Source organism: Campylobacter sp. (assembly GCF_019423325.1).
Lineage (GTDB): Bacteria > Campylobacterota > Campylobacteria > Campylobacterales > Campylobacteraceae > Campylobacter_B.
The window spans coordinates 56,423-171,765 of sequence record NZ_JAHZBQ010000001.1 but is presented as its reverse complement, the minus strand read 5'-3'; the positions used below and the strand labels follow the sequence as shown (position 1 = coordinate 171,765).

Annotated in this window: 103 protein-coding genes and 4 pseudogenes (2 of these 107 running past the window's edge); 49 read left to right on the top strand and 58 right to left on the bottom strand. The window is 47.0% G+C overall.

Annotated features, from left to right (window positions below):
• From QZ367_RS00830 to yajC, 19 genes are all read right to left on the bottom strand, one after another.
• Positions 1 to 50, bottom strand: the start of a protein-coding gene (locus tag QZ367_RS00830) for a bi-domain-containing oxidoreductase (RefSeq protein WP_291936026.1). It extends 2,077 nt beyond the left edge of the window; the window shows 50 of its 2,127 coding nt (coding positions 1-50); its start codon is at positions 48 to 50; its stop codon lies off the left edge, out of view.
• Positions 47 to 1,144 carry an acyltransferase gene (locus QZ367_RS00825; RefSeq protein WP_291936023.1) on the bottom strand — a complete coding sequence of 366 codons (1,098 nt, stop codon included), beginning with the start codon at positions 1,142 to 1,144 and terminating at the stop codon, positions 47 to 49. The genes QZ367_RS00830 and QZ367_RS00825 overlap by 4 nt, the downstream gene beginning before the upstream one ends.
• Complete coding sequence (gene wecC / locus QZ367_RS00820) at positions 1,141 to 2,334, bottom strand: UDP-N-acetyl-D-mannosamine dehydrogenase (protein ID WP_291938108.1); 1,194 nt, start codon at positions 2,332 to 2,334, stop codon at positions 1,141 to 1,143. Before wecC ends, QZ367_RS00825 begins: the two co-directional genes overlap by 4 nt.
• Complete coding sequence (gene wecB / locus QZ367_RS00815) at positions 2,328 to 3,464, bottom strand: non-hydrolyzing UDP-N-acetylglucosamine 2-epimerase (RefSeq protein ID WP_291936020.1); 1,137 nt, start codon at positions 3,462 to 3,464, stop codon at positions 2,328 to 2,330. The genes wecC and wecB overlap by 7 nt, the downstream gene beginning before the upstream one ends.
• 52 nt (positions 3,465 to 3,516) lie before the next feature.
• On the bottom strand, positions 3,517 to 5,493 hold the full coding sequence (locus tag QZ367_RS00810) for a hypothetical protein (protein WP_291936017.1): 1,977 nt from the start codon (positions 5,491 to 5,493) through the stop codon (positions 3,517 to 3,519).
• 240 nt (positions 5,494 to 5,733) lie between these two features.
• Positions 5,734 to 7,767 carry a glycosyltransferase family 39 protein gene (locus QZ367_RS00805; protein WP_291936014.1) on the bottom strand — a complete coding sequence of 678 codons (2,034 nt, stop codon included), beginning with the start codon at positions 7,765 to 7,767 and terminating at the stop codon, positions 5,734 to 5,736.
• 2 nt (positions 7,768 to 7,769) lie between these two features.
• A complete protein-coding gene (locus tag QZ367_RS00800; protein WP_291936011.1) occupies positions 7,770 to 9,827 on the bottom strand; it encodes a glycosyltransferase family 39 protein in 2,058 nt (685 codons plus the stop codon).
• 2 nt (positions 9,828 to 9,829) lie between these two features.
• A complete protein-coding gene (locus QZ367_RS00795; RefSeq protein ID WP_291936008.1) occupies positions 9,830 to 10,528 on the bottom strand; it encodes a 3-methyladenine DNA glycosylase in 699 nt (232 codons plus the stop codon).
• Entirely contained in the window at positions 10,525 to 10,650 is a 126-nt protein-coding gene (locus QZ367_RS00790) for a hypothetical protein (protein ID WP_291936005.1), read from the bottom strand. The genes QZ367_RS00795 and QZ367_RS00790 overlap by 4 nt, the downstream gene beginning before the upstream one ends.
• The gene (locus tag QZ367_RS00785) at positions 10,647 to 11,627 is read right to left on the bottom strand and encodes an ATP-binding protein (RefSeq protein ID WP_291935993.1); all 981 of its coding nucleotides are present in this window, start codon (positions 11,625 to 11,627) and stop codon (positions 10,647 to 10,649) included. Before QZ367_RS00785 ends, QZ367_RS00790 begins: the two co-directional genes overlap by 4 nt.
• On the bottom strand, positions 11,611 to 14,571 hold the full coding sequence (locus QZ367_RS00780; protein ID WP_291935991.1) for a DEAD/DEAH box helicase: 2,961 nt from the start codon (positions 14,569 to 14,571) through the stop codon (positions 11,611 to 11,613). The genes QZ367_RS00785 and QZ367_RS00780 overlap by 17 nt, the downstream gene beginning before the upstream one ends.
• Complete coding sequence (locus QZ367_RS00775; protein ID WP_291935989.1) at positions 14,571 to 15,464, bottom strand: M23 family metallopeptidase; 894 nt, start codon at positions 15,462 to 15,464, stop codon at positions 14,571 to 14,573. Before QZ367_RS00775 ends, QZ367_RS00780 begins: the two co-directional genes overlap by 1 nt.
• On the bottom strand, positions 15,457 to 17,058 hold the full coding sequence (locus QZ367_RS00770) for a bifunctional folylpolyglutamate synthase/dihydrofolate synthase (protein WP_291935983.1): 1,602 nt from the start codon (positions 17,056 to 17,058) through the stop codon (positions 15,457 to 15,459). Before QZ367_RS00770 ends, QZ367_RS00775 begins: the two co-directional genes overlap by 8 nt.
• On the bottom strand, positions 17,039 to 17,578 hold the full coding sequence (gene lptE, locus QZ367_RS00765; RefSeq protein WP_291935980.1) for an LPS assembly lipoprotein LptE: 540 nt from the start codon (positions 17,576 to 17,578) through the stop codon (positions 17,039 to 17,041). Before lptE ends, QZ367_RS00770 begins: the two co-directional genes overlap by 20 nt.
• Before the next feature lie 6 nt (positions 17,579 to 17,584).
• Positions 17,585 to 20,032 (bottom strand): leucine--tRNA ligase, encoded by a 2,448-nt coding sequence (leuS, locus tag QZ367_RS00760; protein ID WP_291935977.1) that lies wholly within the window; start codon positions 20,030 to 20,032, stop codon positions 17,585 to 17,587.
• A 9-nt stretch (positions 20,033 to 20,041) separates the two neighbouring features.
• Positions 20,042 to 20,383: a DUF6394 family protein gene (locus QZ367_RS00755; protein ID WP_005872279.1), complete on the bottom strand. Its 342-nt coding sequence runs from the start codon at positions 20,381 to 20,383 to the stop codon at positions 20,042 to 20,044.
• Positions 20,384 to 20,392: 9 nt separating this feature from the next.
• Positions 20,393 to 21,361, bottom strand: a complete 969-nt coding sequence (gene secF / locus QZ367_RS00750) for a protein translocase subunit SecF (protein WP_291935970.1) — start codon at positions 21,359 to 21,361, stop codon at positions 20,393 to 20,395.
• Positions 21,345 to 22,949 (bottom strand): protein translocase subunit SecD, encoded by a 1,605-nt coding sequence (gene secD / locus QZ367_RS00745; protein ID WP_291935968.1) that lies wholly within the window; start codon positions 22,947 to 22,949, stop codon positions 21,345 to 21,347. The genes secF and secD overlap by 17 nt, the downstream gene beginning before the upstream one ends.
• Entirely contained in the window at positions 22,939 to 23,211 is a 273-nt protein-coding gene (gene yajC / locus QZ367_RS00740; protein ID WP_005872282.1) for a preprotein translocase subunit YajC, read from the bottom strand. Before yajC ends, secD begins: the two co-directional genes overlap by 11 nt.
• On the opposite strand from yajC, the gene QZ367_RS00735 reads away from it, so the two are divergent.
• The 10 genes from QZ367_RS00735 (at position 23,187) to QZ367_RS00690 (ending at position 33,531) form a co-directional block, all read left to right on the top strand.
• On the top strand, positions 23,187 to 24,530 hold the full coding sequence (locus tag QZ367_RS00735) for an apolipoprotein N-acyltransferase (RefSeq protein WP_291935963.1): 1,344 nt from the start codon (positions 23,187 to 23,189) through the stop codon (positions 24,528 to 24,530). The two genes, yajC and QZ367_RS00735, sit on opposite strands and share 25 nt — an antisense overlap.
• A 64-nt stretch (positions 24,531 to 24,594) precedes the next feature.
• Complete coding sequence (pyrH, locus tag QZ367_RS00730) at positions 24,595 to 25,314, top strand: UMP kinase (protein ID WP_005872284.1); 720 nt, start codon at positions 24,595 to 24,597, stop codon at positions 25,312 to 25,314.
• A 23-nt stretch (positions 25,315 to 25,337) separates the two neighbouring features.
• Positions 25,338 to 25,556 (top strand): DNA-directed RNA polymerase subunit omega, encoded by a 219-nt coding sequence (locus QZ367_RS00725; RefSeq protein ID WP_291935955.1) that lies wholly within the window; start codon positions 25,338 to 25,340, stop codon positions 25,554 to 25,556.
• On the top strand, positions 25,534 to 27,726 hold the full coding sequence (locus QZ367_RS00720; protein ID WP_291935952.1) for a RelA/SpoT family protein: 2,193 nt from the start codon (positions 25,534 to 25,536) through the stop codon (positions 27,724 to 27,726). Before QZ367_RS00725 ends, QZ367_RS00720 begins: the two co-directional genes overlap by 23 nt.
• Positions 27,727 to 27,740: 14 nt before the next feature.
• Positions 27,741 to 28,946 carry a tyrosine--tRNA ligase gene (gene tyrS, locus QZ367_RS00715; protein ID WP_177389336.1) on the top strand — a complete coding sequence of 402 codons (1,206 nt, stop codon included), beginning with the start codon at positions 27,741 to 27,743 and terminating at the stop codon, positions 28,944 to 28,946.
• A complete protein-coding gene (locus tag QZ367_RS00710; protein ID WP_291935944.1) occupies positions 28,946 to 30,034 on the top strand; it encodes a nitronate monooxygenase in 1,089 nt (362 codons plus the stop codon). Before tyrS ends, QZ367_RS00710 begins: the two co-directional genes overlap by 1 nt.
• Positions 30,018 to 31,817 (top strand): N-acetylmuramoyl-L-alanine amidase, encoded by a 1,800-nt coding sequence (locus QZ367_RS00705; RefSeq protein ID WP_291935941.1) that lies wholly within the window; start codon positions 30,018 to 30,020, stop codon positions 31,815 to 31,817. Before QZ367_RS00710 ends, QZ367_RS00705 begins: the two co-directional genes overlap by 17 nt.
• 9 nt (positions 31,818 to 31,826) lie before the next feature.
• Entirely contained in the window at positions 31,827 to 32,081 is a 255-nt protein-coding gene (locus QZ367_RS00700) for a hypothetical protein (protein WP_291935938.1), read from the top strand.
• A 407-nt stretch (positions 32,082 to 32,488) separates the two neighbouring features.
• Positions 32,489 to 33,208: a hypothetical protein gene (locus tag QZ367_RS00695; protein ID WP_291935935.1), complete on the top strand. Its 720-nt coding sequence runs from the start codon at positions 32,489 to 32,491 to the stop codon at positions 33,206 to 33,208.
• A complete protein-coding gene (locus QZ367_RS00690) occupies positions 33,205 to 33,531 on the top strand; it encodes a hypothetical protein (RefSeq protein WP_291935933.1) in 327 nt (108 codons plus the stop codon). Before QZ367_RS00695 ends, QZ367_RS00690 begins: the two co-directional genes overlap by 4 nt.
• A gap of 105 nt (positions 33,532 to 33,636) precedes the next feature.
• Here QZ367_RS00690 and QZ367_RS00685 read toward each other — a convergent pair whose 3' ends face one another.
• Positions 33,637 to 34,743, bottom strand: coding sequence for an FtsW/RodA/SpoVE family cell cycle protein (locus tag QZ367_RS00685; RefSeq protein WP_291935930.1), 1,107 nt, complete (start codon positions 34,741 to 34,743; stop codon positions 33,637 to 33,639).
• A 32-nt stretch (positions 34,744 to 34,775) separates the two neighbouring features.
• Here QZ367_RS00685 and QZ367_RS10360 point away from each other — a divergent pair.
• From QZ367_RS10360 to QZ367_RS00635, 11 genes and pseudogenes are all read left to right on the top strand, one after another.
• Positions 34,776 to 35,429, top strand: a pseudogene (locus tag QZ367_RS10360) (pseudouridine synthase); the annotation flags it as partial.
• A 516-nt stretch (positions 35,430 to 35,945) separates the two neighbouring features.
• Positions 35,946 to 36,272: pseudogene (locus QZ367_RS10355) on the top strand (RluA family pseudouridine synthase); the annotation flags it as partial.
• On the top strand, positions 36,202 to 36,867 hold the full coding sequence (locus tag QZ367_RS00675; protein ID WP_291935927.1) for a fibronectin type III domain-containing protein: 666 nt from the start codon (positions 36,202 to 36,204) through the stop codon (positions 36,865 to 36,867). The pseudogene QZ367_RS10355 and the gene QZ367_RS00675, both read left to right, overlap by 71 nt.
• A 3-nt stretch (positions 36,868 to 36,870) precedes the next feature.
• Positions 36,871 to 39,063 (top strand): tRNA (guanosine(46)-N7)-methyltransferase TrmB, encoded by a 2,193-nt coding sequence (gene trmB, locus QZ367_RS00670; RefSeq protein WP_291935924.1) that lies wholly within the window; start codon positions 36,871 to 36,873, stop codon positions 39,061 to 39,063.
• Positions 39,051 to 39,740: a cell division ATP-binding protein FtsE gene (locus QZ367_RS00665; RefSeq protein ID WP_291935921.1), complete on the top strand. Its 690-nt coding sequence runs from the start codon at positions 39,051 to 39,053 to the stop codon at positions 39,738 to 39,740. Before trmB ends, QZ367_RS00665 begins: the two co-directional genes overlap by 13 nt.
• Entirely contained in the window at positions 39,727 to 40,542 is an 816-nt protein-coding gene (locus QZ367_RS00660; RefSeq protein ID WP_291935918.1) for a hypothetical protein, read from the top strand. Before QZ367_RS00665 ends, QZ367_RS00660 begins: the two co-directional genes overlap by 14 nt.
• Positions 40,539 to 41,921: a peptidoglycan DD-metalloendopeptidase family protein gene (locus QZ367_RS00655; RefSeq protein ID WP_291935915.1), complete on the top strand. Its 1,383-nt coding sequence runs from the start codon at positions 40,539 to 40,541 to the stop codon at positions 41,919 to 41,921. Before QZ367_RS00660 ends, QZ367_RS00655 begins: the two co-directional genes overlap by 4 nt.
• Before the next feature lie 4 nt (positions 41,922 to 41,925).
• Positions 41,926 to 42,414 carry a hypothetical protein gene (locus QZ367_RS00650; protein ID WP_291935912.1) on the top strand — a complete coding sequence of 163 codons (489 nt, stop codon included), beginning with the start codon at positions 41,926 to 41,928 and terminating at the stop codon, positions 42,412 to 42,414.
• Between the two features lie 11 nt (positions 42,415 to 42,425).
• Entirely contained in the window at positions 42,426 to 43,241 is an 816-nt protein-coding gene (locus QZ367_RS00645) for a threonine/serine exporter family protein (RefSeq protein ID WP_291935909.1), read from the top strand.
• A 1-nt stretch (position 43,242) separates the two neighbouring features.
• The gene (locus QZ367_RS00640; RefSeq protein ID WP_291938104.1) at positions 43,243 to 43,734 is read left to right on the top strand and encodes a threonine/serine exporter family protein; all 492 of its coding nucleotides are present in this window, start codon (positions 43,243 to 43,245) and stop codon (positions 43,732 to 43,734) included.
• A 306-nt stretch (positions 43,735 to 44,040) separates the two neighbouring features.
• Complete coding sequence (locus tag QZ367_RS00635) at positions 44,041 to 45,087, top strand: hypothetical protein (RefSeq protein ID WP_291935905.1); 1,047 nt, start codon at positions 44,041 to 44,043, stop codon at positions 45,085 to 45,087.
• A 173-nt stretch (positions 45,088 to 45,260) separates the two neighbouring features.
• On the opposite strand, the gene QZ367_RS00630 is transcribed toward QZ367_RS00635, so the two are convergent.
• Positions 45,261 to 46,424: a PepSY domain-containing protein gene (locus QZ367_RS00630; RefSeq protein ID WP_291935902.1), complete on the bottom strand. Its 1,164-nt coding sequence runs from the start codon at positions 46,422 to 46,424 to the stop codon at positions 45,261 to 45,263.
• Positions 46,425 to 46,775: 351 nt separating this feature from the next.
• Here QZ367_RS00630 and QZ367_RS00625 point away from each other — a divergent pair, with 351 nt between their 5' ends.
• The 7 genes from QZ367_RS00625 to QZ367_RS00595 all read left to right on the top strand — a co-directional run bounded on the left by QZ367_RS00625 (position 46,776) and on the right by QZ367_RS00595 (position 52,852).
• Positions 46,776 to 47,465 carry a hypothetical protein gene (locus QZ367_RS00625; RefSeq protein ID WP_291935900.1) on the top strand — a complete coding sequence of 230 codons (690 nt, stop codon included), beginning with the start codon at positions 46,776 to 46,778 and terminating at the stop codon, positions 47,463 to 47,465.
• Between the two features lie 42 nt (positions 47,466 to 47,507).
• Positions 47,508 to 48,230, top strand: coding sequence for a hypothetical protein (locus QZ367_RS00620; protein ID WP_291935897.1), 723 nt, complete (start codon positions 47,508 to 47,510; stop codon positions 48,228 to 48,230).
• A 279-nt stretch (positions 48,231 to 48,509) separates the two neighbouring features.
• On the top strand, positions 48,510 to 49,403 hold the full coding sequence (locus tag QZ367_RS00615; protein ID WP_291935895.1) for a DMT family transporter: 894 nt from the start codon (positions 48,510 to 48,512) through the stop codon (positions 49,401 to 49,403).
• A 284-nt stretch (positions 49,404 to 49,687) separates the two neighbouring features.
• A complete protein-coding gene (locus tag QZ367_RS00610; RefSeq protein WP_291935893.1) occupies positions 49,688 to 50,401 on the top strand; it encodes a vWA domain-containing protein in 714 nt (237 codons plus the stop codon).
• Positions 50,402 to 51,165: 764 nt separating this feature from the next.
• Entirely contained in the window at positions 51,166 to 52,272 is a 1,107-nt protein-coding gene (locus QZ367_RS00605; protein WP_291935890.1) for an alanine racemase, read from the top strand.
• Positions 52,269 to 52,415 carry a hypothetical protein gene (locus QZ367_RS00600; RefSeq protein WP_291935888.1) on the top strand — a complete coding sequence of 49 codons (147 nt, stop codon included), beginning with the start codon at positions 52,269 to 52,271 and terminating at the stop codon, positions 52,413 to 52,415. The genes QZ367_RS00605 and QZ367_RS00600 overlap by 4 nt, the downstream gene beginning before the upstream one ends.
• Positions 52,412 to 52,852 carry a pyrimidine dimer DNA glycosylase/endonuclease V gene (locus QZ367_RS00595; protein WP_291935885.1) on the top strand — a complete coding sequence of 147 codons (441 nt, stop codon included), beginning with the start codon at positions 52,412 to 52,414 and terminating at the stop codon, positions 52,850 to 52,852. Before QZ367_RS00600 ends, QZ367_RS00595 begins: the two co-directional genes overlap by 4 nt.
• Positions 52,853 to 53,290: 438 nt before the next feature.
• Here QZ367_RS00595 and QZ367_RS00590 read toward each other — a convergent pair.
• The 7 genes and pseudogenes from QZ367_RS00590 to QZ367_RS00560 form a co-directional block, all read right to left on the bottom strand.
• Positions 53,291 to 53,602 (bottom strand): annotated as a pseudogene (locus QZ367_RS00590) (formate--tetrahydrofolate ligase); the annotation flags it as partial.
• Positions 53,603 to 53,756: 154 nt separating this feature from the next.
• A complete protein-coding gene (locus QZ367_RS00585; RefSeq protein WP_291935882.1) occupies positions 53,757 to 54,317 on the bottom strand; it encodes a histidine phosphatase family protein in 561 nt (186 codons plus the stop codon).
• Between the two features lie 168 nt (positions 54,318 to 54,485).
• A complete protein-coding gene (locus QZ367_RS00580) occupies positions 54,486 to 55,118 on the bottom strand; it encodes a tetratricopeptide repeat protein (RefSeq protein WP_291935879.1) in 633 nt (210 codons plus the stop codon).
• Positions 55,119 to 55,156: 38 nt separating this feature from the next.
• A complete protein-coding gene (locus QZ367_RS00575) occupies positions 55,157 to 57,796 on the bottom strand; it encodes a hypothetical protein (RefSeq protein WP_291935876.1) in 2,640 nt (879 codons plus the stop codon).
• A 1,457-nt stretch (positions 57,797 to 59,253) separates the two neighbouring features.
• Positions 59,254 to 60,900: a formate--tetrahydrofolate ligase gene (locus tag QZ367_RS00570; RefSeq protein WP_291935873.1), complete on the bottom strand. Its 1,647-nt coding sequence runs from the start codon at positions 60,898 to 60,900 to the stop codon at positions 59,254 to 59,256.
• A 37-nt stretch (positions 60,901 to 60,937) separates the two neighbouring features.
• Positions 60,938 to 61,165 (bottom strand): hypothetical protein, encoded by a 228-nt coding sequence (locus QZ367_RS00565; RefSeq protein ID WP_291935871.1) that lies wholly within the window; start codon positions 61,163 to 61,165, stop codon positions 60,938 to 60,940.
• Positions 61,166 to 61,238: 73 nt separating this feature from the next.
• Positions 61,239 to 61,997, bottom strand: coding sequence for an exodeoxyribonuclease III (locus QZ367_RS00560; protein ID WP_291935868.1), 759 nt, complete (start codon positions 61,995 to 61,997; stop codon positions 61,239 to 61,241).
• A gap of 67 nt (positions 61,998 to 62,064) precedes the next feature.
• Between QZ367_RS00560 and QZ367_RS00555 the strand changes: the two genes are divergently transcribed.
• The 4 genes from QZ367_RS00555 to QZ367_RS00540 all read left to right on the top strand — a co-directional run bounded on the left by QZ367_RS00555 (position 62,065) and on the right by QZ367_RS00540 (position 68,758).
• A complete protein-coding gene (locus tag QZ367_RS00555; RefSeq protein WP_291935866.1) occupies positions 62,065 to 62,427 on the top strand; it encodes a diacylglycerol kinase in 363 nt (120 codons plus the stop codon).
• A 380-nt stretch (positions 62,428 to 62,807) separates the two neighbouring features.
• Positions 62,808 to 63,950 (top strand): PepSY domain-containing protein, encoded by a 1,143-nt coding sequence (locus tag QZ367_RS00550; RefSeq protein WP_291935864.1) that lies wholly within the window; start codon positions 62,808 to 62,810, stop codon positions 63,948 to 63,950.
• A 105-nt stretch (positions 63,951 to 64,055) separates the two neighbouring features.
• Entirely contained in the window at positions 64,056 to 66,083 is a 2,028-nt protein-coding gene (locus QZ367_RS00545) for a TonB-dependent siderophore receptor (RefSeq protein WP_291935862.1), read from the top strand.
• A gap of 221 nt (positions 66,084 to 66,304) precedes the next feature.
• On the top strand, positions 66,305 to 68,758 hold the full coding sequence (locus QZ367_RS00540; RefSeq protein ID WP_291935859.1) for a molybdopterin-dependent oxidoreductase: 2,454 nt from the start codon (positions 66,305 to 66,307) through the stop codon (positions 68,756 to 68,758).
• Between the two features lie 308 nt (positions 68,759 to 69,066).
• Here the strand turns inward: QZ367_RS00540 and QZ367_RS00535 are convergent.
• The 9 genes and pseudogenes from QZ367_RS00535 to QZ367_RS00495 form a co-directional block, all read right to left on the bottom strand.
• Positions 69,067 to 69,783: pseudogene (locus QZ367_RS00535) on the bottom strand (IS1595 family transposase).
• Between the two features lie 117 nt (positions 69,784 to 69,900).
• A complete protein-coding gene (locus tag QZ367_RS00530; protein WP_291935857.1) occupies positions 69,901 to 70,173 on the bottom strand; it encodes a hypothetical protein in 273 nt (90 codons plus the stop codon).
• 18 nt (positions 70,174 to 70,191) lie between these two features.
• The gene (locus QZ367_RS00525; RefSeq protein WP_291935854.1) at positions 70,192 to 70,563 is read right to left on the bottom strand and encodes a hypothetical protein; all 372 of its coding nucleotides are present in this window, start codon (positions 70,561 to 70,563) and stop codon (positions 70,192 to 70,194) included.
• Positions 70,564 to 70,935: 372 nt separating this feature from the next.
• Positions 70,936 to 71,964 (bottom strand): hypothetical protein, encoded by a 1,029-nt coding sequence (locus QZ367_RS00520; RefSeq protein ID WP_291935851.1) that lies wholly within the window; start codon positions 71,962 to 71,964, stop codon positions 70,936 to 70,938.
• 559 nt (positions 71,965 to 72,523) lie between these two features.
• On the bottom strand, positions 72,524 to 73,804 hold the full coding sequence (locus tag QZ367_RS00515; RefSeq protein ID WP_291935848.1) for a dihydroorotase family protein: 1,281 nt from the start codon (positions 73,802 to 73,804) through the stop codon (positions 72,524 to 72,526).
• Positions 73,801 to 74,730, bottom strand: coding sequence for an aspartate carbamoyltransferase catalytic subunit (locus tag QZ367_RS00510; RefSeq protein ID WP_291935845.1), 930 nt, complete (start codon positions 74,728 to 74,730; stop codon positions 73,801 to 73,803). The genes QZ367_RS00515 and QZ367_RS00510 overlap by 4 nt, the downstream gene beginning before the upstream one ends.
• Positions 74,731 to 75,009: 279 nt before the next feature.
• Positions 75,010 to 75,540: an NAD(P)H-dependent oxidoreductase gene (locus tag QZ367_RS00505; RefSeq protein WP_291935840.1), complete on the bottom strand. Its 531-nt coding sequence runs from the start codon at positions 75,538 to 75,540 to the stop codon at positions 75,010 to 75,012.
• A gap of 557 nt (positions 75,541 to 76,097) precedes the next feature.
• A complete protein-coding gene (locus QZ367_RS00500) occupies positions 76,098 to 76,841 on the bottom strand; it encodes a hypothetical protein (protein WP_291935837.1) in 744 nt (247 codons plus the stop codon).
• Positions 76,842 to 76,852: 11 nt separating this feature from the next.
• On the bottom strand, positions 76,853 to 77,983 hold the full coding sequence (locus QZ367_RS00495; protein WP_291935834.1) for a CinA family protein: 1,131 nt from the start codon (positions 77,981 to 77,983) through the stop codon (positions 76,853 to 76,855).
• Between the two features lie 118 nt (positions 77,984 to 78,101).
• Between QZ367_RS00495 and ileS the strand changes: the two genes are divergently transcribed.
• The 9 genes from ileS (at position 78,102) to QZ367_RS00450 (ending at position 88,464) form a co-directional block, all read left to right on the top strand.
• Positions 78,102 to 80,861, top strand: a complete 2,760-nt coding sequence (gene ileS / locus QZ367_RS00490; protein WP_291935832.1) for an isoleucine--tRNA ligase — start codon at positions 78,102 to 78,104, stop codon at positions 80,859 to 80,861.
• Between the two features lie 96 nt (positions 80,862 to 80,957).
• Positions 80,958 to 82,319: an Asp-tRNA(Asn)/Glu-tRNA(Gln) amidotransferase subunit GatA gene (gatA, locus tag QZ367_RS00485; protein ID WP_291935829.1), complete on the top strand. Its 1,362-nt coding sequence runs from the start codon at positions 80,958 to 80,960 to the stop codon at positions 82,317 to 82,319.
• The gene (locus QZ367_RS00480; protein ID WP_291935826.1) at positions 82,316 to 83,254 is read left to right on the top strand and encodes a DNA adenine methylase; all 939 of its coding nucleotides are present in this window, start codon (positions 82,316 to 82,318) and stop codon (positions 83,252 to 83,254) included. Before gatA ends, QZ367_RS00480 begins: the two co-directional genes overlap by 4 nt.
• A 3-nt stretch (positions 83,255 to 83,257) precedes the next feature.
• Complete coding sequence (locus QZ367_RS00475) at positions 83,258 to 83,860, top strand: type II restriction endonuclease (protein WP_291935825.1); 603 nt, start codon at positions 83,258 to 83,260, stop codon at positions 83,858 to 83,860.
• 15 nt (positions 83,861 to 83,875) lie between these two features.
• A complete protein-coding gene (gene guaB, locus QZ367_RS00470; protein WP_291935822.1) occupies positions 83,876 to 85,327 on the top strand; it encodes an IMP dehydrogenase in 1,452 nt (483 codons plus the stop codon).
• Positions 85,324 to 86,427 carry a homoserine O-acetyltransferase gene (locus QZ367_RS00465; protein ID WP_291935819.1) on the top strand — a complete coding sequence of 368 codons (1,104 nt, stop codon included), beginning with the start codon at positions 85,324 to 85,326 and terminating at the stop codon, positions 86,425 to 86,427. The genes guaB and QZ367_RS00465 overlap by 4 nt, the downstream gene beginning before the upstream one ends.
• Complete coding sequence (gene xseB, locus QZ367_RS00460) at positions 86,420 to 86,611, top strand: exodeoxyribonuclease VII small subunit (protein ID WP_291935817.1); 192 nt, start codon at positions 86,420 to 86,422, stop codon at positions 86,609 to 86,611. The genes QZ367_RS00465 and xseB overlap by 8 nt, the downstream gene beginning before the upstream one ends.
• 9 nt (positions 86,612 to 86,620) lie before the next feature.
• Complete coding sequence (locus QZ367_RS00455; protein ID WP_291935814.1) at positions 86,621 to 87,802, top strand: carbon-nitrogen hydrolase family protein; 1,182 nt, start codon at positions 86,621 to 86,623, stop codon at positions 87,800 to 87,802.
• Entirely contained in the window at positions 87,799 to 88,464 is a 666-nt protein-coding gene (locus QZ367_RS00450; RefSeq protein ID WP_291935810.1) for a ThiF family adenylyltransferase, read from the top strand. Before QZ367_RS00455 ends, QZ367_RS00450 begins: the two co-directional genes overlap by 4 nt.
• A gap of 48 nt (positions 88,465 to 88,512) precedes the next feature.
• Here QZ367_RS00450 and QZ367_RS00445 read toward each other — a convergent pair whose 3' ends face one another.
• Entirely contained in the window at positions 88,513 to 89,265 is a 753-nt protein-coding gene (locus QZ367_RS00445) for a hypothetical protein (RefSeq protein WP_291935805.1), read from the bottom strand.
• 39 nt (positions 89,266 to 89,304) lie between these two features.
• Positions 89,305 to 89,712, bottom strand: a complete 408-nt coding sequence (locus tag QZ367_RS00440; RefSeq protein ID WP_291935802.1) for a hypothetical protein — start codon at positions 89,710 to 89,712, stop codon at positions 89,305 to 89,307.
• A gap of 157 nt (positions 89,713 to 89,869) precedes the next feature.
• Between QZ367_RS00440 and QZ367_RS00435 the strand changes: the two genes are divergently transcribed.
• Positions 89,870 to 90,085 (top strand): transcriptional regulator, encoded by a 216-nt coding sequence (locus QZ367_RS00435; protein WP_291938102.1) that lies wholly within the window; start codon positions 89,870 to 89,872, stop codon positions 90,083 to 90,085.
• 18 nt (positions 90,086 to 90,103) lie between these two features.
• Here QZ367_RS00435 and QZ367_RS00430 read toward each other — a convergent pair whose 3' ends face one another.
• From QZ367_RS00430 to QZ367_RS00420, 3 genes are all read right to left on the bottom strand, one after another.
• Positions 90,104 to 90,514: an Rrf2 family transcriptional regulator gene (locus tag QZ367_RS00430; protein WP_291935799.1), complete on the bottom strand. Its 411-nt coding sequence runs from the start codon at positions 90,512 to 90,514 to the stop codon at positions 90,104 to 90,106.
• Positions 90,515 to 90,651: 137 nt separating this feature from the next.
• Positions 90,652 to 91,233, bottom strand: a complete 582-nt coding sequence (locus QZ367_RS00425; protein WP_291935796.1) for an SDR family oxidoreductase — start codon at positions 91,231 to 91,233, stop codon at positions 90,652 to 90,654.
• Positions 91,234 to 91,443: 210 nt separating this feature from the next.
• Entirely contained in the window at positions 91,444 to 91,818 is a 375-nt protein-coding gene (locus QZ367_RS00420) for a cupin domain-containing protein (protein ID WP_291935793.1), read from the bottom strand.
• Positions 91,819 to 92,169: 351 nt separating this feature from the next.
• On the opposite strand from QZ367_RS00420, the gene QZ367_RS00415 reads away from it, so the two are divergent.
• The 4 genes from QZ367_RS00415 to QZ367_RS00400 all read left to right on the top strand — a co-directional run bounded on the left by QZ367_RS00415 (position 92,170) and on the right by QZ367_RS00400 (position 95,459).
• On the top strand, positions 92,170 to 93,126 hold the full coding sequence (locus QZ367_RS00415) for a cation diffusion facilitator family transporter (RefSeq protein ID WP_291935790.1): 957 nt from the start codon (positions 92,170 to 92,172) through the stop codon (positions 93,124 to 93,126).
• 842 nt (positions 93,127 to 93,968) lie between these two features.
• On the top strand, positions 93,969 to 94,325 hold the full coding sequence (locus QZ367_RS00410) for a hypothetical protein (protein ID WP_291935787.1): 357 nt from the start codon (positions 93,969 to 93,971) through the stop codon (positions 94,323 to 94,325).
• A 157-nt stretch (positions 94,326 to 94,482) separates the two neighbouring features.
• Positions 94,483 to 94,866, top strand: a complete 384-nt coding sequence (locus tag QZ367_RS00405) for a transporter (RefSeq protein WP_291935784.1) — start codon at positions 94,483 to 94,485, stop codon at positions 94,864 to 94,866.
• 62 nt (positions 94,867 to 94,928) lie between these two features.
• Positions 94,929 to 95,459, top strand: coding sequence for a hypothetical protein (locus QZ367_RS00400; RefSeq protein ID WP_291935781.1), 531 nt, complete (start codon positions 94,929 to 94,931; stop codon positions 95,457 to 95,459).
• 4 nt (positions 95,460 to 95,463) lie between these two features.
• Here QZ367_RS00400 and ribD read toward each other — a convergent pair whose 3' ends face one another.
• Positions 95,464 to 96,621 carry a bifunctional diaminohydroxyphosphoribosylaminopyrimidine deaminase/5-amino-6-(5-phosphoribosylamino)uracil reductase RibD gene (gene ribD / locus QZ367_RS00395; RefSeq protein ID WP_291935778.1) on the bottom strand — a complete coding sequence of 386 codons (1,158 nt, stop codon included), beginning with the start codon at positions 96,619 to 96,621 and terminating at the stop codon, positions 95,464 to 95,466.
• Positions 96,622 to 97,162: 541 nt separating this feature from the next.
• On the opposite strand from ribD, the gene QZ367_RS00390 reads away from it, so the two are divergent.
• On the top strand, positions 97,163 to 97,417 hold the full coding sequence (locus QZ367_RS00390) for a hypothetical protein (protein ID WP_069435689.1): 255 nt from the start codon (positions 97,163 to 97,165) through the stop codon (positions 97,415 to 97,417).
• A gap of 690 nt (positions 97,418 to 98,107) precedes the next feature.
• Positions 98,108 to 98,524, top strand: coding sequence for a hypothetical protein (locus QZ367_RS00385; RefSeq protein WP_291935768.1), 417 nt, complete (start codon positions 98,108 to 98,110; stop codon positions 98,522 to 98,524).
• A gap of 177 nt (positions 98,525 to 98,701) precedes the next feature.
• Here the strand turns inward: QZ367_RS00385 and QZ367_RS00380 are convergent, their stop codons facing one another.
• The 9 genes from QZ367_RS00380 to bamA form a co-directional block, all read right to left on the bottom strand.
• Positions 98,702 to 99,121 (bottom strand): ribosome maturation factor RimP, encoded by a 420-nt coding sequence (locus QZ367_RS00380; protein WP_291935766.1) that lies wholly within the window; start codon positions 99,119 to 99,121, stop codon positions 98,702 to 98,704.
• Positions 99,114 to 99,479 carry a 30S ribosome-binding factor RbfA gene (gene rbfA, locus QZ367_RS00375; protein WP_291935762.1) on the bottom strand — a complete coding sequence of 122 codons (366 nt, stop codon included), beginning with the start codon at positions 99,477 to 99,479 and terminating at the stop codon, positions 99,114 to 99,116. The genes QZ367_RS00380 and rbfA overlap by 8 nt, the downstream gene beginning before the upstream one ends.
• Before the next feature lie 1,140 nt (positions 99,480 to 100,619).
• Complete coding sequence (gene infB, locus QZ367_RS00370) at positions 100,620 to 103,328, bottom strand: translation initiation factor IF-2 (protein WP_291935759.1); 2,709 nt, start codon at positions 103,326 to 103,328, stop codon at positions 100,620 to 100,622.
• A complete protein-coding gene (locus QZ367_RS00365) occupies positions 103,312 to 103,539 on the bottom strand; it encodes a hypothetical protein (RefSeq protein WP_040304108.1) in 228 nt (75 codons plus the stop codon). The genes infB and QZ367_RS00365 overlap by 17 nt, the downstream gene beginning before the upstream one ends.
• Positions 103,540 to 103,560: 21 nt before the next feature.
• A complete protein-coding gene (gene thrB, locus QZ367_RS00360) occupies positions 103,561 to 104,442 on the bottom strand; it encodes a homoserine kinase (protein WP_291935749.1) in 882 nt (293 codons plus the stop codon).
• An 8-nt stretch (positions 104,443 to 104,450) separates the two neighbouring features.
• Positions 104,451 to 104,849, bottom strand: coding sequence for a glycoprotease (locus QZ367_RS00355; protein WP_291935744.1), 399 nt, complete (start codon positions 104,847 to 104,849; stop codon positions 104,451 to 104,453).
• Between the two features lie 63 nt (positions 104,850 to 104,912).
• Positions 104,913 to 105,797: a UDP-3-O-acyl-N-acetylglucosamine deacetylase gene (lpxC, locus tag QZ367_RS00350; protein ID WP_291935742.1), complete on the bottom strand. Its 885-nt coding sequence runs from the start codon at positions 105,795 to 105,797 to the stop codon at positions 104,913 to 104,915.
• 50 nt (positions 105,798 to 105,847) lie between these two features.
• Positions 105,848 to 107,227 (bottom strand): M23 family metallopeptidase, encoded by a 1,380-nt coding sequence (locus tag QZ367_RS00345; RefSeq protein ID WP_291935738.1) that lies wholly within the window; start codon positions 107,225 to 107,227, stop codon positions 105,848 to 105,850.
• A 566-nt stretch (positions 107,228 to 107,793) separates the two neighbouring features.
• Entirely contained in the window at positions 107,794 to 110,049 is a 2,256-nt protein-coding gene (gene bamA, locus QZ367_RS00340; protein ID WP_291935735.1) for an outer membrane protein assembly factor BamA, read from the bottom strand.
• Between the two features lie 81 nt (positions 110,050 to 110,130).
• On the opposite strand from bamA, the gene QZ367_RS00335 reads away from it, so the two are divergent.
• Positions 110,131 to 110,961: a prephenate dehydrogenase gene (locus QZ367_RS00335; protein ID WP_291935731.1), complete on the top strand. Its 831-nt coding sequence runs from the start codon at positions 110,131 to 110,133 to the stop codon at positions 110,959 to 110,961.
• Positions 110,962 to 111,082: 121 nt separating this feature from the next.
• On the opposite strand, the gene QZ367_RS00330 is transcribed toward QZ367_RS00335, so the two are convergent.
• The 6 genes from QZ367_RS00330 to QZ367_RS00305 form a co-directional block, all read right to left on the bottom strand.
• On the bottom strand, positions 111,083 to 111,814 hold the full coding sequence (locus QZ367_RS00330; RefSeq protein ID WP_291935728.1) for a metallophosphoesterase: 732 nt from the start codon (positions 111,812 to 111,814) through the stop codon (positions 111,083 to 111,085).
• 99 nt (positions 111,815 to 111,913) lie between these two features.
• Positions 111,914 to 112,336, bottom strand: a complete 423-nt coding sequence (locus tag QZ367_RS00325; protein ID WP_291935726.1) for a hypothetical protein — start codon at positions 112,334 to 112,336, stop codon at positions 111,914 to 111,916.
• Between the two features lie 22 nt (positions 112,337 to 112,358).
• A complete protein-coding gene (locus QZ367_RS00320) occupies positions 112,359 to 113,285 on the bottom strand; it encodes a tRNA-dihydrouridine synthase family protein (RefSeq protein WP_291935723.1) in 927 nt (308 codons plus the stop codon).
• Between the two features lie 539 nt (positions 113,286 to 113,824).
• Entirely contained in the window at positions 113,825 to 114,826 is a 1,002-nt protein-coding gene (locus QZ367_RS00315; protein WP_291935720.1) for a LapA family protein, read from the bottom strand.
• A gap of 2 nt (positions 114,827 to 114,828) precedes the next feature.
• Positions 114,829 to 115,185, bottom strand: a complete 357-nt coding sequence (gene dksA / locus QZ367_RS00310) for an RNA polymerase-binding protein DksA (protein WP_005872423.1) — start codon at positions 115,183 to 115,185, stop codon at positions 114,829 to 114,831.
• Between the two features lie 9 nt (positions 115,186 to 115,194).
• Positions 115,195 to 115,343, bottom strand: the 3' portion of a protein-coding gene (locus tag QZ367_RS00305; RefSeq protein WP_177388645.1) for a 23S rRNA (pseudouridine(1915)-N(3))-methyltransferase RlmH. The gene runs 304 nt beyond the window's last position; only the last 149 of its 453 coding nucleotides appear in the window; its start codon lies off the right edge, out of view; the stop codon is at positions 115,195 to 115,197.

Here is a 115,343-nt window from a genome sequence, read left to right as displayed (position 1 = left end):
GGGATCTGCTCTGCTAAAACCTTACCTTTTTTAACTATTGCTTGTATCATTTTACAACCTTTATTTGTTTTAATTTTAGTGCCGGCTTTTCTATAAAATGCCAAGAAACGCAAGCCACCGCGAGCGTCGCGGCTACCACTATGAGATATAGCCATAAAGAGCCGCCAAAGCCCAGACTAATTAAAATTTGAACTATTAGCATATGATAAAGATATGTACTATAAGAGAGATCGGTGCTTCTGGCCATCTTTAAATTTGTATAAGAAAAAGCCATGCTAAACATGGCTAACGCTAAAAATACAATTTGAAATACGGTAGAAATTTCTAGGCCCCTTTTATAATCTCCAAGCCCGATTCCAAACTCTATAGCCACAAAACAAAATATCAAATAGAACGCAATATAAAATAAGCCGTAGCCTACGAGATATTTTTTTATATCCAACCAATAAAGTCTCATAACCATGCCGATGATAAATATCCACAAAAACGGCAAGCATATGAGCTCGAGAAGCTTATTTAAATTTGAAGCAGAGTAAAAATTTTCATCGGCGATTGCAGGAATTATCATTGATGTAAAAAATAGAAAAACTAACAATAAATTTCTTATGATTACTTTTCTAATACACAAAATAAACGGAAGGAGGATATAAAACGATAGCTCGACGCTAAGCGTCCATAAAACGCCGCTCGGATAGGAGCTAAAAAAGCCGTCGTAATTATATAAAGCGTCGTTTTTTATACCGATTATAAAGCCCGCTATACCTGAAGCGGCGGTAATGACATACAGCACGAAGTATTCTACGTATTTTAATATCGAGATATAATTAAAATTTTTGCCCACGTACATAGCTAGCTCAAGTACTAAAATATTTACGAATAGAGCCGGATATATTCTAAGCGCTCTTTTTATAAAATACTCTTTTAAATTTCCGCTATTTAAATAACTATCGGTAATTAAAAATCCTGAAACCAAAAAAAACAATGGGACGCCGGGAAATAGCCTAAGAAATTTATCCACGTGCCCCCCCCACAAGAGCGGTATTTTTAGCCATTCTGTCGAGTGCATATATACCACTTGTAAAGCAAAAAGTAATCTAAAAAAATTCAGATGGTTATTTCTATCTATTACTTTTTGAAAGCTCATTTACAAATTCCGCAAAAATCCAAAACTTCTTTTTCTATTTTTAGCCCTTTAAATTCCTTATGTCCGACCAAAAATACGATAATATCCGAAATTTCAATAGCCTTTTTATAATCCACTATCTCAAAATCTTTATGAGCCTTGATATTGGGCTCCACAGCGACTACATCGACGCCGTCTGCGATCAGACGTCTAGTTATATTTAGCGCAGGCGACTCTCGCAAATCGTCGATATCGGGCTTAAAAGCAAGCCCCATGCACGCGACTTTAGGCTTTCTGCCGTTTTGCAGCTCAAATTTCAAAGCGGCGTTTTTGATCTTTTCTATGCTCCACTCGGCTTTGTGATCATTGACCTCTCTTGCGGATTTGATCAACCTCGCTTCGTAGCCGCCCGCATGGACGATAAACCACGGATCGACCGCTATGCAGTGCCCGCCTACGCCGCAGCCCGGGTTTAAAATATTAACTCGCGGATGGCGATTTGCTAGCGAGATAAGCTCCCAAACATTGATGCCGAATTTATCGCACAAAATGCTAAGTTCGTTTGCAAAGGCTATGTTTACGTCGCGGAAAGAATTCTCTGTAAGCTTTGACATCTCTGCAGTCTTAGAATCCGTCTGCAAAACGCTACCACTAACGAATTCTTTATAAAATTCCGCTATCTTTTTAGTAGCAATTTTTGTAGTTCCACCCACGATTCTATCGTTTTGCGTAAGCTCTTTTAAAATTTTACCTGGCAAAACTCTCTCCGGGCAATGAGCGATATAAATTTTAGAAATATCAACACCGCCATTTTTTAAAATTTCGCCTATCTTTTCGGTAGTACCTATCGGCGAAGTGGATTCTAAAACTACCATATTATCGTCTTTTACGTATGGTATTATAGATTTTGCCGCACTTATGACGTAGTCGATATTTGGCACGTATCCGTCTCGAAACGGCGTCGGAACGGCTATGATAAAAATGTCTGCGAAATCAGGCTTAACGTCTGCTTTTAAATTTCCGCTCTGCACTGCTTTTTTAACAAATACGTCAAGTTCCGGCTCGACGATATGAATTTTACCCTGATTGATCGTATCTACGACGCTCTGCACTACATCAACGCCATGGATTTTATAGCCCCTATTTGCCAAAAGTGCTGCTGTCGGCAGCCCTATATATCCAAGACCTAAGATGCAAACTTTTTTCACAATATTCCTTTTAAAAATTCCAGTATTTTTTTACAAGCTTTACCGTCACCATATGGGCTTACACTTTTACTCATTTTATCATATTCATCTTTTAAATTTAATAATTTTTGCACCTCTTTTATTATATTTTCGCGCTTGGTGCCGATAAGCTTCACACATCCTGCTCTTATCCCTTCAGGTCTTTCGGTAGTTTCTCTGATAACTAAAACGGGCTTGCAAAGGCTCGGTGCCTCTTCCTGGATGCCGCCACTATCTGTTACTATCATATATGACTTGCTCATGAGATAGACGAAACTATCATACTCTAGCGGATCAATTAAAAATATATTCGAAATGCCCGATAAAATTTCTCCCACAGGCTTTCTTACATTTGGATTTAGATGCACGGGGTAAACGATGTCAATATTTTCATTTTTTAGCGCTATTTCACGTAAAGCCTCACAAATATTAACAAAGCCTTCTCCGAAATTTTCTCGTCTGTGTCCTGTAACGAGAATAAATTTTCTATTGCTAAGCTTATATTTGTAATTTATAAAGGATAAAATTTTATTTTTTAGCAGCTCGTTGTTTTCAATTTTATCTATCGTCCACAAAAGTGCGTCTATAACGGTGTTGCCGCTAACGATTATATTTTTTGAATCTTTGCCTTCTTTTAAGAGATTGTCTCTCGCATCGACAGTCGGCGCGAAGTGATATTTGACTATGAGCCCCGTCATCTGCCTATTTATCTCTTCAGGAAACGGCGAATAGATATCATGCGTCCTAAGTCCAGCTTCTACGTGAGCAACATCTATTTTTTGATAATACGCCGCCAAAGAAACGGCATAAGTAGTAGTCGTATCTCCATGCACAAACACGATGTCTGGGGTATATTCGCTAAATACATCGCGCATACCAAGTAAAACACCCGACGTAATATCATATAAATCCTGCCCTTGCTTCATTAAATTTAGATCGAAATCAGGCTTTATCTCAAAAAATTCAAGCACCTGATCAAGCATCTGTCTGTGCTGGGCCGTGACGCAAACCTTTACCTCAAATTCCGAGTGCTTTTGAAATTCCTTTATCAACAGAGCCATCTTAATGGCCTCTGGGCGCGTTCCAAATACTATTAAAATTTTTCTTTTCGTCATAAACTCCCCTAAATATTAGTTTTTGCCCAAAGTCTATATAGTAATATTAAAATTATTCTTTTTTCCTTTTATACACATCTATTAGTTTACCGTGCTCTACCAGCTCATATTTATCGCGAACATCATCAAAAAGATTTAGTAATATTTTTAATTGTATAATCCGCCGCATAACATCGTTTGGTAGCCATTGATTATTATAAACATCGAAAAAACGTCTCTCTTTTAGCTCTTTATAATATACATTAAAAATGTCAGTATCAACATATAAGATATCGGCTTTGGAATTTATGAGATCTAAAACTTCATTGTATTCATCATCAGTTATTATAAAGGATTTTAGTTCAAAATACTTTAACCCACTATATTTTTTACTAAAGAATTGTAACATATTGTCATATTTGGATATCATATATAACTCATTTGAATTTTTAGAGTACTTATTTATAAGTCTTAAAGCATCGTCAAAGCGCTCAAATGAATAGGTAGTAATAATACCACCTGCTCTTTCATGATCCCATTTATAATTTCTGTGTGTAGCAAAAGTATTTTCATATAGTGCCATTTGGGATATATATTCATAGCAGTATTTGGCATAAGCAAATATAAGTATAGGCGCTATTATGATATATAAAATATTTCTAATTCTTTTAACTATGAAATGAAACAATATCAGCATGGGTAGTGCAATAATAGCAAAATTTATATTATCAAAATTTCCCTTCCATACAAAAAGAACACATAAAAATTCAGTATAGAAAAGTAAAAATATATAACTTAAAAGATAATTCGATCTTTTTAGCTCCACATAAAACCATATAAGCCCGAGCCAAAGCAGAGATATAGCAAATAATAATAGCATGTAAATTGACATACTGATAGGGAGAGAATAAAAGCCATCTAAAAAGTATTTCGTAGATGGATTATCCATGAGTGGATATTTTATACAAGCAATTATGCTAAATAATATAAAAATTATAAAGATCCAAAGTTCTTTTAGATCAACCCTTCTGCGCTCGATAAATTCTAATACATATTTTATTATAAAAGTACCAACTATAGATAAAAATAGGAATAGTCCAAAATCCTTTACTAAAAGTATAGATAAAATCCCCAATGTAAAAACTATAGCTATGTAACACGTTCTTGATTCTTTAAATTTCATAGACCAAAAAAGCATTAATGCTATTAAAAGATCAAAGAAATGCCTAATATAGACATGTGTTGGAGCAAAATGATAAGAATGAAACCCTATGCTAAAAAAATATATGCTAAAGAGAATTGTAAAAATAAATCTAATAAAATAATTTTTAGTAAATAAAATTATAAATGCTATAGAAATAATATAATATGTTAAATTAATTATATTCTTTGCCTTGTCAAAATTCTCTACGTTTATACCTCCCAAGCTCTGCATAATAAATTTTACCGTGTAAGCACTCAAAAATCCATACTGAGAAAAAATCTCAGATTTATTTCGGCCCAGGTCCAGCTCATTTACGGCATTCAACATAAAGGGGGCTTCATGCCAAAAATAACGATTTATAAGTTGTGTCTGCTGTTCATAAAGATTATCTGCGATAAAATTAACTTTTTCCTGCAGTTTGTCCAGAGAGTCTGCCCAAAATAAAGGATACGCATCCCAAGCATCTATATCTTGACCTTTAATTAAAGTATCAAACATAGTCATATTCATGTCTTTATTATATAAAGTAGAAAATTGCAAATTATGAGCATCGCCATGAATTACACTATATTTACAACCGCTAGATATAGATTTACATTTTGAAACTATATCGTTATAAGAATTGTATTTATACATAGATGATTTTAGGGGCTCAAAGATTAAATTCTGCTTTATATATTCGCTATTTTTAACAAATTTATTACCTATTAGTGTTTCTTCGTCTATATTTTTAAATTCATTAATTAATTTAAAATCTGTAAAAATTCCGTATATAAAAAATATGACTTGCACTAAAACTAATAATATAACAAATGAATTGATTAAATATTTTATAACATTATTCATCACTTCCTCCAGATTTATATCTTATGAACCAAAGCAGAATAGTAAATACTATCGATGTAATAAATATATAAAATATATAAAAAAATAAAACATTATTGCTTTTTGCTAAAAACGATAAACCATAGTCATTATAAGCATACTTGTGGCTACTAAATTTCTCTGCCGGAAAGAGAAATAAATAAATTAGAGCATTTATTAAAATATAATAGACGAATATTTTTATTAAAGTAATTCTCTTCACTATTTGACCCTTTCATATATATTTATCGAATTTAGACTCCCTGATCTATCGATCGGCATAACTCCTATCTGAGGAAAGATGGCAAAAACATACTTTATCGGCCCCTCAATAACAACAACATCACCCATACTTATACTTTGCGATACATCATCCAAATCATCGCTGCTATATATATTTGCACCATCTCGTTTTACATTCTCTAAAATTATTCCATTCGCATCAAGCCAAGTTTTTAATTTTTTATAATTTTCACCGATCAAAGCACTATTTTGTATTATTACTTCCATTTTGATAGCTCCATTTTTATACTTTGGAGCATATTCTAAATAACTGGGCACTACAAAAGATCTAATAAATTTATATTTACCCTCTTTAACCCACTCATTCATAGTTTTATGAAATTCTTCTTGCATAAAATGATCTTTTTGTAAAAATCTCTTGTGAACCTCAAATGCCAAAGCAGAATATTGATACAATACCACGTTATCGCTCGGATTATTTATAAAATCTTCGTATTCTTTATTTGCCAGCTTTGTAGGCACTACATCAAACCACTGCGTCATCAATTTATATGGTGGAATTTTATTGTTTAATAGATACATTATAGGAAAGTTAAAAAAGTAAAAATCTTTATCAGAGTTGGATTTTTTACCAACATATTCATGAAAAAAATCTAAAATTTCAGAAATTTTCTTATCCATTTTTATACCCTTTAATTGTGGATAAGAAGCCTCACTATCTGCCCGAAATATACTTGGTTGATAATTCTCTAACCAATTATATGGATTTAATAGCTTACTATAAAATATTAAAGCCATTATAAAAAGCATCCAGAATAAAAATATCGCCCTTACAAAATTTCTTAAATTTTGATTTAATATATATGCAAAGGCAAAGCTCAGGCAAAGCAATATAGTATTCATGTCTAGCGCATACGAAGTTAAGGTACCACTATATACTATGGCCGTAATGGCTAGCGTCATAAATTTATATTCTTTAGATTTATAAATTTTAGCATTTTTAATAATAAATACCATGGTAATTATAAATAGTATTATAGATATAGAAAAGCCAATATAGATATGCTTGCTAGTAAAATGAATTATAAAATATCCAAGCACTATAAAAATTGCACCTACCATTGCGAATCTTATAGGACTAGCAACATCATGCATTATTTTCATCATAGTTTTATCATATATACAACAAATACAATCAAAGTATCTTTTTAATACTAGTATAAAAATAAATATAGTAAATGCCACAATTAAATTCTTAAATAATAATGGCTCAAAAATAAACCTCGTCGCTATCGTCCATAGACTTCCTTTTGAATCATTATCTGTTATTGATGAAGGATCAAAAGGCATGATGAAATTTATGGATGCAAAGAATATAATAGTAAAGAGTAGTAAAAATCCTATTCTTTTAAAATAATCTTTTACGCTACTAGATATAAAAGCATAAGATACAAAAAGACTTGCAAAAAGAACCAATCCCACATTTTGCTTTATGAAAAAAAGTAGGACTAGAAATAAGATTCCAAGTATTTGATATATGATGCCTTTTTTAGAATTCTCGTTCTTTATGGATCTTACTAGAAATAATAGAGTAGAAAATTCTATGATGAAGACGTAGGTATGATAGTCTTTGGCAATATACGACCCGCCAACGATCCATAGTAAGCTCGCAAAAATTGCTGCTACAGCGCTGCTTACCCTAGAAAAAAACTCCCTCAAAACAGCATAAAGCAAGATCACCTGTATCATTGCGGCCACTACACCGATGCAGGCAAAAGCAAAGAAATTTATCCCGAATATTTTTTGATAAAAGGCATTTATATAAACAAATAACGGAGTCCATGCTAGATAAAAATCTTTATTGATCACTTCTCCTTTATTTACTAAATAAGCATAGGTTTCCCACCAGCCTTCTTGGAGTGAGAAGTAATGGTTAAAGATGAGGATATGTAGGATTAAAACTGCTATAAGAGATAAAGCTGTTATAAATTTTTCTAAACGTATATCATTCATAGTTAATCTTCTTGTCTTTCATAAATATTTATCGTATTAAAAAAAGTAGATTCAATGGGTGCCACTCCTAATTGCGGAAATATCCTACTTAAATCAGCTACACTTCCGTCCATTTGCAATATATCACCATTTTGCATCAAATCTTGCTTATTCTCATCTAGCTGTTTAGAATTTTGATCATCAGTTTTTACTTCTTCATGCTTAACATATGTAAGTGTTATACCGTTGTCTTTAAGCCAGCTCGTAAACTCATCGCGACTCATACCAAAAAATTTATCATTCTGAAGTATAATTAATAAATTCTTAAGTATATGATTTTTCTCTTCTTCCAAAGAGGCGTCGTCATACGGTACTATAATAGATCCTATAAATTTATACTTTCCTTCTTTTACCCATTTGTTCATTATTTCATAAAAATCAGCCTGTTTAAAAGAACTTTTACCTTGAAAACGTTTGTGTGTCAAAGAAAAGTAAGTTTGGTATTGATACATTACAATGTTTCGCGTAGGTGATTTTATAAATTCATTATACTCCTCTTCTATGGCTTTAGATGATGATACATCAAACCAATGTGTTACTAGCTTATATGGTGGAATTTTATTATTTAATAAATACATTATAGGCAAATTAAAAAAGTAGAAATCATCTTTGGATTTTGATTTTTCATTAACATAAATCATAAAATAATTATAAATATTTGCAGTCCTTTCATCCATATAGATGCCTTTAAGTTGCGGATAAGTACTTTGAGTTCTAGCATTAAATACATTAGTTTGATAATTGTAATTCCATTGATATGGTGTATATAAAACAGATTCGATATTAAAATATATAGAAATCAATAAAATACACACTAATATATTTTTGATATGTTTAATTCTTGTATAATTTATTATAAAAGCACATAAAAAAGCTATGCAAATCATATTTGAATTAGCCGTAAATAAATCTGCAAAGGTCCCTGCGTACGAAATAGCCGTCATCGATAAAGTTATAAATACATATTTTTGTGAATTGTAGAATCGATTATTTTTTATAAAAAAAGCATACATAAGAAAGAGAATTAGACCTATTGCGGCTGATATAAAACGATACATTGAAATTCCAAAGTTATTCATAATATAAATAAAGCCATAAATTAGAAATATATAAATTAAAATAAGAATAAATATGCGAAATTCTTTGGTAGTAACAGATATAATTTTTAATAAAATTTTTGTATAAAAATCCTTTATATAGTTTCTAAGGTAAAAAAGGATTAGAATGATACAAAAGATATAAAATCCATTTAATAAAGTCTCAAAATTTACATTATTTGTCCAAAACCTCGTCGCTATCGTCCATAGACTTCCTTTTGAATCATTATCTGTTATTGATGAAGGATCAAAAGGCATGATGAAATTTATGGATGCAAAGAATATAATAGTAAAGAGTAGTAAAAATCCTATTCTTTTAAAATAATCTTTTACGCTACTAGATATAAAAGCATAAGATACAAAAAGACTTGCAAAAAGAACCAATCCCACATTTTGCTTTATGAAAAAAAGTAGGACTAGAAATAAGATTCCAAGTATTTGATATATGATGCCTTTTTTAGAATTCTCGTTCTTTATGGATCTTACTAGAAATAATAGAGTAGAAAATTCTATGATGAAGACGTAGGTATGATAGTCTTTGGCAATATACGACCCGCCAACGATCCATAGTAAGCTCGCAAAAATTGCTGCTACAGCGCTGCTTACCCTAGAAAAAAACTCCCTCAAAACAGCATAAAGCAAGATCACCTGTATCATTGCGGCCACTACACCGATGCAGGCAAAAGCAAAGAAATTTATCCCGAATATTTTTTGATAAAAGGCATTTATATAAACAAATAACGGAGTCCATGCTAGATAAAAATCTTTATTGATCACTTCTCCTTTATTTACTAAATAAGCATAGGTTTCCCACCAGCCTTCTTGGAGTGAGAAATAATGGTTAAATATCAGTAAATGTAATGCAAGCGTTATACAAAAGCAAAAAGCAACCATTAAATTTTCTAAAATTTTAGTGTTAAACATATCTACCTCAAATCATTTAAAATTATTTTCGCGCTCTCGTCGAAAATTTTACCTTTCAAATGCGCTTTGCAAAATTCCACTATAAGCCCATGAAATAACGCATACGCGTCGTTTTCGTTCTCCAGCTTCTCTGTTTTTGCCACCGCATCGCAGGGAGAGTTAGCGGAATTTACAAACTCATAGATCCGCTCAAATTCCAGTTCGCCTAGCCACGCGCTAAGCTCGTCGTAACTTTCAAACTCATAGCCCAAAGCCCCGAGCAGCCGCGCCGAATAGCTGTCTGCGACCATCACCGCGCGCTCGCACGCATAGCACAAGATCGCATCGCAGCTCTCCGCGCCGATCCCCTTGCGCGCTAACAGCCACTCGCGGCTAACGCTCGCTTTGAAGCTCTCAAAATCCCCAAAATCCGTGATTATCGCTTTGCAAAGCGAGTTTAGGCGTCTCGCTTTTTGGTTATAAAATCCGCTCACTTTAATGATCTTCGCAAGCTCCGCTTCATCTAGCCCGGCGATCCCATCTAAGCCCAAAAGCCCCTTGCTACGCAGGTTTTGCAACGCCGCGTCAGCATTGTGCCACGCCGTATTTTGGATCAAAATCGCCCCCACGACCACCTCAAAGCTTCCAAACCCTGGCCACCAGCGAAAATCCTTAATTTTCACGGCGCGAAAAAGCGCGATAAAAAGCTCGGTCGCGCTCATTTCGCGCCTCCGAAATTTCTGGCGCCTTTTATAAAATTTTGCGCAGTAGCGGCGATTTTTCGTGTACGCTCTAGCACGGTGATAAAATTTACGCCAAATTTAAATCCGCGCGCCGTATTCATCTGCCGCCTTTTAAATTTGCAAAAAATTCCTCACTAAAGTTCAAGAAAAACTGCTTTGCCGCGCGGCCGCTGCGGCTTGCGCGAAGCATCGCAAACTCCCTCGCCTTTGCGTGCAGCGCATCTAAATTTGCAACAAAGCTCAAGCGAAATTCCGCCGCACTCATGCCTTGCGCAGCCGCAAAATAGGCATCTACGATCCCTAAATACTCCCGCATGCTCCCACCGTAAAAGCTTAGCTGCAGCCCGAAGCGCTCGCTCAGGCTGATTCGCTCGTTCGCCGCGTCGCTTAGGTGCAGCTCGCCGCGGCTTATCTGCGCGGCGTCGCTATCGCTTGCGCATTCGCCTACGATGTGGCGGCGATTGGACGTCGCATACATCAGCACATTGCGCGGCGCGCGCTCCAGCGAGCCCTCTAGCAGAGGCTTTAGGTGCTTGTAGCCGCTCTCGCCGAGTTCGAAGCTCAAATCGTCGCAAAAGATGATAAATTTAAAGTTCGTTTCGCGGATCGCGTCGATTATATCCACCAGATAGCCCAGGTCGTCCCTGCCGATATCGATGATCTTAAGGCCTTGCGGGATAAATTTGGAAAAAACCGCCTTCGCAAGGCTTGATTTGCCGCAGCCGCTCTCGCCCCACAACAGCGCGTGGTTGGCGCTGCAGCCGCGCAGGAAGGCGTCCGTATTTTTTATAAGAGCCGATTTTTGGCTCTCTAGCCCCACAAGCGCGTCAATACCCGTGAAATCGATATCACGGACGATCTTTAGCGCCTTTTTATTTGCGCGAAAAGCGGCGACCTGCACCGCACGCCAATCAATCGCGCTAAAATCGCTAAAGTAAATTTGCTCGCTGGCGCTGCTCTGGGCGCTTTTTAGGACGGCTTGCGGCGCTAAATTTAAACCGCTCGCCGCATCTAAATTTAACTCTTCGCTTCTGCTTTTGCTCGCGCTTTTTTTGATATTCTCATCGCAAGTTCGCATTTTTTAGCTCCCTTCGCAGATAGATTAAAATTTCGCTTATCACGTCGTCATCATCGCGCGTCTGCGCCTTTAATCGCACCTTATCGCCGTTTGCAAGGGTGATCAAGATATTTTCATCCATGCTCGAAATCACGCGCAAGCCAAGCTTCGTGGCCAAAACCTTGATCATCATCACGTCGATGAATTGCTTGGTGTAGACATCCGCGCGCCCGAAGCGATCCTCGATCTCGCCGAAAATTTCAAGCACTTCGCTCGCCTCTGCGCACTTGCTAAGCCGCCTGTAAAGATCCAAGCGCAGGCGATCCTCTCTGATAAATTCCGAGTTTAAAAAGGCGTTTACCGAAATTTTAAGCTCCACGCTCGCAGCGGCGCTTTTTCTGCTTAGCAGCTTGCCGATCTCCTCTTCGAGCATCTTTAGATAAAGCGAGTAGCCGATCGCTTCGATATGCCCGCTCTGCGCCTCTCCGAGTAGGTTTCCGCCGCCGCGAATTTCAAGATCGTGATACGCTAGCACCGAGCCGCTGCCCAAAAACGAGTTGCTCTCAAGCGCTACGAGCCTCTTTAGCGCGTCCTGCGTAAGAGCGGTTTTATCCTCGATCAAAAAATAGCAAAAGCCCTGTTTGTTGCTGCGCCCGACGCGACCGCGCAGCTGGTGCAGATCGGCGATACCGAATTTATCGGCGTTTTCGACGATGATCGTATTTACGCGCGGCATATGGATGCCGCTTTCTACGATGCTGGTGCAAAGTAGCAGATCGTATCCGCCCGCTACAAATTTTAAAATTTCATCCTCTGTCGTTTTGGCGTCGATCTTTGAGTGCAAAATTAGAATTTTAAGGCTCGGCAAAATTTCAAGTAGTTTCTTTTTGGCGCTTTGCATCGTCGCGATGTGGTTATGGACGTAAAAAATCTGCCCGCCGCGTCGCAGCTCGCGCGAGATCGCCTCTTTTATGATCTTTTCGTCCCACTGCTTGACGAAGGTGCGCACGTCCAGGCGGTCCTGCGGCGGGCTAAGCAGCGTGGAGTAGCTTTTGATCGAGCTTAGCGCCATATTCAGACTGCGCGGTATCGGCGTCGCGGACATACTAAGCAGGTGCGAGGCGGCGCTTTTCTCTTTGAGCCGCTCCTTTTGCTTAACGCCGAATTTATGCTCCTCATCGATGATTATGAGCCCTAAATTTGCGGGGTTTAAATTTAAAAGCGAGTGCGTACCGACCACGACGATCGCCTCGCCGTTTTGCAAGCGCTTTGTAATCTCACTTTTTTGCCTCGCGCTACTGAAGCGATCGAGCTTGAAAACGGGGATTTCAAACTCCCTAAAGCGCTCGCTAAGCGTGGCGTAATGCTGCGAGCTAAGCAGCGTCGTAGGCACGAAAAACAGCACCGAATGCCCACTTCGGATGCAGGCAAAGATCGCATTCATCGCAACCTCGGTCTTTCCAAAGCCCACATCGCCGCTAAGTAGGCGGTCCATTACCTTGCCGCTTTGCAGATCCGCCAAAATCGCGCTTACCGCCTTTTGCTGATCGCTCGTGTAGCTAAAACCGCTTGCGCTTAAAAATTTCGCATAGTCCGCACTTTCGTTTTTGATGACGAGCCCTCGCACCAGCTCGCGCTTGGCAGCCAGCGCGATGATCTTTGAAGCGATCGCAAAGAGCTTTTCGCGCACTCGCTCCTTGATTTTTGAAAAGCTCGCCCTGCCCAGATGATCCAAGCTCACCGCACCGCCGCTTGCTACGTAGCGATCGATTTTATTTAGATACTCGACCGGCAGCAGCAGTTTGTCGCCGCCCTCGTAGAGCAGGGATACGAACTCCTTACTGCGCCCCATCACCTCGATGAGCTCAAGCCCGTTAAATTTAGCGATACCGTGATCTTCGTGAACGACAAAATCGCCCACGTTTAGCTCATCCAGAGCTAGGCTCGATCTTCGCACGCGCTTTTTAGGCGCCGCTTTGTTTAGCGAAAGGATGATCCGCTCGGCGCTTATTAAATTTACGACGAAATCCTCGCGTAAAATTTCGATATTGCTAAATCCGCTAAGATCAAACGGCGCAAGCAGGGCGTCGTTTCGCGCGATCAGCGTGATAGCCTCGCTGCGGTGAAATTCAAAAAATTCCTGCGACGGCGTCACGGCGAGGTCTTTAAATTTACGCGCCGCGGGCAGTACCTCGATCGCGTCTAAAAAATCCAAATTGCGCTCGGAAAAAATTTCATCCTTTTTGATCTCGTGCAGCAAGACGCAATCAAACGCCTCCGTGTAATCGACGAAGCCATCGATAAACCAAAACCCGAGCGAGCCCAGATCGCGCGCTAGCGCGTCGCTATCCGCGCGCGATATCTTTTCGCTCACGCTCTCAAACTCATCCTCGCTTAAATTTGCCAAAAACGGCGCTATCTCGGTCTGCGCAAGTTCATCTTTTTCGCTTTTTTGCGTCGCGACGTCAAAGCGCCTGATACTCTCAACCCTCTCGCCGTCGAGCAGAATTCTAACCGCACTTTCGCTCCCTACCGAAAAAACATCGATGATCTCGCCACGGAAGCTTACCTCGCCCATGCTTTCGACGATGTCGCGCACATCGTATCCAAGGCGTAAAATTTCCTCTTTCAGCTCACTTAAGTTTAATTCACCCCCAAATTTTATATTTAACGGGCGCAGATGGCTTGCGGCGGGGAGCTTATTTAGGATCGTGCGGACGGGCGAGATTAAAATTTTTTTGCCGCTTGCTTTGTAAAACGCGCTAAGAGCGGTGCTGATGCCCGCTAACTCGCCCATGTAGCTACGCAGATCCTCGCCGAAGCTCGCTCTAAAATCTGGCAGGCAAAAGGTCGCGTAGCCCATAAATTTAAGCACCTGTTCGCACGCGGCGGCTTCTTTTTCGTCCTCGCAGATCAAAAGCTCTTTTTGGTTTTGCAAAAAGTATTCGTAAACCTCGGCTTGCATTATTTAAACCTTTCGATCTGGTGCTGCACGACGTTTGCGATCTCCTGCCACGATACGTTAGGCTCTAAGGTCGAGATATTTTTGAAATTTTGCGCGTTCCAGCTCATAAAATTTGCAGGATCGACGCTTTGAGCCAAAAACCTAACTTCGTAATGCAGGTGTGGGCCGGTGCTGTAGCCGGTGTTGCCGCTATAGCCGATAAGATCGCCCTTTTTAACCCAAGAACCGGGCGTTACGACGACTGAGCTAAGGTGGCCGTAGCGGGTCTCAAAACCGTAATTGTGCGATAGAATCACTAAAATTCCATATCCGCTACCACTGCCGCCTGCAAACTGCACAAAGCCCTCTGCTGTCGCAAACACCGGAGTGCCCTCGCTTGCTCGCAAGTCGATGCCGTGGTGCATCCTCATAACGCCGCTGATTGGATGAGTGCGCATCCCAAAAGGGCTAGTGACGCCACGATACTGCATCGGAAGTCCGTTAGGTACAGCGCTAAGAATCGCGCTCGCCGTTTTTTCGCTAGCTGCGATATGCGCGCCGGAGCCCTTTTTGCGCTCCTTTTTCATCTCGTTCATCGCGAGCATTACCTGGATATCACTATCCAGCCCGCCTCCATCGTCTTCGCGTCCGTCCAGCTTGGCAAGCACCTCCTCATTTTTGCCCTCAAGCGCGATATTTTGCTCTTTTAGCGCGAGATTTTCAGCGTAGAGGGTTTTGTTTAGCTCCTTTAAATTTGAGCGGTCGCTAGCGAGTTTAAATATCGCAAAAAACAAAACTAGCAGAAAAATTACGAAAAACGCAGATAAAATTTTAAGTTGAAATCTAAAATTTTCGCCAAAATACAGCGTCTTGGTGCCAAAGTGATCGCTTAGGGTAAGTTTAGTTTTAGCCACGGCGCGCCTCAAGCCATAAAATGAAATTTTCTACCAAATGAAACGAGCCGAAAACCAAATACTCCTCGTCCGCTCTAAGCTCGCCGCGAAACGGTGAATGCGGAATTTTAAGCGCGTCAAGCGCACGGGTTATCGCCTCTGCCGCCATTTCGCGATCCGCAACCTCGTAATTAAAAATCTCCACGTGCTCTACCACAGGCGCTAAAGTCCGCAGCACCGCAGCCACGTCCTTATCGGCAAAAGCATTGTAAATCAGCACGATCTTTCTGCCCCCATAGATTTCGGTAATTTCGCGGGCTACTTGCTGTGCCGCAAGCTCGTTGTGTCCGACGTCCACGCGTAAATTCGGTGCCAAAACTTCCATCCTGCCGCGTAAATTTAGAGGCGGTAGCTGCGAAATTTCAAATTTCAAATTTAAAAATTTCATCGCGGCAATCGCTAGAGCTAAATTTGAAATTTGAAATTTAGGTAGATTATTGTGCGCGCAAAACTCCGCGATCTGCGCTTGCTCGCTCTTGCTTAAAAGCTCTGTTGCAAACCTCAAATGAGTTCCTTTTTGCTCTGCGATCTGCCTTGCGATACGAAGCGGAACCTCGCTCATCTCATCGCTTAAAATCGCCGCTTGCTGCATCGTAATGAGCTTGGTGTGGGCGATCTGCTCTAGATTTTGTCCTAGCATACCCAAATGATCGGTGCCGATCGGTGTAAAAAGCGACAGCGTGCGTCCAAAGCTCGACGTAGCGTCAAACTCGCCGCCCATCCCCGCCTCGATCACGCAGTAATCGCAATCCCTAAAAAGCACTGCCGCCGCAAGCGTGAGATACTCGAAATACGACAGGCTATCTTTAAACTCCGCGGGCAAGCTCTCTTGCAAAAACTCATGCGCGAAATCAAGCTCCTCATCCGTAGCATCGCGCCCTAGCGAAATGGGAGGCGAGCTTTGAGCGGATTTAAAATTTGATCCTAATGGGAATTTAAAATTTTGCTCAGATGAGAATTTGAGATCTTGCGAATTCCATAAATTTTGTGTAGAAGCAGAATTTTGCGTATCGATCGAATTTCGCGAGATAAAATTCAGCTCACTATAAAAATTTTGCGTGGTGCAAACGGGGTTTTGCAGGGTGGAATTCTGCTCGCTATGCAAATTCTGCGTGGAGGAATTTTGCAAATTAGAAATAGAAATTTGAGAGGCGGAATTTTCTCTGTTCGCAAAATTTTGCATCTTTATGGAATTTTGTTTTTCTGTAAAATTTGACGCCGAAGCGGAATTTTGCTCGTTTTTAAAATTTGAAGCGCCTGAATTTAACGCAAAAACTGGGTTTTGCGCGATCCGTCCGCCTAGATAGATGCGCTCGTTGAGCTTAAAAACGTGCGGACTGGTGTAGTGCCCGACGTTAAAGCCCGCTGCGGCGATCGCGTTAGCCAAAAACCGCCCAGTGCTGCCCTTGCCGTTGGTGCCGATGATCTGAATGACATTTCTGAGCGGAATTTTATCTTTAATGGCGGCATACGCCCGCGGGAAGCGCTCGTAGTCGATTTTTTTGTAATAAATCGGGCGATTTTGCAAAAATTCTTTAATGCTGCGCCCGCTCAAGTCTGAATCCCCTAATCGCAAGCGCCGAAATAAACTCGTCAAACGCCTGCGCAGAGGCATTTTCGATCGCCTTGTAGCGGTCCTTATCGCTAATGATAGAGCTCGTATCGTAGCTATTTTTGACTAGGCGGCTAACTTTAAAATCGTAATCGCCCACGCAATCCTTGCTGAAAACCTCGCCGTTTTTAAGCTTAGTGCTAAAATTTACGATGAGATTTGCGCGGTAGCTAGTGACGTAGCCGAACTGATCGTATGAAAGCTCGCTAAAGCTTAGGCTTTTTATACTCGCTACTACGATCGTCTGCGCCGAGTTTTTATCCGCAAGGCTCATCCCTAGGCGCTGGACTATACCCTGTCTGATCGCATCTTTGATCGCGACGGTGTTTTGCGGATCGGTCTTGCTCATCATCACATCCACAAATACGCTTCCGCTCATCGTCTCTTTTGCAATCCTTGAAACGGGCTTGTAGCCGCAGCCGATTAAAAAAATCAAACAAAAAACGGTTAAAGCTTTTCTCATCTTCGCCTACTTTATCACCAAATTTACGAGCTTGTTTTTGACATAAATTTCTTTTATAATGCTCTTGCCCTCTAGCCATTTGGCGCAGTTTTGCTTTGCAAGGCTTAAAATTTCGCCCTCGCTTAGGTTCGCACCCGCTTCAAACTCGGCACGCTTTTTTCCGTTAATCGTGACGGCAAGCTTGATCGTATCGCTCTCAAAGACCTCTTCGCAAACTCGCAGCTCGCCGAAATTCCGCCTCTTAAACAGCTTCTCGCTAAGCTCGGCGCAGATGTGTGGCACTATAGGCTCGAGCAGGTTTAAGATCACGAAATAGCCCTCGGTAAATACGTCTTTGTCGCTCTGCGCGTTTAGCGCATTTAGCGCCTCCATACACGCGGCTATTAGGGTATTGAAAGCAAAACTGCTCTCATAAACCTGCTGTGATTTCTTAAGCGCCTCGTAAACTTTGAGGCGGGCGTATTTTTCCTCTTTGTTTAAAGCGGCGTGGTCGATCTGCGGAATTTTATCCGTAGCGTAGGCGTTTTCAGCACGATCGTATAGGCGATTTAAAAATTTATACGCGCCCTCTACCGCGCTGTCGTTCCACTCAAGCTCCTTTTGCGGCGGCGCGGCAAAAAGTATAAAAAGCCTCGCTGTATCAGCGCCGTAGGTCTCGATGATGTCGTCGGGATCGACGGTATTTCCCTTGCTTTTACTCATCTTTGCGCCATCTTTTAGCACCATGCCCTGAGTTAGCAGCCGCTCAAACGGCTCGCTATCGCGCAGATAGCCTATGTCGCGAAGAGCCTTTTGGAAAAATCTTGCGTATAAAAGGTGCAAAATCGCGTGCTCAATGCCGCCGATATATTGATCGACATTCATCCAGTAATTCACGCTTTGCTCGTCAAACGCTCGCTGCCGCCACGTCCGCTCGTCGCTTGCGTAGCGCGCGAAGTACCACGAGCTTTCAAAAAATGTATCGAGCGTATCGGTCTCGCGCACCCCGTCGCCGCCGCATTTAGGGCATTTGCAAAACTTCCAGCTAGGATGCGTATCCAGCGGATTACCCTTGCCAGTAATCTTAATATCCTGCGGAAGCTCCACGGGCAGATTTGAAATTTCCTCGCTTACCAGCCCGCATTTTGGGCAGTGGATCATAGGTATTGGCGCGCCCCAGTAGCGCTGGCGGCTCACTCCCCAATCGCGCAGTTTAAAATTTACCACGCGACGTCCGAGCTTTAACTCTTCGAATTTTGAGATAACGGCACTTTTTGCCCTCTCGCTATCCATGCCGCTAAACTCTTCGGAATTTACCAAAACTCCGCTCTCTACGTAGGCTTTGCTAGCGTCGTAATCACCGCTTTTTGGAGCGATGCTTTGAACGATCGGCAGGTTAAATTTCTTCGCAAACTCGAAGTCTCTCTCATCGTGCGCAGGCACCGCCATAACCGCGCCGCCGCCGTATTCTGCTAGGACGAAATTCGCAGTCCAAACGGGAATTTTTTTGCCGCTTAGCGGATGAAGCACGCTGATCCCGAGGCTCACACCGTCTTTATCGCTTGCTTGGCGTTCGCGCGGGCTTTGATTTAAAATTTCTCTCACCTTCGCTGCAGCTTCCGCGCCGAGTAAGCCTTCATCCAAAAGCCTCTTTACGACCTCATGCTCCGGCGCAAGCGCGGCGTAGCTCATGCCGTAGATCGTATCGGGGCGCGTCGTAAAGACCTTAAAGCCCTCGATTCCGCCAAGTTTGGCGCTGCTTTGCTCGTCAAATTTAAAGTTAAATTCCAAACCCTCGCTGCGTCCGATCCAGTTTTCCTGCATCGTAAGTACCTGAGCGGGCCACTTGCCCTCAAGCTCCTTTAAGCAATCCAAGAGCTCCTGCGCGTAGGCGGTGATTTTTAGATAATATCCCGGCATCTGCTTTTGCACGACCTCGTTGCCGCAGCGCCAACACCTGCCCTCCTCGACCTGCTCGTTGGCAAGCACCGTCTGATCGTGCTCGCACCAATTTACCACGGCGCTTTTTCTATAGATAAGCCCTTTTTCAAAAAGTTTGATGAAAAATTCCTGCTCCCAGCGCGTATAAAGCGGATCGGAGGTAGCGAGCATGCGACGAGCCGAAAAGCTAAAGCCAAGGCGGTGCAGCTCATTTTTCATATAATCAATATTTTCGTAAGTCCAAGTTTTAGGGTGAATGCCGTGTTTGATCGCCGCATTTTCCGCAGGCATACCGAAGCTGTCAAAGCCGATCGGCTGAAGCACGTTGTATCCGCGCAGCCTATAATAGCGACTCAGCGCGTCGCCGATGCTGTAGTTTCGCACGTGCCCCATGTGGATGCGGCCGCTTGGGTAGGGAAACATCGAAAGGATATATTTTTTAGGCAGGCTGTAATCGTCCTTAGGCTCGAAAACTCCCTCTTCATCCCAAATTTTCTGCCATTTAAGCTCAATACTTTTACTATCGTAAGGCATTTTGCGCTCCTAGAATTCGTCTTTAGTTTTTGCCGACTCAATCGCTATTAAAATTAGCGAGAAAAAGTTTGCAAGTAGCGCGCCGATCGCAAGCGAGGTCACGATCGACAGATCTCCCGGCGCTACTACAATCAAAACGAACGCCGGTATGAGATGCAGATCCGCGACTAGCGAACTTGCAAAAAGCTCGGCTGCTAGCATATTTCGCACGCCTACCTTCAAAAGCGTCGAGACTGCATTCACGCTGGTTGCTATGAAAAGTAAAATTTCATTCTTCTCATACAAAAACCCGCCTATCGTAGTCATACTCATCAGCGCAAAAAATATGTAAATTACCCTTCCCCAGTTCATCTTTTATCCTTACACCGTGCCTTTTTCATACATGGCGCGATTCTTTTCTTTCTCTTTGATACGGCGCTGTTTTTCAGCTAAAAACGCGCGGTACTTTTCAACGTTAAATTTAAACAAAATCAGCATCGGAGCAGCTACGAATACGGAGCTGAAAGTTCCTGCTATGACGCCTATTAGCATCACGAAGCTAAAGCCGTGGATCATCTCGCCGCCCCAAACGAATAAAATCACGATGACGATGAGAGTCGTAAGCGAAGTAAGCAGCGTGCGCGATAGCGTGTGAGAGATTGATTCGTTTATAACCTCGTCAAGCTTAATCGATTTACTATCTTTTACACCCTCTCGAATTCTATCGAAAACAACGATGGTATCGTTTAGCGAGTAGCCCATTATGGTTAGTAGTGCAGCTAAAATTTCAAGGTTGAAATCCACGCCGGCTAAAATCATCGCACCTACGGCAACTACGACGTCGTGCAGATCCGATAGTACGGCTGCAATCGCAAATCTCCATTCAAACCGCAGGGTGATATAAACCAAAATGAGCGCAAACGACACGCATACCGCTAAAATTCCGTTTGTGCGAAGCTCCTCGCCGACTTTAGGACCTACGATATCGACCTTGCGAATGTCGAAGTTTCCACTGCCTTGCAAAATTTTTTGCGCCGCTAAAGCGGGATTATCGCCCAGTTCGCTCGCAGCGCCTGAATATCTAATCGTAACTTCTTGATCGCTGCCGAATTCCGTCACGTTGATATTACCTAAATTTGCCGCTTCGAAGCGCTTTCTGATCTCATCAAGTGGCGCTTTAGCGTCGTATTTAACCTGAATGAGCGTACCGCCGCTAAAATCGATGCCGTAATTAATGCCCTTAATGAAAAACAGCGCAATAGAGCCTATTATCAAAACAGCAGAAAGCGCAAAGGTAAAATATCTAAATTTCATAAAATCATAAATTTTGCCCTTATCGAACACTTGCATTTGCGCCTCCTCTTACTTTATAACCGAGCCAAAGCGCGGTATTTTTGCTCTTTTCCATCTTATCCATTACTAACTCAAACATTCCGTGCGTGCCCAAAATCGCTGTTATCATCGACGCTACGATACCGATGCTCATCGTGACGGCAAAGCCCTTTACCGGGCCGGTGCCGTAAGCATAAAGCGCAGCAGAAGTAATTAGCGTAGTGATATTTGAATCCACGATCGCGCTCATCGCATTTTCATAGCCTTTATTTATACTTTGGCGGATTGAAACTCCCGTCCTTAGTACCTCTCTAACGCGCTCGTTAATGATGACGTTCGCATCTACCGCCATTCCGATAGTTAGTACAATTCCCGCCATTCCAGGAAGAGTTAATGTTGCACCAAAAAGCGCCATACAAGCGATCAAAAATAAAATATTTACTACAAGCGCGATGTCGGCAAAAAGCCCCGCCACGCCGTAGTATAAAATCATAAAGATCAAAATCGCAACCGCTGCAAGGCTTAGCGCTGCCATACTTTTATCGATGCTATCTTGTCCGAGGCTAGGGCCGATGCTGCGCGTTTCGGATACTTTAACCGGAGCCAAAAGCGCGCCGCTTCTAAGCGCGATCGCTACGTCGTGCGCCTCCTCGACGCTGAATCCGCCGCTGATCTGACCGCTGCCGCCGCCGATACGCTCGTTTATGCGCGGCGCGGAGTAAACCTTACCGTCAAGTACGATAGCTAGGCGCTTACCGACGTTTTTGCCGGTAAAATCGCCGAAAATTTGAGCGCCTTGAGAATTCAGCGTAAAATTTATAATCGGCTGGTTGGTGTGCTGATCGAAAGCAACCTTCGCATCGACTAGCATCGCGCCATCTAGCACCGGAATTTCGTTTATGAGATACTTGTAATTCGGATTTTTAACGTCAGGATAGATCACGTCTCCGTAAGCTCTGGCATCCGCCGCGCTGATAGTCTGCGCGCGGTCTTGGCGCACGTCGTCCACCGCCATAAGCTGCAAGTGAGCTGCTTTGGCGATCAGATCTTTGGCGCGTTGCTCATCCGCTGCACTTTTGACGCCCGGAAGCTCAACCAAAATATAACTCTCGCCCTGCTTTGCTACCGTCGGCTCCGCAAGTCCGAATTGATCCAAGCGGTTGCGGATAGTTTCTACGGCCTGTTCGATCGCGTATTTTTTAGTCGCTTCGACCTCCTCAGGCGTTAGCGTGACGCGGTATTTTTCGCCAGATTTTTGAATGTCTAATCCGCTTGCAGCGCTATGCAAAATCGCATCAAATTTAGAAGCCTCGTCCGCGTCTAAAATTTCAAACTCAAACGAATCGCCTTCCAATTTTAGCCCGTCCATCAGTAGATCATCGCGCTTAGCGGCATAATTGACGCTAGCGGCGATCGATTTGATCTTTGAAACGACCGCCTCGTCGCTTTGAACCTCAAGCAGCATGTGAAGCCCGCCTTGCAGATCCAGACCCAAGTTTATCTTGCTTCCCTTTTCGGTCTGAAAGATCGAAGGCGCGGCAAAAATCGCCGAAAAAATAACCGCAGCCAAAAAGATCAGCAGGCGGTATGAAATTTTACTGCTCATCTAATTTTCTTGCCACAAATTGTTTATCCAGCTCAACCATGACCTCATCGTTAAGCTTAACTGTGATAAAATCATTGTTTGTTTTCACGACCGTGCATTTTATGCCACCGCTAGTTATGATCTTATCACCTTTGCCGAGCGCATCGACCATCGCTTTATGATCCTTGGCCTGCTTTTGCTGCGGTCTGATAATCAAAAAATACATAATCGCAAAGATTACGACGATAGGCAGGATTGATGCAAAGAAGTTTCCTTGTTCCATGTGTTTCCTTCATTAGAAATTTAAAAAGTAGCTATTTTACATTAAGTTACATAAATAAAGGCTTTGTTCTTGCCCTTGCGCTTTCAAATTTTATTTTTGTAGAAATTTTAAGCTCTAAATTTGACGGTTTAATTGCTCTAGCGGCGGAATTTTTCTCGCCTTTAATTGCGATAGCGGCACTTTTTTATCTGCTAAAAGCAAGCAAGGCGGAGTGGTTTTGGTGCGGATTTTTTATCGGCGCGCTGTGGATGCACTGGATCAGTTTCAGCCTGATCTATTTCGATCTTGCGTTTTTGATCCCGCTTGAAATTCTTGGAATTTGTCTCGTTTACGCCTTTATTTTCCGCATCTTTGCGATCTTTGACGCGCCGGTTTTGCGCGCTGCATGCCTTTTAGCGCTGAAATTTATCCATCCTTTCGGCTTTGATTGGCTAAATTTTGAACTGCTGCTAAGCCATGGAATTTTCAGAGCCGATCTTAGCGCGCTAGCTCTGATTTTAGCGGGGCTTTGCACGGTTTTGTATCTACGGGGGCGCGGCGCCCGGGCTAAACTTAACGCCCTAATTTTCGCGGTATTTTTGATCTGCGCGCTGCAATTCAGCCAAAAAGAGCCCGAGCCGCTACCGATTAAAATTTCACTCGCAAACACCGACATTTCGCAGCATGACATCTGGGCGAAGGATAAAATTTTATCCGCCGCGTTGGCAAATTTGGCTCGGATTGATGATGCGATTGCAGAGGGACAGGACGCGATAATCTTGCCCGAGAGCGCCTTTGCGATGCCTCTAAATTTAGAAAACGTACTAGTTGGAGCTCTAAAGGAAAAATCGCGCGCAATTACTATCGTAGCGGGTGCGGAAGCGTATGAGAACGGGAAATTTTACAACAGCGCCTATCTTTTTGCAGGCGGGGAAATGAGCCGCTTCGATAAGCATATTTTGGTGCCGTTTGGCGAAATGGTACCGCTGCCTGAATTCGCGCGAAATTTCATCAACCGCGTGCTGTTAGGCGGCGCGACCGATTTTTCCACAGCTAGCGGCTTTAGCGACTACGAGCTTGGCGGGCGAAGCGTAAGAAGCGCCGTTTGCTACGAGGCTACGCGCGCGGAGCTTTACGAGGGCTCGCCCAAATATGTCGTAGCGATCAGCAATAACGGCTGGTTCGTGCCGAGCTACGAGCCCTATTTGCAGCGCCTCATAATCCGCTACTACGCGAGCTTGCACGGCACGCTGATCTATCACGCCGTAAACGGCAGCGCTAGCGAGATAATCGCTCCGAAAAAGATCTGGATAAACCGCCTTAAAGATCATCTAAAATAGCCTAAAAAGTTATTTTTAAACGACTTTTGGATAATATTTTAAAATTTTATTAGGAGCTAAATTTATGGCTAAATACAATCGCATACTCGTAAAATTTTCGGGTGAAGCGCTAGCGGGAGAGAACGGCTTTGGGATCGACAGCGAAATTTTAAAATTTATCGCTAAAGAGATCAAGCAGCTCGTAGAGGGCGGCATCGAAGTAGGCATCGTAATCGGCGGCGGCAACATCATCAGAGGCGTAAGCGCCGCAGCTAGCGGTATCATCAAACGCACCAGCGGCGATCATATGGGCATGCTAGCCACCGTCATCAACGCAATCGCTATGAGAGAGGCGCTAGAATACGCAGGTATGGACGTACGCGTGCAAAGCGCGATAAAGATGGAAGCGATCTGTGAGACCTTCATCATCGGCCGCGCCAAAAGGCACCTCGAAAAAGGTCGCGTCGTGATCTTTGCCGCAGGCACCGGAAATCCTTTCTTTACGACCGATACCGCGGGCACTCTCCGCGCGATCGAGATTGGAGCCGACGCCATCATAAAAGCCACCAAGGTAATGGGGATCTACGACAAAGATCCGCAAAAATTTAAAGACGCCAAATTGCTTTCCAAAGTCACTTACGACCAAGCCCTGCACGACAACATCAGGGTGATGGACGATACGGCTATCGCGCTTGCTAAGGACAATGCACTTCCGATCATCGTGTGCAATATGTTTAAGAGCGGAAATTTATACAAAATCGTCGATGGCGGAGATCTAAGCTCCTGCTCGATCGTAAAAAACTGAAATTTTAAATTTAAGGAGAATTGATGAGAACCGAACAAATTGTAGCCAAAGCGTTAAAAGTAACCGGCGGAGACCGATATAAGCTATCTTTGATGATAAGCAAACGCGCCGAGCAGCTAGCTGCTGGCGAACCGCCGCTCATAGAGAACGTAGATACTCGCAGGATGAAATTTGCTGATATAGCAATCTTGGAACTAGCCGAAGGTAAGATCGCATTAGATGGAATCGTTGACAAGGATTAATGATAACTTCTTAGAAAGTCTCATCGACGATGTCGTCGATACCAAAGACATTCAAAGCGCCAAGCAGCTGCTTTATAATCTAAAAGAGCCCACTCCGCTGCTAGTGGATGCTATAAATTTATGCATCGCGCAGCATGACGGGCAGTTTCGCAAAAGTGGCGAGCCGTATGCGATCCATCCGATTTTGGTAGCTTGCTTCGTATCTTTTATGGGCGGAGACGACGCGATGGTAATATCTGCGCTACTACACGACGTAGTAGAGGATACAGATTACAGCATCGAGCAGGTTAGACAAAGATTCGGTGACGAAGTAGCCAAAATCGTAGAAGGGCTTACTAAAATCGTAAACATCAGAGAGGATAAGCTGGCTCCATCCGGCGATAGCAACGCCAAGCTACGCACTACCGCGCTTACCTTCCGCAGGATGCTGATGATCTCCATTAACGATCAGCGCGTTTTGGTAGTCAAGCTCTGCGACAGGCTACACAATATGCTAACCCTAGACGCGCTTCGCCCCGATAAACAAAAACGTATCGGCGAGGAGACGCTTTTGGTTTACGCGCCGATTGCGCACAGGCTTGGAATTTCATCGATCAAAAACGTGCTTGAAGATCTTAGCTTCAAATACGTTATGCCTAAAGAGTATTCGGCGATCGCCGATTACGTCGAGGAGCATAAGCAGCAGCTTCAGATGAACCTTAGTAAATTTAGCGAAAAGATCAAGGAGTATATGCTCTCAAACGGCTTTAGTGAAGGTGGCTTTGAGATCCAAAAGCGAATGAAACACTACTACTCGATCTTTTTAAAGATGCAGCGCAAAGGAATTTCGATCGAGGAGGTGCTTGATCTTTTGGCTATCCGCATCATCGTGCAAAAGCCGATGGATTGCTATTTGGCTCTTGGCATCATCCATACTAAATTTAATCCGCTCATATCGCGCTTTAAGGATTATATCGCGCTTCCGAAGCAAAACGGATATCAGACGATCCACACGACCGTCTTTAACGAAAGCATGATCGTAGAGGTGCAGATCCGCACCTTCGATATGCACAACACCGCAGAATTCGGCGTCGCAGCGCACTGGAAGTATAAATATAGTGGCTCGATCAATCCGAAGCTTGATTGGCTAAACGACATCGGCATGCAGGAAGAGGACGACGCCAACGCCGAGGATCTTTACGAATACGCCAAAGACAGCCTCTACGTCGAAGATATCGCCGTGTATTCGCCAAAGGGCGGAATTTTTACATTGCCGCGCGGCGCTACGGCGCTTGATTACGCCTACGAGATACACTCTCAAGTGGGTTTAAAAGCAACCGAGGCCTTTATCAACCGCGTTAAGGTGCCACTGCTAACGGAGCTTAAAAACGGAGATATCGTTCATATCATCACCGGAAGCGAGCCACACTACCGCTGCAGCTGGTTAAGCTCTGTAAAAACGGGCAAGGCGCGCGCAACGATAAAGGCATTTTGCAAGCAAAAGATCAGAGATATAAATTTTGAAGTAGCGATTAAAATTTTATGCGCGATCTTTACGACGAGTAAGGAGAGCATTCTAAGCTGGCTTGAAAAAGAAAATTTAAGCAAAAAGATCGGCAAAGCAGCCTATGACTCGGTATTTTTAAAAGACGTCGTAAACGCGCTGAAAAAATACCCGCTCAAAGAGAAATTTTTCAATATGAAATTTCGCAGCAAGTATGAGATCGAGAAGCAAAAATTTGACAACATCGTGGTGTATTCAAATTTTAAAATCGACGAGGTTGAGTTTGATTACTGCTGCAACCCAAAGCGTGGCGACGACATCATCGGCTTTCGCAACGGACATGGCGTAACGGTGCATCACAAGCTGTGCGAACGTGCAAGCGAGCTAATCAAAACCGATGAGATGATCTTCGTAAAATGGACGCGTAATGCGCCGCACCGCTACAAGATCATATTAAATTTAGAAAACAAGCGCGGCTCGCTAGCGACGTTTTTGAACTATTTAGTCAAGCTTGAGGTCGATCTGGTGTCGATAAGCCTCAACGAAAATAGCGAAACGACATCGGATTATTTTGAGATCATCATCGAGCTGAACGAAAATTTAGACTCCACGGAGATTAAAGATAAACTCAAAAACCGCTTTAAAATCGTGGATTTCGTATCGCTTACGGACGTATATAAAAACTAAATAAGGGAGAGCAAATGGCTGACATTCAAGGCATTATGGAAAATTTTAAGCGCGGTGTCGCGGAGATCATCGGCGAAGAGCAGATTGAAGCACTGATTAGGCGCTATTACGACAGCGGCGAGGTCTTTTATGTCAAAATCGGCATGGATCCCACTGCTGCGGATCTGCACCTAGGACACGCCGTCGTGCTAAATAAGCTTGCATTTTTACAAAACCACGGCGCGATCGTGCAATTTCTAATCGGTGATTTTACCGCTCAAATCGGAGATCCTACGGGCAAGAGCGAGACTCGCAAAAAACTAGCGCGCGAAGTTGTGCTTCAAAACGCCAAAACCTACGAGCAGCAGGTCTTTAAAATTTTAAATCCCGCTAAAACCAAAGTGATGTTTAACTCCGAATGGACCAACCGCCTGGGTGCTAGCGGTATGATCGAGCTATCAAGCACTTTCAATGTTGCCAGGATGCTCGAGCGCGACGACTTCGAGAAGCGCTACAAGGCAGAGCAGCCGATCAGCATCAGCGAGTTTATGTATCCGCTACTGCAGGGATACGACAGCGTTTGCATGAAATGCGATATAGAATTTGGCGGTACCGATCAGAAATTTAATCTTTTAATGGGTCGCCAGCTGCAAAGAATTTATGATGTCGGCAAAGAACAAAGCGTCGTGATGATGCCGCTTTTGGTAGGTACCGACGGCACGAATAAAATGAGTAAAAGCCTTGGTAACTACATCGGCGTAACCGATACGCCTCATGATATGTACGGCAAGGTGATGAGTATCAGCGATGCGTTAATGTGGGATTGGTATAATCTGCTAAGCCAAAAGAGCAGCGAAGATATCGAGCTAATAAAAGGCTTCGTGGCGGATGGCTCGATCCATCCTAAGGCGGTTAAGGAGGAGCTTGCCTCCGAGATCGTCACGCAATTTTATGACGAAAATACCGCCTTTGAGGCCAAGCAGGAATTTGACCGCGTCCACGGTGCTGGCGAGCTTCCTAGCGAGATTAAGGAATACCACGTAAGCTCGCCTGCATGGATCGTAAAGGCGCTAATTAGCTGCAAGCTTGCCGTCTCTAGCTCGGATGCGCGCAGGCTGATAAAATCAAACGCCGTCAGTATCGATCAAAATAAAATTTTAGATGAGCAGCTTCAGCTTAGCTCGGGCGAATACACGCTTCAAGTAGGGAAGAAAAAATTCGCTAAATTAAAGGTGGATTAATGAGTATAAAAATAGGCAAACACGAGATTGCGCACCCGATAATTCAAGGCGGCATGGGACTTGGTATCAGCTGGGACAAGCTAGCCGGCAATGTCAGCCTAAACGGCTGTCTAGGCGTCATTAGCTCGGTCGGCACAGGCTACTACGAAAATCTTAAATTTGCCAAAAAATCGCTCGAGGGCAGACCCTATCAAAGCGAGAATTTTTATAGCAAAGAGGCGCTTTTTGCCATCGTACAAAACGCCCGTAAAATTTGCGGCAATGCGCCTTTGGGGATGAACGTAATGTGCGCGGCGAACGACTACGAACGCATCGTGCGCGACACGTGTGAGGCAGGCATCGACATCATCATTAGCGGCGCGGGACTTCCTACCAATCTGCCGGAATTTACGGCAGATTTCCCGAACGTCGCGCTCGTACCCATCGTCTCCTCCGCCAAGGCTCTTAAGATCATCGCCAAACGCTGGAAGCAGCGCTATAACCGCATTCCGGATGCCGTAGTGCTGGAGGGTCCTCTTAGCGGCGGACATCAGGGCTTTACCTACGAGCAGTGCGGCGATCCCGCGTTTGCGCTGGATAATCTAATCCCGCAAGTAAAATCGGAAATTACGCAATGGGGCAGCTTCCCGCTATTTGTCGCAGGCGGAATTTGGGATAAAACCGACATCGATCGCGTAAAAGCCCTAGGCGCCGACGGCGTGCAGATGGGTACGCGCTTCATCGGCACCTTTGAATGCGACGCTGCGGAGGAATTTAAGCAGGTACTTCTTAATGCCAAAAAAGAGGACATACGGCTTCTAAAATCGCCCGTAGGCTATCCCGCGCGCGGCATTCATACCAATCTGCAAGATATGATCGCCGCAGGCACGGCGCCTAAGATCCGCTGTATCAGCAACTGCGTAAGCCCATGCGAGCGCGGCAAAGGCGCTAATGCCGTAGGATACTGCATCGCCGACCGCCTAAGCGACGCGTATCTGGGTAAAACGCAAAGCGGTCTGTTTTTTACCGGTGCGAACGGATGGCGATTAAACGAGATAATATCCGTGAAGGAATTGATAGAAAAACTTGTAAATGGCGAAGATAGTTAAAATTTTTCTAATCGCGGCTTTTAGCTGCGTATTGGCGTTTGGAGCTTCCAGCGAGGCGTTTTTTGCGAAATTCGATAAGGATTTCATCGTAGCGACGCCGAATTACAAGCGCTCGCTGCACAAGGAGCTAAAATCGCTCTACCAAGACGCGTCCGATAAAGAGGTCCGCATCAAAGCGCTAAAGAGGCTAGTTTATAGCTCGAAAAATTTAGGGCTTGACTCCTCGCCTTATGAATCTGCGCTAGCCAAATTACAAGGCAAAGTAAGCGATAGCAGCACGAATTCTAAAAAACTCAAAGATGAAAACGCAAAAAATTCCAAAAGCTCGGACAATAAAAACGCTTCAAATTTAGCGCATAGCCCCAAAGCCTCCGCCTCTAAAAATTCTAAGAATTCAAAAAATTTCACTTCCAAAAATCTCAAAAAGACGCGCGCGCCAGAAGAAGCCGATCTAAGCTCGCTATCTAGCGAGGATTTGGAGTTTTTACGCTCCACTAGGCCCCGCGGCGCAGACGAGGTCGTAGACACACAAGAGGACGATAGCAGCGAGGACGCAATCGCGCAAAACGATGATGAGGAGGCTACGGATCAAAGCAACGAGCTTAGAAAAAGCAGCGTCAAAAAAGCGGACAAAAACGCCCAGCTTACGCTAAATTCTCTGCGCGGTGATGGGGATGAGATCGTGCTTGAGTTTAACCGCGATCTAAAGCGCGGCGATTATAAAGATTTTACGATCGCAAGTAGCGATAATTTTCGCTTCGTGATTGATTTTAGCGCGCGGCAAAAGTCACAAAAAACGCGGCTTAAAAATAGCTTCGTTAGCGATGTACGCGTCTCGCAATACAACGACAGGACCGTGCGCATCGTACTTAGCGACCCGAAAGAATTTAACGCAAACGTTGAAATTAGCGGCAATATGATGATTTTAAGTACGGCTGAAGGCTTAAAAGCTGCAAAATCCGCGCGCGCAGAAAAAAACAAGGATCAAAAATCAGGGCGCAAGCGCGGACGAGAGAAAGATAGCGAGCCGCAAATCAGCACGATAGATGATGCGCAAGGTGCCAAAACCGCGTCCGTAGCCGCCGGTAAAATTTACAAATCCACTAAGGGCAAGCTCATCGTAATCGACCCCGGTCACGGCGGCAGCGATTCTGGCGCGGTCGGAAACGGGCAAAAGGAAAAAAATGTCGTGCTAGCCACGTCCAAAAAGCTCGGTGCGCTGCTTACCAAGCGCGGATACAAGGTGCTTTATACGCGCAGCACTGACGTTTTTATAAATCTACGATCGCGCACCGCTTTCGCCGCTAAAAAAAACGCCGATATGTTTATCTCGATCCACGCAAATGCTGCTCCTAACGCTAGCTCAGCACTTAAAATGAGCGGCGTGGAAACCTTTTTCTTAAGCCCGGCTAGAAGCGAGCGCAGCAAAAACGCCGCCGCGCTCGAAAACAAGGGCGATTTGGAGGATATGAATACCTTCTCGAAGCAGACCTTTTTAAATTTCTTAAATCGCGAGAAGATAATATCCTCAAACAAGCTTGCCATCGATATTCAAAGCTATATGCTAAGCTCGGTCAAAAAGAGCTTCTCAAGCAGAGACGGAGGCGTACGCGAGGCGCCATTTTGGGTGTTGGTGGGCGCTACGATGCCCGCGGTGCTCGTGGAGATGGGCTACATCACGCACCCGCAGGAGGGTAAAAATTTAGGCAAAAACGCCTATCAAGATCGCATTGCCCAAGGCATCGCAAACGGCGTGGACGCGTACTTTCAGAAAAACAAGTGACGGAATTTTATGCGCTGCGCATTTTGCGAGCGAGATGAAATTTTATTTCGGCGCCGAGATTTGATCCGCAGATATAGTTTAGCGGGCACGATGGATCTTGCGGATAAACAGAGCGCGAAGGCGGTAAATTTAAAATTTAAAGCCCGCCGCGCTAAATTTAAAGCAAAACGTGCGGCGCTTGCATGCAAAATTCGCTCGCGTGCCAAATATTTACTGCGAGCGGGTAAATTTTTTGCGGAGTGGTCTTGCGGCGCCACGAGTTAGGGATATATACGGCTTAGACGCGGAATTTTTAGCGCAGCTGGCGGTAAAAATTTAAAGCACGGACTTGGCTCCACTTGCTCAGCAGAGTGCGGCTGGCGGTAAAATTTACCGACAGAATCGCATTTAAGTCGCGCAAAAATAGCGATTTTGTCGCACTAATGCGAGTCGTGTTTCAAACCGCGTCCGCACAATTAGGATTGCGCTTTAAGTTATGAGCGTGTATATTGCGCCAGTCGCGCTTAAAACAGCACGGTCGCGCCCTAAAATTTCGCGCTATGTCCGCAGGACGCGCAATATTTGCGTAATGCTGCGAACACGATAGATGCAACGCACCGATGCCTGCGCTCTATGTGCATTAAAGGTGCGGCTGAATCGTAAATTTAAAGATAAAATTTAAAAGGTCTGAAATGAAAAAAATCGTATTTTTGATCCTGCTTTTCGCAGCCGTTGCGCTCACACTCTACGTCACTTCGCGCGTCAATCCAAATCTTTTCGCCGAAATCAAAATCCTAGGCGCGCTGCTAAACGCCACGATCTTTGGCGTCGCGCTCATCGCCTTAGCGATCGGCGAAAAAGACGTAGTGCGCTTTCCATTTCTTACCGCATCGCTACTGGCGCTGTTTTCGGGGCTGGTAGAGGGCGTGCTGCTCTTCGAAAACCGCTACTACATCGCGATCACGGCGGTGGTGTTCGTCGCCTTCGTCTTTTATCTGCAGATCAGGCACAAAAGATTTTCAAATAAAGCTTATAAAAATTCTGCGGACGAAGGCTCTAAAAACTCAGATGAGAGCGCAAATTTAAAAGACGCGGATTTCGGCGGCGTAAAAGAGACGCGGGAGCCGCAAAGCAAAGACGCTGCGGCGGATGAAATTTTAAACTTTAAAAGCGGTGGCGAAATTTCAAATTCTCAAAGCAAGGATGAAATTTTAAACTCTAGTGGCGACCTTGGTGAAAATTTCGCGAGCGGCGCCGATGAAACTTCTACGCATCGCGCCGATGAAAATTCCGACGAAAATTTTAAAATTTCAAACGGCGGGGCGGGCGAAGGCGGCGAGAGTAAAAATTCCGCGCAAAATTTCAATCAAGGCGGTGAAAATTCCGCGCCCGACGCAAGGCGCGATAGATGATCAGATCCGCGCTGATCGCGCTTGCGGTGATATTTTTGTTGCTTTTAAATTTAGCCAATCTTTTCGGCATGGTAGGCATAAGCGGGCCGGTGCCTGCGATGATCTGGTTTGCGATCAGCTTCTGCGGGGTCTTTTATCTATACAAATTTTGCGGCGCAAAGCCAGTCGCGGCGCGGATCGGGATCTTTGCCGTAGCCTTCGCGGGCGGATTTTTCACGAGCGTTTTGTACTACGGATTTTTTAATTCGCAAACTTTGGAATTTGCCTTTACATACGCCTTTTTCGCGGTGGTCTTTACGCTCGGCATCGGCGTGATTTTATAGCGAGCTTTAAAATTTAGCCCGCTGCTTCAAATTTCGCCGCCGAAGCTCAAAATAAACTCGCGCGATTTTGTAGAATTTCAAAATTTATCCGCGCGAGCGCCAAATTTACATCCTGATCTTGTAGGTTTTGTAGTTATCTTTCATCCTAAACGTCAGCAAATTTTGTAAAATTCCAAAGAGGATCATAAAGGTGATGAAGCTGCTGCCGCCGTAGCTGAAAAACGGCAGCGGCACGCCCACCACGGGCGCGAAGCCCACCACCATCGAGATATTGACGCCCGCGTAAATGAAGATGAGCGAGGCAAGCGCGCTCGTAAAGACCCGTATCAGATAATCGTTTTTGAAGTTGTAGTTTAGGCTCAGCAGATGCAGTATCAGCAGCGCATACAGCGCGATCAGCGCGGCAGCTCCCACGAAGCCGAAGCGCTCGATCGTATAAGCGAAGATAAAATCGCTCGTCGCAATCGGTAGAAATTTAAAGTGCGTCTGCGTCGCTTCATCCTTATCCTTGCCGTAGATGCCGCCGTTTCCGATAGCGATGATCGCCTGCTTAACCTGGTAATTGGGCTCCTCGCTGATGAAATCGGCGATGCGCTTTTTTTGATAATCGTGCATGTTTTCGTACAAAATCGGCGAGCTGGCCACAAAAACGATGATCAGCGTAAGCCAAATTTTTTTATCGACGCCGATGATGAAAAGGATCGCAAATCCCGTCAAAAAAAGTATCGCGGCAGTGCCCAGATCGGGCTCTTTCGCGATCAGAACAAAAGGTAGAAGTATGTAAAAACTAAGGCGCAAAAAATCCTTCAGCCCGTAGCCGTTTTTAGGCGGCGGGTTTTTGTGTATCAGATACATCAGCATCAGGATAAACGCCGGCTTCATCACCTCGCTGGGCTGCAGCGTAAAATGCACGAAAGGAATCTCTAGCCAGCGTCTCGCTCCTAGCTTGCTAACGCCGAAAAAATCGACGCTGAGCAGCAATATGATGTTGATCCAATAAAATATCGGTATGAGATATAAAAATTTGCGTATCGGAAAGAGAAAAAACAGCGTAAAAACGGCAAATCCTACGCCGAAATAAACCACCTGCTTCGAGGACAGCACGTCATTTGCCTCGCTTATTAAAACGTATGAAAAAACCACTATCGGCACGATCAAAAAAGGTTGAATGAAATCAAAATATGCTAAAATCTTTTTGTCAATTTTAAACAACGCTTAATCCTAATTAAAATTTTGACGTAAGAATAGCCAAAAAAGGTATAAATTTGGATAATCTAATAGCACAATGTAGCGAAAGGCTCGATGTTTTTTTAAGCTCGCAGCTTGGAATTTCGCGCAATCAAATATCAAGCTTAATCAAATCCGCAGCGGTCAGAGTGGACGACGCGGTGCAAACTAAGCCCGGCTACAAGCTATCTGCAGGCGAGCTCGTGCACATCGACTACCCCGCGCCTGCGCCGCAGCAAACGAGCGCAGAGCGGCTAAACTTCAACGTTGAAATTTTATACGAGGATGATGATCTGCTAGTGGTAAATAAGCCCGCAGGCCTTACCGTCCACCCTGCCGCAAGCGTCAAAGAGCCCACGCTCGTGGACTGGCTCAAGTCTCGCGGCTATCTGCTTTCCACGCTCGGCGGCGAGCTTCGCGCGGGCATCGTGCACCGCCTGGATAAACTCACCAGCGGCGCCCTGCTCGTCGCCAAAAACAACGCCGCGCACGCCGCGCTCTCGGCGCAGCTAAGCGATAAAAGCATGGGGCGGATATACCTCGCGCTCATCGACCTGCCGCTGAAAGAACCCTGCGTGATCGAGCGCCCGATCGCTCGCAACCCCGCAAACCGTCTAAAAATGGGGATCGTGCCCGACGGACGCAGCGCAAAGAGCGCGTTTTATGAAATTCTAAGCGGAGCGGAACTAACGGAACTTCAAAATTCCGCCGAGAGGTGCGATGAAATTTTAAGTACGAGCGCGGGCGATAGTACAGCTGCGGGCACGGATAAAATTTCAGCCGCCGATAAAATTTCAGACACGACTACAGGCGCTGGTAAAATTTCGGTCGTATCCACAGGCAAGGATAAAATTTTAAGCGCTAGCAGTGGTGCAGATACGGGTAAAATTTTAGCGACCGACGCAAGCACGAGCAAGAACGCGGGCATGGATGAAATTTTAAACGACTACGCAGGTGCGGATAACGCGGATGAAATTTCAAATAATTGCATGCGGAGCGCGGATAAAATTTCAATCCAAAGCGCAGATAAAATTCCAAGCAGCCGCGCGGATAGCGTAGATAAAATTTTAACCGCCAAAATGAGCGCGGATCAAACCCAGACCGCCCGTCTCGCCGAGAATAAATTTTTAAATTTTAAAAATCCCGATCAAAACCAAATTCTGCCGCCGATAAGCCTAAAGAGCTTTAATCTCGTCGCGGCAAAGCTCTTCACGGGTCGCACGCATCAGATCCGCGTGCATTTAAGCTCGATAAATCGGCACATTTTGGGCGATCATTTATACGGATTTAAGAGCGAAAACGCTAAAATTAGCAGGATTTTGCTCCATGCCTATTTGCTCTATTTCATCCATCCGCGAAGCGGCAAAGAGGTGAAAATTTGCGCGGGCTTGCCGAGCGAATTTCTAAATTTTACGACAAATCAAAAGGTAAAGGATGAAATTTATGAAAAAATTTTACCAACTAACGTTGAGCGCTACTTTAGCGATACTAGCGGCTGGCTGCGCTACGTCTAGCGCGCCTAGCGCAAGCGACGAGAGCCTTCCGCGCGTAGAGGGCATTAGGACGATCACGAGCGACGATGAGATCGGGCTTGAGTGGCCTAGATACGACTCAAATACCGCCGTATTGGGCTTTATCGTTTATCGCGCGCCTGCAAGCGGCGGCGAAGCCAAAAAGATCGCCACCATCACAGATCCATACTCCACTCACTACGTAGATACGAGGCTGCAGCCGGGCACTTCGTATAAATACACCGTGCGCACATACGGCGCCAAGGGCGTTTCGGCTCCTTCTCCGGTCGCTATCGCAAGTACCGCGAAAATGCTAGAGTCCGTGCCGTTTGCGCAGGCGATCTACGGACTTCCGGGCCGCGTTAAGATCATCTGGCGCCCGCATCCAGATCTTCGCGTAAGCTCCTATCTAATCGAGCGCCGTCCTAAGGGAGGCGAGTCGTGGAGCACAATTAAAGAGGTTCGCGGCAGACTTAGCGCTGAGTATATCGACAATATCGATTATGGCGAAGGATATGAATACCGTATTACCGTCAAAACCGAAAACGGAGAGCTGTCCAAGCCTAGTGCAGTCATTGCCGCAGCGCAGGCAGAATAAAGTTTGCCAAATTTCATAACCCAAAGTGTGAGCCTGCCGCCGCTGCCAATTAAGCTCGGCGAGACCGAATTTTTAGAAACGGCGCGCGGCAGAAATTTAACGCTCGTGCGAACTAAGAGCTTTGATAGCGAGTTTTTTATCATCGTTAAGCCCGGCGGCGGTAAAGTGATAGTAAAGGGCGAAAAGATCACCAAGCCCGCCAAGATCGGCCATCTGCAGCGAGCGCTCGAAATTTTTAAAGAGCGCTTCTGCGGGCAGATCATCTCGCAGGCATTTGCTTACAAAGGCAGCTCGCTTACCGAAAAAACGCCGCTGATTTTGGACGAGAATGAAATTTTATCCCTCGTAAAAAGCTCTAAATTTAATAAAATTTTTATCGAGATCGGCTTCGGCTCAGGCAGACATCTGCTTCATCAGGCGCGCTCAAATCAAGACGCACTACTAATCGGTATCGAAATTTACAAGCCCGCGATCGAACAGGTCGCAAAACTAGCGATCCGCGAGGGGCTGCAAAACATTGCGTTGATTGCCACCGACGCGCGGGTTTTGCTGAGCCTGCTTCCCGCGGGCTGCCTGCAGCGCGTATTTTTGCACTTCCCCGTGCCGTGGGACGACGCGCCGCACCGCCGCGTCATAAGCGACGAGTTCGCCTCGCAGATCGCACGCACGCTCGGGCGCAACGGCCGCTTCGAGCTTCGCACCGACAGCGAGGAGTACTTCCTCTACGCGATGCAAAAGCTCTCGCCCTACGTGCAGCACAAAGCGGGCGAAATTTCGCACTTCAAAAACCGCGACGCCGCCGTAGCGAGCAAATACGAGGATAGATGGCGCAAAATGGATAAGGACATCTACGATCTGATCTATGAGAACAAAACCGCGAGCCAGGGCGAGCCGCAGCGGTTTGAGATGGAATTTTTAAAATTTGACGCGGCGGCAATCGCGCGAAATTTTAAAAATTTTACCTTCAAAGGCGAGGATTTTTTCGTGCATTTTGAGGAAATTTTTTACTTTGACGCGCAGAAAAGCTTGGACGCGGAGGGGGCTTGCACGGCGGGCGGTGGCGTAAATTTTGATGCAGGCAGTGGCTCAAATTTTACCTCAAAAACGAACTCAAATCCTTGCGCAAACCTAGATGGCGGTTTTATCTCGTACGAAGCAGGCGCCGACGGCATGTCCGAAGCTATAAATTTAGACGCGGCGCGCGACGGAAATTTAACCGAGCGCGCGAGCATGGATGAAATTTCGGCAGACTGCGGCAAAATTTCAGCTACGACAGCGGGCGATAAAATTTTAGCTTGCGAGAACGCTACGCAAATTCTAAAAAAAGCAAGCGCCCCGCTGAATACAAACAGTGCTAATGAAGCGGACGCAAAAGACGGCGTAAATTTAAACGAGGATCGCTTGAATGTAAGCTGCTTAAATTTAACAGACGGCGGCGTAGTGAGTGCGAGAAATACGACAAGCATAGGCGCCGCAACGAGCGCTAAATTTAGCCGCCCCGCCCCGAGCGAAAAGCGCGCTTTAGCCTGCGAGCAGATAGCAACAAGCAGCGCGCTAAATGCTAGCGGCACGGAGGGTGCGCTTGCAGCTATCGATGCGACAGGCGCAAGTACTGCATCCGCAACGATCGGTACAATAGATACTAGCAACGCGCCGAATGCGAGCGGCTCATTCACGGCAACCCGTGCAGCGGAAGCAAGCGCCGCATCAAATGTGATCCGCGCAAACCAAGCAAACGTTACGAAAATTCCAAAAAAAGCAAGCGTCTTACTTTGCAAAAATGAGCCGCAAGCCGAACTAAAAAACGAGCTAAACCACGCTGTCGAACAGCAAGCTGAATTGCAAAACAAGTCAAACTCTATCAAGTCGCAAGTCGGTCGCCGAAGCGAGCCAAGCCATGACGAGTTGCAAGCCGAACACCAAGGCAAATTAAATCGTGCCGAGCAGCAAGATAAACAGCAAAGCAAGCCGTGCACTGCCGAGCAGCAAAACGAACGGCAAAGCAAGCCGTGCGCCGCAGAACCGCAAGACGTGCTAATCCTGCTTTCGCTCGGGGCGTTCGACTTTCCGCAGCAGTGTTTCATCCGCGCAAACGCAAGCGGCACGAGCTACTTCATCCGCCGCCCGCTTCCTACGCGCGAAAACCACGCGGCACATCAAAAAATTTCGGAGATATTTTCACAATGGCAGAGATAACGGACGATTACAACATCATCACCGCAGCGGGCCTCACGCTAGGCTACGAAAAGGCGGGCACGGTCATCCAAGACGCGAGTTTCGGCATCGGCGCGAAGGACTTCGTCATCATTACGGGCAAGAGCGGCAGCGGCAAATCTACGCTGCTTAAGTCCTTCTACGGCGGCATCGACATCATCGGCGGCGAGCTGAACGTCTGCCTGTGCGATCTAAAGGGCATCACAAACTCAGATCTGCGCACCCTGCGCCAGCGTATCGGCATTATCTTTCAAAACTACCGCCTGATCAACGAATGGACGATCGAGCGCAACATAATGCTTCCGTTAATGATAATGGGCTACAATCAGCAGGTCTGCCAAGACCAAGCCAAAAAGCTACTGCGCCACGTCGAGCTCGGGCATAAGATGGGTAAGTATCCGCTCGAGCTTAGCGGCGGCGAGCAGCAGCGCGTGGCTTTGGCGCGTGCGATGGCGCATAATCCGCGGCTGCTGCTGTGCGACGAGCCTACGGGAAATTTGGACGACTACTCCAGCGCCATTATTTGGAATTTGCTGCGCTCGGCGTGCGAGTCGTGGAACGCCTGCGTCGTTATCGTGACGCATAAAATGCCCTCTACTCTTCGTTTTAGGCACCGACATTTTGAGATTAAGGACGCTAAAGTAAATGAAATCGATTAAAACCCATTTCGGCGTGATCTTTTCGCTCGTCGCGCTACTTTTTTCGGTGCAGTTTGGAATTTTTATGAGTAACCTAACCAAAAGCTACGAGCGCTCGATCCAAAACGAATACAACATCGTGCTAGTCTCCAAAACCTCGCTCAACTTGCAAGACGCGCAAAAAGCGGTGCCTAAGATCAGCTCGATTAGCGAAATTTCGACCGCTGGCATCACTGAGCGGCTAAAGGGTAAAATTTCACAAAACGCCTTTGCCGAGCTTAGTAAAAATTTGCCTAAATTTTATAGCGTCAAGCTCGAAAGCTTCCCCGACGCCGCGCAGCTTGCCAAGATCGAGCAGGATCTAAAATCCATAGGCTCGCTCACGCGGGTTGAAATTTTTAAAAAGACTCACGATGAAATTTTTAAAATTTTACTGCTTATAAAAAGTCTCGTTTACGGCTTTGCGTTTCTGATCGTGCTTTTAGGCGTGATGTTAATTCACCGCCAGATGCGTATCTGGGTTTACGAACACAAAGAGCGCATCGAGATCATGGAGCTTTTCGGCGCGTCGTTTCTGATAAAAAGCGGCAAACTCTACCGAATGGCGATAATAGACTCCTTCATCGCTACGCTGATCGTGACCTGCTTCTACATTGCGCTTCCGGGTTGGGAGGTGTTTTCGACCACGCTTAAGGGCATCGGCGATCTGCGCACCGCCATAGTGCTACCTTACGATGCGCTAATCCTTTTGAGTGCCGCCTTGGCGCTATCTATCATCGCAGTTAGCTTTGTGATGCTGCAAATCGGAAATAAACGAGCATGAAAAGGGCTTTTTTAGCGCCGCTTCTTGCGCTAGGGCTTGCCGCGGCTCTTACTTATGCCGCGCCCGCAAAGGGTCAAAGCACGAAAGACAAGATCGCCAAAGCTGGGCAAGAGCTTAAAAGCTCGCAAAAGGAGGGGATGCAGCTCTCGCAAAAGATCGACGAGATTGCAGGTCAAATTGTAAAGGAGCAGGAGGGCTTTAAAAAGCGCGAGGGCGAGATCAAACAGCTAAGCGAAACGATCGAAGGCCTAAAGGATCAATACGCCGCCGAAGCACAGGAGCTTGAAAAGCTCAATAGTCAAAACGCCACGCTTCTTAGCGTGCAAAGCGAACTGGAGAGCAAGATCATAAGCGTGATCTCGCAAGAGTTATCGTTTGATCTCATCACCGACGTAAATTCCACCACCACTCCCGATTCCATCGTAGCTAGCGAAATTTTAGAGGGGCTCGGCGTCGTTATGAACGACGAGCTGAAAGGGCTAATCAAAGACTACGAAAATAATCAAAATTTTATCAATGAGCAAAACAAAAAGATCAAATCGATCCAAGCGAGCATGGCGGGCTACGATAAGAAAAAAACCGATCTCAACGCCAAGCAAACCACCCAAAAAGAGAAGCTCGCGCAGATGAAAAAGGACAAAGAGGACTACATCGCGAAGCTGGAGAAGATAAACGACGAGCAAGACGCCATATCTAAGACCCTGCAGGAGCTTAAGATCATCGACGACGCCGAGGAAAAAGCCAAAGCGCAGAAGGAGGAAGCGGCACGCCAAGCAAAGCTTGAAGCGCAGAAGCAAAAGGAGCGCCAGGCGCGCGAAAAAGAGTACGCCAAAGCAAAAGCGGCGGCAAAAAAGGCGGGCAAACCCGAGCCTGCGCCGCCTCTTGAGCCCGAGCCCGAAGTGAGCGAGCCAGCGGATGAGCGCGTAAGTAAGATCAACCAAAAGGTCAAGCAGTACGGCTCGAGCTATCAGTCCTCGCGCGTTAAAAAATACAGCGGAGCTAAAACCGCAGCGCCTCTGAACGGCGCGTATTTGAAGCGAAAATTCGGCAATTACAACGATCCCGTGTATAACATCAAGCTTTTCAACGAAAATATCGTGCTGGGCTCAAACAGCGGCGACACGCAGGTTAAAGCGGTGCTACCGGGCAAGGTAGTCTTTGCTAAAGAAACCGCCGTGCTCGATAAGGTCGTGATCCTAGAGCACAGCGGCGGCGTCCACACGATCTACGCACATCTAAATCAGATCCCGCCTACCGTGCGCGTCGGCTCCAACGTCAAAAAGGGCTACATTATCGGGCGCATCGGCTCGGATCTGACCTTTGAGGTAACGCAGCAGAACTACCACATCAACCCGCTCGATCTCATAAGTCTGAGGTGAAGCCGTGGGCGATGAAAATTCTAAATTTAGCGGATCTTGCGAGGACGCCGAAAGTTTAAATTTAAGCGGACAGAATTCAGGCTGCGATTTAAATTTAGATGAGCAAAATTCTTTAAAAGAGCAGAATTTCGCCGCTTCAAATTTGAACGATGAAGGCTCCGCTGCTGCGACAAGAAATTCTAACGGCGAGAATTCAACCTCGGCGTTAAATTTGAATGACGTAAATTCCAAAGTGACGTTAAATTTGAATAATCAAAATTTAAGCAGTCAAAATTTTACCGCTACAAGCGATGTTGCCGCGTCAAATTTAGATAGCGAGAATTCCTCCACGGGCGCTGCCACTGCATTAAATTTTAAAAATAAAAATTCTACGGCGACGGACGCCGTAGCGGCATCAAAAACGGCGGACGCTGCGGAAATAGAGGCTGCTATGAGCGCCGTAGAAGCAAAAATGACAAAAACAGTGCAAACGATATTGAGATTACAAGGGTAGCGGAGGAAATAATGACAACAGAAATAGCGGCAGCAAAAGAAGCAGAAGCGGTGAGGCCGCAGATCCAAGAGCTCACCAATTTTCTTAGCGAATACACCGCCAAGATGCTTAGTATCGGCACTTACACCGCGCGTATAGAGCACTGCGTGCGCAGGATAGCGGACGCTTACGACTATGAGGCTAGCCTGATGATCTTTGTGCGCCACTTCATCATCAGCGTGATGGATCCTGCGGACAACTCTATCCGCCGCACCTACGTCAAAACGGGCGCTGCGGCGCAGATCAGCTTCGATCTGATCTCGGAGCTAAGCGCGCTTAGCTGGGAAATTTACGACGAAAAAATCCCCCTTGCGCGCGCTAAGGCTGCATTTGCCGAAATTTTGGCCTCGCAGAAGAAAAGCTTTGCCAAGACTCTCGTTCTGCTCAGCGTCGCAAACGCCGCATTCTGCGAGCTTTTTGGCGGCGACGGCGGTGCGATGGCGCTCGTTTTTGCAGCTACGGCTTTTGGAATTTGCGCCCGCTATCTGCTTAGCAAGCTTAAAATCAACCTAAAAATCCAATACATCGCAGTTTCGTTCGCAGTCTCCTTCATCGTCTCGCTAGGGGCTCGCTACGGGCTTAGCGCCACACCCGACGTCGCCGTGGGATCGAGCATACTCTTTTTGATCCCCGGCGTCTGGCTGATCAACTCGGTATTTGACATCCTAAACGAAAATATGCTCGTAGGCATCAGCAGAGGGCTAAACACGGGGCTTTTGATCATCTGCATCGCAATCGGGCTCTTTCTGACGCTTAGTATCTCAAATTTGGGGCTTGTAAATGTTTGATATAGCGCTTTTGGTATTTAAGGACGCCTGCTTTGCCGCTGCGGCGGGGCTCGGGTTTGCGTATGCGTGCATGCCGCCTAAAAAGACGCTCGCCTTCTCGGCGCTGCTTGCGGCGGTTGCGCATTCGTGCAGGTTTTTGCTGATACAGAGCCAAATTTTTTCGATCGCCGCCGCGACGCTTTTTGCGTCGTTTCTGATCGGTGTTTTGGGGATGCTTTGCGCCAAGCGCCTCAAGGTGCCCGCAGAGATTATCGCCTTTCCTGCGCTGCTTCCGATGATACCTGGCATCTACGCCTACAAGGCGGTTTTGGCGCTGTTTTCTTATATCAAAGCCGCGGGCGCGCAGCAGAAGCTCGCCCACCTCATCTCGTTTTTCGATAACGCCCTTGCCACGATCTCGATCTCACTGGCGCTCGGCACGGGCGTCTCGATAACGCTGCTAATTTTCTACGAGCAATCCTTGATGATCACTCGCGGCGCAAGAGGCAAATAACGCTAAATATGGGATTTTAAGCAGTCATGGCGGGTAAATTTAAATTTTATCATCTTCGCTAGCGAGGTAAAATTTTATAAATTTACCGCTCTTGCCGCGAAGGTAAAATTTAGTTATATCCTTCATTTATCGCTCATTATTCGATATTTGTTTTATTGTTTTCTCTTTTTTATCGTAGTAATATCCCATATAACTTAAAAGTGTATTTCTGCAGCCCAATATACATTTGTTGCATAATTATAAGAAAGATAAATGCTATAATTAGAATGTATTAAAATACTACAAATTTCTTAGAAAGGACTTGAAATGGCTTTAACAGAAGAAGAGATGAAAATGTGGCAGGGCGTGAGCGATCATTTAACGCGAATGGAAAACGACGCTGAATATCGCAAGAAAATAGAAAAGCAACTTTATCGCGGTGCTCCAAAAAAGAGTATTGAAAGAATACGACAAGCAGGTATAAGAAATAGCCAATCAAAGTTAGTAGGCGCAATAAAAAAGATTGATTTCAGCTCTAATGCCGAATTGATAAAAATTCAAGACGAAGCGATTGTCCTTGCTAAAAATTCTTTAAAAAATTTTTTAAAAGAATATAATGAGCACCCTAATACCACGGGTGGTCGTTATATTTGTTCCGATACATTCAAAGAACTTTTTCCTTGCTTTGAAGCAAAAGAAAATAGGGCTCTAGTAAATGACGCGATACATAATTCCTCCGCTGTTTTGGCGGCGACGCAGTTTGAAGAGGTTCTGAAGCGCGATGAACCTAATAAAACCAAAGCAATTTTCATCACCGGAATTCCTGGAGCCGGAAAAACAACCTCGGTTAAAAATTTTATGAGCGATGATAAAGTTAAACTTATTTTTGAAGGGCAGTTGGCAAACCCGGCGCCGACTATCCCAAAAATAGAGCAATGCTTGCAAAAGAGATTAGACGTTACAATTGCTGCGGTGCATATAGAGCCCGAAAAAGCTTTAGACAATACTTTTAAGCGCTTTAACGAATATGGGCGCGGCGGAAGTATTGAAGTTATGTCTAGCATCCAAGGCAACTTGCCGAGCGGTTTAAAAAAGCTAAAAGAGCATTTCGGGGATAAAATTAATATTATCGCCATTGATAGAAATAGCGATAAGAATAAAATTTTAACCGACGAAAAAGAGATCTACAAACTAATCAGTATCGGCTCAAAAGAAGAAATTTTTAAACGTTTAAAAACGAAATTAGACCAAGATTTCCAAAAAGGCAGAATCGACAAAGCTTGTTTTGCTCAGGCGAACGAAACGAAGCTAAATAAAATCATGTCTACCCAAATCGATAAAGCCGAGATCGCAAAATTTAAAAGTAAGCTATAGTAAAATGCACGAGCAATATAGCCTTAAGACTTAATCTACGATAATTTTAGTATGCCTCAAATATCGTTAAATCAGGGCTTTTCTTGATCCGCTTCGGAAAATTTCATCTCAATGATTCGTAGATATTTGGCTCTCTTGCGCCGCTCGTCGCACCTCTATCGCCAAAGTAAAATTTAGCTGAGCTTTTCTGACTTAAACGCCCTTTTTGCCGTCATATAAAAGCCGCTAAAGATAAAAAGCGCCATACAAAGCGAAACGAGCGACCATAAAATTTTACCCGCGAGCCCGAAAAAATAGCCCGTGTGAAGCTGATAGTTCGCGTCTTTAAACTCGCCCACGGTGATACCGTCCGTCTGCTTCTGCTCCGCGACCTTTCCCTCCTTTAGCTTCACGCTCGCGCCTTTTGGACGGGCGGTAGCGGGCGCGTCGGGCTCATAATACCTGACACCGATCTTATCTCCGGCTGCGAGCATTAGGGTAAATTCTTTATACTCTATGCCACTTGATCTGAATATCTCATAAGCCCTCTGCGCGTCGCTAAATTTATACATAGCGGGCTTTTTGCCCTCCTCTTTAGCAGGTGCGGCGGCGTGATCTTTAGAAGCGGCGGCGGCTTTAGGCGCGCTAGCTTGCGGTAAATTTTGCGAACTTACGAAAAGCTTCATCACGGCATCGTTATACCAGCTATACGACCAGTTAAGCCCGGTTAAGCAGATAAGCAGGTAAATCACTGCACTTAGCGAGCCTAGGCTCGTGTGTAGGTTATAAAAAAGAGCGTATTTTTTGAGTTTAAAATTTGGCTTTATAGCTTCGATAAATTTGCGCCTAAGCCTTGGGAAATGCAGCCAGACGCCGCTTATTACGAGCAGTATCATCGCCACGACACTCGCGCCTACGATCTGTTTACCGACCTCGCCTGCAGTTTTGTTGCCGCTTAGCGCTAAACCCAAATTTCGGTGCAGAGACATCACCGTTAGCACAAAGCCCGTGCCGCGATCCTTGCCGATGATCTGCGCGGTGTACGGATCGACTAGATACGCATCATTTCTATTTGCGTAAACGACGAAGGCTTCGTCATCGCTTTTTGGCACGACGAGCCTTACGGGCTGCTTAGCGCCCGTTTGCTCGCTAAAGCTTTGCAGAATTTTTTCCACGCTTTGCATTTCGCCCGTTTTTTCGATCTTTTTAGAGCCCGCGTTTATTAGCGCCTCAAACTCGTGCTGATACGATAAAATCGCGCCCGTAACGCCAATGATAAGCAGCGGGATAGAAAAAACGATCGACAAAATAAGATGGACGTTAAACAAAATTTTATTGCGCTTCAAAAGCGAGCTCATTGTAGATCCTTGCGAGATAAATTTAATCTTTATTTGATTGAGGCTCGCAATTATATTGCGCGATTTTAAATATTTAGATAATTATCATTAAGATTTAGGCTGCGAAATTTTAGGCGCGTTATGGCATCGCAAGAGCGCCTAGGCACCTCGCGCAACGTAATAAACCGCGCGCTTTAGGTTCTCAAAGCCAAAAATTTAATCCGCCTTTCGCGCGGTAAGATCACGCTAGCGAGATAAAATTCTAATCGCGATTTATAAAAAGCGCGCTCAAAATCTCGTAAATTTAGAAATTTTGCGCTAAAATTGCCAAAGTCGCGAGCTTGCGTAATCCAAAAAAACAAGGTCATTATTATGTCGCAAAGTATAGCCGAGTTTGCTTCGATAATCCTTTATGTTACGATAGGCTTTTGCCTTCTTGTTTCATTGCTTGATAAAAACAGATCATTCAAAACCGTAGATCACGGAACTCTGTTTATCTCCACCGATCCGCTCTTAAAAATGCAGATGTTTATAATGTGCTTAAGCCTTGGCGTAATCACCCTATCCAGCTCGAATGCAGCAAAACACAACGGTAATCCGATACCCTGCTTTTACACTCACGATAAAATTTGCTCGCAGGAATACAAAGCGGCAGGCATAAATTTAAGATGCTTCGAAGAAGGCGATCCCAGATGTGTGGATGGATATCTGCAAATAAGCGAGCCTAGACTAATACTCGGCAAAATCATATCTGTCTGCGCCATAATTTTTTCATTTATCGTGCTAATTCAAAAAGGAATCAGAATAGATAAAAGCGGCATCTGCAAAGAATGGGAGGTTCTGCCGTTTAGGCATACGGAAAAGATATACTTTGATGAGATGAACTACGCCACATGGTTTATAAGAGGCGTAAAAATAATCAGCATACGAGGCAAAATTAGCGGCGTTAAATTCGGGGCGGGATATTTGTATGCACAAAAGGATATAGATTTTTTGCAAAATTTTATATCAGAAAAGCTCGCTGAAATTTCAAAAGCTAAAGCAGCCGAGCAAAATGCTTGAGCTTAATTTAACGCTAAAAATATCTAAATTTAAGGCGGCGGCATGATATTTTTATATTTGATATTCGGCATAAATCTTTTACTGTTTGGGCTTGCTATTTTAAAAAGCATGGTTTTTAAAAGCAAAGCCTCTTATAAAACCGTGCAAAAGGGCGCCTGGCTCATACCTCCTAGCCCCATAGCAAAAACTATGCTTATCGTGCTATTTTTATCCTGGGGTTCGTTGGTGGCGTTTGATGAGCCTTGGATAAAAACAACAAGAGGCGGAGGTAAAGTTGCATGCTTTGATACAAACGACCCTTTATGCGTAGGCGGGCATATGCAAAGAGGCGGCGGCGAGACCACACTCGTGATCGTGATGGGTCTTGCAATGATGCTAATTGCCATACTGCCGTTATCTGAAAGGGGCGTCATCATAGACAGCCGCAGTATAAGGAGAGAATGGGAATGTTTGCCGTTTAAATTTAGCACAAAGATCGATATAGAAAATGCCCTTATGGAAAAAGGGATGAAGGGCGAGATGCCAATTTTGATAGTAGAAGACGGGCAAAGCGGAAAAAATTTCACGCTCTCGTTCCCATACGCACAGCAAGATATAAAATTTATCGAAGCAGAGATAAGAAAGAGGCGCTATAAGATGACGAAATCAAAAGAGGCGAAGGCTCCCCTCAAATCCGCGCTCAAAAAAACCATAAGCTTAAAAGGCGCGAATGAGCGCACAAACATAGAAATTCTAAAAAAAGACAAAGAGGGCGCGGGCGATTAAATTTTAAATTTAGCCACGCGCGAGTAGCAGCCGTAAAATGTACGCGTAGCGAAGCGGCGCAATGATCGCGCGAACAAGTGCGCGTAAGCCCAAGAAGGCGAACCGGGCGCTAGCCTAAAAAGACGAACCGAAAGCTTAAAACGAGCCAGTACTTAAAATTTAACTCGCGATTTTAAAAACCAAAATTCCAAACCTCTCCGTCAAAATCGTCAAAATTTAGCCTATTTTTTACCTAAAATTTCGTAAAATTACCACTTTAAATTTTCAAAAAGGACACTGATGAATAAAAGTTTGGAATTCAGAGCCGACATCGGAATGCTCTTCGTGGCGATCGCTTTTGGGCTCGGGTATCTGCCCACCTCGCAGGCGCTTGCGAGCAACAACGTCTTCGTGCTACTATTTTGGCGCTTTTTCGCCGCGAGCATCATCGCAGGCGCGATATTTTTCCCGAAGCTCAAGGCCATAACTTCGCGCGAGATCAAGCACGGCGCGGTGCTTAGCCTGTTTTTATTCGCGGGCTTTACGTCGCAGACTTTCGCCTTTAAATTTGCGCAAAGCTCCTCCGTAGCCTTCATCATCGGTCTAAACGTCGCGCTCGTACCCTTCATCGCCGCGGCGCTGTTTAGGCATAAAATTTACTCCTACGCCTACGCGGGCATCGCGCTTGCGATCGTTGGGCTCTATCTCATCGGCGATACGCAGTTAGGCCTGGGCAAGGGCGAAGCGCTGGCGCTAGTCTGCGCCTGCGCGTATTCGTTTCACATCGTGCTGACCAACCGCTTCGTGCAAAGCTGCGACGTAGCGGGCATCGCCTACATGCAGATCCTCTTCTTAAGCGTGCTTTGTTGCTTTGCGACGATCTTTTTTGAAAGAGTCAGCATCGTGCCGGTGATGGATCGAAGCTTTTTCGTCGCGATGGCGGTGATCTGCCTGCTAGGAACGGTTTTTGGCTTTTTTGCGCAGGCTTTGATGCAAAAATACACGACGCCCGTAAAAACCGCTCTGTTTTTCACGCTCGAGCCCGTAACGGCGGGCATCATGGGCGTATTCGTGGGCGGCGAGAGGCTAAGCGTGATGCAAATTTTAGGCGCGGCGCTCATCCTCGCAGGCGTTTTGATAAGCGAGATCGGAAGCTACCTCAGCGCGAAACGGAGCAGATTCGCAGACGTTTGATTTTGCGGCGTTATAAAATTCCGTGCCGCATAAAATTTACACGCGAAATTCCGTGCCATATAAAATTCTACGCCTTAAAATTTCGCGGTGAAATTCTGCGCCATGCAAAATTCTATGTCACGCCGAACTTTGCGGCGCCGTGCGCAAAGATACGTTAAAATTCCGCAACAAAATTTCGTATTAAAATTTACGTAGCAGGGGCGTGCGGCGAAGCTTTAGCGATAAAATTTCATTGCTTAAGCGATACAATAGTAAAATAATAAAATTTTAACAAAGGAGCCCCTATGAAAAAAATCATCCTTCTTGTTGCCGCGCTTGCGGGCATATTGTTTGCCAAAAGTGTAGAGCTAGAGACGCCGCCCGATCATAAAGACGGCGTAAATCACCTGGAATTGGTGCTGATCTTAGATAAATCAGGCTCGATGAGCGGGTTTGAGAGCGATACGATCGGCGGATTTAACTCGATGATAGAAAAGGAGCGCAAAGAGGGCATCGACGCCAGCGTCACGACCGTGCTTTTCGATACGAAATTTAATGTCATCCACGACCGCACGCCGCTTAAGAAGGTCGAAAACCTAACGTCCAAGGAGTACTACGCCGGCGGCAACACCGCGCTACTTGACGCCGTCGGCAGCACGATAGCGCGTATCGAGCGCGTGCCTGACATCTATGCCAAAAATAATCGCGTGCTTTTCGTCATCATCACCGACGGACAGGAGAACTCGAGCCGCGAATACTCCAAAGCGCAGATCAAAAAGATGATTAGCGACAAGCAGGAAAAATACGACTGGGAGTTTATCTTTTTAGGCGCTAATATCGACGCCGCAAGCGAAGCACGCAGCATCGGTATCAAAAGCGAAAATGCCCTAAAATACGAGAATTCCAAAGAGGGCGTGAGTAAAAATTTCGAAGCGGCAGCCGAGATATCCAAAGACGTAGCGACCGACAATAAAGCAAACTCGAAATGGCGCGACAAGGTGCTTCAGGACAAAAAATAGCAAATCTCGAGGCGAGGCGCGCTAGAAATGAAGTGCCGCTGCGGAAACCAGTAGCGGTGCGAAAATATACGGTGATGTGCAGCGTGCGGCGCAAAACGAGCTTTAGTAAAAAACACTGGCAGCGGTGCAAACGAGATTTATCAAAAAAATACGAGCGGCGGCGCGGAAACAGATAGTGTGCCGGGTCGCTCGCCGAAAAATTTAACGCGAATATGTGTCGCAAGAAAAATAGACGCGCGAGGAATAAAACGGCGTGAAGCGGAGCCGAAAACTCCATGAGCCTAGCGGTAGGGGGTGTGTATTGATTTTCACTCAGCGCATTTTAGAATTTTATTTTGACTTTTTCATGCAGCGCGCGGTATTGCTTTTGCCTGCGCTGCTTTGTGCGGCGCGGAAACGCAAATCTACTCGCTAAATTTAAACGCTTCGCGCAGGCATCCTTAAATTTGATGCGCTAATTTTGCAATTTTGCAAGCGAGGCTAAATTTAATACGCGTAAACAAAATTTTCTAGTCTAAATTCAGACGTTTCGCGAAGGGCACCGATTTACGGCGAGTAAGCCATTATTTCGCAAGCAGCGACAAATTTACGGCACGCAAATTCCATATTTTGCGAGAAGTGCGTAAATTCCATTTTTTGCGAGAAGCGCGTAAATTTCGCCCTTTGTAAGCCGCGCTAAATTTTAAAATTTCGCCGCCGCAAAACGGGCGCAGCTACCAAGCGCGGCTGCATAAAATTTCGTAAATTTAACAAGGAGGAAGCTTATGAAGATATCCGACATCGACACGCCGGCGCTGCTGATTGATCGCGAGATCGTGCTTCGCAACCTGCAAAAGATGCAAAACTACGCGGACGCCGCGGGCGTAAGCCTGCGTCCGCACACCAAAACGCACAAAATGCCCTATTTCGCGAAGCTGCAAAAAAGCCTCGGCGCTGCGGGCATCACGGTCGCCAAAACGGGCGAGGCCGAGATCATGGCGGCAAACGGGCTAAAAGATATATTTATCGCAAACGAAATCGTGGGCGAGCTGAAATTTCAGCGCATCATCGCGCTTTTGCGCGCAGGGATAAACTTAAGCTTAGGCGCAGATAGCATAGAGCAGGCGCGTCTAATAGAGCGCGCCTTTGAGCGCAGCGGCACGAAAGCCTGCGTGCTTGCCAAGATCGAAGTGGGCGAAAACCGCTCGGGCTTCGTGGAAAAGGAGGATTTCGCGGCGTTTATAAAATTTCTAAAAAGCTGCAAAAATATCGAATTCCGCGGCGTATTCTCTCACGACGGCCACTCCTACAAGGCCGCCAATAAAAACGAATGCGAGCGCATCCATCTAGCCGCACAGCGCCGCACGCTGGAGTTTGCGGATATCGCGCGCGAGCTGGCTCTGCCCGCACGCGTCGTTAGCATCGGCTCGACGCCCTCGCTCATAAACGATTTTGAAATTTTAAAGGGCGTCACCGAGATCCGCCCGGGCACATATATCTTTATGGACGCCTCGCAGGCGCAGGCGTACGGCGATTATTCGATGAATGCAGCTAGTATCCTTACGACCGTCATCAGCAGACCTACGGCGGATCGCATCATCACCGACGTCGGCGCCAAGGGGCTCACGCAGCAAAGGCGCACCGAGGGCTTCACCGCCACGCCCGGACTCGGGCGCATAAAGGGCACGGATGTGTGGGTGAGCGGCGTTTACGACGAGCATGCGATCATCTACCACAGAGCGCTGCGAGACGCCGTGCGCGTAGGCGATCGGCTCGAAATTTATCCAAACCACATCTGCCCCGTCGTAAATTTACACGAGTTCGCCTACCTCGTTAGCGGCGGCGAGGTCGTAGAAAAGATCCCTGTGCTATGCAGAGGCAAGCTGCAATGAGCGGGCAAGCTCAAAGGTGCGGCGAGGTAAAATTTAGCTTCGATAGATCGCGGCTAAATTTAAGGCGCGAATTTATCGCCGCTCACGCTGTGGCGCAAAGCGCGCCGAATTTGACGACGAAATTTAACGAAAGGCGAAAATGAGACTTTGGACGATAAGCTTTAAATATCTCGATGCAAAGGGGCTAGTCGCACTTTGGCGCGAGGCTCTGCTAGCTAAAAACGTTCTGGCGGGGCTAACTAAAGGCTACAAAAATCACCCGCAGCTTGACCGCTTTTACGCGCACGAAAACGCGCTAGAGGCGATAAACGGGTATCTGGCGGAGGTTTACGCGCAGGCGTGCGCTCGCGGCTATAAATTTGACGCGGCAAAAGTGGGCGAATTTGACGAGCGAAATTTAGCCAAAATAGCCGTCACTCGCGGGCAGATAGAGTATGAATTCGCATTTTTGCAAGAGAAGTTAAAATCACGCGACATCAAGGCTTACGAGCGAAATTTAAGCGTAAAAAATATAGAAATCGCAGGCGTTTTTGAGGAGGTTGCAGGCGGGATTGAGCCGTGGGAGAGGGTTAAAATTTAGCTCTGTTTCGCGCAGGATTTTTGGCTTGCCTAAGCAAATTTGATCAATAAAAACGCCAAAATATGTTACGTCGATTTTCTCATAAATTTGACGTAAAAATCTCAAATTTACGATTAGTGGCGATTTGCCAAAAAAGGCAAGCAATTTTATCCGCTTTGGCGAGAAATTATGGGCAATCCGTCAAATTTTAAAAGGCAAACCTAACGTCAAATTCGCCTCTGTTTTTAAAAATCAAAGCCGATCCGCAAAATCCCGCGCTTAAAATTTACCCGCAAGCGAGCAAATTCAGCTAAATTTTGCAAATCGGTAACTCTACTCCGCTCTCGTCTGAGTACCTACGAATGCTAAGCTTAAATCGCGACTAGGCCGGTGAGCTAAGCTTAAACCCCAAGGCGGGCGTGCAAAAAAAAATGGAGGCGCAAAAAATAAAATTTCAAATCACGCCAGCCCGCTTATGACGCCATCGCTAGTGATCTTCATATTTAGCGCGTTAGGAACCTTCGGCAGCCCCGGCATAAGCATTATCTTGCCGCAGACTGCGACGATGAAGCCCGCTCCCGTGCGAATTTGAAGATCTTTGACGCTGAGTTTAAAGCCGCGCGCCCGCCCAAGCGCTTTAGCATCGTCGCTAAAGCTATACTGCGTCTTGGCGATGCAGACGTTTAGGCACTCAAGCCCCAAGGCCTTGATATGCTGCAGCGCCTTTTGCGCCTCGGGTTCGAAAACGACCTCGCTCGCGCCGTATGGTTTAAATTTTACTTCACGGCGGCGGGCTATCCGTATTCAAAAAAGCAGCGCTCATTGCATGATAAAATTTCGCCGCCTCGCGACAGTTGCCAAACGACACATTAAATTTAAAATTTACAAAACGCAAAATTTCAAAATTTCGCGCAGAGCGGTATCTTTACGCGGCGCACTGCCAAATTTCTACGCAGAAGCAGCCCTCGCAAAAGCGGTATATCAGGCAGTAGCCTGCCCGCCGCGCGCTACGGCGTATGACGCGCAGCACGAAGCCGTGCGCGATCACCGCCGTGTCCGCTTCCAGCAGCGACGGCATCAGATCAAGCGCGCGCCGCCGCTCTGCTTTCGCGCTTGCGCCGCTAGGGTTCATGCCGCACAGCCACAGCAGGCGCGAGAGCACGAGCCAACAATCAAACGGCATTTTTATTAGCGGCACGGGGAATATTCGCAGATTAAACTCGCGCAAAGCCTCTAGGTACTCTATGTCCCGTCGGTGTGGAAACAGCTTTTGTGCCGTAAGTGCGGCGCGCGGCAGCGGCGATGAGCATACTCGGCTTATGCGGGCGAGCTTTTCGTATGCGACGCTGCTTTTAAATTTATAGGTTTCATACAGAGCTAAGCTTTGCGTAGTATCGTACAGGATCGCGCGCCGTGCGGCCTCTGCAGCGTCGCACACGCCGCGATCGATCAGCGGCGTAATGTGGCGGATCAGCGCTAACGTCATTATCTTGTCTCCTAAAATACGAGCCCGCTAAGAGCTTGCGCCGTTATGTTTCCGCTCCTACAGGATACTTGATGTTTAGATTTGCGCTATTTATGCGAAATCTGCTATGGTTCTTGCTCCGTAGCCACGGCGAGCGCGAGAGTCTGCTTCAATGCATAGATTTGCGGGCTATTTAAGCCTTTCGTAGCTTTCGCATGAGCTTTGCCATGCCCTTTCATGCTCCGCTACCGAGCTCATAAATCTATCCTTGCTGCCTAGCTCGCAGGCCTTTTTGTAGTACTGCACGGCTTTAACATTATCTATGCCCTCGTAAAGACGCGCTAAATTTAAGCACGCAAGCCAGCTGTCCGCAATATCCATATCGCAACCGCGCACATAGTAACCTACGCCCTTTATAGCGTCTTTGCGCACGCCTCTGCCTTTGATATACGCAGAGCCCGCGTTACTACAGCCTATCGCGTGCCCGTCATCGCAGGCTTTGTCGAACAGCTCCACCGCCTTTGCCTCATCGCGCGGCATCCCCTCTCCGCTTTGATACAAAATGCCTAAATTTACGCACGACTCCACATCGCCGCCTTTGCAAGCTTTGACGTATAACGGCGCAGCCTTTAGCAGATCTTGCGGCACGCCCCAGCCATAATTATAAATCTGCGCCAAGGCCCCGCACGCCTTCATATCGCCCTTATCGCAGGATTTTGTAGCCCAGCTTATATCGTCTGCGGTGATTTCAAAATTTTCAGCTAGCGCGAAATTTGCGGAAAGCGCCGCAGCGAATGCTAGAATTAAAATTTTATTTTTCATTTTCGTCCTTTTTGGTTTTTTAAGATCGCCCGCCAAGCCTAAGGCGCGGATTTATTGCCTTGGCGTAGATTTGTCGTCGCCTGCTCTTTGCTTTTTAGAGCCTCGTAAATTTCATCGACGCCGCTTAGGTTTTGATCCAAAACCTCCCTCGCCTTTTTTAACGTGCGTGCGCCAAAAATTCCATCCTGCTTCACTCCGATGCTTTTTTGGATATATAAAATTTTATCCTTTTGCATCGCAGCGGAATCCTTAGTCGCCCCGGAGACGGAATTTGAAGCAGGGCTTTCAGAGCCGCTAGAGCTTGCACTCGTAGAATTTTCGTCTGCAGAATTTACGCCATCACTCGCGGAAGCGGAATTTTCGTCCTCAAAAAATGTAGGCATCCACCCTCGCAGCAGCCCTGCTGCGCCGGTTTTCGGCACATAGCCCGTATTTGCCGCGCCTCCGTAGATTGCGCTAGCTAAAACGGCGCAGAGCAGAGCTTTGCAAAAGCTAGCAAACGCCGCGCCGCTCCTGCCGCAGCGATACTCTCGTGGAATTTTACGAGCTTTTACGACGCACCGCACTACGCTTGCCAGCCACAGCGCCACACCGCCTAACATCCCCGCAACAGCGATTACCGCACCGCACGCGAGTGCCCAAAAATAATGCTCCGCAAAGATCATCTCGAAGCAGCCCTCGCACGCCAGCGCAGCCGCTGCGATGAGCGCGCCTCCGCCTATGCGCCACACCGCGCGGTCATAGCGTGGGCTTAGCACGCCAAGCGCCCCAGCCATCGCGCTGCCCAAATCGCGAGCGCATTGCTGCGAAATAAAGCCCTCGCAAACGCGCATAATCGCCGCGGCAAAACTCTGCGCGCAATCCTCGCGCAAAGAATGCGGAAAAAAGAATTTCTTTAATTGGGCAAAGGGCGAAATTTTAGAATTTGACGAGGCAGGGCTTTGCGTATTCGCGCGATTTTTAAATTTTGTAGCGGCGAGGTTTTTGGAATTTGCGGAATTGATTGCGGCGGAGTCTATGGAATTTGTGGAATTTTCAGCACCCAAGGCGCTTAAATCTCGGTAATCTCGCTCGCCGTGTAATTCGTAAAGATCCTCCGCGGCGCGATCAGAAGTGCCGCTTAAGCCCTCTTGCGAGCCGGCAAAATTAGGTCCATTCTGCGCGAGAGCTTCGCTGTTTTGCTGCCTAGCCTCAAAATCGCCGGCAGAATTCTCTCCACCTTCCAAAAGATCCGCCCCGGCAAATTTTATGCCACCGCTCACTCCTCCTGCGAACCTGCCTTGCTCTCCGCGCAACCCCAAGCGATTATCTTCCGCGCCCATAGAATTTGCCGAAGCGCTCGCGAATTTCGTGCCCGCAAATTTTACACTCGCGCCGCCCTTGAGATTTTCTTTGTGCGAAGCGTCTTTTGCAAGGCTCAAAGCGTCGCGATCAGCCGTGCCGCAGGTAGAATTTGCAAAGTTAAAATGTCCATCCGCGCCGCGCAACTGCTCGAGATTTAGCGTCTCGCCGCGCAGCTTAGCACTAGCTAGGCGCATCGCCGCATCCAGCACAGGCTTCGCGCGAAATAGCGCAAAAAGGCTTTGCGCATCGTCCCGCCCTAGCCTAGCGGGCGCGCTGCGTACCGCCGCAAGCTCCGGCGCAAAAACTTCGTCAAAAAAGTTAGGTCTTACGAATGTCACGCCGCCGAAGCACGCCGCATCGTAAGCCTTGCCGCAGACGGCAAAACTCAAGCGCAAAAAATCATCCTCCGCGCTAAATACCGCTTCGCAGCCGCCCTGCACCGCTCGCAGCGAGCATAGACGAAACAAAAGTCTGCGAGCTGCAAAACCTACGCCCTTGCTGCATAAAAACTCCAGCAGCTCGCGCCCAAAAACCTGCGAGCTAGCGCCTATGCTGACGCTCGGGCGGGCATAAACGGATATTTTGCCGGTGCGAGTGAAATACCCGCGCCCATCGCAGTGCTCGCAGCGAAAATCGCCCGCACCACCGCACTTTTCGCAGCGCAATCTGCCTGCACCGCCGCAAGCGGGACAAATGCGCGAGCCGCTACCGCCGCAGCTAGCGCAGGGGATAAAGCGATAGCCCATAGAATTTGACGCAGAGCCTGCAGAATCGCCTTCAGAAAGGCTGCGCGCATGAGCCTCCGTAGAGCTTAATGCCGCGCGGCTATATCCGCCGGTGCCCTTGCAATCGGGGCAGATCAAGCGCCCGCGCCCGCCGCAGTTAGCGCACGGCGTCTTGCCTGTGCCTTCGCAGGCTTTGCAGCGCCTCCTGCCCGATCCGCCGCAATGCTCGCAGCGCAGCTGAACGCTAAAGGGCTTAAAATCGTGAAATTTTATGATCTGATCCGCATTCGTAGCGGCTTTTTGGGGATCTGCACGCAGGCGTAGCATAAAGGCCTCGCTTAGCTCCGCATCAGTGCTTGCCGCGCGTAGGCACTCGCGCGCATGAGCCTCGAACTGCGCGATATCTGCGAAATGCAGCTGAGCGCTCTCGCCGCCATTTATCTGTGAGACGCTAAACTTACCGGCAAAGTCGTAACGCACGCCAAGCCTCGCGCTAAATCCATAAAACTCGCGATCAAGCTCGCGCAGATCGGCACCACCGCTACGCGCTAGGGCTTTGAGCCTAGCGACAAACACCTCTGCTAGCTCCTCTTTATCCAGCTTGTCCATGATCGCTCCTTTCTTGCGGGCGCGCCACAAAGCCACGCCTCATAAATTTTAAAATTCCTTTATTAAGATCCTGCAAATTTTAGCATTTCATATAATTATACCGCGAAAGGGAATTTTAAAATTCCAAAATCTCACGCAGGATGGAATTTAACGCCATTTCGCGCCGTAAAATCTCGCTGCAAATCAAAGCTCTAAAATAGAGCTCGACGCGAAATCTCGCACTGCGACGGCGACGCGCGTAACTGATCGCAACAAATACGGCGCGAACGGATCGCAAAACGGAGCCGCCAGGCATACGGCGCCCGAGCGGTAGCAGCGGGCATGCAAGATTTTATTCCGCAGCAGCGCATAATTTGGCTCGCGACGATGTACGACACAGCGTAACGCGAAGCAAATTTCACGCCTGCATAAAATTTAAATTTTACGGCTAGCTCGTACGTACGCACAGCATGAAATTTAAAATTTTACGACAGCTATGGCGCGGCGTGCAGCGACCTAAAATTTTACGACAAGCAGCAGCGCGCAAATTTCAATCCCGCGCGACAATCAGGCGACGGGTGCGTGTAGTGCAATTTAATTTACGAGCGTATAGCCGACATATCATCGCACAAATTCTGTTCGCAGCGAGCAGCACGGCGCAAAATTTCATTGCCGCGACGCAGCAGCTCGTAAAATTTAGCTCTACTACCGCGCAGCTATAGCCGCCTGCGCCTTTGCAAGCAAAGCGGATCAGACGTCCGCGCCCACCGCAGGCGATGCACGGCGGTGCGTAAAATTTAATCCGGGCGCCGCAAACCTCCGCCAACATGACTGATCGCGCGAGCGTGAAATTTAGCTCGCCTGCCGCATAATTTAACTCGCAGCGGCGCATGTCGCGGCGCAAGCGCGAATTTCAGATTGTGCGGCGATCTGCTGCGCTACCGACGGATTAATTTCACGGTGCGCTCGACATGAAATTTAGAATCTCGTAGCGACACATGACACTGTGCGCGGCCGCGTGAAATTTTAAATTTCACGGCGAGCCCACGCGTTATGAAATTTTAAATCTTGCCGCAAGTGAGCTCGCAAGCTCGCGGGCGGCTAGGTTTAAGATCTCGCGCTTGGTTTTTGCGCGGAATTTCGCGAGCAAAATTTCAAATGCCAAACCTGCATGGGTTTCGCGCCGAATTCTGTGTAGAATTTTACGCAGAATTTAATGAAATTTCGCGGGCCGAGCTCGTCGCGCTAAAATCCGACCAATCCGACCAATCCGACCAATCCGACCAATCAAAACTCGACCGGCTAAAACCCAGCGCAATAAAACCGGGGCATAGCAAAACTATGATGCACTAAAACTGGGGCGCGATAAACTCGTTGCAGCTTGAAAGCAAAATTTATCGCCGCCGAAGCTTGCAGCTAAATTTTACCGCCCAAGCGCGGAATTTTCGGCTTTGGTTTTGAGTGCCGAAAATAAAATTTCACGCCAGCCCGCTTATGACGCCATCGCTAGTGATCTTCATATTTAGCGCGTTAGGAACCTTCGGCAGCCCCGGCATAAGCATTATCTTGCCGCAGACTGCGACGATGAAGCCCGCTCCCGTGCGAATTTGAAGATCTTTGACGCTGAGTTTAAAGCCGCGCGCCCGCCCAAGCGCTTTAGCATCGTCGCTAAAGCTATACTGCGTCTTGGCGATGCAGACGTTTAGGCACTCAAGCCCCAAGGCCTTGATATGCTGCAGCGCCTTTTGCGCCTCGGGTTCGAAAACGACCTCGCTCGCGCCGTAAATTTTAGTAGCGATCTTTTCGATCTTGCTTGCCGTATCGTCGCTAAGCTCGTAGGCAAACTTCAGCTCCTTAGCGCACTCGCACTCATCTACTACGAGGCGGGCTAGCTCAAGCGCGCCCTCGCCTCCTTTGGCGAAATTTTCGCAAATCGCCATCTGCACGCCGCGCTGTTTGCAATAATCGCGCACGAAGGCGATCTCGCCGTCGCTATCGAAGCTGAAGCGGTTAAGCGCCACGACAGGATTTAGCCCGAAGTTTTGTAAAATTTCGATATGCCCGCCTAAATTTACGATGCCTCTTTGAAGCGCGGCAAGATCAGGGCTCGCGATATTTTCTTTATCCGCGCCGCCGTTGTATTTAAGCGAGCGGATCGTGCTAACGAGCACCGCGGCATCCGGAGCGATGCCTGCGCGGCGACACTTGATGTCGATAAATTTTTCAGCCCCGAGCTCGCTTCCGAAGCCCGCCTCCGTCACGGCGTAATCGGCAAGACTTAGAGCTAACTTGCTCGCCATTATGGAGTTGCAGCCGTGCGCGATATTTGCAAAGGGTCCTCCGTGCACGAGCGCGGGCGTGTGCTCTAGGCTTTGGATGAGATTTGGCTTCATCGCGTCTTTTAGCAGGATCGCCACGGCATCCGCGCAGCCCAGATCGCGCACGTATATCGGCTCTCCCTGCGTATCGTAGGCGACCATGATGTTTGCGATATTTTCTTTAAGCTCGGCAAGATCGTTTGATAGGCACAGAACCGCCATTATCTCGCTAGCCGCGGTGATATTAAAGCCGTCTTCGCGCTGCACTCCGTCGGTGCGCCCGCCCTGTCCAACGGTGATGTGGCGTAGCGCGCGGTCATTCATATCCATGCAGCGCTTCCACAAAATTTTATCGATCTTTAGCGGGTTTTCTTGATACAGCGAGTTGTCGATGACCGCCGAAATGAGGTTGTTTGCGGAGGTGATCGCGTGAAAATCGCCGTTAAAATGCAAATTTAGATCATCCATCGGCACTAGCTGCGAATATCCGCCGCCCGCGGCCCCGCCTTTAATGCCGAAAACCGGCCCCAGCGACGGTTCGCGCAGCGCAAGGCAGACGCTTTTGCCTAGACGCTTTAGCGCGTCGGCTAGACCGATGGAGGTCGTAGTCTTGCCCTCGCCGAACGGCGTCGGATTGGTCGCCGTGACCAAAATAAGCTTCGAAGCGCGCGAGCGCGGCTTGATATTTAGCTTGGCTTTATAGTGGCCGTACAGCTCGATCTCATCCTCGCCAAGCCCCAAATTTTTCGCAACGTTTGAAATTTTATCCGGCTTCGCCGCATTTGCTATTTCGATATCGCTCAACATTTTCTCTCCTTAAATTTAAAATTTTATCGCGCAGCTTTTATACGCGATCTGTTCGATCCGCGCGAGCCGTCAGGGCGGCATCTAGGTCTGCGAGCACCCGCTCGGACGCAATCTTGCAAACGGTTACGAAAGCCCATACTCGCGCCGCTGTGGAAGCATCCTGCCCGCAAGCGTTAAATTTATGCGCGGCTTTGCCGCAAAAGCGGCTTGCAAGCGCCGAATCCACGAGCCAAAAGTAACTGAGCCACTGCGGCAATATTATCATCGCTACCGCAAAACGTCTTTACTCGCTCGCGAGCCGCGCAAGATCAAAGCTTGCGCCGCGAAATTTGCCCCGGCTAAATTTCGATCTCGATGCCCACGGGGCAGTGGTCGCTGCCCATCACGTCGCTTAGGATGAAAGCGTCCTTTAGCCGCGAGCGCAAATTTACCGAGATGAAAAAATAATCGATCCGCCAGCCTACGTTTTTGGCGCGCGCGTTAAAGCGGTAGCTCCACCACGAGTAGGCGTCCCGCAGCTCGCCGTGCACGGCGCGGAAGGTATCGACGAAGCCCGCCGCCTCCACCTCATCGAGCCACGCCCGCTCGATCGGCAAAAAGCCCGAGGTTTTGGAGTTTGCTTTGGGGTTTGCAAGATCGATCTCGCGGTGCGCGGTATTTACGTCGCCGCAAAATATCACCCCGAGTCCCTGCTCCGCAAGGCTGCGCGCGTAGGCTAGGAATTTCGCGTAAAATTCCATCTTGTAGGCTAGCCGCGCCTCGTCCTTTTGGCCGTTGGGAAAGTAGATATTAAAAAGCACGACATCGCCGAAGCGGTGTTGCAGCACGCGTCCTTCGTCGTCTGGGAAAAACAGCGCCTTGCTCGTCTCGCTTTTAAATTTAGCTAGGCTTGCCACGCCCGAATATCCCGCGCGAGCGGCGGAATTTAGATCGATCTGAGAAAATCCGAGCTCATAAAGCCCTTTCGGAGCGTCCTTTTCGCTCACCTTGATCTCTTGCAAGCCCAAAAAATCGGGGTTTTGCTCCGAAAGCCATGCAAAGCCGTCTTTGCCGAGTACTGCGCGCAGCCCGTTTACGTTCCAACTAATCAGTTTCAAATTTAGCCTTTGGCCTAAAAATTTTGGTATGATTATACGAAATTTTGACTAAATTTAAAGGAAAATTATGCGCAATCAGCCCAAATACCGATTTTTTGCCAACTGGGGCTACGCGATGGCGGGTCTTTGCGAGATGCTGCGCAGCGAGCGTAGCTTCAGACTCGAGCTTTGCGTGTTCGTCCCGCTTCTGCTGTCGCTATTTTTTTGGAATTTCGGCGCGGTGCTAAATCTATTTTTGATCTTCGGCGCGGTCTTTACGCTCGTGCTCGAGTGCATAAACTCCGCCATTGAGCGCGCAGTTGATCTTGCCACGAGCGAAATCCACCCGCTAGCCAAGGGCGCCAAAGACACCGCAAGCACCGCCGTGATGATGAGCCTATTTCTCAACGCCGCGCTGTGGTGCTACGCGCTTATCGGTAAATTCTTTTAATCGCGTAATTGCAAATTTCGCGATAAAAGATTTAAATCGCTGCAACGCAGAGTTTTTTTGGCGAGTGCGGAATTTGCAAGCCACTTGAGTCGTTGATCGTCCACGCCTGCAACCCAAACACGACCCTGCGTGATATTGAAATTTTAAAATCCGAAATTTGCTTTAAATTTAAACTCTCCTGTGCGCGAAAATTTTAATATTCGCTCGGCTCTTAAAATTTTAAAATAGCTTTTAAAAATTTCTATAGATAAATCATTCAAGCAAATTTTACGCCGTAAAATTTTAGCTATAAAATTATAACGACTTTCAAGATGCTTTAATACAATTTTCACTAAAATCACGCCGTCTTAATTAAAATAATTTTCAAAAAAAGGAAAATTTTGTCTAAATCCTTTCGCAAAATCTCGCGCAAATTTCATTTGTGGCTATCTTTGATATTTTGCATACCCCTTATAATCATTTCTATAAGCGGCTCGGTTTTAGTTTACGCGGAGCAGATCAATGAAGTTTTGCTAAAAGACAAGGTGTTTAGGACGCAAGAAAGCGTGGCGAAATTCCCCGCTAGAATGAAATTTAGCGCCCTGCAATCCGAGATAAACTCCAAATTTAAAGAGTACGCGATCATGGGCTGGAGCATCGCGCAAGATCCTTTAAAGACCGATAAAATCAGACTTTCCTCTCAGAAACTGCAAAAGCGGATCATAATTTACTTAGATGCCTTTAGCGGCGAGATTAAAGGCGCGCCCATGCCGCGAGATGAGGGCTTTATCGGCGCGATAAATAAACTGCACGCGGAGCTGTTTTTAGGTCGCGGCGGTAGAATTTTTACGGGTATCGTGGGGCTTAGCGCGCTACTTATCGGCATTAGCGGCTTTTTTATCTACAAAAAATTTTGGCAAAACTTATTCTCGCTGAGGCTAGATCGGGCCATATATTTTATGCGCGGCGCTCACCGCCTAATCGGAGTCATGAGCACGCCCGTGATGTTTGCTATAGCTATAAGCGGAGCATGGTGGGAGCTAAGGGCGGTAACTTACAAGCCGCTCGCAAATCCATGCGGCGCGGTCTTGCAGAATTTTAAGACCGAGCGAAATTCCACCGTCGCGGCATCAAACGGAGCGGTAAGCATGAAAACGGCGCAAAATCTTGCGACGCTAGATGAGGCTTTAGCGCGGATAGCGGTTAAATTTAAAGAATTTCGCTCCACCTATATCGCCTTTCCGCTCTGTCCGGGCGGCGCTTTTACCGTATACGGCTTCGAGGCGGGGCAAAACCCGCTGCAAAGCCCTTACGCGAGCCGTATCACGATATCAGATACAGGCGAAATTTTAAAAGCGGACTTTATAAACGATGCGGATTTTTCGGACAAACTTCAAGACGGCTTTCGTCGCGCCCATGCAGGCTCATACGGCGCAATAACGAAGCTTATATGGTTTTTAGCGGGGCTTGCGCCCCTATTTTTAAGCATTTGCGGATTTTACATAACCCTAAAAAATAGAAATTCTAAAAGGAGAAAGTTATGAAGAAAGTATCTCTTTCGCTCGTAGTCGCATTAAATATGCTAACTTCGCTTTATTCGGAAAATAACGCCACTGCGAGCACCCCGGAGGACTTTAGGCACCATAGAGGTGCAAGATACCCAAAAGCTCCGTCGCGACGACAGAGATTATGAGGCTAGAAAGCTCGTTAAAAGTACCACCAGGCTCGATCTTACGGCGAGAGAAACGCCCCAGTCTCTTACCGTGGTGACCGAAGCCAAGCTAAAAGATATGGGGATAACCGATTATCAGGTGCTGATGCGAAATATCGCGGGCATTACGAGCGGGCGTATGGATGAGAGGCTCTATCCTACGGCGCGCGGATTTAGCATAGATTATTATCTGCTTGATTCGATGCCTAGCTTCGGAGGTTTTAGCCTCGGGGCGAACGATTTAAATTTACTGCCATATGAGCGCGTTGAGGTAGTAAAGGGTGCGAACGGATTATTGGCGGGCGCGGGAAATCCCGCCGCGAGTTTAAATTTTATCCGCAAGCACGCGGATTCCGCCGTTCCGAAAGGATACATCAGCCTAAACGGCGGCTCATACGACAAATACGGGCTTAAAACCGATGTGCAAAGCCCGCTCAATCAAAGCGGTTCGGTGCGCGGACGCCTAGCGTTTATGCATGAACGATCGCACTCTTATATGGACTATTACAATCGTCGCAATACTGCCGTTTATGGCGTATTAGATATCGATGTAACGGACGATTCAAGGCTGAGCTTTGGCTCATTTTATCAGACTCTACGCCGACATGGCACGCGCTGGGGCGGAATGCCCGCGTTTAACTCGGACGGCACGCGCATGCACTTCGGCAAAAACCAAATTTTCTCTCAGCCTTGGACGCGATACGACATCTCTACGCTTGATTTTTATGCCGATTTTAAACAATATTTCTCAAACGAGGCGAGTTTAAGCTTGAGTTATTCGTTTCGTCGTGCTCATACCGATTCAAATTTGCTCTATTATGGCGGCAGGGTAGGCCCTGGCGGCATCGGAAACGTCGCCGATCTTAGCGTTTATGCTAACAAGCGCGAAGAGAATATCCACAATATCGATGCCTACGCAAATATCCCGTATGAGCTTTTCGGACAAGATCATGAATTTGTATTTGGTGTGATGTATAATCTCTACAAAAAGGGATCCGATAACGTAAGTAGCTACTGGAATAGTCGAAACACTCCGGCAGGCCTTGCTTATGCCGCGCGCATTAGAATAAATTTTAACGACCTTCATATTGAAGATCCACGCTTACCGTATGTAGATCAAAATAATGCCGATCGAACTATTCAAAAAGCAATTTATGCCGCGAATAAACTCTCAATCACCGAGGATTTAAAGCTCTTATTAGGAACGCGGATGAGTTACTATAAATATAAAATTACAGGTGGAGCAGATAATAGAAATTTTACCCGCGAAATTACTCCATATGCAGGGATCACTTACGATTTAGACGATCATCATACCCTTTATGCAAGTTATACGAGTATTTTTAAACCTCAAACCTACAAGGACAAAAACAATAAATATCTTGATCCCATCCAAGGCAAGGACTACGAAGCGGGCATCAAAGGCGAGTATTTTGACGGCGATCTGCAAGCAAGCCTGGGCGTTTTTAAGATCATCCAAGATAAGCTCGGCATCCGCACCGACGAGTATATCACGGGCACAAATTCCTACGCTTACAAGCAGGGTCGCGGAGTAACCAGCAGGGGCTTTGAAGCGGATGTAAACGGTAAAATTACCGATGCACTAAGCCTAAGCATGGGGCTAGCGCACTACAAAGCCAAAGATGCTGACGGCAATATCTACGCCAGCGACTCCTCCCGCACCAGCGCAAATCTTTTTGCAAAATATGAGATCGGCACATTTAGAATCGGCGTAGGCGCGATGTATCGCTCAAAGATTTATTCCGACTCGCCATACGGCAGGATCGAGCAGAAAGCCTACACGATTGCAAACGTAATGCTAGGCTACAAAGCGAGTAAAAACCTAGATGTGCAGCTAAACGTCGATAACATAACCGATAAGCGCTATTTTGAGGGCATCGGTTCTAATCGAATGATCTACGGCGATCCGCGCACCTTCAATCTAAGCCTTACGTATAACTTTTGACCCAAATAGTCGCAGTGGAATTTGTCTAGTGCTTAGCTCTAATAGAATTCCATCGCGACGCGATAGATAAATGGCAAATTAAGCCTAAATTTCGTAAAATCACGGCTAAGACGCGAGGTCGCGTAATACGTTTAAAGGCATACAATGCAAAGTTCAACCTCATAAATCCCGCTAAATTTAAACCAAATCAACCAACAAATTTAAATTTAACGGAGACAACCATGAAAAGACGAGATTTTCTAAAACTAGGCGCGCTAGCTGCGGCTTCGGCGCAAGCAAAACAATTTAACGCGCTAGCGCAGGCGATATTTGACGAGCAAATGGGGCTTTGCGCGAATAAATTCGGCGCGTTTTACGTCCAAACCATCGGCGGCAGGGTCGTGGGTACAGAGCCGTTCGAGGGCGACGCGATGCCAACGGTGCTAAATAACGCCCTAAGCGATCACATCCAAAACGAAACGCGCGTGAAATACCCATACGTGCGCAAAAGCTTCCTAGCCGATCCCTCAAATTCAAAACCGGAGCTTCGCGGCAAAGAGCCTTTCGTGCGCGTTAGCTGGGACGAGGCGATAAAGCTAAGCGCCAAAATTTTAAAAGAAAACTTCGATAAATACGGCTCAGAGGCCATTTACGGGCAGCTTTATCAGTGGGGTAGCCTAGGTAAGGTAGGCCACTCGCAGCGCACCGCAAAGCGCATGCTAAACGCGCTAGGAGGCTACGTGAGTGAGCTTGGCGGCTACTCATACGGCGCGGCGACGGCGTTTTTGCCTCACGTGACGGGTTCTATCGATCCGACGCATAATCCTACGCGCCGGGAGGGCGTGGTAAAGGAGGCCAAAACGATCGTGTTTTGGGGTACCAACCCAGTCGTCTCAAACAAGATCGCCATCGGCGTGCCGATGCATAACTCCTACGCCTACTACGAGATTATGAAAGAGAAATTTAAAAAAGGCGAGATGAAAATTTACAGCATAGACGTCTACCGCAACGAAACGGCGGAGTATTTCGGAGCGCACTATCTCGCCGTGCGCCCTTGCACCGATACGGCGATGCTGATCGGGCTTTGCGAATATATCTATGAAAACGGGCTTTACGACAAAGAATTTATTGAGCGCTACACGGTCGGGTTTGATAAATTTAAAGAGTATTTCACCGGCGCGAAAGACGGCGTGAAAAAGGATCTAAAATGGACGAGTAAAATTTGCGGCGTGAGCGAAAAGGAGCTAAAAAGCCTAGCCGATACGCTAGCTAAAAAAGACGCGCTCATAGTTACAGGCTACGCGATACAGCGACAGCACCACGGCGAGATGGCATACTGGGCGCTGATCGCTCTAGCTGCGATGCTAGGCGACATCGGCAAGACGGGGCGCGGCTACGTTATGAACGATCAGATGCATAAAAACGCAGATATTAGCTTCGTTGCGCCAAAGCTTCAGGCATTTAACCCCGCGGTAAACGAAAAATACATCGCCCCGCAGGGCAAGCTGGCTAAGGCCAAATACCACGAGATACCAAACAGCAGGCTCATAGACGCGATCATGGAACCGGGCAAGCAGATCGAGCGCAACGGCAAAAAATACGTCATGCCGCACATCCGCGTGATGTTTAACGCCAACGGCTCGACCTTCACCCGCCACCCGGATACCAACCGCGCGGTAGAAGCGATGAAAAAGATCGAAGCAATCATCACCACAGAGCCGTTTTGGACAAGTACGGCGAGGCTCAGCGACATCGTGCTGCCGTCGGCTCTTGAGTGCGAGCGCACGGATATCGAGTTTGCAAACTCCACTAGCGAATACCTTTTTGCGATTAAACCGCTAGTTAAGCCTGCTGGGAAAAGCAAGAGCGACTTTGAGATCGCACGGCTCATCTGCGCGCAGTGGGGCGAGGAGTACGAGCAGGCCTTTAGCGAGGGCAAAACGGAGCTTGAGTGGGTGAAGGAAATTTATGCCGATGCTGGTGCAAAAGCCGAGGGCATGGGCATAGCGATGCCGAAATTTGAAGAGTTTTGGGAGAAAGGCTACGTTAAATTTGATAAAATCGACGAGAAAAAGCGGTACTTCACAAACTATGCGGACTTCCGCGCCGATCCCGAGAAAAACGCGCTAAAAACCCCGTCGGGCAAGATCGAGCTCTACTCCGAAGCGGTCGAAAAGCTAGGATATCCCGACTGCCCGCCGCACGCGACGTGGATGGAGCCGTTTGAGTGGCTGGGCGGCGACGTGAGCAAGTATCCTATCGCTATCAGCGGCGCGCATTCTAAATTTAGGCTCCACTCGCAGCTAAACAACTCACTCATCCGCAACTACGCCGAAATCGCGGGCCGCGAACCTGCGCTCATTAGCCCCGCCACGGCAAAGGCACGCGGCATCAAAACGGGCGACGTGGTAAGGATCTACAACGACCGAGGCGAGATCCTCTGCGGCGCGCTGGTAAGCGATACCGCACAAGATAACGTCGTGATCGTAAGCGAGGGCGCATGGTACGATCCCGCTGTCTGGGGCGAGAAAAGCCTATACAAGCACGGCAACATAAACGTGCTAACCAAGGACGTTCCTAGCTCCCAGCTATCGCAAAGCAACACCGCGCACACGAGCATGGTGCAGATTGAGAAATTTAAAGGCGAACTGCCGAGCGTAACGGCGTTTGATAAGCCCGCGACGATAGAGGCTTAGGCTTTTACGATTTAAATTTGAGCGGTTAAATTTAGCCGCTCGGATTGTTCTAGCTACTTTGGAGCTATCGGCTAGCCCATAACAAATAATAGACTTAAATTTTAAACCGGGAGCGTTAAATTTGGACTATTTCACTTTGAAATTTAACTGCCTAAATTTCGCTAAATTTCACTTTGACAGCGGGATTCGTCATAAAAATTTAACTTCATCGGCAAAATTTTGATTAAATTTACCGTTACGCCTTTATAAATTTTAAAATTTATCTACTATTTTTGCGCTATAAGACTTGTAATGCAAATAATGCAGGCTCAATTAAACTTAAGCGGATTCTCTCTTATCAGTTTCAACAGTTTCTGATATAAGTTTTCCTGTGTAGTTTTAGTATTATATCTAAATTCGCATTCTTTTAAGTGAAGCAAGAAATTCTCTTTCTTAATCCCTTTAAATTTAGCTAGTCTATGTTTAGCATATCCCTAGAAATTCTCAATGCCGTTGATATGGTTTTTACCATTTGCAAACTCGTTCTTTGAGTGTTTTACTCTATAATGAGCTAAAGCTGCATAATCAACCAAACCGTCATAAGCCTTCCAGCAATCTGAATAAATAGTAGAGCTATCAAGCTCGCTATATTGAGATAATATAGGTATCAGTTCATTTGCAGAACAGTTTTTAACTATCTGAGTATAAACTTTGCCGTCTCTTTTAAGCATACCAAATACCGGCTGCTTTCCGTTTGCTCCTCTACCTCTTTTTCCTCTTACTCTCTTAGATTCGAAGTAGCTTTCGTATATTTCAAAGCGAAGCTTCTAGGCGGGCTTGGAAATCTCACCGCTAAATTTGCTTATCTTTTCACACTCTTTAGACATAAGAGCTCTTATTTCTCTAAAGATTTTACATAGGGTTGCTTCTGAAATTTTAGTTAAATTTGATATCTTTGATGCTTCTATATCCTCCGTGAAGTACTTTAGAATTTCTCTAAATTTAGCTTCAGAAATTCTTGAACGAACTATATACTTATTTTTCATAGTATCCATCGTAACTTAATGATCCTTTGTGTGAGCTTAAGTTAAAGAGAGCCGCAAAAATTTAAAAATTTTAGGATAAAGGCTAGAAATTCTAGCCTTGTAAGGTAAAATTTGAGATTAAAATTTGATGATTTCGCCATCATTTGGGATAGTGATCTTGCTCTCTATGCCTTCTTTTTTAACAAATTCACGAAGATCCTTACGACTTACGCTCGTGTGATTTACGGCGTCCATATGTACGGCGATGATAGTCGCGCCATTAAGCATTTTTGCGGCGTGAGCTACGTCGGCTTTGCCCATTATGATACCGTTGTCAGGAAATGCCAGCACGCGAGCGTCGCCCGCTTTATGTAGTTTCACGCCTTTAAATTCGGCCGATTCGTCTAACACTCTTACGTCTTTAAAGCCTTACTTTTTGATTAGCGCCGCATCATCGTTATGCTGAGCAAAGATAACGATATCTTTAGGTAAAATTTCAGCCGCGACCTCATCCCAGTGATCAGGATGCGTGTGCGTAACGATGATCGCATCGACGCCCTTATACACCTCTTTTGCATCCATCGGAAGTTCTATTAAAGGATTTCTAAGGTGTGAGTTTAGCGTCCCCTCAAAGCCAGGATATTTACCCTTTGGCGCAAGATACGGGTCAAGCAAAAAGTTCACTCCCGCGTAATTTATCTTTGCGGTAGCGTTTCTGATATGCTGAAAGCTGTCTTGTGCGTTTGCCGTGCCAAAGCCCAAAAATAGGGCGATTAGAAACAAAATTTTGTTTATTTTCATTATTTCTCCTTGTAAAATTTACTCGCGCAACATACCGAAAAAAAGCTAAAAGTATTTTTAAAAGAGTTAAATTTCGGCACTTTGGGATTTTACGCTTTTGATTTTATGGTTTGCAGGTTTTTCGGCAATGTACATAAACCGCCTGCATTCGGAAGATTTTTGAAAAAGGCGGATGAAAATATCCAAATCAGCGGTAAATTTAGCTTTAAAAGCAAAGAATAATAAGTGGCAAACAGTGGGGTAAATTTAAGATTTCGCGAGCTCCGCCGCATGCCGGCGTGCGAGGCTTATTTGCTAAATTTTGCGCGCCGCTGATCTCTGTTTTATTGTCAAATAGGCTTAGCGCGCTTTCTAGCTCTTGTGGCCAAAGCCCTACCAGCCGTTTATCGCAAACAAAATCGCTAAGTTTTTCTGCGCCAAGAGCTCGTCCGAGAGGCGGTCGTATTCGTCCCCGAGCCCCATTTCTTGCGCCATAGACGGCGGCTCATCGTCCCAAGAACCCATCGCACCGAATACATCGGCGATCCCCGCCGCGGCAAACGCCCTCAAGCTCGGCTGCGGCAGCGCTGCAAACGAAACGGCGTAATACTCGCCCACAGCGACTTCGCCCCGCAGCGTCTTAAGCGCATTATCAAACGTCTGCGCGAAGTTTTCGCAGCCTATCTTGCTCGCAAAATCCCTGATCTGCACTAAAACATTCCCGAATTCTGCGCTGTTATCGCGCGCGTTTAGCGCATCCCGCGGCATCCCGCGCCAAAGGCGCTCGACGTATTTCACATACCAAGCCTTTTTGTCGCGATCGTATTTCCAATCAGGCGTAAAAACGCCGTCAAAATCCTCAAAGCGGCAGACGATGCCGTTTACATTCATCCCCGAAAAGCCCAAAAGCGCTCTATCTTTTGCGAAAGTTGGAATACTAAGCCCCGCGTCCTTCAGACCGAGCTTTAGGCACTGCTCTATCCAACGCCGCCGTGCGGAGATCGGCTCGTCCTCGCGCCCTTTTTGCGCGACTTGTTCGGTAAAAAATTTACGCGCCTTTTGCAGAAACGACGAGCCCGTGCTTTCGTCTGCGCCTTTTTTTCTCGCCGCTTTTTCATTTGCCGCTTCTTTGCTGTTCGCGCGCTTTTGCTCCGCTGCACTGCCGCTCTCGGCGGCTTTGTCCGTCGCACTGCTCTGCACTGCGCCGTACGCATCTTTTTGCTCCACAGCTTTACTTGCGTCGTTTACGCCATCCTCCGCTGCGCGGCTCACACCCTCTGCGGTGCGGAAATGCTCCTTTGCAAACTCAAAATTTAAATATTTTATATATTTTTGATCTTGCAGGAGTGGCTTAGGATTGCCGCGCAGAGCTGATTTTAGCGCGACGCACAGCGCGCACGAAAGATATATTTCGCCGCTCATAGATATCCTTTAAATTTCGATCGCTCCCGTTCATGCGGCGGATTATTTATGCTCCGCGCCAAAAGCTAGCGGCGGCAAAATTTTAAAATTTTGCGCCTTAGCGACAAATTTAATCACGATAAAATTTACGCGTGAAGCAAAAACAAATCTACGCAAAGATAGAATTCCCAACCGCCGCGAACATAAATTTAAAAGCCGCCGCCGTATCGAAAAAGGTGCCGTTATAAATTTAGAGCAGCTCGCGCATGTTGGTAAAATTCCGAAGGCAAAATCTACGAGCGGCACAGGCAAGGCGACGCGCGTTAAATTTACGCGCACTTTAAAAATGACAAACCGCTTTAAAGAAATTTCAATCGCACGCGCGCTATGAAATTTTAAAGACAAGTCGCCACGCCTACGCTGCCACCAAATTTAAAATGAACCGATCGCACCGAAAAATTTTAAAAGCGAGCCGTTGCGCCCAAACTAGCTAAATTTAAAATTAAGCAATAGCGCCATTTGAGCTACGAAAGCCGCTCGTCCGCAAGTCGCCGATCGTAAGTCCTACGCCGCGAGCGCCCTACGCTACGACGTTTGGAAACTCATAGACCACGCGGCCGCTCTTGATCGTGCATACCGCAGCGCCCGTAAGCTGCTTGCCGAAAAGCGGCGAGTTGCGCGATTTGGACTTATTTAGCGCCTCGTCGTAAACGTAGGAAATCTGCGGATCGATGATCGCGACGTCGGCTAAAAAGCCCTCTTTAATCTCGCCCTTGTCTTTTAAATTTAGAATTTTAGCCGGATTAAACGAGCAGAGGCGCACCATGTCTTCAAGGCTGATGACGCCCTGCTTTACGAGCCGCAGCGTAAGCGGTACGAGGGTTTGAAGCCCTAAAATTCCAAACGGCGCGTGATCAAATTCGACAAATTTATCGTCGGTGTTGTGCGGTGCGTGATCGGTCACGATGGCGTCGATCAGACCGCTTTTAAGCGCCTCTCTGATGGCCTGCACGTCGCTTTGGGTGCGAAGCGGCGGCGACATTTTAAAATTCGTATCGTATCCCATCAACTCGCGCTCGTCGAAGGTGAAGTGATGCGGCGTAGCCTCGCAGGTGACGCGGATGCCCTCGCGCTTAGCCTGCTCGATGAGTTTTAGCGACCACGCCGAGCTTACGTGCGCGATGTGGATGTGCCCGCCCGTCTTTTTGGCAAGCAGCAGATCGCGCGCGATCATAATCTCCTCTTTTTCGCTCGCCATCCCCTTTAGACCGAGGATCGCGCTAACCTTGCCCTCGTTCATCACGCCGCCGTGGCAAAGCGAGCAATCCTCGCTGTGATTTATCACGAACGAGCCGAAGTGAGCGGAGTATTCGAGCGCCTGTCGCATCACGGAGCTGTCGGTCACGGGCAGCCCGTCGTCGCTGAAAGCTACGCAGCCGGCTTCCAGCATATCGCCCATCTCGACGATCTTTGCGCCCTTGCAATCCTGCGAGATCGCGCCTATCGGTAGCAGATCGATAAGCCCGCGCCCCTTAGCCTTAGCGATCATCGCGCGAGTGATGCTTGAGTTGTCGTTCACGGGCCTAGTATTTGCCATCGGAAGGCAGGTCGTCACGCCGCCTGCGACCGCGGTTTCGCTGCCGCTGATGACGTCGTCTTTGTATTCGAGCCCCGGGTCTCTAAAATGCACATGCATATCGATAAGACCCGGCATCACGGGCTTGCCCGCAGCGTCTATGACGCGGTCTGCGGCGGGACACTCGCGCGTGATTTTTGAAATTTTATTGCCCTCGATCAGGACGTTTGCTTCCTCGCTGCCGTTATGATTAACGATCGTGCCGTTTTTTATTAAAATTTTCATCGTGCGCTCCTATTTAAATTTATCGTATGAAGTATCGCCATTCGCATCGCCTCGCCGTTTTCTACCTGATCTAAAACGCAGCTATAGCGCGGATCGTCGGCTACGTCGGAGTTGATCTCCACGCCGCGGTTGATCGGGCCCGGATGCATTATCATGACGCCCTCTTTTGCCGCTTGCATGCGCCTCGCGGTAAGTCCGAAAAATTTCGAGTATTCGCGCACGCTCGGGAAGCTTGGCTCGCCGTCTTGCCGCTCAAGCTGGATTCTAAGCATGATGATGACGTCGGCGCCCTCGATCGCCTCCTCTACGCTTTTGCATATCGGGCAGCCGAACGCGTCGCAGTCGCGCAGCATCATCGGAGGGCCGAAGAGCCGCACGTTTATGCCGAGCTTTTTCATCGCCCAGATGTCGCTTCTAGCCACGCGCGAGCGAAATATATCGCCGATGATCGCGACGTTTAAATTCTCGATCCTGCCTTTGTGCTCGCTTATCGTAAAAAGATCCAAAAGCGCCTGGCTCGGATGCTCGTTCAACCCGTCGCCCGCATTTACGATCGATGCATCGCAATTGGTCGCGACAAATTTCGCCGCGCCCGAGCAGCTGTGGCGCAGCACGAAGATATCCGTGTGCATCGCCTGCATATTTCTGATGGTGTCGATCAGCGTCTCGCCCTTTTTCGTGCTGCTGTCTGCAGCGGTGAAATTTACGCTGTCTGCGCCCAGGCGCTTGGCTGCGATCTCAAAGCTAGTGCGGGTGCGGGTGGAGTTTTCGAAAAACGCGTTGATGACCGTCTTGCCGCGAAGCGAGTCGGATTTTTTGACGTCAGAGCGGTTGAGCGCTTTAAACTCGCGCGCCAGATCGATGAAGTCGTAGATGTCCTCGCGGCTCAGATCCTGCGCGCTAAGAAGATGCTTTAGCTTATACATTCCCTCTCCTTTTTTAGGCCGAATTTCAGCCGTAATTGTATAAAAAAATCTCTGATAAAATTTTAAAATTTAAGAGCTGAGCTCAAATTTAGACGCGAAATTTTGCTTGGAATTTCATTTGAGATCACATACGAAGCGCGGACGGAATTTTATGGTAAAATTTAAACATTTTAGGATTAAATTTGAGCTTCTTTAGCGAAAATTTTAAAAAATCCGCCGCGTCGCTTACGTAAAATTTTAAAGCTTTACGCGCAGCTGGCGGCTAGAAAAGCAAAGAATTTAAAGCTTATTTAAATACTTTATATAATTTTTCGCGCTATTTTCTACGGCTTGCTCGCTTTTATCGTAAGTAAAGCCGTATGAGACGAAATTAGGCATAGTCGTTGCGCCGACGAAATTAAACGTAGCTTTAAATGGCGCTAGCACCTCATCTACGCTAAAGCCCACAATGCCGTTTTTAGAGTAGTTTGCCTCGGTCGCGCCAAGTGAGATCGCAAGCGCGAATTTTTTGCCCTTAAGCTTGCCGCCGCTCTCTGTGCCATAAGCCCAGCCGCGCGTAAAAACATCCTCAAACCACTGCTTAAGAAGCGGCGTGCAGTTTGAAAAACGAAACGGAAACTGAAGCACGATTTTATCGTGGCTTTCGAGCAGTTTTTGCTCCTTTTCCACATCGATTTTAAAATCCGCATAAAGCGCGTAAAGATCGTGAAGCTCGAACTTATCAGGATGGGCTAGCACAGCATCCCTCCAGTGGCGGTTTACGAGCGAGTTTGCGATATTTGGATGAGCCAAAATAATGAGAGTTTTCATTTCTATCCTTTAAATTTGAAATTGCGGGGCGCATTATAGCCCTACTTCGTAAAATTTTTCTCGTTTTATCACAAGCAGCCTTAAATTCTAAAGCTTTACTGGCCGCCACCCGCTTATCTTTACAGCAACTTCAAAGAGCGCGAGCTTTGAATTCCAAACTTCATTCACTACTCGCGCTTTATTTTAGAAATGCTCGCCCTTGGGGCACTCGTTGCGTTTTACAGAGATTCGCTACTTTTTTGTAAGTGTTCATAGCGCCATTGCGGAGGCTCGCGCGAGTAAAATTTTAACGAAACCGCCGCGCAGGGGAAATTTTAATAGAATTTAGCATCGTTTCTCTGCGAGCATTCGCCGCAACAAGCAAATTTAAGCGAAATTTAGTGCCGCTTAAATTCTAAAGCTTTGTCTATCGATTCCGTCGTCGGGCTGCGGGTGCTCATCGCGCTCTTATGAGTGTCTGCCCCCTTTCGTTCGGGCTCGTTACGCTCCTGCGGAGACTTGCCGCTTCCCTGGGGGTGTAGTTGCAACAAAAAATTTTGAGTAGAATTTAGCGTAATTTAAATTCTAAAGCTTTGTCTGCCGCTCCCGTCATCGGGCTGCGGATGCTCATCGCGCTTCTGCGAGCGCCCGCCGCGCGGCTCCTGTCTAGGCTGCACGCCAAAGCCCTCCAAGACCTTGCCTAAGCTCTCGTTCGCATCTTTTATAATTCCTTGCAGGCTTTCGCCCATCTGATCAAGGTTTTTGCCCGCCTCTCGCGCCGCTGCCTCGCCCTGCTTTAACAGATCCTCGATCCGATCCGCGTTGCGAGCGGCGAAATCGCTCAGCGCTTCGGGCGCCTTTTTCTGCAAATTTTGCAAGGTCTCGCCCAAAACTTTAGCATCGTTTGCAAGCTCGTCTATCGTGGAGTTCAGATCGGATTTTTGCTTGCTCTCAAAGCCCTGCGGCACGGAGCCTTGCGTAGAATTTTGCGTAGAGCTTTGAGCGGAATTTTGCTCCGATCGTGCGCTTTGTTCACGATCTTGCGCGTCTGATCCGCCGTCGCAGCCGCTTAAAACACACGCCATGACTAGCGCCAACGTAAAATTTAGCGCCGCGCTTATAAAGCTAAAATCGTTTATAAAATTAAAATTTCTAGCGCGACCCGCCGAGATAAAATTTAATCCGTCCTGCGCCGAGATAAAATTTTGCTCGCTGCCAGCTGAAACGGAATTTCGCAGCCGTCCAAAGCCCGGCTCGCCGCTCGCTCGGATAAAATTCTGCGCTAAATCGCGTCCGCACCCTTTCAAAATTCGTCTTTTCAAAATCCGCTCCTTTAAATTTCATCCCTAGCAATCGCGCTTGGAAGCCGCCCGAAAAACAGGTCGCTTCTAAGCTTCAAAAGCAAACAGATAGCGATATCGGCGCTCTGTTCGCGGATGTAGTTTCGATCGCCATTTAGATGAAATTCCCCGACGATCTGTTTGCCGCCCTGCTCCTTCGCGCCGATAAAGACCGTCCCTACGGGCTTTTGCGCGCTTCCACCGCCGGGGCCCGCGATACCGCTTACTGCAAGAGCAAAACTCGCTCCGCTGCTTTGCAGCGCGCCTTCAAGCATTTCGCCCACGGTCTGCGCGCTTACCGCGCCGTAGCGTGCGAGCGTATCTTCGCCTACGTTGAGCCAGAGATTTTTTATCTCGTTGGCGTAGCTTACGAGCGAGCCGTCAAAAACGTCGCTCACACCCGCAACCGCGCCGAATTTTGCGGCGATGAGTCCTGCGGTGCAGCTTTCTGCAAAGGTGATCTTAGCGCCTATCTCGCGCAGCCTATCCACCACAAAGCCCATAAAATCGCCGCCTTCGATGTAGCAGCTCTCATAATACTTCCCGACGCTTTGCAAAAACGCGTCCAGCGCTCCGAATTTCATCGCATTGGCGCGCACGAGTAGCAAAAAGGAGCAGGGCCTACTGATCGTAAGCGAAATTTTATAACTGATCGCGAGGCTTTCTAGGCGCTGCTTTACGCTTTCGTATTCGCAATCGAATAGATAAAAGCTCTCGCCCGCGCTCGGCGCGTCTTGAAGGATCGGCGGCAGGCTCTGCAAGCAAAGCGCCTTGATCACGTTTACCGAGCAGCCTCTGACGTTTAGCAGGAAGCTGTTTTTCGCGACCGTGCGCGCCATCGAGGGAGCTAGGGTTTCTCCGTTTTTCAGCTCAAGCGAATCGAAAGAGAGCGTCGATAAAATTTTACCGACGACCGCGTAGGCGGAGTTTGCCGCAAAGATCGTGATGAAATCGTACGAATCGATCATCTTTTCAAGCGCGAAGGGCAAAACCTTATCGTTTTCGCTTAAGAATTTCAGATCGTCCATCCGCCCGAAAACCTGCTCGTAGCTGCGAGATATATAGCTCATCAAAGCCGCGTCGTAGCGGATCTCCTCGCCGATTACAAGGATGATATTTTTCATAAAGACCCTCATTAAATTTTCGCACATTATAGCATAAACGCAGGCTGCTCTTTCAGAGCTTTTTAATGGCGTTTTGGATAAACTTCACAAATTTTTTAAGACACGAAAAGGTACAAATATGGACTACAAAGACACTCTCTTTCTTCCTACTACGGATTTTGCGATGCGAGGCGCGCTACCGCAAAACGAACCTGCGCGGTTTAAGGCATGGTACGACGAGCGTAAAATTTACGAAAAGATGAAAGCTAGGCGCAAGGGCGCAAGCGTTAGCTTTAATATCCACGACGGCCCGCCGTACGCTAACGGACACCTCCACATCGGCCACGCGCTGAATAAAATTTTAAAAGACATCATCACCAAAACCCATTATTTCTTCGGCGAGGATATCCGCTACGTGCCGGGCTGGGACTGCCACGGCCTACCGATCGAGCAGCAAGTAGAGATCAAGCTAGGCGAGCGGAAAAAATCGCTTTCAAAAGTGCAGATCCGCGAGCTTTGCAGACAGCACGCCAAAGAGTTCATCGACGTGCAGCGCAATGAATTTAAAGATATGGGGATTTTGGGCGACTGGGACGATCCGTATCTGACGCTAAAATTTGAGTTTGAGGCTGAAATTTACAAAGCGCTCTGCCAGATCGCAAAAAAAGGAATTCTGATCGAGCGAAGTAAGCCCGTGTTTTGGAGCTGGGCGGCAAAAAGTGCACTCGCAGAAGCCGAGGTCGAGTATAAAGACAAAGAGGACTACTCGATCTTCGTGGCATTCGATCTAAGCGGTGAAGCGAACGCTAAAATCGGCGCGAAAGGCGCTAAAGCGGTCATCTGGACGACCACGCCTTGGACGCTGCCCGCAAACGGCGCGATATCTTTGAACCCGAATGAAATTTACGCGCTGACGAGCGAAAATTTAATCCTTGCTAAACCTCTGGTCGAAAGCCTCGTAAGCCTGGGCATCACCAAGGGCGAGATCGTAAAAGAATTTAAGGCTACCGAGCTTGAGGGCTTAAACGCGATCAACCCTCTAAACGATAGAGCTTCGAAATTTATCCTCGGCGAGCACGTCCTGATGGACGGCGGCACCGGGCTCGTGCATACGGCTCCGGGACACGGCGAGGACGATTATTTCGTAGGGCTTAAATACGGCATCGAGGTGATTATGCCCGTGGATGAGGGCGGCTGTTTCGACGAGACACTTAAAACCAAAAAACTCTTCCGCGCAGACGTCGTAGATGAGCTCGTGGGGATGCATATTTTCAAAGCAAACGAGAGAATTTTAGAGCTTCTAGGCCCCGCACTTATCAAATCCGGCAAATTCATCCACTCCTATCCGCACTGCTGGCGCACGCACAAGCCGGTAATCTACCGCGCGACGAAGCAGTGGTTTATCGCGATGGACGAGCCAATGCCTGACGGTAAGACGCTGCGCCAAGTGGCGCTAGAGCAGATCGGCAAGGTTAAATTTTATCCGCAAAGCGGCATCAACCGCCTTACCTCGATGATAGAAAACCGCCCCGATTGGTGTATTTCCCGCCAGAGGGACTGGGGCGTGCCGATCGCGTTCTTCCGCGATAAAAGCACCAAAGAGCCGATCTTTGATGAAAAAATTTTAAATAATATCTACGAAATTTTTAAGGCTAAGGGCGCGGATGCTTGGTGGCAGATGGAAATTTCGGAGCTCTTGCCGCAGGACAGCGGCTATAGGCCTGAAAATTTAGAAAAGGTGATGGATATCTTAGACGTTTGGTTCGATAGCGGCTCTACATGGAAAGCGGTGCTGCAAAGCGGCGCCTACGATGCGGGCAAATTCCCTGCGGATATGTATCTTGAGGGCAGCGACCAACACCGCGGCTGGTTTCAAAGCTCACTGCTTCTAAGCTGCGCAATCAACGAATGCGCGCCGTACAAAAGCATCCTCACGCACGGATTTACCGTCGATGAGAAGGGCCAGAAGATGAGTAAATCAGTCGGAAACGTCGTCTATCCGCAAGAGGTCGCAAAGAGCCACGGCGTGGAAATTTTACGCCTTTGGGTCGCGATGAGCGATTATTCGACCGATCTAAAGATCAGCGACAATATCCTTAAGCAAGTAAGCGAGCAGTACCGCAAGATCCGAAATACTATAAGATTTCTGCTCGCAAGCACGAGCGATTTAAATGAGATCGAGACGAGTAATTTTACGCGGCTTGACCGCTGGATCCTAACGCGCGCGGCAAACGCCTTTGCGAGCGCGGAAGCGGCATTTAGAAACTACGATTTTTCAAAGGGCTTCAACGCCTTACTAAATTTCTTAAGCGCCGATCTGAGCGGAATTTATCTTGATATCTGCAAAGATAGGCTCTACTGCGACGCACCCGACGAGCCGCGTCGCAGAAGCGCGCAAAGCGCAATCGCTCTGATTACGCGAGCGCTACTGCCTCTGATCGCGCCTACGCTAACCTACACGATCGACGAAGTGATGGAATTTGCGCCGCAAATCATTAAAGAGGGCAAAGAAGACGTTTTCGATCTGACATATAAGCCGATAGAATTTGACGATTTTCTAGAATTTGACGAAATTTTAATCAAATCAAGGGAGAAATTTTTCGAGCTTATCGACGCGCTTAAAAAGGACAAGATCATCAAATCGACGCTTGAGCTGGTTTTGCAGACGAGCTCGAACGAAATTTTATCAAACGACATCCTAGGCGTAGCGGATTGGTTCATGGTAAGCGACGTGGACACTCTGCAAAGCGAGGAAGCTCTGGCGGAGTTTAAGATAAACGACGAAATTTTCCGCCTCGTAAAATCCTCTAAACACAAATGCCCGAGATGCTGGAAATTTAACGCAAAAGAGCCGGATGAGCTCTGCCCGCGCTGCGCGAAGGTCATGCATGCTCGCTAGCCCCATAAGTCTCGGCTTCGTATTTTTTACGATCGCGCTGATCTGCGTAGCGACGGGCGTGGGGATCTATTTCGTGAATAAATTTAAGGATGGCAGATGATAAGTTTGAAAGAGGCTCTAAAGCTGAGCGCGGATGAAATTTCGGCGCTTAGAGCGGAGCTAAAGGATAAAATTTTAAAAACCAAAGAGCTCGGCGCCTATATAGAGCAGCTTACGGGCGAGGCTTTAAACATCAGCGGCGAGGGCGTGCCGATCGCGATCAAAGATAACATCCAGGTAAAAGATTGGAGCGTCACCTCGGCGAGTAAAATTTTGCAAGGCTACGTAGCGCCATACGACGCGACGGTGATTAAAAAGCTACGGAAGCGCGGTTTGGCGCCGTTTGGGCGAACGAATATGGATGAGTTTGCGATGGGAAGCACGACCGAAAGCTCATTCTACGGCAAAACTCTCAATCCGACCGATCACTCGCGCGTACCCGGCGGCAGTAGCGGCGGAAGTGCGGCTGCCGTAGCGGCAAATATCGCTATAGCCGCACTCGGAAGCGATACGGGCGGCTCAATCCGCCAGCCGGCGGCATTTTGCGGCTGCGTAGGCTTTAAGCCGAGCTACGGCAGGGTCAGCCGCTACGGACTCGCGGCGTATTCGAGCAGCCTCGATCAGATAGGACCGATTACGCGCAGCGTCGAGGACGCGGCGATCTTATACGACATCATCGCAGGCCGCGACGAGATGGACAGCACGAGCTACGCGGGTGCTTACGAAAGCACCGCGGATAAGCTAAACGGAGATTGCAAACTTAAGATCGCCGTTATAAAAAACTACGTGGACGAGGCCTCGCAGCAGGTCAAAGAGGCTCTAAATTTAACCATAGAAAAGCTAAAATCATTCGGGCATGAGATCGTTTACCGCGATCTTTGTAGCTCCAAATACGACATCGCGACCTACTACATCATCGCAACCGCCGAGGCTAGCGCAAATTTAAGCCGCTATGACGGCGTGCGCTACGGAAACCGCGCAAAGGCTTTAAATTTAAAAGAGCTCTACGCCAACACCCGCGGCGAGGGCTTCGGCGACGAGGTCAAGCGCCGTATGCTTCTAGGCACCTTCGTGCTAAGCAGCGGCTACTACGACGCATATTACATCAAAGCGCAGAAGGCAAGGGCATTCATCAAAAGCGAATATGAGGAAATTTTAAAAGACGCCGATTTGATCTTTATGCCGATTGCGCCGGGCGTGGCGTATAAATTCGGCGAGCTTAGCGATCCGCTTCGCGCGTATCTTAGCGACATCTACACGATCGGCGTAAATTTAGCGGGACTTCCCGCAATCTCCGTGCCGGTAGCGAAAAACAAAGAAGCTCTTAATATCAGCGCGCAGCTCATCGGGCGTGCTTACGACGAACAAACGGTGCTGGACGGCGGCTTTAACCTAGAAAATATTTCAAAAGAACTATGAAAAATCTATCTGCCCGTTACGGTACTTTTTCGCAAAGAAAGCTGGATTTTTTAAATAGTATTAAAGGTTGCAACCTAGCCTATAAGCGCTATACAAAAAGCCCTCTGCGCTATCCTGGCGGCAAGAGCCTAGCCGTAGGTCTGGTAATAGAAAAAATTCCCAACGATACAAAGAGGGTAATCTCACCTTTTTTCGGCGGTGGAAGCGTGGAAATCGCTATCGCCAAGGAGCTAAATTTAGAGGTTTTAGGATTTGATATTTTCGATATTTTAGTAAATTTCTGGCAGGTTTTACTTGCCAGACCCACTGAGCTTTATGCCGAGCTTTTAAATCTAGAACCTACAAAAGAAACTTATGATATCATAAAAAAGGAACTAAAATCGCACTGGATCAAGGACGCGGTTTTACCACCGCTAACACTAGCGAGAGACTATTATTTCAACTTTAATCTCAGCTATGGACCCGGGTTTTTAGGCTGGATGAGTAAAATTTATGAAGACAAAGTGAGGTATTTAAAGAACATAGAAAAAATAAGAGATTTTAAATTGCCAAATTTAAAGGTGGATTGCGAAAGTTTTGAAAAGGCTTTTGAGCTCTATCCGAACGATTTTTTCTATCTAGATCCACCGTATTTTCTAGATGGGAATTCAAAGATGTTTAGAGGAATTTATCCGCAGCGCAACTTTCCTATCCACCATAATGGCTTCAAGCATGAGCTGCTAGCGGATTTATTAAAGACGCACAATGGTAAATTTATACTTAGCTATAACGATTGCGAATTCGTGCGTAAAACCTATAAAAATTTTGAAATCTTGGAGCCTTCTTGGCAATATACAATGGGGCAGGGTGAAACTCGTATAGGCAAAAACCGCCTAGAGCGCGGCGATACAAATAACATTAAAAAGTCGCATGAACTACTAATAATAAAGGATTAAAATTTGAGAATAAGTGATGTAAAAACAGCATTTAAGATAGCTGATGTAGAGTATATAAATGGCAAAACAAGGTTAAAGTTTAATTATCTGAGCACTTTGAAAGACGAGAACGGTGTTATATTAGATAGTAAAATTTTAATACAAAATGTTGCAAGAGTTTATTTGATTGTTGTCAATGGTGAGATTAAAAAAATTGGTGGCAGTCAAGATAAAGGCGGCATAAAAGGAACATTAAATATTTATCAAGATGGTGGTAAAAATGGACGCCCAAGCATTAGGAGTTATGGTGTTTGGTATTTCTTGTATCACACGATTTTAGAAGGCGCAAAAATAGAATTTTATATGATTTATCAAGAAAATTTTAAGAAAAATATAAAAGGACTTTTTGGATTTCACAAAGTTAAAAACGCCTCTATAAGTTATAAATTTATCGAAGAGTGCTGCTTATCAAATTATTTAGAAAAAGAAGGTGGAAAATTTCCAGACTGGAATGTTCAAGAACAAGGGATAGACTGGCCCTTAGAAATCAAAAATGATCATGCTGAAATTCAAAGAAATGCTCAAACTAGAGATAAAAAGATAATAAGAAAAGAAGCCAAAATTTAAAACCAAGGAGAGACCATGAAAATTCTTAAAAAGGCTCTGACCTTCGAGGATGTTTTGTTGGTACCGCAATACTCTGAAATTCTGCCCAAAGAGGTCGATATCAGCACGAGTTTTACAAAGAATATCACGCTAAATACCCCTCTCGTGAGTGCTGCGATGGATACGGTCACCGAGTACCGCACCGCGATAATGATGGCGCGCCTCGGCGGCATCGGCGTTATCCATAAAAATATGGACGAGGACTCGCAAGCCAAGATGGTTCGCCGCGTAAAAAAGAGCGAAAGCGGCGTCATCATCGATCCTATCTCGATCAAGGCGGACGCCACGATCAAAGACGCTCTCGATCTGATGAGCGAGTACCACATCAGCGGCATTCCCGTTATCGACGACAACGGCGTGCTGATTGGGATTTTGACCAATCGCGACCTGCGCTTTGAAACCGACACCGCCGCGCTCGTGGGCGAGAAGATGACCAAAGCTCCGCTAATTACCGCTCCGAAGGGCTGCACGCTTGATGATGCGGAGAAAATTTTTAGAAATAATAAAGTAGAAAAGCTTCCGATAATCGACGCAAACGGCCACTTAGAGGGGCTTATTACGATTAAAGATCTTAAAAAGCGCATCGAATATCCAAGCGCTAATAAAGACAAATTCGGCCGCCTTCGCGTCGCCGCAGCGATTAGCGTAGGCCATCTGCAAAGAGCCGAAGCGCTCGTAAAAGCGGGCGTTGATGCGCTTGTGATGGACTCTGCGCACGGACACTCCAAAGGCATTATCGACACGCTTAAGGAGCTGAAGCGAAATTTCGACGTGGACGTAGTAGTCGGAAACGTCGCAAACCCCGCCAGCATAAAAGATATCGCAAACGCAGGAGCCGACGCGATTAAAGTAGGTATCGGCCCGGGCTCGATCTGCACTACCCGCATCGTAGCGGGCGTGGGCGTGCCGCAGTTTACCGCGATCAACGATTGCGCGATCGAGGCGGCTAAATTTGGAATTCCGATCATCGCAGACGGCGGCATCAAATACTCGGGCGACATCGCCAAAGCCCTAGCCGCGGGCGCAAGCTCCGTGATGATGGGAAGCTTGCTAGCAGGCTGCTACGAAACCCCGGGCGAGCTCATTACGTTTCAAGGCCGCCAGTACAAAACCTACCGCGGCATGGGATCGCTTGCGGCGATGCAGAAGGGAAGCTCGGATCGCTACTTTCAAGACGGCACCGCAAAAGAAAAACTCGTGCCCGAGGGCGTTGAGGGGCGCGTGCCTTACGCTGGTATGTTAAAAGACGTGATCTTTCAGCTACTAGGCGGCTTGCGAAGCTCGATGGGATACTGCGGCAGCAAGGATATCGCGACCTTTCAGCAAAAGGCGGAATTCGTCGAGATCACGAGCGCAGGTCTTAAAGAAAGCCACGTCCACGACGTCATCATCACGCAGGAAGCGCCGAATTACCGAGTAAATCAGTGATCCTTCAGAGCAAAATTCAAAATTTCGACGAGCCGCTCTATCTGGAGAGCGGCCGCGTCTTTTCTAACTTCAAGCTCGCCTATGAAACCTACGGCGAGCTAAACCCGGACAAATCAAACGTCATCGTCATCTGCCACGCCTTAACCGGCTCCGCGCACGCCGCGGGACTTTACGAGGGCGACGTTAAGCCGGGCTGGTGGGACGGGCTCATCGGCGATCATAAAGCGGTCGATACTACGAAATTTTTCGTCATCTGCATAAACATCCTAGCTTCGCCTTTCGGCTCCACCTGCCCGCTCGACGTCGATGAAAGCAGCGGCCGCGAGTACCGCTTGCGCTTTCCGGTAGTGGTCGTTTCAGACGTCGTGCGCGCGCAGATGATGCTTTTAAAGCGCCTCGGCATCGCTCACGCCCGCGCCGTTATCGGCGGCAGCTTGGGCGGCATGCAGGCGCTGTGCTATGCGATCGAATATCCGGAATTTGCGGATGAAATTTTCGTGCTGGCAAGCACCTACGCCACGCAGCCTTGGGCGATCGCATTTAATAAGATCGCGACCGAGGCTATCTTGCGCGATCCGAGCTTTAAAAACGGCAACTACGATAAAAATCTGATCGCCGAGCGCGGGCTTGACGGCATGGCGGTGGGGCGCATGGCGGGGCATATAAGTTTTTTAAGCCCAAACTCGATGCAGGATAAATTTGGACGCAACTACGTTGAAACCGACGGTCTTTACGAGATTAACGGGCGCTTTCAGGTCGATCGCTACCTTGAATACAACGGCGAAAATTTCGCGCGCAGGTTCGATCCGCTGTGCTATCTCTACATCGCCAAGATGATGAATATATTTGATTGCACGCGCCACTACGGCAATCTCAAAAACGCCTGCGCGCAGATCAAATCGCGCCTGCACCTCATCTCTTTCAAAGGCGACGTGCTCTTTCCGCCGGAGCTAATGAAAGAAATTTACGATGCGATGAGCGATCTGGGCAAAAAGGATCGCGCGAGCTACGCGCAGATCGATAGCGACTACGGACACGACGCGTTTTTGGTCGAGATAGAAAAATTTGATTACATCATAAAAAGGATTTTAGATGAGTGAGAGTTTCGAGGAAAAAATGGAGAAGATTAACGCGCTTTTAAAGAGCCTAAACGACAAGGATCTGAGCCTAGAAGAGAGCGTGAAGCTGTATAAACAGGGCGTGGCGCTGCTAAAAGAGGTGAAGGAAATTTTAGAAAACGCCAAACTCGAGGTTGCCGAAATAAACGCGCCCGAGCAGGCTTAGGAGGCGGCGATGATAAACGTATGCGTTTTACAGCTACCGACGCTTTCGATGAGCGAAAATCGGATCGATTACTATATGAAGGTCGCCAAAGACAATGGCGCGCGGATCGTGCTGCTGGGCGAATATGAGCTAAATTCCTTCTTTAGCGAGCTTAAAAAGATGCCCCGCTCTATCGCCTGCGAGCAGAGCGAGCACAAGCAGGAGCTGATGGCGCGGCTGGCCGCCAAATACGACCTACATATCGTAGCGCCGATAATCAGAGCCGCTAGCGGCGCAATTTTGAGGCAGGCGGGTATTTTCGGCAGCGCGGCTCAAAAGAGCTTGGGCGGCGGCGGCGGCGGCGAAAATTCCTTAAGCCTTAAAAGTGAGCCTGGTTGCAAGGGCGAGCTAAATTCCAAGAGAGATTTAAATTCCAACGATGGTTCAAATTCCAAAGGCGCTTTAAATTCCAAAGGCGAGCAGAGTTCCAAAGGCGGCTTAAATTCCTGCGGCGCGCACGCTTTAAATTTCAAAGCCGCAAATTCCGCAGATGGTTTAAATTTAAGCGCTTCGATCCAAAGTAACTCGAACGCTTCAAATTTAAAAGCCGAAAGCCAAAAAGACGCGAGCGAAGAGGAGATCTTTTGCGCGAGCGAAAACGAGCCCATCTGGGTGAAATCCTGCGCGAAATTTTCGCCCTCGGAGGTGAAATTTTACGATCAAAATATCCTGATGGACTATCCGCACTGGAACGAAGAGAGCTTTTTCGCCAACCGCAAAAGCCGCAAAATCGGTAAAATTTCGCCGATGATCTTTAGCGAGGGCGGCGTGAAATTCGGCGTGTGCTTTGGCTACGAGGCGCATTTTGACGTATTTTGGCGCTATTTTATGCAAAAAAACGTCGGCTGCGTGCTCGTGCCGTGCGCTTCGACCTTCGAAAGCGGTGGGCGCTGGCGCGAGCTTTTGAAGATGCGCGCGTTTACGAACTCGCTCTACGTCATCCGCGCCAACCGCATCGGCGAGGCGAAATTCGGCGAAAGCGAGTTTAAATTTTACGGCGAGAGCTTCGTCGTAACCCCCGGCGGCGAGATCGCAAACGAACTGAAAAACGAAGAGGGCGTGCTGATGTGCGAAGTGGACGCGGACGAGATCGCTGCGGCGCGCGGGCTGTGGAAATTCCGTAAAAATCTAGTCAGCAGGGGGCTTTTATGAACTACTTTCACAGACAGATCCAGCTTTGGGGCGAGCAGACGCAGCGTGCGCTTGCGGATAAACGCATCCTAATCATCGGCGCGGGCGGGCTTGGAAGCAGCCTTGCTTACGCTCTGGGCGCAAGCGGCATCGGGCGGATCAGCGTCGTAGATTTCGACACGGTGGCGCTCCATAACATCCACAGGCAAATTTTATTCACTCTCGCAGACGAGGGTAAATTTAAAGCGGACGTTTTTAAAAGCCGCACGGAGGCTCGCTACGACGGCGTGAGCGTGGAGGTGCATAAGAGCCGCGCGGAGGAATTTTTCGCTAGCGCGATAGGCGCGGGCGAGAAATTTGATCTCATTTTGGATGCGACCGATAATCTCGCCACGCGCGCACAGATTGATGCCTTTGCTAAGCAAATAGGCGTGCCGTGGGTGTTTGCGTCGGTGGACAGCTGGCAGTGCCAAGTCTGCTTCGTGCAGAATGCGGATTTTAAATTTTTCCCGAGCCTAAACGCGACGCCTGCGGGCATAACGGCTGCTATAGTGATGTTTGCGGCAAGCTTTGAGGCGAACCTCGCTCTGCGCTATCTAGCGGGGCTTGAGGTCGAAAAAGACCTGCTTTACTACGTGAACTTTTTTGGCGGCGAGCTGGAAGTTAGGAAGATAAAATTGTAAATTTTAAATTTGGGCTTTGGCATTTATAACCGTCAAAGCCCGAATTTTTTAAAATTTAATTTCATCGGTATCAATAAAATCAAAGTACTCGAAGAATATATTTGCTATTTTGGAATTTATAAGCCCATTTTTGACGATTTCCGAAATAAGAATTTCGCTAGAAATATCATCCTTAATACCTTTTTCGGAACAAAGTATTTTATCAGGCGATAGCATATCACAAGGAAGCATCATAGAATATGCAAGAGCTTTAAAACAAGAATCTCTATTACCGATGCTTTTTACATAATCTTTATTTATTTTGATCTTACCGCTCATAATATCGAACCATTTTATAAGCGACCTACAATCTTCAAGCTCTTTTTTAAAGACATCTGAAAGATAAAACAATGCCCCTTTGTCATCAAGCTCGGAAGTTTTATTAATAAGCTCTAAACTTAAATTACTAAATTCTTTTGCAGAAAATTTCATCGGCGAATTTGCAGAATAATATCCGATATATGCCTTTGCTTTTAAAACATCTCTTTTTACCCCTAGTCCAAAAGCATAATGAATTCCCAGATCTCCGCACGCCTCTGGAAGCCCTTCTTCACAATATAATTTATCGAAAGCGGCCGCTTTGTCAAACTTATGTGCTTCAAAATCTTGCAGAAATTCTTCCTCGGAATTGAGGTATTTTTTCAAAACCTGCTCAAACTCCTCTCCCTTTAGTGGCTCCGGTAGATCCAGTGCAGATAGCTTTCCCGGTAATAACACGCATATTACCGATACTCCGATCAATTTCAAGATAAAATTTCTCATCTTTATCTCCTTAATGCTTATTACATTAAAATTTTAAATTTACTTTATACCGCAGTCAAAAACCTGCGCATTTATCCTATATGATTGGACGTAACCGATGACATTTCCCGAGCAATCAACCCGCTGTCCGTTTAACAAACAAACCGCCTTTTCACTTACTATGTTTATCATCGCGCGTTTTCCCTCTCCGATCACGTATGCAGCATTATTTTTAGCGTCATTGACCGCACTATCGCGCATTAGCTGTAAATTTGCACCATAGCCGTTATTTTCGCTTCTGCCCTCGACCTCGCCCAAGACAGTGCAATTATAAGGCGTGCTTCTTGCCACCGTGATACCGCGTGCGTTTTCTTGTAATTGAACTACCTGAAACGGCGGCGTTACGTCGCATCCGTTAAAGAATATCGCCGCAAAAGTGCCGAAAACTAAAATTTTGAAATTTTTCATATTGGATCCTCCCAAAAAATATTCTCGCATTATATTGCAAGGTAGTTAAAGAAAAATTGAAATATTATATGAAAAATACTAAAAACATAAAAATATTCAAGTGTTAGTTTATCAGAATAAAAGCTATACAATTTTATTGATTTCAAATTTAAGGAAAATTTTGAAGCTGACTAAACGCGATATGGCATATCATCTAGGCATTGATGTCGCAACGCTGTATAATTGGCGCAAAAACAAGCCGAATTTATACCGTATCGTCATGCTCGGTTTTAAATTTGACGACGCCATACGAAAAAGCAAAGAAAATTACGAAAACCTTCTACAAGCCGATGAATCGATAAAATCCGAGATGAGCGATAAAAAGTCCACTTAAAGCCACGCTATACAAATCTCATTCTAAATCCCGCAGCAAATCCGCCAAGCTCACGCTTGATAGGGATTTTTTAAAATCATTCTGAATGCGGGCAAAGCGCGGCGCGAGTACCGCCTCGATCTTGCCGCCTACAGGGCAGGCGCTAGGCGAGCCTTTGTGCAGGCGAAACATCGCGTCCTCCTCGCTCACCGCCTCGTAAATGTCTAAAAGCGTGATGAGCCGTGCGTCGCGAGCCGGCGTGATGCCGCCCACACCCGCGGTCGTGAGCACCAAGGCCGCGTTTTTTAGCTGCGAGATCAGCTTGCGCGCTATGGCAGGGTTTATCCCCGAGCTTGCGGCGACGAAATCGCCCGTGACCTTCTCCTCGCGAAAATACGCGACGCAAAGCATGATATGAACCGCGAGTGAAAATTTGATACCTACTTGCATAACCGGCCTTGATTTAAATTTAAAACCGCACGTTAGTTTCGTGCGGCGTTATTTTAGCTAAATTACGCAAAATTTTAAACTCACGCCCTCTCGCCGACTGCGGTAAAGCGCTTTTGCACGAAATTTCTATTTTTTAGCTAGTCTATGACCGCGAGCGCGAGGTCTGCGTAGCTGATGTAGCTCTCGTTTTTGGAGTTTAGTATTAGATTATTGCCGCCAAGGACGTATTCGCCGGTGCGAGCGCCATCTGCGTCGTAGTCTCCCGCAGGCGAGACGTATGTCCAGAGCGCGTCGCTTCTGTCTTTTAGCTCGAAAAACGACTCCGCCGTAGCCTTAGCGACGCCCATGTACCCGGCAGGAAAGCTTGGCGTATCTATAACCATCGTCTGCTTATCGTCCACGTATAGCGTACCCGCGCCGCCGATGACGAGTAGTCTCGTTTTCGTACCGCTAAGTGCGTCTGCTAGGTGTTTTGCTACCTTTTTATGAAGCGGAAATGTTTCGGGCGTCCATGCCGCAAATGCGCTAATAACGGCGTCAAAGCCCGCTAGATCGGCCTTCGTTAGCTTTAAAACATCTTTATAGACGACTTTACGTCGTCGTTTTTTATACTCTTTGTTTCGCACGATAGCCGTTACGTCATACCCTTGTTTTAGGGCTTCTTGCACCAAATTTGAACCTGATTTCCCGTTTGCTCCGATGATTGCTACTTTTTTCATTTTCTATCCTTTAAATTTAGAATTTGTTTGCTTGCACAGCCGCTTATCGCCGCTGCAAGCTAATTCACTTACCGCCGCGACTAATGCATTTTCTCATGCGACCTCCTATCGTTGTGGCGGCCGATGCGCCCGCCACGTAGGGCGCCGTTTTGCTGTGCTGCGCAGTTTAAAATTTACACCCGCATTTTTCCGTGCCCGTCTCGCAAAATTTTACAGCCAGCTAGGCTTTACATCGTCGTTTATCACGCCGTCGCCGTTAGTGTACTGCTCCAGGCTGCCGCGTTTAGTCTGGATACAGATAAATTTTATCCCCTGCGCGCCCGCCTTGAAGCATCTTTTGCCCGCCGGATCGATACGGATCGCATCGCCCTCTTTGACCGCCTTCTCCTCGCCGTCGATAAAGAGCGTGCCGCCGCCTTTTAGCACCAAATAAAGCTCCTCGTTTTGCTTGTGCGAATGCACGAAAGGCACGCTCACGTTTGCAGGAAGCTCGTTGATAGAGAGCTCGCAGCCGCTTAAGCCTAGAGCTTCTTTTAGCTCGACTCTCGGCTCATTTTTCGTTGAAACGATCTTGTAGTTTGACATCTTTTTCTCCTTAGAAATTTTTTGTTGTAATGCTATAACTTACAACAGATGAGCGAAGTATATTAAAATTTTGTTGTAATGTCAAGAGTTACAGCAAAAATTCCAAAATTTGACGCAAAATTTAAAATCAGCTAGAATCCGCGCGATTTTAAACAAAGGAATTTTATGCAAAATAGCGCATTTAAGAGGTTTGCGATCAGCCCAGCGACGCGCCGAGGCTAGTGGAAGAGTTTAGCAAGTTAAAAGACATAGGCAAGCGCGTAAATGTCGAGTTAGAGGGAGATTTCGCTAAAATTTAAGCGCTTTTTTGAGGTATAATTTAACTAAAATTTGCCCAAAAGCGAGGTCAAAATGCACGAAAATCACACTCATTGCACGCATTCACACACGTCAAACAAGGTCGTTTTGAGAAATTCCTTCCTTATAATCTCCGCTTTTATGCTGGTCGAGGTCGCGGGCGGCTTCGCGACGAACTCGCTCGCCCTGCTCTCCGACGCCGGGCACATGCTCTCGGACGCCGCGGCGCTCGGGCTTTCGCTGTTTGCGTTTAAATTCGGCGAACGCAAAGGCAATCTACAAAAGACCTTCGGCTACAGGCGGATCGAAATTTTAGCCGCGACGATAAACGCGCTCGCTCTCGTCGCGATCGCCGTTTTTATCGTCATCGAGGCGGCGCGGCGCTTCCAAAACCCGCCCGAAGTAGCCACTGCGGGGATGCTCGCCATCAGCACGCTGGGTCTTGCCGTAAACATCGTCGTGGCGCTATACATGCTGCGCGGCGGCGACGTGAGAGAAAACGTCAATATGCGCGGCGCCTACCTGCACGTACTTGGCGACGCTGCGGGCTCGGTGGGCGCGATCGCGGCCGCATTAGCGATGATGTGCTTTGGCTGGGGCTGGGCGGACGCGGCGGCTAGCCTACTCGTGGCCGCGCTCATCGTAAAAAGCGGCTGGGGCGTGCTAAAAGATAGCCTAAACATCCTGATGGAGGGCTCGCCAAAGGGCGTGTGTCTGGACGCGCTCGTCGCGCAGATCAGGGGCGTGGACGGCGTGCTTTCGGTGCACGACCTGCACGTCTGGAGTATCACGAGCGGCGCAAACGCGCTCACGGCTCACGTGGTGGTCAGCGGCGAGCTAAGCGTGCGCGAGGCGGAGCGGATCATGGCCGAAATATCGCACGAAATGGAGCATCTGGGCATCACGCACACGACGCTGCAGCTTGAAAGCAGCGATAACGAATGCGACAGCGAACTCATCTGCGAAGTAAGATCAAATGGCGCGGGCGGGCATTTGGGGCATAGTCATTAAATTTTGGATTTGGAATTTTGCTCGACTTATAGTTTTGAAATTTAGCTTGATTTGGAATTTAAAATTTGGTTCGATTTTTAAATTTTAAAATTTTGCCCGCGCCGTGGAATTTCGGAATTTTGGAATTTCGAGATTTTAAATTTTAAAATTTTACGCTCGTTGTGAAATTTTAAATCCTTTCGCGTGGCGGAATTTTAAAATTCTGCTCCACAGACGCCGTTTCAAAATCAGGCGCCGCGCGCGCAAAATAGTAGAATTTTACGCAGCGGATCGTCGTACCATTCAAAACGGCACCTATGCACGTTTGCGGAATTTTCAAATTTGACTAGAACGGCAGGCTAGTGACTACGGCGAAACTTAGCGTAAGCACAGAGCGGTTTAAATTTAGCCAAGCTATCCGTTTTTAATAGCGCCAAAATAATACCCACGCAAATGCTACATTTTTAAATTTAGCTAAGCATATCGCACCACTAAATTTTAAAATTCCGCGCTGTAAATCGAGCCGTAAATTTAAATTACGCAAAATTTTGGCTAAATTTTACTCATTAAATTTTCCTACCGATTTGAGCCTGTTAAAAGCAAATTTGACGTATAATCTCGCGAAATTTCAGGGAGCCAAGGTGCGCAAAAACATAAAATACCTAATTTACAAGTTTCTTTTAGGCAATGTCTTTTTGGCAGTTTTTTTGATTTCATTTTACGTTGCTTCATTGCACCTCTCAAAACTTTTAAATGTTAATATAATAGACCTTTTGAAGGGATATTTTTTATTCCCGGGCGATATTCGTCTGCCTTTTACGACGGTAATTCTTGAGCTATTTTCCTTCTATATCAGTAGCAGTTTGAGCGATTTTTATGTCAAAGGCATCGATCGCAAGCTCAATATTATATTTTTCATCGCCTTTGCGACGATAGGAATTTTAGCCCTTACCGCCATCATTCTTATCGCGATGTTCGGTTTTATGATATATGGTATGGATTTAGATAAAAAATTAGTAGCGATTTTATCCGCCGCGGCATTATTCATGGGCATCTGCTCAACGGTATATTTATTTCGCAAAAGCGATTACGAGCTCGGTAAATTTTTACAAATCATCAGCCGAAAAAGAAGCGGGGAGATCGATAAAAAGCTATTCCCTATCTTGCTGCTTATTATATCCGCAACTTGGTTGGGTCTTATCTTTTTTGCATCTAGATAAAGCTAAATGCCCAGTTTAAATTTCGTCCGTAAGCGTAAATTTCATAGACGTAGATCACCCGCACGGCGCGACGGAATTTTAAGCACGGAATACTTTTTTATTAAAATTTAAACCTACGCATTATAATTGCAGGAATTAAAAAGGACGGCAATCAGTTATGAAAAGAGATATATTAATCGCGGTTTTAGGCTTACTTTGCGCCTTTATAGATATTAATTACATAGGTTTTCTTATCGCATTAAATTTGATAGTAGTCTTGGTTTGCGCCGCTTTTCCTTTTATGAAAAAGAACTATATATTTTTTCTACTGCTTATCGTAAATTTAGCTTTGTATTTTAACGCTATAGACACCCCTTTTGAAAAGCCCGAGCTTTGGACTTATAGCATACCTGCGCTGGCAAATGCGACATATGTATTAGTAGCGCTAGTTTATGCTTCGGGATTTGTCGCTTTTGTCCCGCTTGCAGCATATATCTATTTTTTATATTCGCTCTGTGTCGTTGCCTGCGGCATACGTGAGAAATTTCAAAGCTTACGCTAAATTTACGATTAAAGTTTTAAGCTGCTATTGCGTATAATTTCGCAGAATTTTAAGGATTGCGTATGAAAATATATTTTTATAAATTACTTCTAGGCATCTTACTGACGGGCGTATTCTCATTCTCGCTCGGCTTTACTTTATCGCACGTAGGTATCATATCGAATGCAGTTTTTGGCGTACCGCTATTGCCCTACGCTCCTTTTAAGGCCGAGCTCGCAAAAGCTATCTTAACGATAATCTCCGCATTTTATATCGCAAATAAAATTATTAATTTTCGCATTTTAGGCATCGATTGCAAGCTAAATTTTATATTTTTTATCGCCTTTTCGACGATAGGCGTGATTATCGTTTCTTTTCTGTCTTTGTTTTTAATTTTCGGCATGATCGTATGGCAGAAATCTGATACGGCATTTGCGGCGATGTGCCTATCCCTCGGATCGATTTGGACCGCTTGGCTATTTCATATCAGTGAATACAAGCTTGGGGCTTTCTTGCAAAATTGCAGCCCTAAAAGGAAATATAATATAGATAAAGTGCTAGTGTTCGTCATAATAATAGTAGCTGCGCTGATTTTTATATCGGCAGTAGTATAACCTTTCATTTTAAAATTTTAAACCAGCCGTAAAATTCGTTCGCTTCTAGGTGCGGATCGCCCGCGCTGGAGATGAAAAGCGGCTGTAGCGCGGCATTTGCTCTAAAATTTCCCCTGTCCCTCATCTGCGCGCTGTAAAAAATAAGCGCATGGCTCGCAAACTGCGCGAACTCGTCAAACGAACTCGCCCCCGCCTCTATCATCGTGATTTTCGCGCCCGCAGGCAGCGAGCGCGAGACCTCCACCTTGCGCCCTTCAACGCCGAAAAGCGGAATGCTCGCATCAAAATCCGAAAGGCTGCGGCGCGAACGAATCCAAACGTCGGGCGCGCGCAGCTTTAGATTTTGCGGCGCAACGCGCGCGTCTGGCGTCAACATATCAGCATTGCCCACCAAAGCGCTAATTTCATCAAATTTAGCCGCACGCACGTCCAGCGTCGGTCTGTCGGCGCGCACGGTCTGTCCGCCCACGCATACGTAGTCGCACACGCTGCGCAGCTCGTGCACGAACGCGCGCTGCTTCTCGCTGCCGATCCGCCCATGCACCGCGCCGTTTAGCGTAGCGTTGATTTTGATGAAGCAAAAGCCGCTCTCGCGCGCCAGATAAAACGGCTCCGCAAGCTCCGTCGCCGCGGCACGGCAAACGTCAAATTTCACCTCTATGCCTCCGCGGCGTAAAATTTCCGCGCCGCCCGCAGCCTGCGCGTTCGTATCGCGCGCGCCGATTACCACGCGCGATAGGCCTAGCTCTGCCAAAAGCTCGGCACAAGACGGGGTCTTGCCGCGGTGTGCGCAGGGCTCGAGCGTGACGTAGGCGCAAGTGCCGCGCAAAAGCCCGCCGTGGCGGTTTAAGATAAAATCATAGGTGAAGCTCGGCTGCAAAAGCGCGCTTTTTAGGGCTTCTATGTTTTGAAATTTAACGCCGAATTTGCGGGCGTATTCGCGGGCGAAATCCTGCGCGAAATTTGCGTCCAGATCGCACAGCGCGGCGAAAACGGCGTTTACCTCGGCGTGCAAAAAGCCCGCCTTTTTGTGCGCGCCTACGCCAAGAACTCTGCCGCTCTTATCCAGCAGCGCGCAGCCCACGGCGGGGTTGGGTAGCGCCAGAGCCTGATAGCGCCACGCAGCCCGCAGCGCCAAATCCATATAAAATTCGTCGTTCATACAAAATCCAAAATTTAAATTATCCCGCTCCGCCGCGCTTGTTTAGCCGAATTGCGGCTAGTCGGCAACCTTCTCTGCCCGCAACAGATTACGCCTCGGACGCAACCCGCTTGCCAGCCTACGCTCGCCCGTACCGTACCGGTTCGCCGACTCACGTTCCAAATACATTTGCTGCTACAAGCCTCGCTTTAAGCGCCAAATTTATCAGAGTGCAAGCCGTGCGCCGTATGTGTAGGAGCAGATTCCGCGCGGGAACAAAACTGCGAAATCTTACCACAGGTTTTAGAATTTTATCCTAAATCGTGAATTTTGCGGCGTCCGTTTCGCGCACAGACGGCAAAATTTTCGCTCATTGTATAAACAAGCATCTGGCGATAGCAGGCGCAAAAAGCAAGTTTTGCGAAGTAAAATTTTAATGGAGCGCTAGGGCAAAACCGAAATCGGGCACGAATATGAAATTTCAAAAGGCACGGCTTAATTTCAGCTCAAATTCAGGGGGGGGGGGGGGGGAGAATTATATAATTTTTTTCAAAGGATTAAAATGTCTGAACAACCGACCGTTCAACCCCAATCAAACGTGCTTGGGATACTCTCCATAGTCTTCGCGATTTTAGGAATATTTTTTCTAGGGATCGTCTTTGTTCCGCTTGCGTTTTTGTGCGCGATCGCCGCGACCTATCAAGCCGTCAAAAAGCAAGCCTCGCTCGTAATAGCGATATTAGCGTGGATCCTTACGATCGTAGGGCTCATGACCTCGCCCGTACTGCTAGCCACGATCGGCATCTCCGCTTCATAGTCGCAAACATTCGCGCCGCTTGGCGTAATTTTAATTATTTGATGGACGGCGCGCAAACCTCCGCCCTCAGAGTTTTAAAACGTAAATTTATCGCGGAATTTCCCGCTTTTCTATGGATTTTGCCTTGCGAGTTTTGCGTGCCGTCTATGTCTCGCGACACGGAATTTTTCGCACCGCTTTGCGTAAAATTTTGCGGCGCGCCTTACTCGATTTTGATTTTCGCGTTCTCGCTGAAATTTTATCGCCAAAGCAAAACCGCCGAAATTTTATAAAAAGCTTTATCGATGAAATTTTGCAATCAAGCCGTGCTTGCAAATAGCCGTAGCGCGATCGCGATATGGACGCCGCAAAGCTCGCAGGCGCAATATTCTGGTGCGGACGGTAAAATCTAAATTTATGGCAAGGCGTAAAATTTAAAATTCTACTTTGCGGCAAAAGGCGTGGAATTTTACCGCGCCAAAACAGCGCGTAAATTTTAAATTTAGCCGCTTTCGGGCGCGACGTGAAATTCTAAAGCAACGCGAAAGCGTCACGCAAAACTTATCTTTTAGCGACGCAGCGTGAAATTTCAAAAACGGCACGCGCGGCATGGGAATTAAAATTTGCGCAGCAGCAATCGCCGCGAAGCTTGCTTTTTAGCGGTACGATCTGAAATTTCAAAGCGCCGCCCAGTGGCGTAAAAATTATCTTTTGTCGGCGCGATCTGAAATTTCAAAACAGGCGAGCGGCACCGGAATTTTAAAATTTTGCGCCGAGCGCCGCGAGAGATCAGGAGCGACCGACAGCGGCAAATTTTTAAAAAATCCAAAATTTAACATGCTCGCGTGCCCATGCGACACAACAAGGCGGCGTTGCGGGCACGTCCGCGCGAGAGGCTCATATTTATCGAAATTTTCGCTCTGCCCGCAGCACGCGCGCTCGTATCACATGCCGATAATCGCGGGCGCAAGCTCCGCTGAAAGCTTGGCGAAACAGCGTTTCGCCGCGGTGCGCATGCGAACAATTGCAACGCAGAAATTTTCGTGCGATACGATCAAGCTCAACGCGAAAGGTTCGCGCGCGGTATGTGTTTTTGAAAGCCACACCGAATATCGCGCGCCAAATTAAAAAGCGAGGCAAGATGCCGCAAGCCGTGCATCGCTCGCGATAGACACAATACTTAAAAGCGCGCAAAAAGCAAGGCAAATCCAAATTAGCCTCGCCGCTTTAGCTTAAAATTTAAGTCTACGCTTCTCAAACACCACACCCCAAAGCCGCGTGCGCAGAGCTTTAAAATCCACGTAGCTACCACTGCACGTAGGTTCGCGCCTTTTTGATCTCGTCAAGTCGCACGCTCACCTCGCCGCCGTCCGTGCGTAGTCTAAGCACGCCGCCTTCGCAGCCGAGCACCTCGCCGCTTAGCTTCTGCCCATCCGTGCGACTTAGACGTACCAGCTCGCCCACGGAGTTTGCGAAATGTTGCAGCTTGCTTAGCTTGCGCTCAAGCCCGGGCGAGCCGACCTCCAGCGTCCACTCGCCCTCAAGCGGCGGCTCCACGTCAAAAATCGGCGAAAGCAGCCGCGATAGCCGCTCGCAGTCGTCCAGCCCCACGCCGCCCGCTTTCGTGATGCTGATGCGATAGATCGTTCTGCCGTTTTCGCTCACCGTCTCCACGTCGTAAAGCTGCACGCCGCACTCGCGCGCTAAAGCCTCTAAATCAACCATTTTTGCGTAGCTCCTCCTCTATTTTGTCGAAAAGATCGTCCATTTTGTTTTGATACTCCAAGCGGTCGTCAAATTTGAAGTGAAACGCGGGGCAGCGGTACCAGCCCTCCGCCTCGGCGCAGAAGTTTTGCAAATATCTCGCCACGCGGCCGAGCTTTTCGAGCACGAATTCCTGCTCGCGCTCGTCGAAGGCGTTTTTATCCAGATATACGAACGCGTCGTAGCGCCCGCGCTTGCACTCCACGTCGGTGACGCACAGCCCGCGCAAAAGCTCGTCCTCAAGGCTCGCGAGCGCTTCGGGGATGAGCTGCTTTAGCACGCTTTGCGTGCGAAGTCTTCTGAGTTCGATCGGATTCATCTTTACCTCGCTATCTTAAATCGCCGCAGATTGCGCGGCGATGGAATTTTATTGCTCCGCCGCGGAGCCTTATCTCGCATCCATCTCACGGCGGCACTGAATTTTATTTCGCGTCCATCTTATGGCGATGCGGAATTCTATTTCGCTTCGGCGCGGCGGCAACGCAGAATTTTATCTCGCTTCGACATGACGAAATATCCGCCCTGCGGCGACGCGGTCTGTTTAAATTTGACGCGGCTTGCGATGCGTCGGAACGTCTATTTAAATTCTAAGCGGTTTGCTGCGCGCCGGTATTACAAACGACGCCGCACTTTTTAAAATTTCGCTTTTAAATTTTAAAAAGCGTAAGTTCAGCTTTGAAATTTTACTTTTAAATTTTAGCCCGCGCTTTGCGCTTAAATTTCAAACGCAGATCGCATAAAATTTATGGCTCGCGTACGGAAGCTCGTCGCATAGCCGCACCGCTACAGCAGAAATATTTCCGCGCCAAGACGCGGTGCTATTCTGCGCCGTGCTCTGCTCGCCACGGCGCGTTATATTCGCTGCCGCACTGCCCGTCTTGGCGCCGCAATAATACGGTGCGCGGTGGCACCCTCTTTGCGCTACGCTTGCTTACTGCGTCGCTATTTACGATATCCGTTGCCGTCTTTTGGCAGCGCCGCAATGACACCGCACGCCGTTGCGGCTTTATTTTGCGCTACCTGCGCCGCGCTATTCTCCGCGCTGCTGTTTTGCCGCACACTGCGCCGCTTCGAAATTTATCTTAAATTTTAAAAGCGCTTCGATGCCATGCGAAATCTAAATTTTGCCGCTTTAAAATTTAAACTTTGCGATTAAATTTAATTTAAGTCGCGCGGAAAAACCGCGATCAGCAAGCGGCATAAAATAAAATTTAATCGCAAAGCCGCGCCACAAGAAAAATCTAAAACATTAAAATTTCAAAACTGACGCTACGCGACAAAGCCTCGCGCAGAAACCGACAAAATTTAAAGCCTTGCTCGCGCATTCCGCCGCTAAATTTAAAAGACGAAATTTCACGCCCAAATTCTGCGAGCATAAAATTTCAAAGCGCGATCGCGACTTAAAATTTAGCCGCAAGCCGTGCGAACGAAGCCAATGCCCACGCGGATTTCGCGAGCATTAGTCTATCGTAGCCTGCTCCTCTTTTTGCTTGTAGCTTTCGATAAAATCGCCCACGCGCATATCGTCGTAGCCCTCGATGCCTACGCCGCATTCGAAGCCTTTGGCGACTTCCTTGGCGTCGTCTTTGAAGCGCTTGAGCGAGCTGACGTTGCCCTCGAAAACGATGACGCCCTCTCTGATGACGCGGATCTTCGCGCCGCGAGCGATGAGCCCGTCGGTAACCATGCAACCCGCGATCTGCCCGATCTTAGGCACGTTGATGACCTGGCGGATCTCGGCCTGGCCCAAGGCTTCCTCGCTGATGATCGGGCTCATAAGGCCGCCCAAAAGCGCCTTGATATCATCGATTAGATTGTAGATGACGTTGTAGGTCTTAATCTGCGCGCCGCGCTCCTTGGCAAGCTCTTTGATCTCGCCCGTAGGACGGACGTTGAAGCCCAAGATCACGCAGTTTTCGCTGGCGCTTGCTAAGGCGATGTCGTTTTGCGTGATACCGCCGATGCCGCTGTGGATGATATCTACCTTGACTTCGTCGTTGCGGAGCTTCTCAAGGCTTGCTTTGATAGCCTCCAACGAGCCCGCAACGTCGGCTTTGACGATCACAGGAAGGCTTTTTAGCGAGCCTTCGGCGATCTTGGCGCTTAGCTCGTCGATAGTGACCTTGGTCGATTTGCTAAGCTCTTTTTGGCGCTGATGCTCGTAAATTTTACTCGCGTACTCGCGCGCTTCCTTATCGCTTGAAACGCCGATCAACGTCTCGCCAGCGCCCGGAACCTCGCTAAGGCCTATGATGACGCCGCATTCGCCCGGTAAAATTTGCTTTAGCGCTCTACCCTTATCGTCGCTAAGCGCGCGCACCTTGCCGTATGCGATGCCTGCTACGACGGTGTCTCCGACGTGCAGAGTGCCGTTTTGCACGATGACGGTGGCAACGGCGCCGCGCCCTTTTTGAAGGGAACTTTCTATGATGGTTGCCTTAGCCTGCTTGCTAGGATCTGCCTTAAGCTCCAAAAGATCGGCTTGCAAAAGCACGATCTCTAATAAATTTTCGATCCCGTCGCCTGTTTTTGCGGAGATTGGCACGAACTCGTAGCTGCCGCCCCACTCGGTAGGCATGATATCAAGCTCTGCAAGCCCCGTTTTTACGAGATCGGGATTGGCGTTAGGCTTGTCCATCTTGTTTATCGCGATGATAATCGGCACGTTTGCGGCCTTGGCGTGCGCTATAGCCTCCTTAGTCTGAGGCTTGACGCCGTCGTCTGCCGCCACTACGATGATTACGATATCGGTAACCTCGGCTCCGCGCGCGCGCATCGAAGTAAAGGCCTCGTGACCCGGAGTGTCGATGAAGGTGATCTTCCTGCCGTTTTTCTCGACCATATACGCGCCTACGTGCTGCGTGATGCCGCCCGCTTCGCCGCTTGCTACGCGAGAGTTTCGGATATAATCGAGCAGGCTCGTTTTGCCGTGATCGACGTGTCCCATGATGGTAATGACAGGCGCTCTAGCGATTAAATTTTCTTCGCCTTCGCTGTCCTCGTAGGCCTTGATGTAATCAAACTCCTGCGCCTCATCGATGATATTTACCTCAATGCCGAATTCGCTTGCTAAAATTTCTATCGCGTCCTCGTCCAAAAAATCGTTTTTCGTCGTCATCATCCCAAGCGCAAATAGCTTGCCGATGATCTCGCTAGGCTGCTTTTTGATCTTATCGGCGAACTCATAGACGCGGATCTCTTTTGGGATATTTACAGAACTTACGATTTCGCTACCCTGCTCGCGAGGGGCTTTTTTATGCTTTTTGCGACCGCCGCGACTTATACCGCCCTCACTGCTGAAAATTTGATTCTGCGAGGCGCGATAAATATTAGGTTGGTTTTTACTTTTGGTGCGGTTTTCGGTTTGGATCGGTTTGACGGTGAAATCTGGCATTACCACGACGTCTTCGTCCTCAATGACGATATCCGCCATCTCGTGATCAGGAATGATGTCGATTTTAAGGGCATCTTCTTTTTTAGCCGCGGGGGCTTTTTTCTTTTCGATCTTTTTCTTTTTCAAATTTAGTTCGGCATTTGAAAAGATCGCCTCTAGGCTCGCACTTATCTTTTCGCGCCTAGGCTCGGTCCTATCTTGTGCCGCCGGGACCTGAACTTCCTTTTTCTTTTTTACGATGACTAAGCCGCGGCGCTTTTGCAGGCTCTCGCTAGCGATGCTATCGCCGCTGTTTATCTGCACCGAAGCAGGCTTTGAAGCGGCGTTTTGCTTCTCCTCTTTCTCCTGCGGGGTGGAGGAAATTTCTTCTTTTTGATTTTGAGATTTTTCGGTTTTTATCTCAGGCTCTTGCGTACGCGCTTTTTCGTCGCTAGGCTCTTTGGCGCTCTGCGCTGACTCTTTGGATTCGGAAGCTTTTAAGCTTTCCGCCTTTTTAGGGCTCTCTTTTTTAGCGGTTTTTTTAGTTTCACTCTGTTTTTTAGCGGGCTTATTCTCGTCTTCTTGCGCTTTTTCGGAGCTTTTCTTTGCGGGCTTTGACTTTTTCCCCGGCAAAATTCCCGTCTGAATATAATCATAAATAGCGGCAGCTTCCTCTTCGCTTACTTTATTCGACGCGGTTTTTACCTTTTTAAAGCCCATCTCCTGCGCTTTTTCGATTATCTCTTTGCTTGCGTATCCAAGCTCGTCCGCGATATCTTTAATCAGAACACCCATTTAAAACCCTCTCCTTGATATGTCCCAAATCTGCGCTAGACGCAAATTTAGATAGATATTTTGAAATTTTCTCTTTTTGATTTATGCAACCGTCGCAAATATAAAATTGTCTGTTTGAGCTTATATTTTTAAAATTTTGCAAAAAGGCGTGGAGTTCGCGCTTGGCGAAGCGCCCCTTGCAAATAACGCACATCCTAATCGGTTCGCTCATGCGATTATATCTTTATTTTTCTTAGTCAATATTAAAGCCGCCGTTGTCGATCTCTAAAATTTCGACGCGGAAGTTTTGAAAATTTTCGCTAAGGCAGGCTTTAAGCTTTGCGGCGTCGGATCTGTAGGCTAAATTTAAAAAGCTTGAGCCGCTTCCCGAGAGCGAGCTCATAAGCGCGCCGTTATCATAGGCGATCTCGCGCACCCCAAAAAGCTGCGGAAGCACGCCCATGCGCATCTGCTCGTGCATCTTATCGATACAGGCATAGCGCAAGCTGTCGTAGTCGCGTCGCATAAAGCAAGCACTCAGAAACGCCGCGTGCGAGAGGTTGCTAACGCAATCTTTGATCGAAAAGCTCTTAGGCAGCTTGCCGCGAGATTCGTTCGTAGGCATCGGCGTATCGGGAATGACAACGACCGCTTGCAGATCTTGCGAAATTTCGCATTTTTGCGTGCGAACCGTCTTGCCGTCCACGACGCTGCTGACAAAGCCGCCGAGCGTTGCGGGCGCGATATTATCGGGGTGATTTTCATATTCCAGCGCCGTGTTTAAAATTTTAGCGCGATCGATCTCAAAGCCGCAAACTTTATAAGCGCTTGCGATAGCGCCTACGATCACAGCCGAGCTGCTACCTAGCCCACGCGAAAACGGGATGTTGTTGTGAAAGGCGAATTTAAAATTTAACTCTTGCCCGCCGCCTAGTTTTCTGTAAATTTCATTAAAAATATTCAAAAAAGCGTTGCCCTTCTTAAGCCACGCTCTGTCGCTACCCTCGCCGCTAAGCGATACGCAAAAAAACTTCTGCTCGGTAATTTCTACTTCGTTAAATAGCCCTAGGCTAAGGCCGAGCGCGTCGAAACCGGGGCCTAAATTTGCACTCGTCGCAGGAATTCTTATAATCAAGCTCTCTCCTAAACCGCTTCTATGATGTAATTTGGAAGTATATCATCGCTTTTATTTAAAACCGATAAATCCTGCGGCAAAGATAGCGCGGCGGGGGCGCATTTTTTCATCCTGATTTCGCCGCGTTCGTAAACGTAGCTGAAGTTTTTGTTCGCTCTGATCGGCCCGAAGCCGCTTAGCTCAAAGCCGCTGATCGCGTACAGCGGCACATCAAGAGCGATGCTAAGCGTGCGCAAGATCACGTAGCTTACCTTCACGCCCATAAAGCTGCCGGGAGTATTTGCGTAAATGAGCTCTTTGATCTTATAAGTTTTTAGAATTTCGCTAAATTTGCAGATCAGGAAGTTATCGGCTTTTTCGCCCTCATTGCTTTTAAATTCCGCTATCTTGGCGCCACTTTCATACACGCCGAGCAAGCATGGAGCGCTAAGGGCGGCAATTAGAATTTCAACCTCTTTGATTTTACAGCCTTAAGCAAAGACTTTTTGATATTCGCGCACAACCTCGGCGGTAAGATCTACTAGCTCTAAATTTTTAGTGTCGGCTAAAATCGCCAAAGTGAGCTTATGATTTAGATCGTGGCTTCCCGCAAACGCCGTATAATCGCCCAAAATCGGAGCGCCTACGAGCGCAAGATCGCCGATCGCGTCTAAAATTTTATGGCGAACGAACTCGTTTTCAAAACGCAAACCCTCGGGGTTTAAAATTTTGTTCTCATCGATTACGACGGCATTTTCTAAGCTGCCGCCTAGAGCTAGACCCATGGAACGTAGCGCTTGCACATCTTTCAAAAAACCAAAAGTTCTGGCGCGCGAAATTTCTTTAAGATAGACTTTTTTGCTAAATTCAAAAACATAGTGCTGAGTGCCGATGAGCGGATGGCTAAATTTAATTGTATAATCAAATTTAGGGCTCTTGCTCGGGCTTAGCCGTACGAGCTTATCTCCCTCGCGAATCTCCACGGCACGCTTGATGATGAGAGCTTTTTTATTTGCGTCGAGCTCTCTTACGCCCGCTTCGTCCAAAAGCATACAAAAGCTCGCCGAACTTCCGTCCATTACAGGAATTTCATTAGCATCGACGATGATACGGATATTATCGATACCATAGGCATTAATGGCGCTCATTAGATGCTCTATTGTTGATATATAGCCCTTCTCATTTCCTACGACGGTCGCCATCTGCGTATTTATGACGTTTTTTGGCTCGGCTTTAAAACTAACGCCAAGATCACTTCTATAAAATACGATTCCACTGCCCGCCTCTAAAGGCTCTAACGTAAGTCTGATAGGCTCACCTTTGTGCAGCCCGATGCCGACGTTATGGACCTTCTTAGCTATCGTTGTCTGTCTCATTTCTATCCTCGTTTTCATTAACCCGCGCATTATAGCGAAAATTTTAAAATTTACTTACCTTTTTCTATTACTTTTTTGGACGATTCTAAGACATCGGTAATGTTATCTTTCATCCACTTAGGATCCATCCACTCCTCGGGTCTTACGTCCACGCCCTGAACTACGATACCAAAATGCAGATGATCTCCGAAAGCAAAGCCGCTTGAGCCCGTCTGTGCTAGAATGTCGCCCGGCTTTACGTCGCTGCCCACACTTAGCTGCGTCGCCGAGCAGTGTCCGTATATGCCGTATAATCCGAAGCCGTAGTAAATTCCTAAATTTAATCCGAAAATTCCATTTTCCTGCGCAAAAACTACCTTGCCATAGTTGCTCTCTTTGATATCGGCGTTTGCAACGCTTGCTAGATCGAGCCCCATATGCCATGACTCGCTTACTTGTTCGTCGTTCATAAAAAATATCCGATGATCGGCAAAGCTTGCTACCGCTGCGCCTTTAGCAAGCGGATAAAAAGGCTTTAGCTCAAATCCATTTATTTTATCCTCGTGCACCGCGCTAGTAGCAGCGTGCAGATCATCTCCGTTTTTCTTACGCAAAGTTTCATTTACGAATTTAAATTTTTCCAGATCGCTCATCGAGTTAAAATTCTGCGCGTATTGGCTAGCCAGATCGCTTACCTTGCCGTTAATAAAACCCGGATTTAGCTTGATAGTAGAGACTTTATATTTTTTGTCCTGATAAAAATATTTGATCTGCGAAATGCTTTCATTGCCTGCACGATCAGTGGCGACCGCTTCTGCGCGAAATTCCTCCAAATTTGCAGGCCACGCTACGAGAGACGCATAATAGCCCTCTTTTACAAAAGGAATTGCTTTAAAAATTTTGCCATAGTTGGTTTTGACATAGACTTCGTTTAGGCGCTCGTCTTTAGCTGAGAATACGACTACAGCGCTACCGCCTTTAGTGATTTTATAGGATTGATTGATGATATTTATGAGGGGCTTTTTGTCATCTATTATTATATTTGCCGTTTTTACGCTCTTATTTCCTTGCGCAAAATTCCACGAGCTAATGTCGTTTGCAAAAACCTCGAGCTTGTAGTTTTTATCTTTATTAAGCATCAAATTTTTAGGAAATTGCACGGCAAGCTCTAGCGTCGTTTGCGGAACGTTCAGCTCCTCATTTAGTAGCGGTATCGTGCTGGCTCCGTCATTTAAGTTTACGCGGACAAGCTTAATGCCGGTATCGTCTGAAATTTTAATCTTTAAAGGCGAGGTTAAATTCCAATAAATTTCATTTTCCAGCGCAATTTGCGGAGGATTTTTTTCAAATTTCGGCGAGGTGAAAATTCTAAAAATTCCATAAACCAAAGCGCATATTATAATAAGAAATATTAAAATTTTAAGCTTCGTTCCATTGCCATTTCTACGCATAAAAGAGCCTTTGATATGATTTTAGAGCGCGATTTTACAAGCTTAACTTAAATTATCGGTAAAGCGAGGCAAAATTTAACGCAAATGTTTAGCGATTTACGAGGCGAATTTCAGATTTTAAATTCTAGCAATTTTAGAATCTCAAAAATTTATGAGCTTTAAAATTCAGTGACGCGCTAGATCCTATGCAGTGAAATTCCGCGCGCGACAAAGCGGCGTTTATCGTCTATATCGTAATCTTTAAAATTTCAATATTAGAATTTCTTTAAATTATGTTAATGGTTTGTATTGATTTTTTAGAATTCTTATACTTAAAATTTTACCATACGAATGGAATTTCAAACTATCTTGATAAATAAAATTCTAAAAAATTCAAAGCAAGCTATGCGTTTAAATTTCATCCTAAGCCGAGCGGAATTCCAATTAAAATTTAGCTCAAACCGCCTACAATAATTCGGCTGCAAATAAGCGCTACACAAAAAGCTAAAATTGCGAGCATTATTAAATAATTTAAGGCGTGCGGTAGAAAAATCTACGCACGCCACGGCGTTCGCAAGTCGTCGCTTTTAATTAAATCTAGCGCCGATGCTAAATTCGAAGCTATTTGTATCGTCGTGCGGTTTTTTATTAAGCGGCTTGACGAAGTATAACTGCAAAGGCCCCATCGGCGTCATCCACTCGATACCAGCACCCGTGCTGTAACGCTCCTCCTCATTCCAGTCATGATCGCCGATCATTCCGTAGTCAAAAAACGTTACAAAGCGCATTTTAAGCCTATCAACCACCGGAAAGCTTAGCTCAAAAGAGTTATTGAAGCTCTGCATGCCGCCTGTTTCGATATAGCGGCAATTATTTGCATTTAAGCAGATCTCTTTTTTCGGGATACTGCGACCTTCGTAGCCTCTAATGCTTTTCATTCCGCCTAGGAATAGCTTTTCGTTGATCGGGATCTTTTTATTACCTTCCCACATATAGCCCGTTGCAGCTTTGTATCTAAAGATAATGTCGTGATCGATATAATCTCGCAAGCCAAAGTAGTAGTTAAACGACCCTCGCGCCTTGGTGTAGTCCATATCGCCGCCAAGACCCGCGTATTCTAAGCTGGCACTTGCGATCATACCGCTTCTTGGCAAGTAATAATCATCGGTGCTGTTGTATGTAATAGACGGGATGATCGAGCTTTTTAAATTCTTGCCATCTAGATAGCCCGCTTTGGCGTAATATTCGTTTAAGCCCTTAATCTCGCTTTTTTCAAGATAATACGTAAGGCTTACATCGGTATTGCGTCCGATTTTGCGACCGCCCGTGATTGAAAATCCGTAAGATTTCTCATCGTAATCGTCCCAGTCGTAATCGTTGGCAAAGATCGATCCGCCCAAGCTATACTCAGAATCAAACACTCTAGGATTGGTTAAGCTCAAGCGTCCGCTTAACTGATCGTCGCTCTTTTCGACCGAAAATGCGCCGTGAAGACCGGTGCCAAATACGTTACGATCGCTGATACCGCCGCTAAGTAAAATTCCATCCTCGCTGCCATATCCGATACCACCCGTGATAGAGCCTGTAGGAGCTTCTTTGACTGCGACTTCAAGATCGATCTGATCGTTAGAAACGCGGTTTTCTTTAATCTCCACCTCATCGAAATACCCCGTGCGTTTTAAAGAATTTAATGAATCGTTGTAGTCGGTTTTGCTATATAAATTTCCCTCGGTCAGATACATCTCGCGGCGGATAACCTTATCCTCGGTCTTATCGTTACCCGAGATCGTTACGTTTCTAATATAGACTTTATCCTCTGGGATAACTTGATACGTGATAGCGACCGTGCGAGCTTCTTTGTCCTGCTTAGTCTTAGGCACGATACGCACATAGGCGTATCCCTGATCCGCGACTAAAGTCTCTAGCGTATTCATATCGCGGCGCAAACGCTCGGAATTCATTGTATCGCCCTTTTGAAGCTTGAAATCGTCCAAAACCTTTTCTTTATCAAGCTTGATTATATCTGCAGGATATTCGATATCTACGGAGCTTACGGTGTATTGCTCGCCCTCGCTGATATAGTAAGTAAGATCAGCAGTGTAATTATCCATATCAGCATTAAGTAGCGGCGCAGAAACCTGCGCATCTAAGTAGCCTTTTTTATAATATTCTTCTTGAATTCTATTTGCGTCGTTAGGAAGCTCGGCGGTTTTTACCTTGCCGTCGTTAAAGCCCCACATCCAGCCCAGCATCTCGCGTTCTTTATTGGCAACGGATGGCTCTATATCGTCATAGTCTAGCTTGTCCGCGCCTACTAAATTTACCTTATCGATGATGATATTTTCGCCGCGATTTACCTCGATCGTTAGCAAGATGACCGATTTATCGTCGTTTATCGGCTTTGGATAAAATTCCACCACGGTGTCAAAAAAGCCCTTGACTTCGTAGTATTGCTTGATGCGGGTCTCTGCTTTTTTAGCAGCCACCTCGTCGTAAACCTGACCCGGACGCAAGCCGATGAGCTCATTTATCTTATCGCGGTCGTTGGTAACTACGTTTTTGATCTCGACCTTGGCGATGGTCGGTTTTTCGGTTACGTTGATAGTGACCGCGCCGCCTTGTTCGCTGATATAAACGTCGCTGAAATAGCCCTGCTCAAATAGCTTCGAGATCGCAGCATTGGTGTTTTCGCCGTTAAGCTCATCGCCTACCTTAAGTCCTGAAATTTGCTGTGCGACCTGCGGAGAGAGATGCCTTAGCCCTTCAAATTTAATGGATTTGATCTGTGCGGCGCACGCCACGGAAATCCCGCCTACTAAGAGTAAAAAAACGCTTTTTTTCATAAAATTTTACCTAAAAACGAAAATAATTTGCGTATAATACCACATTAAAATTAAAACTTGCATATATCAAAAAGGAATTTTATGAAGATAGGAATTATCGGCCTGGGTCTCATCGGCGGCTCTCTTGGGCTATGTCTAAAAAGTACCAAAATAATTAGCGCCGTCTATGGCTGCGACATCAACCGCGAAAACGAAAAGGAAGCTCTGCGACTTGGGCTCGTGCATGAAATTTTAAGTCTGGAGCAGATGAAGCAAAGCTGTGACGCGATTTTTCTCGCAATCCCCGTGGAGGCAATTATTGAGACGTTGCAAAAACTAAGCGACTGCAGAAGTGAAACGACGATCATTGATCTGGGAAGCACGAAATTTAAAATTTTGCAAAACTGTCCTCCGCAGATCAGACGAAATTTCATCGCAGCTCACCCAATGGCTGGTACCGAAAACTCCGGCCCGCAAGCGGCATTTAAAGAGCTTTTAAACGGCGCAGTAGTCGTCATCTGCGACGATCACGGCGCGGATGAAGTGCATATCAAACGAGCGGTCGAAATTTTTTCGTTCGCGGGGATGAAGATCGTATTTATGGACGCAAAAAGCCACGATCACCACGTAGCGCTCATCTCGCACCTGCCGCATGCGATCAGCTACTCGCTCGTAAACAGCGTACTAAAAGAGGAAAATCGCCGCAATATCATAAATCTCGCAGGCGGTAGCTTCTCGGGCATGAGCCGTATCGCCAAAAGCTCGCCGCAGATGTGGGTCGATATTTTCAAACAAAACCGCACAAACCTGCTAGGCGCGATCGATGCTTTTAAAAACGAGCTTGAAATTTGCGTGCAGATGATTCGTGACGAGCGCTGGGACGAGCTTGAGGCGTGGATGTACGAAGCGCGCAAGCTAAGGGATATTATTTAAAATTTCAGCGCGACCTGACTGCGCGACGGGAGCTGCAAGAGCACGCCTTTAAATTCTAAAATTTCGCCTTCAAATAGCCTACGCAAATTTAAATTTTAATCCGCGCTATCCCGACACAAACTCAAAAATCTATGCACTCCTGCGTAAAAATTTTCTTTGAGGGAAACTCCAACGCGCAAAGCCTCGCCTTCTCGCCCCAGTGCTTTTTATAAACACAGCCCAGATCGATATTTGCGCTAAATTCCGTAATGACGGGTTTTTTCACCGGCGTGTGCCCGTAGACGTTAAAAATTCCATCATTCGCGCTATCATCTCCGCGCCCGCTTAGCACGTGAGCTGCGAAGCTTTTCGCACGCTCTGCATCGTGTCTAATCCCCCACGCGCGACCCACTGCGGAGTGCGATACGACGAGAGCGCGACCGCTTTCATCACACAAATCATACTCCAGGTAAATCGGCAGCCGCGAGACAAACCGCAGATGCTCCTTGCATTGCCTCACGCCTCCGTGACGATAATACGACGCTAGCGTCGCTTCACCGCCGTTATTAAATAGCCAGCTTTCATCCAAGCTAAAAAATGCGTAAGGATCGTTTGAGCTCGTAAATTTGCCCGTCTTTGCGCACCTTAGTGCAGTTTTTGCGTTGCCCACAAAGCGCTTTTCGTGATTGCCCATCACCGCGTCATATCCGCGAGTGCGCACAAATTCAACCACATCCGCACTCGCAGGACCTCGGTCGATCAGATCGCCCACGAAGCAAATTTTGCTATCAAATTTATGCGGCAGCTGCTCTATTAACGCCAAAAGCGATCTGTAGCAGCCGTGCACGTCGCCGATGATGTAGATATTTTGCATAATTTCTCCTTAAATTTTAACGCCCTCGCCTTTTAACGCGCGGGCTGTGATTGTAAGCGGTAGATAAAAGCTCTGCGCTAAATTTTAAAATTTCGCGCGCTAGGTTTTAGGTGAATAAACTTGTTTTAAGACTTCGGCTACCACGATCAGAGCTAAAACGTAAGCCGTGCAGATGCCGATTAATATATCGCCTCCATGTAATTCAAATGCCGCAGCGATCGTTATCCCCAAAAACGGCGATATTATCCAAATCGCCACGGTCGGCAAAAACAGATTGACGAAAAAATTCACAAGCTTATCAAAATCCTTTAGTTTTTCGGCAAGTATCGCGCAAATTCCGCAGAAAAATATCCAAAGAACTACAAAATATACACACCTTTCCTGCAACCATTCTGAAAGATAGCCATATCTATCGCTAAAGGCGACGAAAAATAGCTCTACTGACAAATCCACTAAAATTAAAACGCTTGTGAAGCAAAAACCCATCGAAAACGCGCAGGCTATAATTTTTAAAATAATCATCAGAGTTCCTAAAATGCTAAATTTAACTAAAAAATTCCTCGATCAGCCGAGTCATTTCGCTCTCGGTGGTGACGTGGTTGATCTGCTCGCGAAAGCTTGCGGCATTTTCTCGCCCTTTGGAGTATTCGTGCAGATGCTTGCAAAATATCGCTACGCCGCGCATGCCGTAGTGACTAAGCATTTGAGAAAAATGATAGAACACGACTTCCCTTTTTAGCGCGTCACTTGCCTGTTCGCCCGTTTTGATCTCGCGAAAGATCCACGGCCTGCCAATTACCGCGCGACCGATCATCAGCGCGTCTGCTCCGCTAAGGTCTCGCACTGCGGGCGCATTGGAGGAGTTTATGTCGCCGTTTGCGATCACGGGGATTTGCAGCGCGCGTTTGGCTCTCGCGATCGCGCCGTAATCCACTGCCGCGCTGTATCCGCCCGCTCTGGTACGTCCGTGAATAGCGATAAAATCAGCTCCTGCGTTTTGTACGGCGCGCGCGATATTTTCGATATCCACGGCGCTAAAGCCTAGCCGCACCTTCGCACTCGTAAATTTTTTGTTCGAATACTTTTTGATAGTCTCGACCAGGCGCGATAGACGGGGCAGATCAAGCAGCAGCGCCGAGCCGGCGCCCTGCTTTACGACCTTGGGGACGGGGCAGCCGCAGTTTAGATCGATGCCATCGATACCTTCAAATTTATTGATGAGCAAAACCGCCTTTTTGATGATCTCCGCATCGCTGCCTGCGATCTGCACGAAAAATGGGGTTTCGGCGGCGTTTTTTTCGAGCATCTTTAGCGTTTTTTCGCCCTCTAAAACAAGGGCATTTGCGCTTATCATCTCGCTTACGGTTGCGTCGCAGCCGAATTTTTTCACTACGCCCCGCAGCGGCGGATCCGAAAAGCCCGCCAAAGGCGCCAAAAATAGAGGATCCCTTTTAAAAAAATCTTTTGTCATTTTAAATTTCTCATTTTAATTTCGTTTGAATTTAAACCTTTAAATTTAACGCTGCAGCGCTTGCAGTGGGTTTTGCCACGAGCTTTAAAATTTTAAATTTCATAGGCTACGTATTCGCATTTAGGCGCGAATTTTATTTTTAAGATTGGCTAATTTGCATGGCGGCAAAACGGCAGCAAGAATGATCGCCACCAAATTTTATTTGCACGGCGAACCTGGCAAGCAGCTTTCAAAACGCCGCGCGGATTTTAAAATTTCAGCACTTTTATTCGGCTAACAAGTCTTGCGCTTTACGTTTAAATTCTAAATTTCATCGCGTAAATGCAAAATCCGTTTACGTGCGCACTACGCAAGCAAATCTTTTAAATTTTACCGCTTGTGCGCATTGATTTTTCGATAAATTTTGAAATTTCAAATTTGCGCGAGTTAAAATTTTATCCGCACTTTAAAATTTATCGCGCAGGCTGTGTTTAATAACCGCAAAGGGCTTAAAAGCAGCCCCTCTTACCCGCATAAAACGAACTCGTAAAATTACCGAGCTAAAATAACAGCGACGCAGGGACGTTTTTGCCGTTGTCTCGCAAAAATAGCAGAATTTTAAACTTCTCAAACTCGTCGCCGTCGGCAAGACTTAGCTGCTCTCTAAACTCGTCGATCATGCCAAGCTCATATAGCGCGTACAGATATGCCTCGGTCGCTTCTTGATTCTCGTTTTTGAGCCGCTCGAAAAAGGCTTTGTATTGCTCTGGAGCGAGATGATTTTTTAGCTTTTTAGCAAAGCCGATAAAATCCTGCTCGCTAAATTTTTCATTATTTACAAGATCAAAAAGTTCCTCGCTGCTGATCTCAAAGCTCGCGTCATTTACCGCGCGATCCACTAAAATATTTACCTCGGCTATATCTTGAGGAATTTTATAGGCCTTGATCTTATCGTAGCTTCCTTTGGCAAGCGCTACGGCATAGGCTTTTTTAGTGATATTTTCGCTATAAACGCCCTTAGTTTTTAAAATTTCATACGCATACGCAGGCTCGGCGTCGAGGCGATTGAGCTCATTTTGCAAAAATAGTCCGTTATCTTTAGGAAGTTTATATTTTCGCAGATCCGCCACTTCGCCGTTTTTAACCTTTTCAATAACACCTATGACCTCTTTTAGATCCTCATTTTTGACATCTATGCCGGTGCTATCGTACCACGGAGATAAAATTTTAGTAAGCTCGCTTGGGTCTTTAAAATACTCGGTTTTAAAGTCTTTATTGGTATCAAGACCCAGCAAAACCTCTTTACTCATCGCATCGTATGCGCTTAGATCCTTTGCGATCGCCCTTTTTGTGCGGTAAAACGCAAAGCTGTGAAAAACGATATGAAAAATCGCCAAAATCATATATAAAATTAGCGGCAGTACGATCCACACCGCCACAGGAAGCGTAAGCGTAAAACCGAAAAGCCCCAGTGTATAGCTACTGCTTTGCTGCGTAAAAACTAAAATCGCGACGATTGCGATATAGACGATCGAATATAAAAAGAATTGCTTGGTTTTCATAGCTAACTCCTATTTTGCTTTTCCGCCTGTTCCTTGCACGAAATGCACAATCTTGCCTCCGGATTTACTTTAAGACGCTCTAAGCTTATCTGCTCGCCGCAGCTCTCGCAAAGCCCATAAGTGCCGTTTTCGATACGTTTAAGCGCGCTTTCAATCTCTAAAAACGCCTTTTGTTGATTAACATTGAGCGAGTATTCGATGCTTAAATCCGTATTCATACTCGCTACGTCAAAATCATCCGCAGCTTTATTTTCGCGCAATTCCGAAATTTCATTTACAGAGCTATTAATATTGGCGATGAGTTGCTCTCTTTTTTCTTCTAGAATTTTCTTGTAAAATTTCAACTCGTTTTTCTTCATTATTTCCCTTTATTTGTGATATGGATGGTTTGCGTTAATGCACAATGCGCGAAAAATTTGCTCAAAGAGCAAAAGTTTAGCGATTTTGTGCGCTAACGTAAGCCTGCTAAGACTGATTATTTTATCGGCTTTTGCCTTAAAATTTTCACTAAGCCCAT

Coding starts and splice junctions, on each gene's coding strand:
- QZ367_RS00825 (WP_291936023.1), bottom strand. CDS start 1,144: ATGAGCTTTCAAAAAGTAATAGATAGAAATAACCATCTGAATTTTTTT.
- wecB (WP_291936020.1), bottom strand. CDS start 3,464: ATGACGAAAAGAAAAATTTTAATAGTATTTGGAACGCGCCCAGAGGCC.
- QZ367_RS00810 (WP_291936017.1), bottom strand. CDS start 5,493: ATGAATAATGTTATAAAATATTTAATCAATTCATTTGTTATATTATTA.
- QZ367_RS00805 (WP_291936014.1), bottom strand. CDS start 7,767: ATGAATGATATACGTTTAGAAAAATTTATAACAGCTTTATCTCTTATA.
- QZ367_RS00800 (WP_291936011.1), bottom strand. CDS start 9,827: ATGTTTAACACTAAAATTTTAGAAAATTTAATGGTTGCTTTTTGCTTT.
- QZ367_RS00795 (WP_291936008.1), bottom strand. CDS start 10,528: ATGAGCGCGACCGAGCTTTTTATCGCGCTTTTTCGCGCCGTGAAAATT.
- QZ367_RS00790 (WP_291936005.1), bottom strand. CDS start 10,650: ATGAATACGGCGCGCGGATTTAAATTTGGCGTAAATTTTATCACCGTG.
- QZ367_RS00785 (WP_291935993.1), bottom strand. CDS start 11,627: ATGCGAACTTGCGATGAGAATATCAAAAAAAGCGCGAGCAAAAGCAGA.
- QZ367_RS00780 (WP_291935991.1), bottom strand. CDS start 14,571: ATGCAAGCCGAGGTTTACGAATACTTTTTGCAAAACCAAAAAGAGCTT.
- lptE (WP_291935980.1), bottom strand. CDS start 17,578: ATGAGAAAAGCTTTAACCGTTTTTTGTTTGATTTTTTTAATCGGCTGC.
- leuS (WP_291935977.1), bottom strand. CDS start 20,032: ATGCCTTACGATAGTAAAAGTATTGAGCTTAAATGGCAGAAAATTTGG.
- QZ367_RS00755 (WP_005872279.1), bottom strand. CDS start 20,383: ATGAACTGGGGAAGGGTAATTTACATATTTTTTGCGCTGATGAGTATG.
- secF (WP_291935970.1), bottom strand. CDS start 21,361: ATGCAAGTGTTCGATAAGGGCAAAATTTATGATTTTATGAAATTTAGA.
- secD (WP_291935968.1), bottom strand. CDS start 22,949: ATGAGCAGTAAAATTTCATACCGCCTGCTGATCTTTTTGGCTGCGGTT.
- QZ367_RS00735 (WP_291935963.1), top strand. CDS start 23,187: ATGCAAAGAAGTTTCCTTGTTCCATGTGTTTCCTTCATTAGAAATTTA.
- yajC (WP_005872282.1), bottom strand. CDS start 23,211: ATGGAACAAGGAAACTTCTTTGCATCAATCCTGCCTATCGTCGTAATC.
- pyrH (WP_005872284.1), top strand. CDS start 24,595: ATGGCTAAATACAATCGCATACTCGTAAAATTTTCGGGTGAAGCGCTA.
- QZ367_RS00725 (WP_291935955.1), top strand. CDS start 25,338: ATGAGAACCGAACAAATTGTAGCCAAAGCGTTAAAAGTAACCGGCGGA.
- QZ367_RS00720 (WP_291935952.1), top strand. CDS start 25,534: ATGGAATCGTTGACAAGGATTAATGATAACTTCTTAGAAAGTCTCATC.
- tyrS (WP_177389336.1), top strand. CDS start 27,741: ATGGCTGACATTCAAGGCATTATGGAAAATTTTAAGCGCGGTGTCGCG.
- QZ367_RS00710 (WP_291935944.1), top strand. CDS start 28,946: ATGAGTATAAAAATAGGCAAACACGAGATTGCGCACCCGATAATTCAA.
- QZ367_RS00705 (WP_291935941.1), top strand. CDS start 30,018: ATGGCGAAGATAGTTAAAATTTTTCTAATCGCGGCTTTTAGCTGCGTA.
- QZ367_RS00700 (WP_291935938.1), top strand. CDS start 31,827: ATGCGCTGCGCATTTTGCGAGCGAGATGAAATTTTATTTCGGCGCCGA.
- QZ367_RS00695 (WP_291935935.1), top strand. CDS start 32,489: ATGAAAAAAATCGTATTTTTGATCCTGCTTTTCGCAGCCGTTGCGCTC.
- QZ367_RS00690 (WP_291935933.1), top strand. CDS start 33,205: ATGATCAGATCCGCGCTGATCGCGCTTGCGGTGATATTTTTGTTGCTT.
- QZ367_RS00675 (WP_291935927.1), top strand. CDS start 36,202: ATGAAAAAATTTTACCAACTAACGTTGAGCGCTACTTTAGCGATACTA.
- QZ367_RS00665 (WP_291935921.1), top strand. CDS start 39,051: ATGGCAGAGATAACGGACGATTACAACATCATCACCGCAGCGGGCCTC.
- QZ367_RS00660 (WP_291935918.1), top strand. CDS start 39,727: ATGAAATCGATTAAAACCCATTTCGGCGTGATCTTTTCGCTCGTCGCG.
- QZ367_RS00655 (WP_291935915.1), top strand. CDS start 40,539: ATGAAAAGGGCTTTTTTAGCGCCGCTTCTTGCGCTAGGGCTTGCCGCG.
- QZ367_RS00645 (WP_291935909.1), top strand. CDS start 42,426: ATGACAACAGAAATAGCGGCAGCAAAAGAAGCAGAAGCGGTGAGGCCG.
- QZ367_RS00635 (WP_291935905.1), top strand. CDS start 44,041: ATGGCTTTAACAGAAGAAGAGATGAAAATGTGGCAGGGCGTGAGCGAT.
- QZ367_RS00630 (WP_291935902.1), bottom strand. CDS start 46,424: ATGAGCTCGCTTTTGAAGCGCAATAAAATTTTGTTTAACGTCCATCTT.
- QZ367_RS00625 (WP_291935900.1), top strand. CDS start 46,776: ATGTCGCAAAGTATAGCCGAGTTTGCTTCGATAATCCTTTATGTTACG.
- QZ367_RS00620 (WP_291935897.1), top strand. CDS start 47,508: ATGATATTTTTATATTTGATATTCGGCATAAATCTTTTACTGTTTGGG.
- QZ367_RS00615 (WP_291935895.1), top strand. CDS start 48,510: ATGAATAAAAGTTTGGAATTCAGAGCCGACATCGGAATGCTCTTCGTG.
- QZ367_RS00610 (WP_291935893.1), top strand. CDS start 49,688: ATGAAAAAAATCATCCTTCTTGTTGCCGCGCTTGCGGGCATATTGTTT.
- QZ367_RS00605 (WP_291935890.1), top strand. CDS start 51,166: ATGAAGATATCCGACATCGACACGCCGGCGCTGCTGATTGATCGCGAG.
- QZ367_RS00600 (WP_291935888.1), top strand. CDS start 52,269: ATGAGCGGGCAAGCTCAAAGGTGCGGCGAGGTAAAATTTAGCTTCGAT.
- QZ367_RS00595 (WP_291935885.1), top strand. CDS start 52,412: ATGAGACTTTGGACGATAAGCTTTAAATATCTCGATGCAAAGGGGCTA.
- QZ367_RS00585 (WP_291935882.1), bottom strand. CDS start 54,317: ATGACGTTAGCGCTGATCCGCCACATTACGCCGCTGATCGATCGCGGC.
- QZ367_RS00580 (WP_291935879.1), bottom strand. CDS start 55,118: ATGAAAAATAAAATTTTAATTCTAGCATTCGCTGCGGCGCTTTCCGCA.
- QZ367_RS00575 (WP_291935876.1), bottom strand. CDS start 57,796: ATGGACAAGCTGGATAAAGAGGAGCTAGCAGAGGTGTTTGTCGCTAGG.
- QZ367_RS00570 (WP_291935873.1), bottom strand. CDS start 60,900: ATGTTGAGCGATATCGAAATAGCAAATGCGGCGAAGCCGGATAAAATT.
- QZ367_RS00565 (WP_291935871.1), bottom strand. CDS start 61,165: ATGATAATATTGCCGCAGTGGCTCAGTTACTTTTGGCTCGTGGATTCG.
- QZ367_RS00555 (WP_291935866.1), top strand. CDS start 62,065: ATGCGCAATCAGCCCAAATACCGATTTTTTGCCAACTGGGGCTACGCG.
- QZ367_RS00540 (WP_291935859.1), top strand. CDS start 66,305: ATGAAAAGACGAGATTTTCTAAAACTAGGCGCGCTAGCTGCGGCTTCG.
- QZ367_RS00525 (WP_291935854.1), bottom strand. CDS start 70,563: ATGAAAATAAACAAAATTTTGTTTCTAATCGCCCTATTTTTGGGCTTT.
- QZ367_RS00520 (WP_291935851.1), bottom strand. CDS start 71,964: ATGAGCGGCGAAATATATCTTTCGTGCGCGCTGTGCGTCGCGCTAAAA.
- QZ367_RS00515 (WP_291935848.1), bottom strand. CDS start 73,804: ATGAAAATTTTAATAAAAAACGGCACGATCGTTAATCATAACGGCAGC.
- QZ367_RS00510 (WP_291935845.1), bottom strand. CDS start 74,730: ATGTATAAGCTAAAGCATCTTCTTAGCGCGCAGGATCTGAGCCGCGAG.
- QZ367_RS00505 (WP_291935840.1), bottom strand. CDS start 75,540: ATGAAAACTCTCATTATTTTGGCTCATCCAAATATCGCAAACTCGCTC.
- QZ367_RS00495 (WP_291935834.1), bottom strand. CDS start 77,983: ATGAAAAATATCATCCTTGTAATCGGCGAGGAGATCCGCTACGACGCG.
- ileS (WP_291935832.1), top strand. CDS start 78,102: ATGGACTACAAAGACACTCTCTTTCTTCCTACTACGGATTTTGCGATG.
- gatA (WP_291935829.1), top strand. CDS start 80,958: ATGATAAGTTTGAAAGAGGCTCTAAAGCTGAGCGCGGATGAAATTTCG.
- QZ367_RS00480 (WP_291935826.1), top strand. CDS start 82,316: ATGAAAAATCTATCTGCCCGTTACGGTACTTTTTCGCAAAGAAAGCTG.
- guaB (WP_291935822.1), top strand. CDS start 83,876: ATGAAAATTCTTAAAAAGGCTCTGACCTTCGAGGATGTTTTGTTGGTA.
- xseB (WP_291935817.1), top strand. CDS start 86,420: ATGAGTGAGAGTTTCGAGGAAAAAATGGAGAAGATTAACGCGCTTTTA.
- QZ367_RS00455 (WP_291935814.1), top strand. CDS start 86,621: ATGATAAACGTATGCGTTTTACAGCTACCGACGCTTTCGATGAGCGAA.
- QZ367_RS00450 (WP_291935810.1), top strand. CDS start 87,799: ATGAACTACTTTCACAGACAGATCCAGCTTTGGGGCGAGCAGACGCAG.
- QZ367_RS00445 (WP_291935805.1), bottom strand. CDS start 89,265: ATGAGAAATTTTATCTTGAAATTGATCGGAGTATCGGTAATATGCGTG.
- QZ367_RS00440 (WP_291935802.1), bottom strand. CDS start 89,712: ATGAAAAATTTCAAAATTTTAGTTTTCGGCACTTTTGCGGCGATATTC.
- QZ367_RS00430 (WP_291935799.1), bottom strand. CDS start 90,514: ATGCAAGTAGGTATCAAATTTTCACTCGCGGTTCATATCATGCTTTGC.
- QZ367_RS00425 (WP_291935796.1), bottom strand. CDS start 91,233: ATGAAAAAAGTAGCAATCATCGGAGCAAACGGGAAATCAGGTTCAAAT.
- QZ367_RS00420 (WP_291935793.1), bottom strand. CDS start 91,818: ATGTCAAACTACAAGATCGTTTCAACGAAAAATGAGCCGAGAGTCGAG.
- QZ367_RS00415 (WP_291935790.1), top strand. CDS start 92,170: ATGCACGAAAATCACACTCATTGCACGCATTCACACACGTCAAACAAG.
- QZ367_RS00405 (WP_291935784.1), top strand. CDS start 94,483: ATGAAAAGAGATATATTAATCGCGGTTTTAGGCTTACTTTGCGCCTTT.
- QZ367_RS00400 (WP_291935781.1), top strand. CDS start 94,929: ATGAAAATATATTTTTATAAATTACTTCTAGGCATCTTACTGACGGGC.
- ribD (WP_291935778.1), bottom strand. CDS start 96,621: ATGAACGACGAATTTTATATGGATTTGGCGCTGCGGGCTGCGTGGCGC.
- QZ367_RS00390 (WP_069435689.1), top strand. CDS start 97,163: ATGTCTGAACAACCGACCGTTCAACCCCAATCAAACGTGCTTGGGATA.
- QZ367_RS00380 (WP_291935766.1), bottom strand. CDS start 99,121: ATGGTTGATTTAGAGGCTTTAGCGCGCGAGTGCGGCGTGCAGCTTTAC.
- rbfA (WP_291935762.1), bottom strand. CDS start 99,479: ATGAATCCGATCGAACTCAGAAGACTTCGCACGCAAAGCGTGCTAAAG.
- infB (WP_291935759.1), bottom strand. CDS start 103,328: ATGGGTGTTCTGATTAAAGATATCGCGGACGAGCTTGGATACGCAAGC.
- QZ367_RS00365 (WP_040304108.1), bottom strand. CDS start 103,539: ATGAGCGAACCGATTAGGATGTGCGTTATTTGCAAGGGGCGCTTCGCC.
- lpxC (WP_291935742.1), bottom strand. CDS start 105,797: ATGAGACAGACAACGATAGCTAAGAAGGTCCATAACGTCGGCATCGGG.
- QZ367_RS00345 (WP_291935738.1), bottom strand. CDS start 107,227: ATGCGTAGAAATGGCAATGGAACGAAGCTTAAAATTTTAATATTTCTT.
- bamA (WP_291935735.1), bottom strand. CDS start 110,049: ATGAAAAAAAGCGTTTTTTTACTCTTAGTAGGCGGGATTTCCGTGGCG.
- QZ367_RS00335 (WP_291935731.1), top strand. CDS start 110,131: ATGAAGATAGGAATTATCGGCCTGGGTCTCATCGGCGGCTCTCTTGGG.
- QZ367_RS00330 (WP_291935728.1), bottom strand. CDS start 111,814: ATGCAAAATATCTACATCATCGGCGACGTGCACGGCTGCTACAGATCG.
- QZ367_RS00325 (WP_291935726.1), bottom strand. CDS start 112,336: ATGATTATTTTAAAAATTATAGCCTGCGCGTTTTCGATGGGTTTTTGC.
- QZ367_RS00320 (WP_291935723.1), bottom strand. CDS start 113,285: ATGACAAAAGATTTTTTTAAAAGGGATCCTCTATTTTTGGCGCCTTTG.
- QZ367_RS00315 (WP_291935720.1), bottom strand. CDS start 114,826: ATGAAAACCAAGCAATTCTTTTTATATTCGATCGTCTATATCGCAATC.
- dksA (WP_005872423.1), bottom strand. CDS start 115,185: ATGAAGAAAAACGAGTTGAAATTTTACAAGAAAATTCTAGAAGAAAAA.